Origin of the sequence: Terrabacter aeriphilus, assembly GCF_039542985.1 — a bacterium.
In the GTDB taxonomy this organism is placed as follows: Bacteria; Actinomycetota; Actinomycetes; order Actinomycetales; family Dermatophilaceae; genus Terrabacter; species Terrabacter aeriphilus.
In genome coordinates, this window is sequence record NZ_BAABIW010000024.1 from 1 (window position 1) to 115,343 (window position 115,343).

At 72.6% G+C, this 115,343-nt stretch carries 100 protein-coding genes, 1 other RNA gene, 3 pseudogenes and 1 riboswitch (1 of these 105 running past the window's edge); of the genes and pseudogenes, 62 read left to right on the plus strand and 42 right to left on the minus strand.

What is annotated here, in order from left to right:
* The 4 genes from ABD979_RS16835 to ABD979_RS16850 all read right to left on the minus strand — a co-directional run.
* On the minus strand, positions 1-1,962 hold a 1,962-nt coding region (locus tag ABD979_RS16835), incomplete at its 3' end, for a carboxypeptidase regulatory-like domain-containing protein (protein WP_345508666.1).
* Between the two features lie 108 nt (positions 1,963-2,070).
* Positions 2,071-3,768 (minus strand): DUF885 domain-containing protein, encoded by a 1,698-nt coding sequence (locus tag ABD979_RS16840; protein ID WP_345508667.1) that lies wholly within the window; start codon positions 3,766-3,768, stop codon positions 2,071-2,073.
* 96 nt (positions 3,769-3,864) lie between these two features.
* The gene (locus ABD979_RS16845; RefSeq protein WP_345508668.1) at positions 3,865-4,086 is read right to left on the minus strand and encodes an acyl-CoA carboxylase subunit epsilon; all 222 of its coding nucleotides are present in this window, start codon (positions 4,084-4,086) and stop codon (positions 3,865-3,867) included.
* Positions 4,083-5,723: an acyl-CoA carboxylase subunit beta gene (locus tag ABD979_RS16850; RefSeq protein WP_345508669.1), complete on the minus strand. Its 1,641-nt coding sequence runs from the start codon at positions 5,721-5,723 to the stop codon at positions 4,083-4,085. Before ABD979_RS16850 ends, ABD979_RS16845 begins: the two co-directional genes overlap by 4 nt.
* A 24-nt stretch (positions 5,724-5,747) precedes the next feature.
* On the opposite strand from ABD979_RS16850, the gene ABD979_RS16855 reads away from it, so the two are divergent.
* From ABD979_RS16855 to purE, 8 genes are all read left to right on the plus strand, one after another.
* Positions 5,748-6,686, plus strand: a complete 939-nt coding sequence (locus tag ABD979_RS16855; RefSeq protein WP_345508670.1) for a biotin--[acetyl-CoA-carboxylase] ligase — start codon at positions 5,748-5,750, stop codon at positions 6,684-6,686.
* 7 nt (positions 6,687-6,693) lie between these two features.
* Entirely contained in the window at positions 6,694-7,911 is a 1,218-nt protein-coding gene (locus ABD979_RS16860) for an adenylate/guanylate cyclase domain-containing protein (RefSeq protein ID WP_345508671.1), read from the plus strand.
* Between the two features lie 20 nt (positions 7,912-7,931).
* The gene (locus ABD979_RS16865) at positions 7,932-8,795 is read left to right on the plus strand and encodes an enoyl-CoA hydratase/isomerase family protein (protein ID WP_345508672.1); all 864 of its coding nucleotides are present in this window, start codon (positions 7,932-7,934) and stop codon (positions 8,793-8,795) included.
* 118 nt (positions 8,796-8,913) lie between these two features.
* Positions 8,914-9,591, plus strand: a complete 678-nt coding sequence (locus tag ABD979_RS16870; protein WP_345508673.1) for a response regulator transcription factor — start codon at positions 8,914-8,916, stop codon at positions 9,589-9,591.
* Positions 9,592-9,593: 2 nt separating this feature from the next.
* Positions 9,594-10,622 carry a sensor histidine kinase gene (locus tag ABD979_RS16875; protein ID WP_345508674.1) on the plus strand — a complete coding sequence of 343 codons (1,029 nt, stop codon included), beginning with the start codon at positions 9,594-9,596 and terminating at the stop codon, positions 10,620-10,622.
* A gap of 42 nt (positions 10,623-10,664) precedes the next feature.
* Entirely contained in the window at positions 10,665-11,288 is a 624-nt protein-coding gene (locus tag ABD979_RS16880) for a GtrA family protein (protein ID WP_345508675.1), read from the plus strand.
* Between the two features lie 21 nt (positions 11,289-11,309).
* Positions 11,310-12,500 carry a 5-(carboxyamino)imidazole ribonucleotide synthase gene (locus tag ABD979_RS16885; RefSeq protein WP_345508676.1) on the plus strand — a complete coding sequence of 397 codons (1,191 nt, stop codon included), beginning with the start codon at positions 11,310-11,312 and terminating at the stop codon, positions 12,498-12,500.
* Complete coding sequence (gene purE / locus ABD979_RS16890) at positions 12,497-13,048, plus strand: 5-(carboxyamino)imidazole ribonucleotide mutase (protein ID WP_345508677.1); 552 nt, start codon at positions 12,497-12,499, stop codon at positions 13,046-13,048. The genes ABD979_RS16885 and purE overlap by 4 nt, the downstream gene beginning before the upstream one ends.
* 47 nt (positions 13,049-13,095) lie before the next feature.
* On the opposite strand, the gene ABD979_RS16895 is transcribed toward purE, so the two are convergent.
* Together ABD979_RS16895 and ABD979_RS16900 are read right to left on the minus strand one after the other, a co-directional pair.
* Positions 13,096-13,773 (minus strand): alpha/beta fold hydrolase, encoded by a 678-nt coding sequence (locus tag ABD979_RS16895; RefSeq protein ID WP_345508678.1) that lies wholly within the window; start codon positions 13,771-13,773, stop codon positions 13,096-13,098.
* Positions 13,774-13,778: 5 nt separating this feature from the next.
* A complete protein-coding gene (locus ABD979_RS16900; RefSeq protein ID WP_345508679.1) occupies positions 13,779-14,243 on the minus strand; it encodes a CoA-binding protein in 465 nt (154 codons plus the stop codon).
* 67 nt (positions 14,244-14,310) lie between these two features.
* On the opposite strand from ABD979_RS16900, the gene ABD979_RS16905 reads away from it, so the two are divergent.
* Positions 14,311-15,330 (plus strand): LLM class F420-dependent oxidoreductase, encoded by a 1,020-nt coding sequence (locus tag ABD979_RS16905; RefSeq protein ID WP_345508680.1) that lies wholly within the window; start codon positions 14,311-14,313, stop codon positions 15,328-15,330.
* 19 nt (positions 15,331-15,349) lie between these two features.
* On the opposite strand, the gene ABD979_RS16910 is transcribed toward ABD979_RS16905, so the two are convergent.
* The 3 genes from ABD979_RS16910 to ABD979_RS16920 are packed head-to-tail and all read right to left on the minus strand — an operon-like array spanning position 15,350 to position 17,975.
* Positions 15,350-16,162, minus strand: a complete 813-nt coding sequence (locus ABD979_RS16910; protein WP_345508681.1) for an SDR family oxidoreductase — start codon at positions 16,160-16,162, stop codon at positions 15,350-15,352.
* On the minus strand, positions 16,159-16,935 hold the full coding sequence (locus ABD979_RS16915) for an acylneuraminate cytidylyltransferase family protein (RefSeq protein WP_345508682.1): 777 nt from the start codon (positions 16,933-16,935) through the stop codon (positions 16,159-16,161). The genes ABD979_RS16910 and ABD979_RS16915 overlap by 4 nt, the downstream gene beginning before the upstream one ends.
* A complete protein-coding gene (locus ABD979_RS16920) occupies positions 16,932-17,975 on the minus strand; it encodes a Gfo/Idh/MocA family protein (RefSeq protein WP_345508683.1) in 1,044 nt (347 codons plus the stop codon). The genes ABD979_RS16915 and ABD979_RS16920 overlap by 4 nt, the downstream gene beginning before the upstream one ends.
* A 53-nt stretch (positions 17,976-18,028) precedes the next feature.
* On the opposite strand from ABD979_RS16920, the gene ABD979_RS16925 reads away from it, so the two are divergent.
* From ABD979_RS16925 to ABD979_RS16970, 10 genes are all read left to right on the plus strand, one after another.
* Positions 18,029-19,456, plus strand: a complete 1,428-nt coding sequence (locus ABD979_RS16925; RefSeq protein WP_345508684.1) for a lipopolysaccharide biosynthesis protein — start codon at positions 18,029-18,031, stop codon at positions 19,454-19,456.
* 66 nt (positions 19,457-19,522) lie between these two features.
* Positions 19,523-20,938 (plus strand): hypothetical protein, encoded by a 1,416-nt coding sequence (locus ABD979_RS16930; RefSeq protein ID WP_345508685.1) that lies wholly within the window; start codon positions 19,523-19,525, stop codon positions 20,936-20,938.
* A 4-nt stretch (positions 20,939-20,942) separates the two neighbouring features.
* The gene (locus tag ABD979_RS16935) at positions 20,943-21,596 is read left to right on the plus strand and encodes a NeuD/PglB/VioB family sugar acetyltransferase (protein WP_345508686.1); all 654 of its coding nucleotides are present in this window, start codon (positions 20,943-20,945) and stop codon (positions 21,594-21,596) included.
* The gene (locus tag ABD979_RS16940; RefSeq protein ID WP_345508687.1) at positions 21,593-22,651 is read left to right on the plus strand and encodes an N-acetylneuraminate synthase family protein; all 1,059 of its coding nucleotides are present in this window, start codon (positions 21,593-21,595) and stop codon (positions 22,649-22,651) included. The genes ABD979_RS16935 and ABD979_RS16940 overlap by 4 nt, the downstream gene beginning before the upstream one ends.
* A 10-nt stretch (positions 22,652-22,661) precedes the next feature.
* Complete coding sequence (gene neuC, locus ABD979_RS16945) at positions 22,662-23,840, plus strand: UDP-N-acetylglucosamine 2-epimerase (RefSeq protein WP_345508688.1); 1,179 nt, start codon at positions 22,662-22,664, stop codon at positions 23,838-23,840.
* Positions 23,837-24,892 carry a nucleotidyltransferase family protein gene (locus ABD979_RS16950; RefSeq protein ID WP_345508689.1) on the plus strand — a complete coding sequence of 352 codons (1,056 nt, stop codon included), beginning with the start codon at positions 23,837-23,839 and terminating at the stop codon, positions 24,890-24,892. Before neuC ends, ABD979_RS16950 begins: the two co-directional genes overlap by 4 nt.
* Entirely contained in the window at positions 24,889-26,040 is a 1,152-nt protein-coding gene (locus ABD979_RS16955) for an SDR family NAD(P)-dependent oxidoreductase (RefSeq protein ID WP_345508690.1), read from the plus strand. Before ABD979_RS16950 ends, ABD979_RS16955 begins: the two co-directional genes overlap by 4 nt.
* Positions 26,037-27,218: a DegT/DnrJ/EryC1/StrS family aminotransferase gene (locus ABD979_RS16960; RefSeq protein ID WP_345508691.1), complete on the plus strand. Its 1,182-nt coding sequence runs from the start codon at positions 26,037-26,039 to the stop codon at positions 27,216-27,218. Before ABD979_RS16955 ends, ABD979_RS16960 begins: the two co-directional genes overlap by 4 nt.
* Before the next feature lie 22 nt (positions 27,219-27,240).
* Positions 27,241-29,133, plus strand: coding sequence for a Na+/H+ antiporter (locus ABD979_RS16965; protein WP_345508692.1), 1,893 nt, complete (start codon positions 27,241-27,243; stop codon positions 29,131-29,133).
* Positions 29,130-29,414, plus strand: a complete 285-nt coding sequence (locus ABD979_RS16970) for a hypothetical protein (RefSeq protein ID WP_345508693.1) — start codon at positions 29,130-29,132, stop codon at positions 29,412-29,414. Before ABD979_RS16965 ends, ABD979_RS16970 begins: the two co-directional genes overlap by 4 nt.
* Before the next feature lie 23 nt (positions 29,415-29,437).
* Here ABD979_RS16970 and recQ read toward each other — a convergent pair whose 3' ends face one another.
* From recQ to ABD979_RS16985, 3 genes are read right to left on the minus strand one after another with little or no spacing between them, the layout of a single operon-like run.
* Positions 29,438-31,327 (minus strand): DNA helicase RecQ, encoded by a 1,890-nt coding sequence (gene recQ, locus ABD979_RS16975; protein WP_345508694.1) that lies wholly within the window; start codon positions 31,325-31,327, stop codon positions 29,438-29,440.
* Between the two features lie 37 nt (positions 31,328-31,364).
* Positions 31,365-32,423, minus strand: coding sequence for an LD-carboxypeptidase (locus ABD979_RS16980; protein WP_345508695.1), 1,059 nt, complete (start codon positions 32,421-32,423; stop codon positions 31,365-31,367).
* A 28-nt stretch (positions 32,424-32,451) separates the two neighbouring features.
* On the minus strand, positions 32,452-33,768 hold the full coding sequence (locus ABD979_RS16985) for a bifunctional o-acetylhomoserine/o-acetylserine sulfhydrylase (RefSeq protein WP_345508696.1): 1,317 nt from the start codon (positions 33,766-33,768) through the stop codon (positions 32,452-32,454).
* 100 nt (positions 33,769-33,868) lie between these two features.
* Positions 33,869-33,988, minus strand: a riboswitch (SAM riboswitch).
* A 174-nt stretch (positions 33,989-34,162) separates the two neighbouring features.
* On the opposite strand from ABD979_RS16985, the gene ABD979_RS16990 reads away from it, so the two are divergent.
* The 10 genes from ABD979_RS16990 to ABD979_RS17035 all read left to right on the plus strand — a co-directional run bounded on the left by ABD979_RS16990 (position 34,163) and on the right by ABD979_RS17035 (position 45,284).
* Positions 34,163-35,869: an HNH endonuclease signature motif containing protein gene (locus tag ABD979_RS16990; RefSeq protein ID WP_345508697.1), complete on the plus strand. Its 1,707-nt coding sequence runs from the start codon at positions 34,163-34,165 to the stop codon at positions 35,867-35,869.
* A 78-nt stretch (positions 35,870-35,947) separates the two neighbouring features.
* Entirely contained in the window at positions 35,948-37,114 is a 1,167-nt protein-coding gene (locus ABD979_RS16995; protein ID WP_345508698.1) for an acyl-CoA dehydrogenase family protein, read from the plus strand.
* A 79-nt stretch (positions 37,115-37,193) separates the two neighbouring features.
* On the plus strand, positions 37,194-38,174 hold the full coding sequence (locus ABD979_RS17000) for a glycosyltransferase family 2 protein (protein ID WP_345508699.1): 981 nt from the start codon (positions 37,194-37,196) through the stop codon (positions 38,172-38,174).
* Between the two features lie 50 nt (positions 38,175-38,224).
* A complete protein-coding gene (locus ABD979_RS17005; protein ID WP_345508700.1) occupies positions 38,225-39,514 on the plus strand; it encodes a CDP-glycerol--glycerophosphate glycerophosphotransferase in 1,290 nt (429 codons plus the stop codon).
* 90 nt (positions 39,515-39,604) lie between these two features.
* Positions 39,605-40,405: an ABC transporter permease gene (locus ABD979_RS17010; RefSeq protein ID WP_345508701.1), complete on the plus strand. Its 801-nt coding sequence runs from the start codon at positions 39,605-39,607 to the stop codon at positions 40,403-40,405.
* Complete coding sequence (locus ABD979_RS17015) at positions 40,405-41,154, plus strand: ABC transporter ATP-binding protein (protein WP_345508702.1); 750 nt, start codon at positions 40,405-40,407, stop codon at positions 41,152-41,154. The genes ABD979_RS17010 and ABD979_RS17015 overlap by 1 nt, the downstream gene beginning before the upstream one ends.
* Positions 41,151-43,016: a DUF5941 domain-containing protein gene (locus ABD979_RS17020; protein ID WP_345508703.1), complete on the plus strand. Its 1,866-nt coding sequence runs from the start codon at positions 41,151-41,153 to the stop codon at positions 43,014-43,016. Before ABD979_RS17015 ends, ABD979_RS17020 begins: the two co-directional genes overlap by 4 nt.
* Positions 43,013-43,819, plus strand: coding sequence for a CDP-alcohol phosphatidyltransferase family protein (locus ABD979_RS17025; protein WP_345508704.1), 807 nt, complete (start codon positions 43,013-43,015; stop codon positions 43,817-43,819). The genes ABD979_RS17020 and ABD979_RS17025 overlap by 4 nt, the downstream gene beginning before the upstream one ends.
* Positions 43,819-44,811: a glycosyltransferase family protein gene (locus ABD979_RS17030; RefSeq protein WP_345508705.1), complete on the plus strand. Its 993-nt coding sequence runs from the start codon at positions 43,819-43,821 to the stop codon at positions 44,809-44,811. Before ABD979_RS17025 ends, ABD979_RS17030 begins: the two co-directional genes overlap by 1 nt.
* Positions 44,812-44,882: 71 nt before the next feature.
* The gene (locus ABD979_RS17035) at positions 44,883-45,284 is read left to right on the plus strand and encodes an FAD synthase family protein (RefSeq protein WP_345508706.1); all 402 of its coding nucleotides are present in this window, start codon (positions 44,883-44,885) and stop codon (positions 45,282-45,284) included.
* A gap of 5 nt (positions 45,285-45,289) precedes the next feature.
* Here ABD979_RS17035 and ABD979_RS17040 read toward each other — a convergent pair whose 3' ends face one another.
* The 7 genes from ABD979_RS17040 to ABD979_RS17070 form a co-directional block, all read right to left on the minus strand.
* Entirely contained in the window at positions 45,290-48,409 is a 3,120-nt protein-coding gene (locus tag ABD979_RS17040) for a SpoIID/LytB domain-containing protein (RefSeq protein WP_345508707.1), read from the minus strand.
* A gap of 133 nt (positions 48,410-48,542) precedes the next feature.
* The gene (locus ABD979_RS17045) at positions 48,543-49,199 is read right to left on the minus strand and encodes a 3-oxoacid CoA-transferase subunit B (RefSeq protein ID WP_345508708.1); all 657 of its coding nucleotides are present in this window, start codon (positions 49,197-49,199) and stop codon (positions 48,543-48,545) included.
* A gap of 1 nt (position 49,200) precedes the next feature.
* A complete protein-coding gene (locus ABD979_RS17050) occupies positions 49,201-49,995 on the minus strand; it encodes a CoA transferase subunit A (protein ID WP_345508709.1) in 795 nt (264 codons plus the stop codon).
* A 120-nt stretch (positions 49,996-50,115) separates the two neighbouring features.
* A complete protein-coding gene (locus tag ABD979_RS17055; protein WP_345508710.1) occupies positions 50,116-50,841 on the minus strand; it encodes a TIGR03089 family protein in 726 nt (241 codons plus the stop codon).
* A 1-nt stretch (position 50,842) separates the two neighbouring features.
* Entirely contained in the window at positions 50,843-52,021 is a 1,179-nt protein-coding gene (locus ABD979_RS17060; RefSeq protein WP_345508711.1) for an LCP family protein, read from the minus strand.
* Positions 52,011-52,439, minus strand: a complete 429-nt coding sequence (locus tag ABD979_RS17065; protein WP_345508712.1) for a DUF2304 domain-containing protein — start codon at positions 52,437-52,439, stop codon at positions 52,011-52,013. The genes ABD979_RS17060 and ABD979_RS17065 overlap by 11 nt, the downstream gene beginning before the upstream one ends.
* Positions 52,436-53,122 carry a glycosyltransferase family 2 protein gene (locus ABD979_RS17070; RefSeq protein ID WP_345508713.1) on the minus strand — a complete coding sequence of 229 codons (687 nt, stop codon included), beginning with the start codon at positions 53,120-53,122 and terminating at the stop codon, positions 52,436-52,438. Before ABD979_RS17070 ends, ABD979_RS17065 begins: the two co-directional genes overlap by 4 nt.
* Positions 53,123-53,198: 76 nt before the next feature.
* Between ABD979_RS17070 and ABD979_RS17075 the strand changes: the two genes are divergently transcribed.
* A complete protein-coding gene (locus ABD979_RS17075; RefSeq protein WP_345508714.1) occupies positions 53,199-55,250 on the plus strand; it encodes a glycosyltransferase in 2,052 nt (683 codons plus the stop codon).
* 69 nt (positions 55,251-55,319) lie between these two features.
* On the plus strand, positions 55,320-56,258 hold the full coding sequence (locus tag ABD979_RS17080; protein WP_345508715.1) for a lysylphosphatidylglycerol synthase domain-containing protein: 939 nt from the start codon (positions 55,320-55,322) through the stop codon (positions 56,256-56,258).
* Between the two features lie 45 nt (positions 56,259-56,303).
* Here the strand turns inward: ABD979_RS17080 and ABD979_RS17085 are convergent, their stop codons facing one another.
* Complete coding sequence (locus ABD979_RS17085; RefSeq protein WP_345508716.1) at positions 56,304-56,738, minus strand: nitroreductase family deazaflavin-dependent oxidoreductase; 435 nt, start codon at positions 56,736-56,738, stop codon at positions 56,304-56,306.
* Between the two features lie 28 nt (positions 56,739-56,766).
* Positions 56,767-57,510, minus strand: a complete 744-nt coding sequence (locus tag ABD979_RS17090) for a DUF3105 domain-containing protein (protein WP_345508717.1) — start codon at positions 57,508-57,510, stop codon at positions 56,767-56,769.
* Between the two features lie 94 nt (positions 57,511-57,604).
* Between ABD979_RS17090 and ABD979_RS17095 the strand changes: the two genes are divergently transcribed.
* Together ABD979_RS17095 and ABD979_RS17100 are read left to right on the plus strand one after the other, a co-directional pair.
* Positions 57,605-58,531, plus strand: coding sequence for a DNA-3-methyladenine glycosylase family protein (locus ABD979_RS17095; protein WP_425584001.1), 927 nt, complete (start codon positions 57,605-57,607; stop codon positions 58,529-58,531).
* A 122-nt stretch (positions 58,532-58,653) separates the two neighbouring features.
* Positions 58,654-60,891, plus strand: coding sequence for a VCBS repeat-containing protein (locus tag ABD979_RS17100; protein ID WP_345508719.1), 2,238 nt, complete (start codon positions 58,654-58,656; stop codon positions 60,889-60,891).
* Positions 60,892-60,964: 73 nt separating this feature from the next.
* Here the strand turns inward: ABD979_RS17100 and ABD979_RS17105 are convergent, their stop codons facing one another.
* The 3 genes from ABD979_RS17105 to ABD979_RS17115 all read right to left on the minus strand — a co-directional run bounded on the left by ABD979_RS17105 (position 60,965) and on the right by ABD979_RS17115 (position 68,747).
* Positions 60,965-63,049, minus strand: a complete 2,085-nt coding sequence (locus ABD979_RS17105) for a PhoX family protein (protein ID WP_345508720.1) — start codon at positions 63,047-63,049, stop codon at positions 60,965-60,967.
* Positions 63,050-63,205: 156 nt separating this feature from the next.
* On the minus strand, positions 63,206-64,159 hold the full coding sequence (locus ABD979_RS17110) for an acyl-CoA thioesterase (RefSeq protein ID WP_345508721.1): 954 nt from the start codon (positions 64,157-64,159) through the stop codon (positions 63,206-63,208).
* Positions 64,160-64,490: 331 nt separating this feature from the next.
* The gene (locus tag ABD979_RS17115) at positions 64,491-68,747 is read right to left on the minus strand and encodes an FtsK/SpoIIIE domain-containing protein (protein ID WP_345508722.1); all 4,257 of its coding nucleotides are present in this window, start codon (positions 68,745-68,747) and stop codon (positions 64,491-64,493) included.
* Between the two features lie 245 nt (positions 68,748-68,992).
* Here ABD979_RS17115 and ABD979_RS17120 point away from each other — a divergent pair.
* Positions 68,993-69,619: pseudogene (locus ABD979_RS17120) on the plus strand (ATPase, T2SS/T4P/T4SS family); the annotation flags it as partial.
* A 53-nt stretch (positions 69,620-69,672) separates the two neighbouring features.
* Here the strand turns inward: ABD979_RS17120 and ABD979_RS17125 are convergent.
* Positions 69,673-70,557, minus strand: coding sequence for a DNA adenine methylase (locus ABD979_RS17125; protein WP_345508723.1), 885 nt, complete (start codon positions 70,555-70,557; stop codon positions 69,673-69,675).
* A gap of 117 nt (positions 70,558-70,674) precedes the next feature.
* On the opposite strand from ABD979_RS17125, the gene ABD979_RS17130 reads away from it, so the two are divergent.
* Positions 70,675-71,592 carry a DUF7687 domain-containing protein gene (locus tag ABD979_RS17130; protein WP_345508724.1) on the plus strand — a complete coding sequence of 306 codons (918 nt, stop codon included), beginning with the start codon at positions 70,675-70,677 and terminating at the stop codon, positions 71,590-71,592.
* 1,275 nt (positions 71,593-72,867) lie between these two features.
* On the opposite strand, the gene ABD979_RS17135 is transcribed toward ABD979_RS17130, so the two are convergent.
* The 9 genes from ABD979_RS17135 to ABD979_RS17175 all read right to left on the minus strand — a co-directional run bounded on the left by ABD979_RS17135 (position 72,868) and on the right by ABD979_RS17175 (position 81,040).
* On the minus strand, positions 72,868-73,848 hold the full coding sequence (locus ABD979_RS17135) for a helix-turn-helix domain-containing protein (protein ID WP_345508725.1): 981 nt from the start codon (positions 73,846-73,848) through the stop codon (positions 72,868-72,870).
* A gap of 174 nt (positions 73,849-74,022) precedes the next feature.
* A complete protein-coding gene (locus ABD979_RS17140; RefSeq protein WP_345508726.1) occupies positions 74,023-74,283 on the minus strand; it encodes a DUF397 domain-containing protein in 261 nt (86 codons plus the stop codon).
* 224 nt (positions 74,284-74,507) lie between these two features.
* Positions 74,508-75,185 carry a recombinase family protein gene (locus tag ABD979_RS17145; protein ID WP_345508727.1) on the minus strand — a complete coding sequence of 226 codons (678 nt, stop codon included), beginning with the start codon at positions 75,183-75,185 and terminating at the stop codon, positions 74,508-74,510.
* 33 nt (positions 75,186-75,218) lie between these two features.
* Positions 75,219-75,380, minus strand: coding sequence for a hypothetical protein (locus ABD979_RS17150; protein ID WP_345508728.1), 162 nt, complete (start codon positions 75,378-75,380; stop codon positions 75,219-75,221).
* A 407-nt stretch (positions 75,381-75,787) separates the two neighbouring features.
* Positions 75,788-76,945, minus strand: coding sequence for an AAA family ATPase (locus ABD979_RS17155; protein ID WP_345508729.1), 1,158 nt, complete (start codon positions 76,943-76,945; stop codon positions 75,788-75,790).
* Positions 76,942-77,262, minus strand: coding sequence for a hypothetical protein (locus tag ABD979_RS17160; protein ID WP_345508730.1), 321 nt, complete (start codon positions 77,260-77,262; stop codon positions 76,942-76,944). The genes ABD979_RS17155 and ABD979_RS17160 overlap by 4 nt, the downstream gene beginning before the upstream one ends.
* Positions 77,259-77,462 (minus strand): hypothetical protein, encoded by a 204-nt coding sequence (locus ABD979_RS17165; RefSeq protein ID WP_345508731.1) that lies wholly within the window; start codon positions 77,460-77,462, stop codon positions 77,259-77,261. The genes ABD979_RS17160 and ABD979_RS17165 overlap by 4 nt, the downstream gene beginning before the upstream one ends.
* 315 nt (positions 77,463-77,777) lie before the next feature.
* Positions 77,778-78,950 (minus strand): SIR2 family protein, encoded by a 1,173-nt coding sequence (locus tag ABD979_RS17170; protein ID WP_345508732.1) that lies wholly within the window; start codon positions 78,948-78,950, stop codon positions 77,778-77,780.
* A gap of 551 nt (positions 78,951-79,501) precedes the next feature.
* Positions 79,502-81,040 (minus strand): recombinase family protein, encoded by a 1,539-nt coding sequence (locus tag ABD979_RS17175; protein ID WP_345508733.1) that lies wholly within the window; start codon positions 81,038-81,040, stop codon positions 79,502-79,504.
* Between the two features lie 28 nt (positions 81,041-81,068).
* On the opposite strand from ABD979_RS17175, the pseudogene ABD979_RS17180 reads away from it, so the two are divergent.
* The 14 genes and pseudogenes from ABD979_RS17180 to ABD979_RS17245 form a co-directional block, all read left to right on the plus strand.
* Positions 81,069-81,707: pseudogene (locus ABD979_RS17180) on the plus strand (TadA family conjugal transfer-associated ATPase); the annotation flags it as partial.
* Positions 81,704-82,573, plus strand: a complete 870-nt coding sequence (locus ABD979_RS17185; protein WP_345508734.1) for a type II secretion system F family protein — start codon at positions 81,704-81,706, stop codon at positions 82,571-82,573. The pseudogene ABD979_RS17180 and the gene ABD979_RS17185, both read left to right, overlap by 4 nt.
* Entirely contained in the window at positions 82,570-83,559 is a 990-nt protein-coding gene (locus ABD979_RS17190; RefSeq protein WP_345508735.1) for a type II secretion system F family protein, read from the plus strand. Before ABD979_RS17185 ends, ABD979_RS17190 begins: the two co-directional genes overlap by 4 nt.
* Before the next feature lie 68 nt (positions 83,560-83,627).
* Positions 83,628-83,867, plus strand: coding sequence for a hypothetical protein (locus ABD979_RS17195; protein WP_345508736.1), 240 nt, complete (start codon positions 83,628-83,630; stop codon positions 83,865-83,867).
* Positions 83,868-83,929: 62 nt separating this feature from the next.
* The gene (locus ABD979_RS17200) at positions 83,930-84,289 is read left to right on the plus strand and encodes a TadE family protein (protein WP_425584002.1); all 360 of its coding nucleotides are present in this window, start codon (positions 83,930-83,932) and stop codon (positions 84,287-84,289) included.
* Positions 84,286-84,747: a pilus assembly protein gene (locus ABD979_RS17205; RefSeq protein WP_345508738.1), complete on the plus strand. Its 462-nt coding sequence runs from the start codon at positions 84,286-84,288 to the stop codon at positions 84,745-84,747. Before ABD979_RS17200 ends, ABD979_RS17205 begins: the two co-directional genes overlap by 4 nt.
* Positions 84,748-84,830: 83 nt before the next feature.
* Positions 84,831-85,295: a pilus assembly protein TadG-related protein gene (locus tag ABD979_RS17210; RefSeq protein ID WP_345508739.1), complete on the plus strand. Its 465-nt coding sequence runs from the start codon at positions 84,831-84,833 to the stop codon at positions 85,293-85,295.
* A gap of 213 nt (positions 85,296-85,508) precedes the next feature.
* A complete protein-coding gene (locus ABD979_RS17215) occupies positions 85,509-85,970 on the plus strand; it encodes a lamin tail domain-containing protein (RefSeq protein ID WP_345508740.1) in 462 nt (153 codons plus the stop codon).
* 61 nt (positions 85,971-86,031) lie between these two features.
* Entirely contained in the window at positions 86,032-87,144 is a 1,113-nt protein-coding gene (prfB, locus tag ABD979_RS17220) for a peptide chain release factor 2 (protein ID WP_345508741.1), read from the plus strand.
* Between the two features lie 158 nt (positions 87,145-87,302).
* On the plus strand, positions 87,303-88,229 hold the full coding sequence (gene ftsE / locus ABD979_RS17225) for a cell division ATP-binding protein FtsE (protein WP_345508742.1): 927 nt from the start codon (positions 87,303-87,305) through the stop codon (positions 88,227-88,229).
* 24 nt (positions 88,230-88,253) lie between these two features.
* Entirely contained in the window at positions 88,254-89,159 is a 906-nt protein-coding gene (gene ftsX, locus ABD979_RS17230; RefSeq protein ID WP_345508743.1) for a permease-like cell division protein FtsX, read from the plus strand.
* 112 nt (positions 89,160-89,271) lie between these two features.
* A complete protein-coding gene (locus ABD979_RS17235) occupies positions 89,272-90,816 on the plus strand; it encodes a M23 family metallopeptidase (RefSeq protein WP_345508744.1) in 1,545 nt (514 codons plus the stop codon).
* A gap of 138 nt (positions 90,817-90,954) precedes the next feature.
* Positions 90,955-91,425, plus strand: coding sequence for an SsrA-binding protein SmpB (gene smpB / locus ABD979_RS17240; RefSeq protein ID WP_345508745.1), 471 nt, complete (start codon positions 90,955-90,957; stop codon positions 91,423-91,425).
* A 106-nt stretch (positions 91,426-91,531) separates the two neighbouring features.
* Positions 91,532-93,496 carry a DUF2207 domain-containing protein gene (locus ABD979_RS17245; RefSeq protein ID WP_345508746.1) on the plus strand — a complete coding sequence of 655 codons (1,965 nt, stop codon included), beginning with the start codon at positions 91,532-91,534 and terminating at the stop codon, positions 93,494-93,496.
* Between the two features lie 39 nt (positions 93,497-93,535).
* Here the strand turns inward: ABD979_RS17245 and ABD979_RS17250 are convergent, their stop codons facing one another.
* Together ABD979_RS17250 and ABD979_RS17255 are read right to left on the minus strand one after the other, a co-directional pair.
* Positions 93,536-94,375, minus strand: coding sequence for a hypothetical protein (locus ABD979_RS17250; RefSeq protein WP_345508747.1), 840 nt, complete (start codon positions 94,373-94,375; stop codon positions 93,536-93,538).
* Positions 94,376-94,484: 109 nt separating this feature from the next.
* Positions 94,485-95,696: an MFS transporter gene (locus ABD979_RS17255; RefSeq protein ID WP_345508748.1), complete on the minus strand. Its 1,212-nt coding sequence runs from the start codon at positions 95,694-95,696 to the stop codon at positions 94,485-94,487.
* Positions 95,697-95,759: 63 nt separating this feature from the next.
* On the opposite strand from ABD979_RS17255, the gene ABD979_RS17260 reads away from it, so the two are divergent.
* The gene (locus ABD979_RS17260; RefSeq protein WP_345508749.1) at positions 95,760-96,599 is read left to right on the plus strand and encodes a winged helix-turn-helix transcriptional regulator; all 840 of its coding nucleotides are present in this window, start codon (positions 95,760-95,762) and stop codon (positions 96,597-96,599) included.
* Here the strand turns inward: ABD979_RS17260 and ABD979_RS17265 are convergent.
* Positions 96,547-96,813 (minus strand): annotated as a pseudogene (locus ABD979_RS17265) (biotin/lipoyl-containing protein); the annotation flags it as partial. The gene ABD979_RS17260 and the pseudogene ABD979_RS17265 overlap by 53 nt on opposite strands.
* Positions 96,814-97,015: 202 nt before the next feature.
* Here ABD979_RS17265 and ssrA point away from each other — a divergent pair.
* Positions 97,016-97,382: a transfer-messenger RNA gene (ssrA, locus tag ABD979_RS17270) on the plus strand.
* A 111-nt stretch (positions 97,383-97,493) separates the two neighbouring features.
* Here ssrA and trxA read toward each other — a convergent pair.
* A complete protein-coding gene (gene trxA, locus ABD979_RS17275; protein WP_345508750.1) occupies positions 97,494-97,913 on the minus strand; it encodes a thioredoxin in 420 nt (139 codons plus the stop codon).
* 28 nt (positions 97,914-97,941) lie between these two features.
* Positions 97,942-98,598, minus strand: coding sequence for an SIMPL domain-containing protein (locus tag ABD979_RS17280; RefSeq protein ID WP_345508751.1), 657 nt, complete (start codon positions 98,596-98,598; stop codon positions 97,942-97,944).
* Positions 98,599-98,626: 28 nt separating this feature from the next.
* Between ABD979_RS17280 and ABD979_RS17285 the strand changes: the two genes are divergently transcribed.
* The 8 genes from ABD979_RS17285 (at position 98,627) to ABD979_RS17320 (ending at position 108,338) form a co-directional block, all read left to right on the plus strand.
* Entirely contained in the window at positions 98,627-99,013 is a 387-nt protein-coding gene (locus tag ABD979_RS17285) for a VanZ family protein (RefSeq protein WP_345508752.1), read from the plus strand.
* A 289-nt stretch (positions 99,014-99,302) separates the two neighbouring features.
* The gene (locus ABD979_RS17290) at positions 99,303-101,618 is read left to right on the plus strand and encodes a DEAD/DEAH box helicase (RefSeq protein ID WP_345508753.1); all 2,316 of its coding nucleotides are present in this window, start codon (positions 99,303-99,305) and stop codon (positions 101,616-101,618) included.
* 28 nt (positions 101,619-101,646) lie between these two features.
* Positions 101,647-102,207 carry a YqgE/AlgH family protein gene (locus ABD979_RS17295; protein ID WP_345508755.1) on the plus strand — a complete coding sequence of 187 codons (561 nt, stop codon included), beginning with the start codon at positions 101,647-101,649 and terminating at the stop codon, positions 102,205-102,207.
* Between the two features lies 1 nt (position 102,208).
* Entirely contained in the window at positions 102,209-103,033 is an 825-nt protein-coding gene (locus ABD979_RS17300; protein WP_345508756.1) for a glutamate racemase, read from the plus strand.
* Entirely contained in the window at positions 103,030-103,392 is a 363-nt protein-coding gene (locus ABD979_RS17305) for a DUF3039 domain-containing protein (RefSeq protein WP_345508757.1), read from the plus strand. Before ABD979_RS17300 ends, ABD979_RS17305 begins: the two co-directional genes overlap by 4 nt.
* 164 nt (positions 103,393-103,556) lie before the next feature.
* Positions 103,557-104,507, plus strand: a complete 951-nt coding sequence (locus ABD979_RS17310; protein ID WP_345508758.1) for a zinc metalloprotease — start codon at positions 103,557-103,559, stop codon at positions 104,505-104,507.
* A 133-nt stretch (positions 104,508-104,640) separates the two neighbouring features.
* Positions 104,641-106,401, plus strand: a complete 1,761-nt coding sequence (locus ABD979_RS17315; protein ID WP_345508759.1) for a DEAD/DEAH box helicase — start codon at positions 104,641-104,643, stop codon at positions 106,399-106,401.
* 65 nt (positions 106,402-106,466) lie between these two features.
* Positions 106,467-108,338, plus strand: a complete 1,872-nt coding sequence (locus ABD979_RS17320; RefSeq protein ID WP_345508760.1) for a bifunctional metallophosphatase/5'-nucleotidase — start codon at positions 106,467-106,469, stop codon at positions 108,336-108,338.
* A 219-nt stretch (positions 108,339-108,557) separates the two neighbouring features.
* On the opposite strand, the gene ABD979_RS17325 is transcribed toward ABD979_RS17320, so the two are convergent.
* Both ABD979_RS17325 and ABD979_RS17330 read right to left on the minus strand, forming a co-directional pair.
* On the minus strand, positions 108,558-109,868 hold the full coding sequence (locus tag ABD979_RS17325; protein ID WP_345508761.1) for an alpha-amylase family glycosyl hydrolase: 1,311 nt from the start codon (positions 109,866-109,868) through the stop codon (positions 108,558-108,560).
* Between the two features lie 91 nt (positions 109,869-109,959).
* A complete protein-coding gene (locus ABD979_RS17330) occupies positions 109,960-110,469 on the minus strand; it encodes an Lrp/AsnC family transcriptional regulator (RefSeq protein ID WP_345508762.1) in 510 nt (169 codons plus the stop codon).
* Between the two features lie 107 nt (positions 110,470-110,576).
* Between ABD979_RS17330 and hppD the strand changes: the two genes are divergently transcribed.
* The 3 genes from hppD (at position 110,577) to ABD979_RS17345 (ending at position 114,369) form a co-directional block, all read left to right on the plus strand.
* Positions 110,577-111,809 (plus strand): 4-hydroxyphenylpyruvate dioxygenase, encoded by a 1,233-nt coding sequence (gene hppD / locus ABD979_RS17335; protein ID WP_345508763.1) that lies wholly within the window; start codon positions 110,577-110,579, stop codon positions 111,807-111,809.
* An 88-nt stretch (positions 111,810-111,897) separates the two neighbouring features.
* Entirely contained in the window at positions 111,898-112,722 is an 825-nt protein-coding gene (locus ABD979_RS17340; protein ID WP_345508764.1) for an RDD family protein, read from the plus strand.
* Positions 112,723-112,809: 87 nt separating this feature from the next.
* Positions 112,810-114,369, plus strand: a complete 1,560-nt coding sequence (locus ABD979_RS17345; protein ID WP_345508765.1) for a DHA2 family efflux MFS transporter permease subunit — start codon at positions 112,810-112,812, stop codon at positions 114,367-114,369.
* Positions 114,370-114,398: 29 nt separating this feature from the next.
* On the opposite strand, the gene fahA is transcribed toward ABD979_RS17345, so the two are convergent.
* Positions 114,399-115,343: the 3' portion of a fumarylacetoacetase gene (gene fahA, locus ABD979_RS17350; RefSeq protein WP_345508766.1), read on the minus strand. 291 nt of this gene lie beyond the right edge of the window; only the last 945 of its 1,236 coding nucleotides appear in the window; its start codon lies beyond the right edge, outside the window; its stop codon occupies positions 114,399-114,401.

The following is a 115,343-nucleotide window of genomic DNA, read 5'->3' on the forward strand; positions in this document are numbered from 1 at the left end:
GACGGCCTTGGTGCCGCTGATGGTGGGCGTCGGGGCGGTGAGGACGCCGGCGGCGACGGCTGCGGTGGCGGCCGACGTCTTGGACGTGCTCGCGTAGGTCGACCGCGAGCCGGTCACCCGGACGGTCATCGCCTTGCCGAGGTCGGCGGCCGCGAGGGCGTACGTCGAGCCGGTGGCTCCGGAGACGGCCACTCCCGAGCGGTACCACTGGTAGGTCAACGTGACCGGGGCAGGGCTCCACGTGGCGGCGGTGGCGGTGAGGGTGGACCCCACGCGGGCGGTGCCCGTGACGGTGGGGGTCGGCCCCGAGACCGTGCCGGCCACGACGACCGGACCGCTCGCCGCGACCTGGAGCGTGGCGTTGTTGAGGTACGCCGTCATCCGCAGGCTCGTCGTCTTGCCGAGCATGGCGCTCGTCAGGCCGAGGGGCGTCATGGCGCCCCAGTCGGTGTCGCGCTCCACGCCGCCGACGACCCACGTGTAGCTGGGCGACCAGTCACCGCTCGGGGTGATCGCGCCGTGGGAAGCCGTGAGCGTGCTGCCGACGACGCCGGTGCCCGAGACCTTGAGCGGGCTGGCGAGGGTCGCACCGGTCGTCTGGACGAAGACGCCGTTGGAGTAGGCCTTGGCGGTGCGGTAGCCGGAGAGCGTGCCCGTCACACGTGCCGTGACGTACTTGCCGACGAGGTCGCTCGTCAGGGTGAAGGTGCGCCCCGTGGCTCCCGGGATGGCCACGAGGTCGGTGCCGGCGGCGTTGGGCTTCAGCCACTCGTAGGACAGCGCCACGCCGCTCGGGCCCCAGGTGCCGGGGTCGACGGAGAGCGTGCTGCCGACTCCCGAGCCGCCACTGACGAACGGGTCGCGGACGGTGAGGCCCTTGCCGGCGACCGGCAGGACCATGGTCAGCGAGCGCTTGCTGGGGGTCGAGAAGGTGAGGTTGGTCGCCGTCTCGAGGGTGGCCGCACCGTTCCAGCACTGGTCCTGGTAGCGGGTCGCGGGCGTCCAGTCCTGGTACCACGTGTCGTAGACGCAGACGCGGTACTTCTTGCCGAGCTCGGTGTGCTCCGAGAACGTGCCGTCGGGGCCGGTGAGGAGCGGGCCGTACTGCCGTCCGAGCCAGTCCTTCTCGACCGGGCGGTACTCGTAGAGGTTCCAGTTGATGTTCTGCAGCGGCTTGCCCGCGGAGTCGGTGACCTTGACGACGACGCCGGTCCAGGGGTCGAGCACGAACCTGACGCCGGTGACGGCGGTGCCGGCGGGCACCGACCAGTCGACGTAGTCAGGGCTGCTGGCCGTGCCGTTCCACCACTCGTCCTCGTAGAGCTGCTGGCCCGAGGTGTCCCGCGCGCCGAGGTTGCTCGGCCCGGCCTCGACGCCGGTCAGGGTGAAGGCGCCCGTGGCGTTGGGAACGACCGTGATCGACTGGCCTCCACTGGAGGGCGTGACGCTCACCTCGGCGGCGGTGACCGGCTTCCCCGCGGTGTCGGTCACGGTGCCCGAGATGCTCGAGCGCCGGTCGAGGCGGATGTTGGCGACGGCGGCCGTCGTGCCGGCGGTCACGGGGACGGCGTCCTCGTAGGAGCCCCGGTCCGCGTACCACTCGACGCCCCACTCGTCGCCGCAGGCCATGAAGTCCCAGCAGCCGGCCTGGATGCGGTACGGCCCGGGGGAGGAGAACGTGCCCGAGTACGTGCCGTCGGCGTTCACCGTCACGGTGCCGACGTCGTCGTAGTTCTCGTCGTAGAACGCGACCGAGGCGTCGACCCCGACGACCGTCTTGTCGGCCGCCAGCCCGGTGATGCGGCCGGTGATCGTGTAGGTGGCGGCGCTCGCGGCCGGGGCCGTGAGCGGGAGCAGGCCGAGGGTGACGGCGGCGGTGGCGAGCAGGCTCAGGGCACGGCGCGCTCCTCGGCGCGTCCTCGTCCCCTGAGCCCGGCCGACCGCAGGGCGGTGGCTGAGCACGATTTCTCCCGAAGAGTCCGGCGCCAGCCGGTGGTCGGTGGCGTCCGGGGCCCACGCTAGCGCCCCGGACACCACCGATGGGTGCTATGCCGGATTTGCGACCTCGGTCTAGATCTCCTCGAGGAGCGCGGCACGCAGCGTGTCGAGGCCGACGCCGCCGATGTCGAGCGCGCGGCGGTGGAACGCCTTGAGGTCGAAGCCGTCGCCCTCGCGACGCTTCACCTCGTCGCGCAGCTGCAGCCAGAGCCGCTCGCCGATCTTGTAGCTCGGGGCCTGGCCCGGCCAGCCGAGGTAGCGGTTGAGCTCGAAGCGCAGCACCTTCTCGTCCATGAACCCGTAGCGGGTGAGGTAGGTCCAGGCCTTGTCGTAGTCCCACGCGCCGCCGCCGACCTCCTCCGGGGCGTCGAAGCCGCAGTGCACGCCGATGTCGATGACGACGCGGGCGGCCCGGAGCGACTGTCCCGCAAGCCAACCCATGCGGTTGCCCGGGTCGTCCATGTAGCCGAGCTCGGCCATGAGCCGCTCGGCGTAGAGCGCCCAGCCCTCGCCGTGCCCGGAGGTCCAGGCCTCGAGCCGGCGCCAGCGGTTGAGCAGCTCGGAGCGGTAGACCGTCTGGGCGACCTGGAGGTGGTGGCCCGGGACGCCCTCGTGGTAGACGGTCGACAGCTCGTTCCAGGTGCGGAACTCGGTGTTGCCCTTCGGCACCGACCACCACATCCGGCCCGGGCGGCTGAAGTCGTCGGACGGCCCCGTGTAGTAGATGCCGCCCGTCTGCGTCGGCGCGATCATGCACTCGATGCGCTGCACCGGTCCGGGGATGTCGAAGTGCACGTCCTTGAGGTCGGCGATGACCTCGTCGGCGCGCTCCTGCATCCAGGCCTTGAGGGCGTCGGTGCCGTGCAGCTGGTAGCGCTCGTCGGCGTCGAGGATCTCGACGCCCCGCTGCACGCTCGCGCCGGCCTCCAGGCCCTCGGCGATCTGCGACATCTGGGCGTGCAGGTCGGCGACCTCCTGCTGCCCCCAGCGGTAGGTCTCCTCGAGGTCGACGGCCGCGCCGAGGAAGTAGCGCGACTCGAGGCGGTAGCGCTCGATGCCGCAGGCGTCCGCCTCCGGGGCGTGCGGCAGCAGCTCGCGCTCGAGCCAGTCGGCCATCTCGCCGTATGCCGTGGCCGCCGTCCGCGCGGCCGCGGCCAGCTGCTCCCCGACCTCGCCGGCGAGGGGGGCGTCTCCCACGGTCGCGTTCGCCACGAGGTTGGCGAAGTAGCCGTCGTCGGTGACGAGCTCGCGGGACTGTTCCGCGCAGGCCTCGACCTGGCGGCGCGGCGACACCTGGCCGCGGTCGCGGGCCAGCAGGAGCGACTCCCGGTAGCCCTCGAGCGCGGCCGGGATCTTGCCCATGCGGGTGGCGAACGTGCGCCAGTGCTCCTCGGTGTCCTGCGGCATCAGGTCGAACACGTCGCGCACCGCCTGGAGCGGCGACGCGAGGACGTTGAGCGACATCTCGTCGAGGCCCGCGGCGTAGCGGTCCTCGGACAGCTGGAGGCGCTCGGTCATCGCGTCGACGGTGACGCGGTCGACGTCGTCGCTCGAGGTCGCGCCCGCGAGGGCCGCGAGCGTGCGACGCCGCAGCTCCGACGCGGCGGCGTTGCCGGCGGGCGAGAGGTCGTCGAGGTCCTCCTCGCCGCCGGGCACGCCGAGGAAGGTCGCGTTGATCGGGCTGAGGGCGACGGCGGCTTCGAAGTGGGACTCCGCGATGCGGTCGACATCGGTCTGGGGGCGCGCGTCGGGCGCGGTGGTGTCAGTCACCCGCCGAACGTATCCCACGGCCCGCCCGTGGTGGCCAGTCGATATCCGGGGTCACCACGGACCGGACTGCGCTCGTCCGGCCACGGGACCCCTGGGTCAGCGCGGCAGCCCGCTGGCGCGCCACCCGCCCGAGCGGGCGGGTCCGAGCAGGCGCCACGACGGGTCGGACCACGCCGACGTGCGGTGCTCGGGCGCCCCCTCCGGCTCGCCCCCGAGCGCGGAGAGCACGGTGACGAGCGCTGCCACCTCCTCGGCGGTGGCGGCACCGGTCACGCGGATCGAGGGCACGGCGCCCTCCGGGGTCGGCTGCGCGCTCACAGCGGGATGTTCCCGTGCTTCTTGGGCGGCAGCGTCTCGCGCTTGTTGCGCAGCGCGCGCAGGGCCCGAGTGACGTTCATCCGCGTGTTCGAGGGGCTGATCACCGTGTCGACGTAGCCGCGCTCGGCCGCGATGTAGGGGTTCGCGAGCGTCTCCTCGTAGTGCGCGACGAGCTCGGCGCGGCGCGCGTCGACGTCGCCGCCGGACTCGGCGACCTGCGCGAGCTCCTTGCGGTAGAGGATGTTGACCGCGCCCTGCGCGCCCATGACGGCGATCTGGCCGGTCGGCCACGACAGGTTGATGTCGGCCCCGAGGTGCTTGCTGCCCATGACGTCGTACGCGCCGCCGTAGGCCTTGCGGGTGATGACGGTGATCTTCGGGACGGTCGCCTCGGCGTACGCGTAGATGAGCTTCGCGCCGCGGCGGATGATGCCGTCCCACTCCTGCCCGGTGCCGGGCAGAAAGCCCGGCACGTCGACGAGGGTCAGCACCGGCACGTTGAAGCAGTCGCAGGTGCGCACGAAGCGGGCGGCCTTCTCCGACGCGTCGATGTCGAGGCAGCCGGCGAGCTGGGTCGGCTGGTTGGCGACGACCCCGACGGACATGCCGTCGACGCGCGCGAAGCCGGTGATGATGTTCGGCGCGAAGAGGGGCTGCACCTCGAGGAACTCGCCGTCGTCGACGACGTGCTCGATGACGTGCTTCATGTCGTAGGGCACGTTGGGCGAGTCCGGGATGCACGTGTCGAGCCACAGGTCGTCGTCGGTGACGGTGAGGTCGCCGTCCTGGTCGCCGTAGGCCGGCGGCGTCTCGAGGTTGTTGCTCGGCAGGTAGGAGAGCAGCGCCTTGACGTAGTCGATGGCGTCCTGCTCGTCGGTGCCCATGTAGTGCGCGACGCCCGACTTGCTGTTGTGGGTCTGCGCGCCGCCCAGCTCCTCGAAGCCGACGTCCTCGCCCGTCACGGTCTTGATGACGTCGGGACCGGTGATGAACATGTGCGAGGTCTGGTCGACCATGACGGTGAAGTCGGTGATGGCCGGGGAGTAGACGGCGCCGCCCGCGCACGGCCCCATGACGAGCGAGATCTGCGGCACGACGCCCGAGGCGCGCACGTTGCGGAAGAAGATCTCGCCGTAGAGCCCGAGCGAGACGACACCCTCCTGGATGCGGGCGCCGCCCGAGTCGTTGAGCCCGATGACGGGGCAGCCGATCTTCATGGCGAAGTCCATGACCTTGACGATCTTCTCGCCGAAGACCTCGCCGAGCGAGCCGCCGAAGACGGTGAAGTCCTGCGCGAAGACGGCGACCTGGCGCCCGTCGACCATGCCGTAGCCGGTGACGACGCCGTCGCCGTAGGGGCGGTTCGTCTCCTGCCCGAAGTTGTTGCTCCGGTGCCGGGCGTACTTGTCCATCTCGATGAACGTGCCCTCGTCGAGCAGCATCTCGATGCGCTCGCGGGCGGTCTTCTTGCCACGCGCGTGCTGCTTCTCGACGGCCCGCTCGGACCCGGCGTTGGCCACCTCCGCGACCCGCCGCTTGAGGTCCGCGAGCTTGCCCGCGGTCGTGGTGAGGTCGGGTCCGGCGCTCTCGGCCGGCGGGCTGGACGACTGCTGCGCCACGGCGTTCTCGGTTGCCATGCTCGGCACTCTAGCCTTGTGGACGTGCGCGATTCGCTCGACTCGGAGACTGTCGGTGCGGCCTTGGTCACGTCCGACCGGCCGTGGCGCGGGGTCGAGTTCCACCCTGCCCTCGGCTCGACCAACACGCGGCTGCGTGACCTCCTCACCGGGGCCGCGACGCCGACGGGGCCGTATGCCGTCAGCGCGGCCGAGCGGGCCGCCGACGGTGCCGCCGGTGGTGCCGCCGGCGGTGCCGCCGGTGGTGCGCCCGGCCTCTGGTGGGTTGTTCTCACCGACCACCAGACCGGCGGCCGTGGGCGCCTCGGCCGCGCCTGGACGGTGCCCGACCGCGCCTCGCTCGCCGTCAGCGTCGCCGTTCCCGTCACCGACGCGGCCCACGTCGGCTGGATGCCGCTCCTCGCCGGGCTCGCCCTCACCCGGGCGGTGCGCGAGGTGACGCGAGCCGCCGGCCGGGAGCTGACGGCGCGCCTCAAGTGGCCCAACGACGTGCTGCTCGCCGATGACGGCGACCGCAAGCTGAGCGGCATCCTCTGCGAGCTCGTGACGACCGGCGCCGGCACCCCCCGTGCAGCGCAGGTCGTCGTCGTCGGCACCGGCGTCAACGTCGACCAGACGCGCGCGGAGCTGCCCGTGCCGACCGCCACGTCGCTCGCCCTGGCCGGCGCGGACGTGCGCCGCGAGGAGCTCGTCGTCGCCTACCTCGACCACCTCGCCGCCCTCCTCGCGCCCGCAGGCGCTGCCGACGACGACCTCGCGACCGCGCGCGACGCGTACCGCGCGGCCTGCGCGACGATCGGGGCGCAGGTGCAGGTCCACCTGCCCCAGGGCGGCCTCGTGTCGGGAACCGCGGTCGCCGTCGACGACCACGGCTCGCTCGTCGTGCGCACCCCCGGCGGCAGCCGCACCTTCGCCGCGGGCGACGTCGTCCACGTGCGGCCGCCCGGAGCCGGGCTGGCATGATCGGCGCATGACCGAGCCGGGCAGCACGGGCGGCAGCACGGGCGGCAGCCCGGGCGCCGAGCCCGTCGGCGAGCCCGTCATCGAGCCCGTCATCGAGCCCGTCATCGAGCCCGGCGGCGCACGAGCGAGCGAGGACTTCACCGAGCAGCTGCTCGGGCGCCCGCTCGAGCTGCGCCGCCGCGACGTCAGCCGTGCGGCCGAGGTCTCGCTCCTGTCGGCGCGCAAGTTCTGGCACGCCCTCGGCTTCCCGGTCGTGGACACCGACGACGAGCTCTTCACCGAGGCCGACCAGAAGGCGCTCGCGGCCGTCGCCGGCATCGTGCGCGACGGCCTGCTCGACGAGACGACCGCCCTGGCCATGACCCGGGCCTTCGCCCGCTCGGCCGACCGCCTCGCCGGGTGGCAGTCGCAGCTCATCGCCGAGGCCGTCGAGACGCACATGACCGCCGCGCTCGCCGACGAGGGCGACGACGACGCGCACGAGTCGCGCTCGGTGCCCGGCATCGAGACGGCCGCCGAGACCGCCCGCCGGCTCGCCGTGCTCACCGACCGGCTCGAGCCCCTCCTCGTCTACGCCTGGCGCCGGCACCTGTCGGCGACGGTGGCGCGCATGCTCGCCGACGCCGACCCGGAGTCGTACGGCCTGACGAAGATGCGCTCCGTGGGCTTCGCCGACCTCGTCAACTTCACCGCCCTCGTGCGGCGGATGTCGGAGCGCGACCTCGCCCGGCTCGTGTCGCGCTTCGAGGCGCTGTCGGCCGACGTCATCACCGCGCACGGCGGCCGCCTCATCAAGACGGTGGGCGACGAGGTGCTCTTCACGACGGTCGGGGCCGCGCCCGCCGCCGCCATCGCCCTCGACCTCGTCGAGACGATGACCCACGACGACGTGCTGCCCGACGTGCGCTGCGGCATGGCCCGCGGCCCGATCATCTCCCGCCTCGGCGACGTCTTCGGCACCACGGTCAACCGGGCCTCCCGGCTCACCGCCGTGGCCGGAGCCGGCACCGTGCTCGTCGACGCGACGATGGCGCGCGAGCTCGCGAGCCTCTCCGGCTTCGAGCTGACCGGCCAGCGCCGCCGCATCCTGCGCGGCGTCGGCCCCGTGACCCCGTCGCTGCTGCGCCGCGCGACCTCGGCCGCGCGCCGCTCCGTCACCGCGCAGCCGACCCGACCCGCCACCCCCACCCCGACCCACCCAGCGCCTCGCCACCGCGACGCGTGAGCCCCGAAGGAGCCGCCCGTATGCCGTCAGCGCCGACGCCGTCGTCCGTGCCGTCACCCGCCCCCGCCGACGCCGCCCCGCAGGGGGGTCTCGTGCGGGTCGAGCGGTTCGACGCCACCGAGCACCCGGCCCTCGCCCACGTCGCCGAGATCGTGCTCGACCGGCCGGCCGCCATGAACGCCGTCTCGACGGCCATGGCGCGCGACATCGCGGCCGCGACGACCGCGGTCGCCGCCGACCCGTCGGTGCGTTGCGTGGTGCTCAGCTCGAGCCACGACCGGGCCTTCTGCGTGGGCGCCGACCTCAAGGAGCGCAACGCCTTCTCGGACGCCGACCTCATGGAGCAGCGCCCGGTCGCGCGGGCGGCCTACGGCGGGGTGCTGGGGCTCCCGGTGCCGGTGGTGGCGGCCGTCGACGGCTTCGCCCTCGGCGGCGGCTTCGAGCTCGCGCTCTCGTGCGACCTCATCGTCGCGGGGGAGGGGGCCCTCGTCGGGCTGCCCGAGGTGAGCGTCGGCGTCATCCCCGGCGGCGGCGGCACCCAGCTGCTCGTGCGCCGGGTCGGCTGGTCGCGTGCGGCCCGCGCGGTGTTCACGGCCGCCCGGTTCACCGCGGCCGAGGCCCTCGAGCTCGGTGCCGTCGACGAGGTCGTGCCGGCCGGCACCGCCCGCGACCGGGCGCTCGAGCTGGCCCGGACGATCGCCGCGCACTCGCCCGTGGGGCTGCGCAACGCCAAGCGTGCCCTGCGGCTCGGCGCCGACGTCGACCTCGCGGCGGGCCTCGAGATCGAGGACGCCTGCTGGCGGGCCACGGCGTTCTCGGGAGACCGGCGCGAGGGGGTCGCGGCCTTCGCCGAGAAGCGCACGCCGGTCTGGCCCGGACGCTGAGGCCCCGCGGCGGCGCGTGTTGCGTCGTGTCGCGCGGGGGTCGGGGTGCAGATCGGTCCGATGTGGATAGGCTCTCGACGGTCGGTGCCTCCCGCCGACTCATGACGAGGACGGTGACATGACGCGAGTGCTCCTGGCGGAGGACGACCCCGCCATCTCCGAGCCGCTGGCGCGCGCGCTGCGGCGCGAGGGCTACGACGTCGACGTGCGCGAGGACGGCGAGGCCGCCATCGACGGCGCGAAGGAGAACCCGGACCTCGTGCTGCTCGACCTCGGGCTGCCGAAGATCGACGGCCTCGAGGTCTGCCGGCGCATCCGGGCCGAGGGCCGCACCATCCCCGTGCTCATCCTCACGGCCCGCGCCGACGAGGTCGACACCGTGGTCGGGCTCGACGCGGGCGCCGACGACTACGTCACGAAGCCGTTCCGCCTCGCCGAGCTGCTCGCCCGCGTGCGGGCCCTGCTGCGGCGCACGCCCACCGAGGTCGTGGCCTCCGGCGAGCTGGTCCGCATCGACTCCGACGGCCGGCGCGCCTGGTTCAAGGGCGAGGAGCTGCAGCTCACCGCCAAGGAGTTCGACCTGCTGCGCGTGCTCGTGCGCGAGCAGGGCAAGGTCGTCTCCCGCGAGCAGCTGATGCGCGAGATCTGGGACACCGCGTGGTTCGGCTCGACGAAGACGCTCGACATGCACATCTCGGTGCTGCGCCGGAAGCTCGGTGACGACGCCACCTCGCCGCAGTACATCGCGACCGTCCGCGGCGTCGGCTTCCGCTTCGAACGACCCCAGGGCGACTGACCGTGCGACGGCTGCTCGACCGGATGACGTCCGTCGTCGCGGCGGTCTGCGCCGGGCTGTTCGTCGTGCTCTCGACCGCCGTCGTGGCCTGGGTCGTGCTTCAGCGGCCCGACGCCGTGCGCGGCTGGCTGCTCACCGACCCCTCGCTCGGGGTGGCCCGGTTCGGCGCCGTCATGCTCGGCGTCGGGGTGCTCAGCGGCCTCGTCGCCTACTTCGCGACCCTCCAGACGCGCCAGCACGTCGAGCGGTCCTCGAAGGAGCTCGTCCAGCTCGCGACCCGCTTCGCCGCGGGGGAGGCCCGGCTCACGCCGCTGCGCTCCGGCATCGACGAGCTCGACCACGTCTCGGGCGTCATGACCCGCCGCGCGCACGACATGACGAAGTCGCTCGCGGCCGAGCGCGACTTCGCCGCCGACGCCTCGCACCAGCTGCGCACGCCCCTGACCGCCCTGCTCATGCGGCTCGAGGAGATCTCCGAGACCGACGACGGCGAGGTGGTCAAGGAGGAGGCGAACATCGCCATCGCCCAGGTCGAGCGGCTCACCCGCGTCGTCGACGACCTCCTCGGGCGCACCCGCGGGGCGGGCGGGCCCTCGCCGGCCGTCTCCCTCGACTCCGTCATCGCCGCGCTGCAGCGCGAGTGGCAGCCCGCCTTCGAGCAGGCCCGCCGGTCGGTGCGCGTGCGCGGCGAGCGCGGCCTCTTCGTCCGCTCGACGCCCGTGGCGCTCTCGCAGGTGCTCTCGACCCTCCTCGAGAACTCCCTCGTGCACGGCCGCGGCACCGTCGACGTCCACGCCCGCCGCTCCGGCCCCTCGGTCATCGTCGAGGTGAGCGACGAGGGCGACGGCGTGCCGGCCGCCATGGCGCCGCACATCTTCGAGCGCTCGGTGAGCAGCGGCGCGGGCGGCAGCACGGGCCTCGGCCTCGCCCTGGCCCGTGACCTCGCCGAGTCGAACGGCGGCCGCCTCGACCTCGTGCAGGCCCAGCCCGCGCGCTTCGCGCTCTTCCTCTCCGAGGGCGAGACCGACTGACGGCTGCAGGGGGCACCCTGCTCGCGGCGGTAGGGTTCCCGCGTGAGGCGCCTGCGAGAGTTCCTGTTCGTGCGCCACCGCCACAACTGGGTGCTCCTCTTCCGGTTCGCGGTGGTGGGCGCGTCGGGCGTGCTCGTCAACCTCCTGACGCTCGTCGCCGTCAAGAAGCTCGGGCCGAGCTTCGACGCGGCGCTCGTCGGGCTCCCGGGCACCGAGTTCAACGTCCGGTGGTACCACGTCTACTCGACCGTGGCCTTCGTCGTCGCCAACCTCTGGAACTTCCAGCTCAACCGCACGTGGACCTTCCGCACGGCCCGGCACGCGCGCTGGTGGCACGAGTACTGGCCCTTCCTCGCCGTCGGCCTGCTCGGCCAGGTCGTCGGGCTCGTGCTGCTGACGCTCCTCATGCACCTCGACTCCCCGGTGCACCTGCCGACGTCGGTGCTCGACGACTCGACCGGCTTCCGCACCCGCCTCTACTGGGCCCAGCTCATCGTCATCGCCGTGGTCACGCCGATCTCGTTCGTGCTCAACAAGCTGTGGACCTTCGCGGCCGTGCGCAGCCACCACCCCGACCTCGCCGACCCGAGCCACGCCCAGGCGGCCCTCACCGAGGAGGAGGCCGCGAACGCCCCGGTGCCGGACCGGCCGCGCCGCGCGACCTGAGGCCGACTACGCTTGGCCGTCGTGAGCAAGCCGAAGCGCGCCCCCGGAGGATTCCCCGTCGTCGGCGTCGTCGGAGGCGGCCAGCTCGCCCGGATGATGCAGGGCCCCGCCGTCGAGCTCGGCGTGCAGCTCTCCGTCCTGGCCGAGAGCGACACGGCCGCCGCCGCCCTCGTCGTGCCGAGCGCCCCCGTCGGTGAGCACACCGACCTCGAGGCGCTGCGGGCCTTCGCCGAGCACTGCGACGTCGTGACGTTCGACCACGAGCACGTGCCGCCGCACCTGCTCGAGGCGCTCGAGGCCGACGGGGTCGCCGTGCACCCGAGCCGCGCCGCCCTCAACTTCGCCCAGGACAAGCTCGCCATGCGCGAGCGGCTGACGGCCCTCGGCATCGCCTGCCCCCGCTGGACCCGCGCCGAGACCGCCGAGGCCGTGCAGGCCTTCGGTGACGAGGTCGGCTGGCCGATCGTCGCCAAGACCCCGCGCGGCGGCTACGACGGCAAGGGCGTCGCCGTCGCGTCGTCGGTCGACGAGCTCTCCGACTGGATCGGCCGCATCGGCGAGCCCGGCCCGCTCGAGCACGGCCTGCTGCTCGAGGAGAAGGTCGACTTCGTCCGCGAACTCGCGGTGCTGCTCGCGCGCAGCCCCTCCGGGCAGGCGGCGGTCTGGCCCGTCGTCGAGACGGTGCAGACCGACGGCGTCTGCACCGAGGTGCTCGCGCCGGCGCCGGGCCTCGACCCCGACCTCGCCTCGGTCGTCACCGAGGCCGCGCTGCGGATCGCCGGCGAGCTCGGCGTCACGGGAGTCCTCGCCGTCGAGCTCTTCGAGGTCCGCGCGTCGGGCGAGGCGGCATACGTGGTCAACGAGCTCGCCATGCGCCCGCACAACAGCGGGCACTGGTCGATGGACGGCGCCGTCACGGGGCAGTTCGAGCAGCACCTGCGCGCCGTGCTCGACCTCCCGCTCGGCGACCCGCGCCCCCGCGCGCCGTGGACCGTCATGGCGAACGTGCTCGGCGGCGACTACGAGCACCTCTACCCGGCCTACCGGCACATCATGGCCCGCGACCCCGGCGCCAAGGTGCACGTCTACGGCAAGGGCGTGCGCCCCGGCCGCAAGATCGGCCACGTCAACGTCAGCGGCGCCGACCTCGACGACGCCCGCGAGCGGGCCGGGCACGCGGCCGACTACCTCCGAGGAGTGATCACCGAATGAGCGAGTCCTCAGCTGCCGCAGGCGCTCCCGTCGTCGGCATCGTCATGGGCAGCGACAGCGACTGGCCCGTCATGCGTGAGGCCGCCCGCGCCCTCGAGGAGTTCGGCATCCCCTACGAGGCCGACGTCGTGTCGGCGCACCGGATGCCCGACGAGATGATCGCCTACGGCCAGCAGGCCGCCGGCCGGGGCCTGCGGGTGGTCGTCGCCGGTGCGGGCGGGGCGGCCCACCTGCCCGGCATGCTCGCCGCCGTGACGCCGCTGCCCGTCGTCGGGGTGCCGGTGCCCCTGAAGTACCTCGACGGCATGGACTCGCTCCTGTCGATCGTGCAGATGCCGGCCGGCGTGCCGGTCGCGACCGTGTCGATCGGCGGTGCCCGCAACGCCGGGCTGCTCGCCGCGCGCATCGTCGGCACCGGCGGCGACGCGCTCTCGCTCGACGTGCGCGAGCGGATGGCCGCCTTCCAGTCCGACCTGCGCGACCAGGCCCACGCCAAGGGAGCGGCCCTGCGCGAGCAGGTCGCCCGGGGCGTCACCGACTCCGCCTGAGCGCACACGACCCGCCTGACGGCACACGACCGCGGCGTCGTCCGGGGTCAGTCGGACGACGCGAGGAAGCCCCGCACCGCGACGGAGAAGGCGACCGGCTGCCCGGCGTGCACGAGGTGGCCGGCGTCGATGCGCACGAGGCGCCCGTCGGCGACCGTCTCGGCCATCTCCGCGACGTGCTCGGCCGGCATCGGGCTGCTCGGGCCGCCCCAGACGACGAGGGTCGGGGCGCGCACGGTCGCGACGACGTCGGGCCAGCCGGGGTCGGGGTCGTCGACCTGCGCGCGCACCTGCAGCACGGCCTCCCAGTCGAAGGCCAGGTCGCCCTCGGGACGCTCGGGCGGTCGCGGCTCGCGCGGGTGGGGCACGGGGACGTCCTCGAGCACGAGGCGGCGCACGAGGTCGGGGCGGCGGCTCGCGAGGAGGCAGGCGACGAGCCCGCCGAGCGAGTGGCCGACGAGGTCGAGCGGCCGGCCGTGCCGGGCGGCGAGGCCGGCGGCGACCGCCTCGACGTCGTCGGCCAGCTCGGTGAGGGGGTAGCGGCCCGGCCACGGGCTCGCGCCGTGCCCGCGCAGGTCGACGGCGACGACGAGCCGGTCGCGCCCGAGCAGGGTGGCGACGCGGTCCCAGTCGGCCGACGTCTCGCCGGTCGCGTGCACGAGCAGCACGGGGGAGAGGGCGCCGGGCTCGCCCCAGGCCCTGGCGTGCAGGCTGACGGCGGTCACGGCCCTCAGCCCGTGACGGCCCCGGCGCCGTCGCCGGGCTGCACCCGCGGGTACTCGATCTTCGGGCAGGTGTCCATGACGACCGACAGGCCCGCGGCCTCGGCCCGCGCGGCGGCGTCCTCGTCGACGACGCCGAGCTGCAGCCAGAGGGCCTCGATGCCGAGACGCTCGCGCTCGGCGATCGCCTCGTCGACGACCGCGCCGACGCGGTTGCTGTTGACGAAGCAGTCGACGACCTGCACGACCGTGCCGTCCGGGATGTCGCCGAGGGTCGGGTAGCCCTGGGCGCCGTGCACCGTCGCGCCGCTGGGGTGCACGGGCACGAGCTTCATGCCGAGCTCGTGGTGCAGCCACGACGACACGGAGTACGCCGTGCGGTCGGGGTTGTCGCCGAGGCCGACGACGGCCCACGTGGCCGGGGTGTGGAGCAGGTCCCGGATGACGTCGGGGCTGTTCTGGTGCGGGGTCATGCCGCCCATCCTCACACGACCGCTCCAGCGGCAGCCGTCGTGCAGGTCGTCGTGGTTGGATGGCGGGATGCGATTCGGAATGTTCGTTCCCCAGGGCTGGCGGATGGATCTCGTCGGCATCGAGCCCGCCCAGCAGTGGGAGTCCATGGTCAACCTCGCCCGGCACGCCGACGACGGAGACGTCTTCGAGTCGATCTGGGTCTACGACCACTTCCACACGGTGCCGCAGCCCTCGGGCGAGGCGACGCACGAGGCGTGGTCGCTCATGGCCGGCTTCGGCGCCGCCACGAGCCGGGTGCGCCTCGGCCAGATGTGCACCTGCATGGCGTACCGCAACCCCGCCTACCTCGCGAAGGTGGCCGCGACCGTCGACGTCATCTCGGGCGGCCGCACCGAGATGGGCATCGGCGCCGGCTGGTACGAGCACGAGTGGCGGGCCTACGGCTACGGCTTCCCCAAGGCCGGCGACCGCCTCGGCGCGCTCCGCGAGGGCGTGCAGGTCTTCCGCGACATGTGGACGAAGGGCGAGGCCACCCTCGACGGGACGTACTACCAGGTCGACGGCGCCATCTGCGCCCCGCGCCCGCTCCAGGGCACGAGCCACCCCGGAAGCGCCCTCAACGGCATCCCGATGTGGATCGCCGGCGGCGGCGAGAAGGTGACGCTGAAGATCGCGGCGCAGTACGCCGACTACACGAACTTCGACGGCAGCGCCGAGGGCTTCGACCACAAGAGCGAGATCCTCAAGGGCCACTGCGACGCCCTCGGCCGTGACTTCGGCGAGATCGTCCGCTCGGCCAACTACAACGTCGTCATCGGCGAGACCGACGCCGACGTCGAGGACCGCCTCCAGTTCTACGGCGAGCTGCTGCGCAAGGGCGGCGTCGCCGACGACAAGGCAGCCGGGGCCGTCGAGGACCTGCGCAAGCAGCCCGCGGTCGGCACGCCCGACAAGATCGTCTCGGTGCTCGAGGACATGGAGGCGCGGGGCATGACGTATGCCATCACGTACTTCGCCGAGGCCGCCTACGACCGCTCGGGCATCGAGCTCTTCGAGCAGACGGTCGCACCCGAGCTCAAGGGCTGACGCGCAGCTGGGCGGCCTGCTACCAGGCCGTCCAGCCGCCGTCGACGGCGACGACCTGGCCGGTGACGTAGGCCGAGGCGTCGGAGGCGAGCCAGGTGACCACGCCGCGGAAGTCGTCCTCGGTGCCCATCCGGCGCAGCGGGGTCAGCGCCTCGTAGCGCTCGACGAACGCGTCGTCCTGGCCGCGCGCGATGCCGCCCGGCGCGAAGGCGTTGACCCGGATCTCGGGAGCCAGCACCGTCGAGAGGTAGCGGGTCAGCTGCGCGAGCCCGCCCTTGCTCGCCGCGTAGGCCGCGGGGTTGCCCATGCGGGTGCCGGCGTAGAGGCCCATGTTGGGCCCGACGAGGCCGTAGATGCTCGACACGTTGACGACACTGCCGTGGCCACCGGCCCGCAGCAGCGGCGCGAGCCGGCGCGTCAGCGAGAACGGCGCCGTGAGGTTGAGGGCGAGCGCCATGGCGAACGCCTCGTCGGTCTGCTCGTCGAGCGGGACGGCATACCCCGGCACCCCGGAGGTGCCGGTGAAGGCCGCGTTGTTGACGAGCACGTCGCAGGCACCGAGCTCGGTGACCGCATCGACGACGGTCGAGAGCCCCTGTGGCTCGAGGAGGTTCGCGCCCAGCGCGACGTGGCCGGTGCCTGGGAGGCCGTCGGCCGCCGCGGCGCACGCGGCCTCGTCGAGGTCGACGACGACGACGCGCGCGCCCTCGGTGGCGAGCGCGTCGGCGAGCACGCGACCGAGCGGGCCGGCGCCGCCCGTGACGACGGCGGTGCGGCCGCTGAGCCCGGTGGGCCCGGTGGGCTCGGTGGGCTCGGTGGGGCTGCTCGTCACGGTGTCTCCTCGGGGTGCGGCTCGAGCCAGGGCAGGGTGAGCAGGCCGGCGCCGACGAGGGCGTCGATGAGGCGGAACTCGTAGTCGTCGTCGATGGAGAAGGCCTGCGCCTCGGGGATCTCGAGCCCGGCGTGCGTGCCCTCGTCGAACCAGGACGCCTCGAGGCGCCGCACGAAGTCGGCGCGCCAGAGGTAGAAGTTGCCGTTGATCCGCAGGAAGCGGTCGACGTCCTGGCGCCGGGTGACCCCCGTGCCGGAGGTGGAGTAGCGCGCGAGGGTGCCGGCCCCCGCGTCGGGGCGCACGCCCACCCAGACCGGGTTGAAGGTCGGCTCCGAGACGCTGATGACGCCGTCGAGGCGGTCGTCGGCCACGAGGCGCCGCACGGCCTCGCCGAGCTGGGCCGGCACGCGCGCCGGGCTCGTCGGGTCGAGCAGCAGCACGGCGTCGTAGGCCTCGCCCTCCTCGGCCTCGACCCACGCGAGCGCGTGGCGCACGACCGGCGCCATCGGGGTGTCGTCGGCCGCGAGGTCGGCGGGGCGCAGGAAGGGCGCGTCGCCACCGTGCGCGCGCACGACGTCGGCGATCTCGGCAGAGTCGGTCGTCACGACGCAGCGCGTCACTTCGGGCGTCAGGGCAGCCGCGCGCAGGCTGTGGGCGATGAGGGGGAGACCCCGTAGTGGACGGATGTTCTTGCCGGGCAGGCCTTTCGAGCCGCCGCGCGCCGGGATGACGGCGAGCACCCGTGGGGTGGCGGGGGCGGTCGGACGGGTCATGACCGGCCCTCCCGGTGTGCGAGGTCGTCGATGACGAGCGCGCCGGTGGCGCGGGCCTCGTCGCACAGGCGGACGGCCCCGATGCCCTCGGTCAGCGTCGCCGGCGCGCCACGGGCCACCCGTTCGTCGACCGGGGCCGAGGGTCGCAGGGCCATCGCGGCCCGGGCCTGGGCGCCCATGACGAGGTCGCGGTCGAGGTCGTGGTCGAAGACCTGCTCCGTCACCTCTCCACCGGCCGACGTGTGGCGCACCGTCGCGCGCGCGACGTCCCACTCGAGGGTGCCGTCGGGCGACCGCACGACGACGCCGCGGGACGCGGGCCGGCTCGTGTAGTCGAGGCGCACCGTCACGGCGAAGTCGCCGGCGGTGCGCCACAGCAGGGTGGCCGCCTGATCCGACTCGACGTCGAGCGGTCCGCCGCTGTCGACGACGGCCCCGAGCAGCAGCGGGCGGCCGAAGAGCACAGTGGCGTGGTCGATCTCGTGGACGAGGTCGCGCAGCACCCCGCCCTCGTCGGCGCGGGCCGAGTAGGACTCGCGGTAGTCACGGTCGGGGCGCCAGTCGGGCAGCCACGACTGGCACCACACGTGCGCCGAGCCACCCCGGTGGAGGCGCCCGACGAGGCGCCGGAGGTGCCGGAAGCCCTCGTGCGCGCGCAGGGGCGCGGCCACCCAGACCGCCGAGCGGCGGGGGTGCGCGTCGAGCGCCTCGGCGGCGTCGGCGCTCGGGGCGACGGGCTTCTCGACGAGCACCTTCTCGGCGCCGCCGTCGAGGGCCTCCAGGGCGTCGGCGACGTGCCGGGACGTGTCGGTGGCGACGACGACGAAGGCGTCGCGCAGGGCCGCCGGGCCGCTCGAGTCGTCGAGCAGCCGGGCGCCGGTGGCCTCGTCGACGCCGGCGAGGCCGGTGAGGCCCCGGTCGCGCACCGGCCACAGCCAGACGTCGGCACCCTCCTGCCGGAAGACGCGGGCGTGCCGCTGCCCGATGGAGCCGGAGCCACGCACGACGACGCGCGGCGGGGAGGAGGGCTGGCTGGACACCCCTGCAGGCTAGAGGACGGGGGTCGTGGCCGGGCACCGGTACCTTCGGGTCTGTGACGAGCCCAGCCGGTAGCCCCGCCGCCCCCACCGGCCGCCCGGGGGCCTCGCTCGGCGGGCACGCCGTCGTCTACCTCGTCGGCACCGCGCTGCAGGGGCTCGGGGTCCTGCTCGTGCTGCCCTTCGCCACCCGCGTGCTCGGCGCCGTCGAGTTCGGCCGGGTGGCCACCGGCCTCGTCGTCGTCCAGATGGTCGGCACGGTCGCAGCCGCCGGCCTGCCGCAGGTGCTGCTCCGCGAGCACCACCGCGGCGCCGAGGGGCCCCGCGTGGCGAGGGCCCTGGCCGGCACGATGATGCTGCTCGCGCTCGCCCTGGGCGTCGTCGGCCTCGGTCTCGCCCTCGTGCTGTCGGCGACCGGGCACGCCGACCTCGGCCAGTGGCTGCCCCTGATCGTCGCCGCCGTGGCGCTGACGACGGTCGTCGCCGGTCAGACGCTGATGCGGGCCCGCCTGCAGCCGTGGGGGTTCCTCGCCCTCGCCGTGCTCGCGACCGTCGGCGCCCAGCTGGCGGGTCTGCTCGCGGCGCGGGGGGAGGCGACCTCGGGGAGGTACCTCACGGCATACGCCCTCGTCGTCGTCGTCGCGGCCGCGCTCGCGGTGGTGCTGGGGCGCCCGCTGCCGCCGACGGCCGAGCGCGAGCGCGTGCGCGCGGGGATCCGCCTCGCAGCGCCGCTGCTGCCGCAGGCGGTGGCGATGCTCGGGCTGCTCTCGGGCGACGTGCTGCTCGCGCGGGCGCTCGTCGGCGAGTCGGGTGCCGGCAGCTACCAGGTGGCGCTGCAGCTCGGGAACATGCCGTTCGTGCTCGCCGTCGCGCTGTTCAACGCGTGGGGCCCGCTCGTGCTCTCCCACCCCGTCGGCGAGCGCTGGGTGTGGACGGCCCGCACCGGCACGCCGCTCGTCGGGGTCGTCGCCGCCGGCGCCGCGGGCGTCGCCCTGCTCGGTCCGTGGCTCGTGGCCGTCATGGCCGACCCCGGCTTCGACCACCTCGCCATGGTGCGCGCCCTCGGGCTCGTCTGCACGGTGTCGGTCTCCTACATGCTGTACCAGGGGTCGTCGCTCGCGGTGCTCGACGCCGAGCGCACCGGGCGCCTCGCGTCGGCGGCCTTCGTCGGCCTCTCGCTCCTGCTGACGGTCTCGGTCGTCCTGACGAACCTCGACGCCGGCATCGCGGGCGTCGCGGCGGCCAAGGCCGTCGCCTACGTCGTGCTCATGGGCGTGACGACGTGGTACGCCCGCACCGACGGGCCGCTGCGCTGGCCGCGCCCCGCCGTCGTCGTCGCGCTCGGCGGCGTCGGGCTCGCGCTGGCCGGGGCGGCCCTGCCCGTCGAGGGGCCGCTCGTGTGGGCGCGCATCGTGCTCGCCGCCCTCGTCGCGGCGGTCGCGCTGGCCGCGGCGCCCCGGGTCCTGCGCGCGCTGCGCGGATAGGATGGGGCGCTCGCCCGGCCCGCCTCGTGCCGGCACGCACCGACACGCAGGAGACACGCTTTCGTGGTGACACCGCTCGTCCACATGGGGTTGGGCTACGACGACCTCCTCGTGCCGGCCCTCGTGCACGCCGGGTTCGACACGAAGGACCTCGTCCTCGTCGTGCGCACCGACGCCAACCTCGCGTGGGCCCGCCGCCACGCGCCGCGCGCCACCGTCGTCCGGCTGCCGTACGCCGCCGCCCGCAAGGCCAACGTCGTCAGCGGGCTCGCGCCGCACGCCGCCCTCAAGCGGGCCTGCGCCGGGGTCGGGCTCGACCCCCTCGACCTGCTCGTGTCGGAGCGCGCCCTGCGCCGCAACCGCGTCGACACCGCGATGAACTTCCTCAACCTCGCGGCCGAGGAGCTCGAGTCGGCCATCGAGGGCCGCGGCCCGGTGCTCGCGCTCGTCGAGTTCACCGTGACGTCCGAGCTGCTGACCGCCGGGCTCGTCACCCACCACGGCGGGCTCGCGACGTGGCCGCGCGGCATCCGGCTGCCCTCCGACCGCTTCGGCCTCATCGGGGCGCCGAAGGGGATCACCCTGTGGGAGCGCGAGGTCGAGGACGCGTCGGCGCTGGCGGCGGGGCAGGCGTTCGTCGACACGTGGCGCGCCGAGCAGGGCCGCCCGATGGGCTTCGCGCGCAACCTGCAGGTCGAGTCGGGCCAGGAGATCTGGCGCCTCGCGAGCGACCGGGTCAAGGAGTTCGCCGTCGACCGCGGCGCGAACCTGCAGCTGCCCCGGCCGTCGGACTACGCCCGCCTGCCGTGGCTCAACCCCGTCAAGGCCCGGCTCAACCTCCGGGAGTACCGCGACCGCCGCTGGGACCCGGTGCCCGAGAAGTTCGTCTTCCTGCCGCTGCAGGTGCAGCCCGAGTCGAGCGTCGACGTCATGGGACAGGAGTGGCGCGACCAGGCCTACACGGCCCGCGTGCTCGCCGAGGCCCTCGCGCCGCTCGACATCGGCGTCGCGGTCAAGGAGCACGCGCACTTCATGTGGCGGCGCGACCCCGACTACTGGCCGCAGTTCGACGTGCACCCGAACATCGCGACGATCGACCCCTTCGCCGACTCCCGCGAGCTCATGCGCGACGCCGTCTTCACGGTGACGGCCACCGGCACCGTCGGGCTCGAGGCCGGCCTGCTCGGGCTGCCCGTCGTCACCGGGGCCGAGATGCCGTGGAGCGCGCTCGGCAACGTGGCCCGTCTCGGCAGCCCCGACGACCTCACCGCGTTCGTCGCCGAGCGCCGCTGGGAGTCGCTGCGCGCCGACCGGGAGGCCATCGACGCCTGGTTCGTGAACGACTACGTGCGCAACTCGTGGGAGGGGCTCGTGCTCGACCCGCCCCGCGTGCCCGCCGTGCTCGAGCCGGACAACATCCGCAAGGTCGGTGGCGCCCTCGCCGAGGCCGCCGCGTCGCTCGGGACGGCCGGACGTGGTTGACCGCGTGGCCGACGGGGTCGACGGCGTGGGCTGGGTGGTCCTCGGCGCCGGCGGTCACGCGCGCTCCGTCGTCGACGTGCTCGAGCGTCTGGGGCGTGAGGTCGTGGCCGTCACCGGAGCCGTCGCCGAGGGCGAGATCCCCTGGCACGTCGAGGTGCTCGCCGACGACCGGCAGGCCGTCGAGCTCGTCCGCGCGCGTGGTCTGCACGCCGTCGTCGCCATCGGCGCGAACGCCGCACGGTCGGGGCTCGTGCACGAGCTGCTCACCGGCGGCCTCTCCGTGCCGCCCGTCGTCGCCGCGACCGCGACGGTGTCGCCGCGGGCCGTGCTCGGTGCCGGCACCGTCGTGCTCGAGCACGCGCACGTCGGCCCGGCGAGCCGCCTCGGCGACGCGGTCGTCGTCAACACCGCCGCCGTCGTCGAGCACGACTGCCGCGTCGGCGGCGGGGCCCACGTCGCGCCGGGGGCCACGCTCCTCGGCGGGGCGTCCGTCGGCCCCGGCACGCTCGTCGGCAGCGGCGCCCGCATCCTGCCGCTCGTCAGCGTCGGCGCCGGCGCGACGATCGGTGCCGGCGCCGTCGTCACCGGCCACGTGCCCGACGGCCGTACCGTCGTCGGCGTCCCAGCCGTCACCCGTGGACCCGGAGGCCCCCTGTGATCGACCCGCTCAACGCCGTCACGCCCGTCGCGATCGGTGACGTCCTCGTCCCGTCACCCGGCGACGTCTTCGTCATCGCCGAGGCCGGGGTGAACCACAACGGCGACGTCGACCTCGCCCACCGGCTCGTCGACATCGCCGCTGCCTCGGGCGCGGATGCCGTGAAGTTCCAGACGTTCTCGCCCGAGAAGCTCGTGTCGTCGGCGGCGGCGACGACGCCCTACCAGCGCGACCGTGGGGGGTCGGCCGACCAGCGCAGCCTGCTCGAGGCGCTGACGCTGCCGCAGGAGGCGTGGGTCGAGCTGCGCGACCACGCCACCGAGGCGGGCACGACGTTCCTCTCGACGCCCTTCGACCTCGACAGCGCCGAGATGCTCGTCGGGCTCGGCCTTCCCGCCCTCAAGGTGAGCTCGGGCGAGCTGACGAACCTGCCCTACCTGCGCGAGATGTCGCGCCTCGGCGTCGTGCTGCTCGTCTCGACGGGCATGGGCACCGAGGACGAGGTCGAGGCCGCGGTCGAGGCCTGCGCGGACGCCCCCGGCCTCGTGCTCTTCCACTGCGTGTCGGCCTACCCGGCTCCCGTCGAGGAGTGCAACCTGCGCGTCATCCCGCGCCTCACGGAGCTGCACGGCATCCCGGTCGGCTGGTCGGACCACACGCCCGGGCTGACGACGGCGCTCGGTGCGGTCGCGCTCGGGGCGCCGATCCTCGAGAAGCACTTCACGAGCGACCGCACGCTCCCCGGTCCCGACCACCTGGCGAGCCTCGAGCCCGACGCGCTCGCCGACTACGTGTCCGCGACGAAGCAGCTGGCGGTCGCCCTCGGCGACGGCGTCAAGGTCCGCATGCCCTCGGAGGAGGAGAACGCCGTGCTCGTGCGCCGCTCGTGGCACGCGGCCCGCGCCCTCGCCGCCGGGGCGGTGCTCGACGGCGCCGACCTCTCGCTGCTGCGCCCCGAGGGCGGCATCAGCCCGGCCGTCGACATCCGCGGCCGCACGCTGTCCCGCGACGTGCCGGCCGGTGCGCCCGTCACCGACGCCGACCTCGCGGGCTGAGACGCCGCTCGTGAGCGACCGCCTCACCGTCGCCGTCTTCGTCGGCACCCGGGCCGACCTCGGGCCGCTCACCCCGGTGCTCGAGGCGCTCGAGGACGCGCCTGACGTGCGCCTCCGCGTGCTGACGGGGGTCATGTATGCCGCCGACGACCTCGTCGCGGCCCTGCCGGCCCGCGTGTCGCCGGAGCGGTGGCGGGCGGCGGTCGTGCCGCTCGCCGAGCCGATGGCCGAGGTGACGGTCGACGCCCAGCTCGAGCAGAGCGCCCGGCTCGCCCGCGCGTCCGGGACGGCGCTGCGCGACGACGTCGACGTGCTCGTCGTGCTCGGGGACCGCTGGGAGCTGCTCTACGTCGTGCCGCCGGCCGTGCTGCTCGGCGTGCCCGTCGTGCACCTGCACGGCGGCGAGGTCACCGAGGGCGCCCTCGACGAGCGCGTGCGCCACGCCGTGACAAAGCTCGCCGACCAGCACTGCGTGGCCTCCCCGGACGCCGCGGCCCGGCTGCGCCAGCTCGGGGAGCCCGCCGACCGCATCCACGTCACCGGTGCGCCGGGCCTCGACCGGCTGGCGACCGCCACCGCGGTCGACGACACCGACCTCGCCGACCTGCTCGGTGTCGAGCGCGTGGAGCACCCGCTCGCGCTGTTCACCTACCACCCGCCCACGGCCGAGCCCGGGGCTCCCGTCGGCCGGTGGGCCCGGGAGGCCGCGGAGGCCACCCTCGCCGTGTGCGGCACCGTGATCGCCACGCACCCGGGCATGGACGAGGGACGCGAGGAGATCCTCGCGGCGCTCGCGAGCCTCGCGGCCGACGAGCCGCGGCTCTGCCTCGTCGCCGCGCTCGGCCGCGACTACCCGCGCGTGCTCGCGGCCTCCGACGTCGTCGTCGGCAACTCGAGCTCGGGCGTCATCGAGGCCGCGACCCTGCACGTGCCGGCCGTCGACGTCGGCGAGCGCCAGCGCGGCCGGCTCCGCGGCGCCAACGTGCTGCACGCGGACGAGGGGAGGTTCGCGGTGGAGGCCGCCGTGCGGCGCGCCGTCAGCCCGCAGTGGGTGGAGCAGTCCGCGGGCGCGGACAACCCCTACGGCGCCGGTGGGGCGAGCCTCCGCATCCTCGATATCGTTCGGGTGGCGGGGTCGGCCCCGCGGGCGAAGCACTTCGTCGACCGGACGAGCGAGGAGGAGCGGTGACGGCGCGAGACCTGCGCGCGGCGTGCGCGCCGACGACCGCGACGATCCGTGACGCCCTCGAGGTCGTCGACCGCAGCGGCAACCTCGTCTGCCTCCTCGTCGACGACGACGACCGGCTCGCCGGCCTGCTCACCGACGGTGACCTGCGCCGGGCCTTCCTCAAGGGCACGAGCCTCGACGACCTCGCCCTCGACCACGCGACGCGCTCGCCCCACTTCGTGGCCGCCGGCTCGCCGCGGGCGCTCGTGCTCGACCTCATGCAGGCCCTGCGCATCTCGGCCGTGCCCGAGCTCGCCGACGACCGCACGCTCGTGGGGCTGCACACGCTCTCGGACGTCGTCGGCGCCGCGCCCCTGCCCAACGTCGCCGTCGTCATGGCCGGCGGCCGCGGGACCCGGCTCGGCGAGCTGACGAAGGACACCCCGAAGCCGCTCATGACCGTGGCCGGCCGTTCGATCCTCGAGTGGATCGTGCTCGGCCTCGTCGGTGACGGCATCCGCGAGATCTACGTCAGCGTCAACTACCTCGCGGAGCAGATCGAGGAGCACCTCGGCGACGGCTCGCGGCTGGGGTGCCGGGTGCGCTACCTCCGGGAGGACCCGGACCGTCCGCTCGGCACCGCGGGCTCGCTGACGCTGCTGCGCGACGAGCGCCCCGACCTCACCGACCCGGTGCTCGTCATGAACGGCGACCTCATGGTCGAGTTCGACGCGAGCGACCTGCTCGAGGCGCACCGCCGGTCGGGCGCCGCCGTCACGGTCGGCACGCGCACCTACCAGCACGAGGTGCCCTTCGGCGTCGTCGAGAGCGAGGGCGGCCGGGTCACCGGGGTGTCGGAGAAGCCGACGCTGAGCTTCGACATCAACGCCGCCGTGTATGCCGTCGAGCCCCGCGCGCTCGCCTGGTTGCCCGCGGGGCGTGCGAGCACGATGCCCGGTCTCGTCGAGACCTGCCTCGAGCGCGACGAGCCCGTGACGGCCTGGCCCATCCAGAGCGACTGGATCGACGTCGGCACCCCGAAGGACCTCGCCCGGGCGAAGGGAGAGGCATGAGCGACGAGCGGGACGACGCCCGGCCACCCAGCGTGGTCGACGGCATACGAGCAAACCTCCACGACGAAAAGGCAACTGTGACAACACTTCCCGCCAGCAGCGACGACACCCGACCGGTCGAGATCACCGCACGTCCGGTCGAGGGTTCGGTCGCCGGGCAGACCGTGCTCGTCACCGGCTCCGACGGCTTCATCGGCTCGCACGTCGTGGAGCGGCTGCTCGCCGACGGCGCGCGGGTCAAGGCCTTCTGCCTCTACAACTCGAACGGCTCGACGGGCTGGCTCGACGAGTCCGACGCCTTCCGCGCGGCCGTGCGGGACGGCCAGGCCGAGGTGGTGCTCGGCGACATCCGCGACCCCGAGCACGTCATGGCCTCGACCGAGGGCGTCGACGTCGTGCTCCACCTCGCCGCGCTCATCGCGATCCCCTTCTCCTACGTGGCTCCCCGCTCCTACGTCGAGACGAACGTCATCGGCACCCTCAACGTGCTCGAGGCCGTGCGCCGTCACGGGACGCCGCGGATGGTCAACACGTCGACGTCGGAGGTCTACGGCACGCCGGAGGAGGTGCCGATCACCGAGGCGCACCCGCTGCGCGGCCAGTCGCCCTACTCCGCGACGAAGATCTCGGCCGACAAGATGTGCGAGTCGTACGCGCTGTCGTTCGAGACGCCCGTGACGACGCTGCGCCCGTTCAACACCTTCGGCCCCCGGCAGTCGACGCGGGCCGTCATCCCGACGGTGCTCTCGCAGCTGCTCGCCGGGGCGAGCCAGCTGCGGCTCGGTGACCTCTCGCCGAAGCGCGACTTCACGTTCGTCGCCGACACGGCCGACGGGTTCGTCCGCGCGGCGCTGGCGGACGTCGCCCCGGGCACGACGATCCAGCTCGGCACGGGTCGCACCGTCTCGGTCGGCGACGTGGTCGAACTGTGCCGCAAGGTCACCGGCAGTGACGCGGCGATCGTCACCGAGAGCGACCGCATCCGGCCCGAGGGCTCCGAGGTGCAGATCCTGCTCTCCGACCCGTCCCGCGCGAACGAGGTGCTCGGCTGGGCGCCGACGGTGTCGCTCGAGGACGGCCTCGCGGCCACCGCCGAGTGGCTCCGTCCGCGCGTCGACCCCGAGACCGCCGGGCGGTACCACCGGTGACCGCGGCCGGGGAGGCCCACGCGCCCGGGGCCCGCGGGCCCGCGGGCACGATCCCGCTCGCCGTGCCCAACATCGGTGATCTGGAGCGGCGCTACGTGCTCGAGGCCGTCGAGTCCGGTTTCGTCTCGTCGGTCGGACCCTTCGTCTCGGAGTTCGAGCGGCGCTTCGCCGAACGGGTGGGCTCGAGGCACGCGATCGCCTGCTCGACCGGCACCGCGGCCATCCACGTCGGTCTGCTGCTGCTCGGCGTGGGCCGCGACGACGACGTGTTCTGCTCGGACTTCACCTTCGTCGGGTCGGTCAACCCGATCGCCTACTGCGGTGCCCGGCCCGTGCTCGTCGACGCCGAGACGACGACGTGGAACCTCGACCCGGTCCTGCTCGCGGCCGAGCTCGACCGGCGCGCGGTGGCGGGGGAGGCCCAGCCGAGGGTCGTCGAGGTCGTCCACGTGCTCGGTCAGCCCGCGGACATGGAACCGCTCATGGACGCCTGCGACCGGCACGGCATACCCGTGCTCGAGGACGCCGCCGAGTCTCTCGGCGCCACGTGGACCGGTGGTCGCTACGCCGGTCGACACACGGGCACCGTCGGCCGCATCGGCTGCTTCTCCTTCAACGGCAACAAGATCGCGACCACCGGCGGCGGCGGCATGATCGTCACCGACGACGACGACCTCGCCGCGCGTGCCCGCCACCTGACGACGCAGGCCAAGGTGCCCGACGTCGGCTACCTGCACGACGAGGTCGGCTACAACTACCGCCTCACCAACCTCGCCGCCGGCCTCGGCCTCGCCCAGCTCGAGCGGCTCGACGAGTTCGTCGCGGCCAAGCACCGCATCGCCGCGCGCTACGACGAGGCGTTCGCCGACCTGCCCCTCGTGCGCCCGCCGCGCGTCGCGGGGCTCGACGCGACGTACTGGCTCTACTCCGTCCTCGTGCCCGAGACGGACGGCCGGGGCCGCGACGAGCTGCTCGCGCACGTCGGCGACGTCGGCGTGGGGGCCCGTGCCCTGTGGCGCCCGCTGCACGCGCAGCCGCCGTTCCTCACGGCGCCGGTGCTCGGTGGGACCGTCGGCGACGGGCTCTTCTCACGCGGTGTCTCGCTCCCGTGCGCGACCGACCTCACCGACGCGGACCAGCAGCGCGTCGTCGACGCGGTGCGGGGGTTCTTCGCCTGAGCGCGTAGGGCAGGATGGCGTCGTGGAGATCGCCATCGGGCTGCTCGCGATCGCGGCCACCGTCCTCGGCGGGTCGTGGCTCGCCGACCGCTTCGACCTGCCGCCCCCGCTCGTGCTCATCGTCGTGGGCATCCTCGGGTCGTACCTCCCGTTCGTGCCCGAGGTGGCCCTCAGCCCCGAGGTCGTGCTGCTCGGCATCCTGCCCCCGCTCCTGTATGCCGCCGCGATCCAGACCTCGCTCGTCGACTTCCGCAACAACCGGGGGGTCATCCTCGGGCTGTCGGTCGGGCTCGTGCTCTTCACGGCCCTCGGGGTCGCGCTCTTCCTCCGGTGGGTGCTGGGGATCGACTTCGCGCTCGCCTTCGCCATCGGCGCCGTCGTCGCGCCGCCGGACGCGGTCGCCGCAACCGCGGTCGGCCGACGGATCGGCCTGCCCCGCAGGCTCGTCACGATCCTCGAGGGGGAGTCGCTCCTCAACGACGCGACCGCCCTCGTCTCCCTGCGTACGGCGCTCGCCGCGGCCGGACTGGCCGCGGGGGTCTCCGCCGGCGGCGTCAGCTTCGGCGGCGTCGTGCTCGACTTCGCGTGGGCGTCCGTGGGTGGCGCGGCGATCGGCTTCGCCGTGGCGCTGCTCGTCACCGTCCTGCGCCGGCACTTCTCGACCGAGCCCGCCTTCGACACCGTGCTGTCCTTCATGGTGCCGTTCGCGGCCTACGTGCCCGCCGAGGAGCTGCACGCCTCGGGCGTCATCGCCGTCGTGACGGCCGGGCTCGTGCTCGGCCACAAGTCGCCGCGCACGCAGTCGGGTGCCTCCCGCCTCAGCGAGCGGATCAACTGGACCTCCATCCAGTTCCTCCTCGAGAACGCGGTCTTCCTCCTCATCGGCCTGCAGGTGTTCTACGTCGTCGACAGCGCGCGGGCCTCGACCCTGTCGGTCGGGCAGATCACGCTCGCGGCCGTGGGCACCCTCGTCGCCGTGCTCGTGCTGCGCCCGCTCTGGGTCGTGCCCTTCCGGTGGGTCAGCACGCACGTGCTGCGCAACGAGGCGCAGGCGCCGTGGACCCACACCGTCGTGCTCTCGTGGGCCGGCATGCGCGGCGTGGTGACCCTCGCGGCCGTCCTGCTGCTGCCCCCGACGAGCCCGCAGAACCCGCACCGCGACGTGCTCGTCCTCATCGCCGTCGTCGTCGTCGTGGGCACCCTGCTCATCCAGGGCACGACCCTGCCCGGCCTCGCGCGCCGGCTCGGGGTGCGCGGGCCCGACCCGCGCGAGGACGCGCTGCAGGCCGCGACGGTGTTGCAGGCGGCGACGCGGGCCGGCCTCGACGTGCTCGAGGCGGCCGACGTCGACGACGCGACGCGCGAGATGCTGCGGTCGCGGTCCGAGGACCGCCTCAACCACATGTGGGAGCGCCTCGGCCCGCAGAGCGGCGACGCGGACGACACCCCGAGCGCACGCTACCGGCGGGCCCGCATGCAGATGCTGCAGGCCGAGCGCACCGAGGTGCTGCGCCTGCGGGACGAGGGGCGCGCCGACCACGCGGTGCTCCGGGTCGTGCTCAGCGCGCTCGACCTCGAGGAGACCATGCTCGACCGCTACGACGACCAGGAGAGCCGCCTGGCAGAGAGTGAGATGTTGCCCGTGGACACGATCGAGGCTCCCTGCGAGCACCTCCAGCACACCGAGGCCTGCCTGCCCGCGCGCACCCCGGAGGGCTGCGAGGAGTGCCTGCGCGACGGCACGACCTGGGTGCACCTGCGCCTCTGCCTCCAGTGCGGGCACGTCGGCTGCTGCGACTCCTCCGAGTGGAAGCACGCGACCGCGCACTTCCACGAGTCGCAGCACCCGGTCATGCGCTCGATCGAGCCGGGCGAGTCGTGGCGCTGGTGCTTCGTCGACGAGGTCGTGGGGTGAACGCCGCGATCGAGACCCGCCTGCAGGTCCAGCTGTTCCTCCTGCGCACGGTCGCGCTGCTCGTCGCCGCGCTCTTCACGTGGGGAGCGATCGCCGTGCCGAGGTGGTCCTGGCTCCTGGCCGTCCCCCTCGAGGCCGTCGCGCTCGTCCTGCTCCAGCGGGGTGCGCGGGAGCGTCGTGCGAGCGGCGGCGAGCGGGGCATCGGTCCCAGCGTCGCGGGGGCGCTGCTCGTCGTCGCCACCGTGCCGGTCACCTTCGCGGTCGGCAACCTCCAGGGCTGAGGGCGGGCGCCGACGCGGGTCGGTCAGTCCGCGCGGTCCGCGAGCAGGGCGAGGAAGGCGGCGCCGTACTTCTCCGCCTTGACCGGCCCGATGCCGTTGACCGTGAGCAGCTCGGCCTGGCTGCCGGGTCGGGCGTGGACGAGCTCCCACAGGGTGCGGTCCGGAAGCACGACGTAGGCCGGCACGCCCTCGGCGTCGGCGATCGAGCGCCGCTCGGCGCGCAGGAGCTCGAAGAGCGCCCGGTCGGCGCTGCTCGCGCCGTCGCCCGCGCTGCCCGCCGCGCTGCCTCCTGAGCGAGAGCGCGAGGACGAACGGTTGCGGGCGGGCGCCGCCGAGAGACGGCGGAGCTCCACCGTCTCCACGCCGTCGAGGATCGGCCGCGCCGCCTCCGTGATGGTGAGGGCGCCCATGCGCCCCGGGTCGGGGGAGAGCACCGAGCGCGCGACGAGCTGGCGGATGACGGAGCGCCACTCGCGTTCGGGCAGGTCGCTGCCCACCCCGAAGGTCGGCAGCCGGTCGTGCTCCCAGCTCGCGACCTTGTCGGTGCGCTTGCCGAGCAGGACGTCGATGACGTGCCCGGCGCCGAAGCGCTGGCCGGTACGGACCACGGCCGAGAGCACCTTCTGCGCCGGCACGGTGGCGTCCCACAGCTGCGGCGGCTCGAGGCACGTGTCGCAGTTGCCGCACGGGCCGGACTCCTCGTCGAAGTACGCGAGCAGCAGGCGCCGGCGGCACGTGGCGGCCTCGGCGTAGCCGAGCATGGCGTCGAGCTTCATCGAGTCGACCCGCTGGTGCTCGGGACCGCCGTCGGACTGCCGGATGAACGACCGCTGCTGCACGACGTCGGCGAGGCCGTACGCCATCCACGCGACCGCCGGCTCGCCGTCGCGGCCGGCCCGACCGGTCTCCTGGTAGTAGCCCTCGAGGCTCTTCGGGAGGTCGACGTGCGCGACGAAGCGCACGTCAGGCTTGTCGATGCCCATCCCGAAGGCGATGGTGGCCACGACGACGACGCCCTCGTCGCGCCGGAAGCGCTGCTGCGCGGCCGACCGCGCCTCGCTCGGCAGCCCGGCGTGGTAGGCGATGGCGTCGAAACCTTTCTGGCGCAGGAAGGTCGAGATCTCGTCGGTGCGCTTGCGCGACTGGCAGTAGACGATCCCGGCGCTGCCGCGGAAGGTGCCGCCGTCGTTGCCCTGCTCGAGGAAGCGCAGCAGCTGGGCGCGTGCGTCGCTCTTCTCCTCGACGACGTAGCGGATGTTCGGACGGTCGAAGCTGGAGACGAACTCGGCGGCGCCGTCGAGGCGCAGCCGCTCGTGGATCTCGCGGCGCGTCAGCGCGTCGGCCGTGGCGGTCAGCGCGATCCGGGGCACGCCCGGGAACCGCGCGGTGACCTCCGCGATGCGGAGGTACTCCGGCCGGAAGTCGTGGCCCCACTGCGACACGCAGTGCGCCTCGTCGATGGCGAACAGGGCGATGCCGGCGCCGGCGGCCGCGTCGTCGAGCAGCCGCAGGAACGAGGGCATGAGCAGGCGCTCGGGGGCGACGTAGAGCAGGTCGATGGTGCCGTCGCGCACGTCCCGTCGCACGGCGTCCGACTCCTCGGCCGACGAGGTGGAGTTCCAGAAGGCCGCGCGCACCCCGAGCAGCCGCAGCGCCTCGACCTGGTCGTGCATGAGGGCGATGAGCGGCGAGACGACGACGGCCACGCCGGGCCGCACGAGCGCGGGCAGCTGGTAGCAGAGCGACTTGCCGCCACCGGTGGGCATGAGCACCACGGTGTCGTGGCCGGCCACGACGCGGTCGACGATCTCGCGCTGCGCGCCCCGGAACGAGCCGAAGCCGAAGACGTCGTGCAGGACGCAGGCCGCCGCGTCCTCGTGCTGGGGCTCGGACCCCTCCAGGTGCTCGTCCATGACCCGGCGAGCGTACCCGGCGCCGCCGACCGGTCCGTCAGTCGAGTCGCTGGGTGATCGTGTGGGTCTCGCCGTCGTGGACGACCGTCGTCGTGGCGCCCTGCACGAGCGCGAGGTAGGGCGCGACGTGCCCGCACTCGACGTCGGCGAGGATCGGCACGCCGAGCACACCCAGCGCGTCGACGACGGCGGCGTGCTGGGTGAAGCCGTGGGGCTCGGGCGCGCTCGTCCGTGACACGAGGACGCCGTTCGCCGCCTCGAAGAAGCCGTGCAGCCGCATGGCGTGCAGCGCACGGCAGATGTCGTAGGAGCTCCACTCGCAGATGTCGAGCAGGACGAGCAGGCCCTCCGGGGCGTGCTGCGCCGCAAAGGCGTTCGCGTCGCCGAAGGCCCCGCCGGCGAGGAAGGAGACCGTCTCGACGCAGCCGCCGACGAGGCGTCCCGTCAACGTCACCGGCTCACCCACGTGGCCGGGGTCGATGCGGGTCCACGTGCCTCGGCCGTCGAGCGTCATCTCCGTGACCGTGGGGTCGCTCGCGTAGTCGTCCCAGCCGCCCGAGCGGTGCCGGCCGGGGGAGTGCTGGCGCAGCTCGCTGCCGGCGGGGGCGCTCGCGACGTCGACCCAGTGGAGGATGCCGTCCGGCACGGCATACGGGGTGTCCATGAGGTTCTGCCCGTGGATCGTCGCGATGCCCGTCGCCAGGGTGAGCGGGGTCAGCCACGTCGAGGTGTCGGAGAACCCGACGCACCAGGTGGGCTCGGCCGCCGCGACGGCGTCGAGGTCGAGCAGGTCGAGCAGGTCGATGCCGGTCTCGCCGCCCCACGGCGGCACGACCGCGCGGATCGTCGGGTCGAGGAGCATGCCCGTGAGCTCGGCGGCGCGCGCCTCGCGCGGCCCGCTGACGTGGGAGGGCGCGTGGTTGAGCTCGCCGACCACGACCTCGAAGCCGCGGTCGCGCAGGCACGTGACGGCATACGTGAACCGACCCCAGAGGGCGTCGCCGACGCCCGAGCTCGGCGACGTGACGCCGATGCGGTCGCCGGGACGGAGCGGGGCGGGGTAGCGGATCGGCATGGCCGCCATCGTGCCAGCCATGCCGATCCGTCTCACCCCGGTTTCGGGGTCACACCTTGGCGGCGGTGAAACCCTGCTCGAGGTCGGCGAGGATGTCGTCGATGTGCTCGATGCCGACCGAGAGGCGCACGAGGCCGGGGGTGACGCCCGCGGCGAGGCGGTCCGCGTCGGGGCCCTGCGAGTGCGTCGTGGAGGCCGGGTGGATGACGAGCGAGCGCACGTCGCCGATGTTCGCGACGTGGCTGTGCAGCGTCAGGGCCTCGACGAACTTCTTGCCCGCCTCGAGCCCGCCCGCGATCTCGAAGGACAGCACGGCACCCGCGCCACGAGGGGTGTACTTCTCGGCAAGAGCGTGGGAAGGGCTGTCGGGCAAGGACGCCCACACGACGCGCTCCACCTGGTCGTGACCCTGGAGGAACGCGGCGACCTGGTGCGCGTTCTCGATGTGCCGCTCGATGCGCAGCGACAGCGTCTCGATGCCCTGGGCGATGAGGAAGGCGTTGAACGGCGACGCCGCGGGGCCGAGGTCGCGCAGCAGCTGCACGCGGGCCTTGAGGATGAAGGCGAGGTTGGCGCCGAGCGGGCTGCCCACGCCGAGGTCCCGGGCGAAGACGAGGCCGTGGTAGCTCTCCTCGGGGGTGTTGTAGTTCGGGAACTTCTCCGGGTCGGCGGCGAAGTCGAAGTTGCCTGAGTCGACGATGACCCCGGCGATCGACGTGCCGTGGCCACCGAGGTACTTCGTGGCCGAGTGCACGACGACGTCGGCGCCCCACTCGATGGGGCGGATGAGGTAGGGCGTCGCGACGGTGTTGTCGACGACGAGGGGCACGCCGTGCTCGTGGGCGACGGCGGCCACCGCCTCGATGTCGAGGATCTCGCTCTTCGGGTTGGCGATGGTCTCGCCGAAGAGGAGCTTCGTGTTCGGCCGGATCGCGGCCCGCCACGACTCGATCGAGGTGGGGTCCTCGACGAAGCCGACCTCGATGCCGAACTTCGGCAGGGTGTGCTTGAAGAGGTTGTAGGTGCCGCCGTAGAGGCTCGGCGAGGCGACGACGTGGTCACCGGCCTCGGCGATGTTGAGCACGGCGAGGGTCTCGGCGGCCTGGCCCGACGCGACGAGGAGCGCGCCCACGCCGCCCTCGAGGGCCGCGATGCGCTGCTCGACGACGTCGGTCGTCGGGTTCATCAGGCGGGTGTAGATGTTGCCGAACTCCTTGAGCCCGAAGAGGTTCGCCGCATGCTCGGTGTCGTTGAAGACGTAGCTCGTCGTCTGGTAGATCGGGAGCGCTCGGGCGCCTGTCGCGGTGTCGGCGCTCTGTCCGGCGTGGATCTGCTTGGTCTCGAAGGACCAGTGGGGCTCGGTCATCGGTCGTCCTGCTCTTCCTGGGTCGTGTCGATGACCGGGGCTCGGGATCGTCGTGACGACCCGGGCCCGTCGCACCGACGGGTCGGTGCGGGAGAGGAGCTCTCCGCGCTTGCCCGAGCGCCGGGTGGCGTCGACGGGCCAGGTCTTCACCCGGGGCACCCCACCGCGGTTGGAGGGTTGCCGGCCAGCGAGCCGGGGCTTGTCGCTGGCGCTCATGACCTGCCGTGAGTGTACGAACTCGTGTCCACCTGTCGGGAGGAGGTGTCCTCATCGTGGACGCCGGCAGGACTGGAGGTTGACGAGGTGTTCGAACACCTGTTCTAATTGAGGGCAGGGGAGGAGCTCGACGGGCGCTGGGGGAGGCGCCGTCGACGCAGGTGGGGAGGAGGGGCTCGTGCCGTACCTGACGACGTCGCCGAGCGATGCGGGACGCCCAGCGGTCCTCGGCGCCTTCGGACTTCGGCTGTGGCGCGTCAGCCCCGACTCCGACGGCCGCGACGGCGGGGGAGTCGGCCCGGGCCCGGAGGCGCAGGCCGGATCGGGCGCACCGGTGCGCGTCGGGTCGATCGCGGAGGCTCCCGATGGTTCGAGCGCTGACGCTCGCCCCGGCTCGCTCGCTGGGGCAGGTGTTCGGCCGGGCGACGCCGACCAGGCCACCCGTGACGAGCGGCTGCGCTCGGCCGAGCGTCTCGACGCCCTGGCGAGGGCGGGTGAGGACGTGCTCGCCGAGATCGAGGCGCTCGAGCGGGCCAAGGCGCGCGTCGAGGCCGACCTGCTCGCCGCCTACGGCACGCTGCACAGCATCGAGGCGCAGCAGATCGAGGCGTTGCCGGCCGGCGCACCGTCACGACTGGCGGGGGCGGTGTCGACCGACCGTGTCGTCGGTGAGGAGATCGCGCTCGCGACCGGGGTGGGCCCCGGGGAGGTGGCCCACCGGCTGGCCCTGGCGACGTCCCCGCGGCGTCACCGACTGGTCCTGCGGGCCCTTCGCGACGGGGCGATCACCCTGCAGCGCGCCCTGCAGGTCGTCTCCGAGACCGCCTGCCTGTCGGATGCCGACGTGGCGACCGTCGAGGAGTCGGTGCTGGCGCCGACGCGCGACGGCCTGCCGCTCTCGCAGCGCACCTTCACCTCGCGGCTGAGGCGAGCGGTCGCCGCGGTCGACGAGCTGGGTGCGGCCGAGCGGCGCAGCCGGGCGCGGGTGCGCCGCGGCGTGTACTGCCGGATGGTCGCGGACGGCATGGGGTGCCTGACGATGACGACCGATGCCGCGACGATCGCGGCGATCCTCGACCGGCTCGACGCGGCCGCCCGCACCCTACGGGCCGCCGGGGATCCGCGAACGCTCGACCAGCTGCGCTGCGACCTCATGGCCGAGGCCCTGCTGCGCGGCCACCTCGGCGCCGCGCGGAACGGCGCCCCCTGCCCCGGCTGCGGTGCTCCCGACGCACCGAACGGCGATCCGCGGGAGGGCTCTGCCAGCGGCGATCCGCGGGAGGGCTCTGCCAGCGGCGATCCGCGGGGGTCCGCGACGGTCGGCGAACCAGACGGACGGAGCGGTGAGGCGCCGGCGCGCGCGTGGATCGTCGTGCCGTTCGAGGTGGCGGTCGGGCTGTCCGACGCGCCCTGCGAGCTGCCAGGGCACGGCTGGGTGACCGCCGAGCACGCCCGCGCCATCATCACGAGGCCCGGATCGGTCTGGCACACGCTTCCCGTCGACGTCCGCACCGGTGAGGCCCTGGGCCGGCCCACGGCGGGCTACCGGCCGACCGCGGCCATGGTCGCGCACGTCCGAGCCGTCGACGGCACCTGCCGCGCCCCCGGCTGCGAGGTGCTCGCCGACCGGTGCGACACCGACCACGAGGTGCCCTATCCCGCAGGACCCACGGCGATCGGCAACCTCGTCAGCAAGCACCGCCACCACCACAACCTCAAGACCGCAGGCGTCTGGACCTCGCGCCCGGTGCCCGGTGGCCGGCCCGGCACCGTCGAGTGGACCACGCTCACCGGCCGCACCTACCTGACGCGGCCCAAGAACTGGCGCTCGGGCGTAGGGATCCCGCCGACAGGCCTGCCGCCGTCGATCCCGCCGCCCTTCTGAGCAGGACCCCAGTCCGGCACGTGGCGTCGATCACGAGGACGTCCTAGTAAACCGAACTCGCGAGTAGGATCGTCGTTCGTGAGCACGAATGCCGACTTCGACCTGTTCCGGACCAGCGAGGACCACGAGGCCCTGAGGGAGGCCGTCCGCGCGGTCGCCGAGGACAAGATCGCGCCCTACGCGGCCGCCGTCGACGAGGAGGCGCGCTACCCGCAGGAGGCGCACGACGCCCTCGTCGCCTCGGACTTCTTCGCCCCCCACGTGCCCGAGGAGTACGACGGCGTGGGCGCCGACGCCCTCGCGACGTGCATCGTCATCGAGGAGGTCGCCCGGGTCGACGCGTCCGCCTCGCTCATCCCCGCCGTGAACAAGCTCGGCTCGCTCCCGATCATCCTCGACGGTGACGACGCCGTGAAGGCGCGCTACCTCCCGCCCCTGGCCAAGGGCGAGACGACGTTCTCCTACGGCCTGTCCGAGCGCGAGGCCGGCTCCGACACTGCCTCGATGCGGTGCCGCGCACGCCGGGACGGCGACGACTGGGTCATCTCGGGCCAGAAGTCCTGGATCACCAACGCCGGCGTCTCCGAGTACTACACGGTGCTGGCCGTGACCGACCCCGACGGTCCCCGCGGCGGCAACGTCACGGCCTTCGTCCTCGAGAAGTCCGACGAGGGCTTCACCTTCGGCGAGAAGGAGCGCAAGCTCGGCATCAAGGGCAGCCCGACCCGCGAGCTGCACTTCGACAACGTGCGCATCCCGGGTGACCGCGTCGTCGGCCAGGTCGGCGACGGGCTCAAGATCGCCCTGCGCACCCTCGACCACACCCGCGTCACCATCGGCGCGCAGGCCGTCGGCATCGCCCAGGGCGCGCTCGACCAGGCCGTGGCCTACGTCAAGGAGCGCAAGCAGTTCGGCAAGCGCATCGCTGACTTCCAGGGCCTGCAGTTCATGCTCGCCGACATGGCGATGGAGCTCGAGGCCGCCCGCCAGATGGTCTACGTCGCGGCTGCGAAGTCCGAGCGCGGCGACAAGGACCTCGCGTTCTTCGGTGCCGCGGCCAAGTGCTTCGCCTCCGACGCCGCCATGAAGATCACGACGGACGCCGTGCAGCTGTTGGGCGGTGCGGGCTACACCCGCGACTTCCCGCTCGAGCGGATGATGCGCGACGCGAAGATCACCCAGATCTACGAGGGCACCAACCAGGTCCAGCGCATCGTCATGGCGCGCCAGCTGCTCAAGGGCTGACGTCGGGGCCCGCCGCCGACCCCTCAAGTAGGCTGGCGCCGCCTTGCCCCGACCCCACACCCCACGACAGGACCCCAGAGTGGACCCGACCCCTGACCCCCGGCCGGCGGTCAGCGTCATCATGCCCCTGCTGAACGAGGAGCGGCACCTGCGTGACGCCGTGGCGATGATCCTCGCGCAGGACTACAGCGGTCCGCTCGAGGTCGTCCTCGCGCTCGGCCCGTCGACCGACCGCACCGACGAGGTGGCGGCCGCCGTCGCCGCCGCCGACCCGCGCGTGCGCCTCGTGCCGAATCCGTCGGGCCGCACGCCGGACGGGCTCAACGCGGCGATCGGGGCCGCGACGGGCGAGGTCATCGTCCGCGTCGACGGCCACGCGGAGATCCCCGACGACTACATCAGCGTCGCGGTCGCCGAGCTGCTCCGCGTGGGCGCCGACAACGTCGGCGGCATCATGGACGCGCGCGGCACCACCGACTTCGAGCGCGCCGTGGCGTGCGCCATGCGCAGCCCCCTCGGCGTCGGGTCGGCCCGGTTCCACACCGGCGGGGAGGCCGGCGAGGCCGACACCGTCTACCTCGGCGTCTTCCGGCGCGCGGCCCTCGAGCGGGTCGGTGGCTACGACCCGCACTTCGCCCGGGCCCAGGACTGGGAGATGAACCACCGCATCCGTGAGACCGGCGGCACCGTGTGGTTCACCCCCGCGCTCAAGGTGACCTACCGCCCCCGCGCCTCCGTCAAGGCCCTGGCCCGGCAGTACTTCCACTACGGCCGCTGGCGCCGGGTCGTCGCCCGCCACCACGAGGGCACCATCAACCCGCGCTACCTCGCGCCGCCCACGATGGTGGGCGTCACGACGGCCGCAGCCGTGATCGGCTTCTTCTGGCACCCCGCCTGGGCGGTTCCGGCCGCGTATGCCGCCGGCGTGGCCGCGGGCGGCCTGGCCATCAGCCGTGGCGAGTCGCCCGCCACCCGAGCCGCCACCCCGCTCGTGCTCGCCACGATGCACTGGTCGTGGGGCGTCGGGTTCCTCACCAGCCCGAGCCGGCTCCAGCGCTGACCGCACCACGACCCCACGACAGCACGCCCGAACGTACGGAAGGCACGACCTTGCTCGACAACGCGAAGCTGGCGGTCCAGCTCGTCCGGAACACCGTCCGGCGCCAGCTGGCCAAGCGCGAGCTGGCCGGACGCCTCGAGCACGCCGTCCCCGGCCGGCCCTCCGGCGGCGACGACACCCGCTTCCGCTGCGCCGTCTACTTCTCCGACGACCCGGTCAACCTCTACCAGATCCGGCAGTGGTACGCGCCGCTCCAGGAGCTGGCCCGCACCCAGCCCGTCGTCGTGCTCTCCCGGATGCCCGAGACGACGAACGTGCTGCTCGACGAGTGCCCCCTCCCGGTGCTGCACGCCCCGCGGATCACCGACGTCGAGTCGTTCATGGAGCACCACGACATCGGTCTCGTGCTCTACGTCAACCAGAACCTGCGCAACTTCCAGATGATGCGCTTCGCCCGCCCGGCCCACGTCTTCGTCAGCCACGGCGAGAGCGACAAGTCGTACATGGCGAGCAACCAGCTCAAGGCCTACGACCGCGTCTTCATCGCCGGCCCGGCCGCCGCGGCCCGCCTCGAGGGCGCCCTCGTGGAGTTCGACGTCGCCCGGCGCGCCGTCGAGATCGGCCGCCCCCAGGCCGACGCCACCTACCCGGCACCCGCGCTGCCCGACGACGGCCGCACCACCGTGCTCTACGCGCCGACGTGGGAGGGCGACCGGCCGAGCATGGCCTACGGCTCCATCGCCAGCCACGGCGCCGCGCTGCTGACCGGCCTGCTCGCCGACCCGCGCTTCCGCGTGGTCTACCGACCGCACCCGCGCTCGGGAGCCTTCGACCCGGCATACGGTCTCGCCTCGACGCACCTCGCCCGGCTCGTCGCGGAGGCGAACCACGCGGACCCGACCGCCCAGCACCTCGTCGACGTCGACACGTCGTTCGGCTGGCACCTGGCCCGCCTCGACACGTGCGTCACCGACGTCTCCGCCGTGGCGCTCGACTGGCTGGCCACGGGCAAGCCGCTCGTGCTCACCCAGCCGGCCGACCCGCGGGCCGAGGTCGAGCCCACCCGGCTCACGACGAGCGTGCCGATGGTGACGGCGGCGCAGGCGCGCGACATCGTCGGCGTGCTCGACGACACCATGTCGGCCCCCGACGAGGCCCGGGCCGACGTCGTGCGCCACTACTTCGGCGACACGACGCCCGGGGCGGCGACGGCGCGCTTCGTGCGCGCCTCGACCGACCTCATCGAGTCGCGCGTCGGGGCGCCCGCCCAAGCCGACGCGCCGGCCGACGCGCCGCCCTCCGCGCCTGCCGCGGACGCGGCTCCCGGCACACACCCCTAGACTTCGGCGAGGACCGGGCCGGGGACCCCCGCCCGGTCGTGGTTGCAGAGGCCTTGTTGTAGAGCACGAAGGAGAAGGTGGTCTGCGCGCATGATCGGCGTGTCACAGTTCCGCGGCCTGATGGCCCAACGTCAGGTGCTGCGCACCCTGGTGGAGCGTGACCTCAGGGTCCGCTACGCCGGCAGCGTGCTCGGCTACGTGTGGACGGTGCTCGACCCGCTGCTCATGGCGCTCGTCTACTTCGTCGTCTTCACGCTGATCTTCACGGCGCGCCAGACCGGCAACCAGCCGTACTTCCTGCACCTCATCACCGGCCTCTTCCTCTGGCAGTGGTTCGCCTCGAACATGTCGGAGAGCTCGCGCGCGCTTTTGTCGGAGTCGCGCCTCGTGCGGTCGGCGAACCTGCCGCGCGAGCTGTGGGTCGTGCGCGTCGTGCTCGCCAAGGGCATCGAGTTCGTGCTGACCCTGCCGGTCGTCGTCGCCTTCACGATCTTCTACCTCATCACCGGCGACACGAAGCTGCACTGGACGATCATCTTCATCCCGGTCGCCCTGGTGCTCACCTTCCTGCTCTCGGTCGGCATCGGGATGATCCTCGCGCCGATCACCGTGCTCGTCACCGACATGGCCCGCGTCGTGCGCATCGCCCTGCGCCTCGGCTTCTACGCGACGCCGGTGCTCTACAGCGCCGACATGGCACCCGACACCCTGCGCACGGTGCTCGCACTCAACCCGATGAGCGGCATCCTCGAGCTCTTCCGCTCCGGCTTCTTCAAGGGCGAGATGAACCTGTTCTCGGTGGCGTCGGCGTGCGTCCTCACCGTCGTCCTGCTCCTCGTCGGGGCGTTCGTCTTCAAGCGGCTCGAGCCGGCCGTGCTCAAGGAGATCTGATGGCCAAGCCGGTGATCGAGGTCCGCGACCTGGGGATCGAGTTCTTCCGCTCGCGGCGGCGGCGCATGTCGCTGCGCGAGATCGTCTTCAAGGGCCAGAGCGGCGCCACGACCGAGACCTTCTGGGCGCTCAAGAACATCTCCTTCGACGTCGGCCGGGGCGAGGCCGTCGGCCTCGTCGGTGGCAACGGCAGCGGCAAGAGCACCCTGCTCAAGATGATCGCCGGCGTCATGCTGCCCGACGAGGGCTATGCCACGGTGCGCGGCAAGGTGGCTCCCCTCATCGAGCTGACCGGAGGCTTCCTCGGCGAGCTCACGGCGCGCGAGAACGTCTACCTCGCGGCGGGCCTGCACGGCCTGACGAAGCGGCAGATCGACGAGCGCTACGACGAGATCGTCGACTTCGCCGGGCCGCAGGTCCAGAACGGCATGGACATGCCGTTCCGCCACTTCTCCTCGGGCATGCAGGTGCGCCTCGCCTTCTCGCTCATCACGACGCTCGACCAGCCCGTCGTGCTCGTCGACGAGGTCCTGGCCGTCGGCGACCGCGCGTTCCGGGAGAAGTGCTACACCCGCATGGAGTCGATGCTCGAGGGCGGCAAGACCCTCTTCCTCGTCTCGCACAGCGAGCACGACCTCAAGCGCTTCGCCGACCGCGGCCTCTACCTCAAGACCGGCACGCTCGTGCAGGACGGCCCCATCCTCGACGTGCTCGACCGCTACCACCGCGACGCGGACGCCGGTTCGTGAGCCTCGACGAGCGCCCGCTCGTCGGCGACGCTCGTGCCCGGTCGCTCCACGGCACGTCGGCCGGCGGTGACCTCGTCGTGCTCGGCGGCACCCCCGACGCCGACCTGCTCGCGTCGCTCGAGCCCTTCGCGCTGACCCGCCGCGGTGACGGGCCGGACCAGCCCGCGGACCAGCTCGCCTCCGCCGCCGACGTGGCCGCGCGGGGGAGCGGCCCGCTCGTCCTCGTCGCGGCCGACCTGCGGGTGAGCCCCGTCGCGCTCCTCGACGTGCTCGATGCGCCGCGCGACACGACAGCGGCGGCCGTCGTGGGCGCCCCCGCCGTCGTGGGCGCCCCGGTCGCCGAGAGCCCGTTCGCCCCCGTGCGCGTCGACGACACCGCGCGCCGGGTCGTCTCCGTCGGCACCGTGCGCCACGTCGTCAGCGTCCCGACGGCGTATGCCGTGGGTGTCCTGCGCGTCGCGGCCGCCGACCGGGCCCGGGTGGCCGAGGTGCTGCGCGCCGCCGCCACGAGCGGGTCGGCCCGAGAGCCGGGGGTGCCGGCCTTCGACCTCGCGCTGCTCGCGGTCGTCCGCGACGCCGTCGTGCCGGTCGCGGCCGTACCGCTCGCGCACGTCACGGTCGCCCGGGGCGACGTCGAGCTCCCCGGCGCGCCGGGGTCGCCGTGGCAGCAGCGGCTGCGCGCGGCGTCCCGCGGCAACGACGGCGTCTTCTCGACGCACGCGATCCGTCCGCTCTCGCGCCGCCTGACGGCATACGGCCTCCGCCACGGCTGGACGCCGAACGTCGTGACGCTCGTCAGCCTCCTCCTCGGCCTCGCGGCGTGCGCGCTCGCCGCCGTCGACGCGCGCTGGAGCTGGGTGTTCGCGGCCGTGCTGCTGCAGGCCTCGCTCGTCGTCGACTGCGTCGACGGCGAAATCGCCCGGTTCACCCGCCGCTACAGCGCGCTCGGTGGCTGGCTCGACGCCGTGAGCGACCGCGTCAAGGAGTTCACGCTCGTCGCGGCCGTCGCCTGGGTCGCCGCCCGGCGCGGCGAGGACCTGTGGTGGCTCGCCCTCGTCGTGCTCGCCGTGCTCGCCGTGCGCCACGTCGAGGACTTCGCCTACGCGATGCGCGGTCGCGCCCAGCGCGCTCGGCCCCCGGCCTCCCTCGCGCTCGACGTGCCGGGCGACGGCGGCCCGCGGCACGCGCGCACCGACGTGCCGCCGCCGCCGCGCGGCCGCGCGCTCCTCGTGCGCGACGTCAAGCAGGTGCTGCACCTGCCGATCGCCGAGCGCTACCTCGTCATGTCGGTCGGGCTGCTCACCTTCAGTCCCGCGGTGCTGCTCTGGGCGCTCGGCGCCGCGTCGGTCGTGGCGCTCGCCTGGACCCAGGTCGGCCGGCTCGGCCGGGCCCTCGCCGGCCGTGACGGCTTCGGCCCGGAGCGCCCGGACCCGACCCTCGCGAAGCTCGCCGACCTCGCCGTGCTGCCCCGGCCCACCGGCCGCGGCCGGCTCTCCTGGCAGCTGCCCGGCCTGCTCGTCGCGGTCGAGGCGGGGGCCCTGCTCCTCGCGGCCGGCGACGACCCCGCCGCCCGGGCCGCGGCCTACGCCTGGCTGGCCGCGGTCTGCTGGCACCTCTACGACGCCGTCTACCGCCTGCGCGAGACCGGGCGCGGCCCGTCACGCGCGCTCGTGCGGGCCACCCTCGGCGTCGAGGGCCGCGTGGTCGTGCTCGCCCTCGTCGGCGGGTTCACCGACCACCCGGCCTGGGCGCTGCTCGTCGGCGCCGTCCTGCTCCTCACCGCGTATGCCGTCGAGTCCGCCCGCGCCTGGCGCTCCGATGCGGCCGGTCGGCCCCCGACACGGCAGGATGGGCGATCGTGACGCACGACCCGACGAACGACCGCCCGAGCATCGCCGAGCTCAAGGCCGTCGCGCAGCCCCCGGAGCACATCGCCCGCTACAACGCCGAGCACTGGGCGGGGGCGCTCTACATCCGCCACCTGTCGATCTACGCCACGCGGGCCCTGCTGCCGACGCACATCACGCCGAACGGCGTCACCTGGCTGATGATCCTCACCGGCCTCGTGGGCGCGCTCGCCATCCCGTTCGGCGGCCTCGTCGGACCCGTCGTCGCCGTCGTCGCCATGCAGCTGCAGATCCTGCTCGACTGCTCCGACGGCGAGGTCGCCCGCTGGCGGCAGCGCTTCTCGCCCGCCGGCATCTACCTCGACCGCATCGGCCACTACGTGACGGAGGCGGCGATCCCGGTGGCGATCGGGCTCCGCGCGGACGGCTGGTCGCTCACGGACCCCGGCGACGTGGGCGGATGGACCGTGCTCGGGCTGCTCGTCGCCCTCGGCGTGCTGCTCAACAAGGCGTTCACCGACCTCGTGCACGTGGCCCGCGCCAAGACCGGACGCCCCCCGCTCGAGGACGTCGCCGGCACCGCCCGGCCCAAGGCCTCGGGCATGGCGGCGGTGCGCCGGGCCTTCGACTACCTGCCGATCTTCCGCGCCTTCGTCGCGGTCGAGGCCTCGATCCTCGCGCTCGCCGCCGGCGTCGTCGACGCCGTGCGCGGCGACCTGCTCGGCACGCAGGTGCTCGTCGTGGCCATGGTGCCCCTCATCGTCGCCACGGCCGGGGGCCACCTCCTCGGCGTCCTCGCGAGCTCGCGGCTCGACTGATGCTCCCGGTGCTGCAGTGGGCCCAGGAGCACGGCGAGGTCGGCGGCGTGCGCACGAGCCACGCGCAGCTCACCTCGATCCTGCGGGCCGAGGGGGTCGAGGTCGCCTACGTCGACACCGGGTCCGCGAGGCGCGCGGCCGCCATGCTGCCCCGGCTGCGCCACCGGGCCATGCACCTGCTGCACCTGACCCGGCTCTGGCGCGCCATGCTCCTCGCCCCGCTCTTCGCCGTGCTGCGCGGGCGCACCGTCCTCGTGCTCCACTCCGGCTCGACGAGCGGCCAGGTCGCCCGGATGCCGTGGTGGCGCCGGCGCCTGCTCGTGCTCGCCCTCTACGCCTACGACGAGATCTGGGCCGTCAACGACGAGATCGGCGCCATCCTGCCGGAGGCGCTCCGCGCGCGGATCACGGTCGTCACGCCGTTCGACTCGTCCGCGGCCCCCGTGCCGAGCGCCATCGAGCGCGAGCCGCACGCCCTCGCCCTCGCCACGAACGCGGGCCTGGCCCACTACAACGCCGACGTCGGCGTCGAGGTGACGCGGCGGGTGCGCGAGCGCTGGCCCGACGCGACGCTGACCGTGCTCGCCTACGGCAACGACACGCTCGAGGTCGAGGCGCTGCGCCGCACGGCCGCGAGCGAGCCGTGGCTCACCGTCGAGTTCGACGCGAGCCCCGCCGAGGTCTCGGGCGTGCTCGCGCGGGTCGGCACCTTCCTGCGCCCGACGAGCTGGGACGGCGACTCCGTCATCGTCCGCGAGGCGCAGGCCGCCGGGGCCACCGTCGTCGCGAGCGACACCGCGCCGCGGCCGCAAGGGGTCGTGCTCGCCCCGCTCGACGCGTCGGCCCTGGCGGTCGCGGTCGTCGACGGGGGAGTCGTGAGTGACGGCAGCGGGCTCGCCCGGACGACGCTGGCGGATGCCGTGCGCGCGGCCGGGCGTGCGCCCGGGCGTGCGTCCCGTCCTGCGCGGGGTCGTGCGCCGGGTCGTGGCTGAGGCTCCGGCTTCGATACCCTCGCAGTCGACGAGCGGGGCCGCCGCCTCGTCCACCCCGCCCTAGGAGCAGCGTGAGCAACCGGACCGTCATCACCTTCGGGACGTTCGACGTCTTCCACGTCGGGCACGTCCGGGTGCTCCAGCGCGCCGCCGAGCTCGGCGACCGCCTCGTCGTCGGGGTGTCGGCCGACGCCCTCAACGTCGCGAAGAAGGGCCGTCCGCCGGTCTTCAACCAGGACGAGCGCCTCGAGATCATCGCGGCCCTCAAGGTCGTCGACGAGGTCTTCGTCGAGGAGTCCCTCGAGCTCAAGCGCGACTACATCGTCGAGCACGGCGCCGACGTGCTCGTCATGGGTGACGACTGGGCCGGCAAGTTCGACTGGGTCGGCGACGTCTGCGAGGTCGTCTACCTCCCGCGCACGCCGTCGGTGTCGACGACGGGCCTCATCGAGCACATCGCCAGCCTGGGCTGAGCGCCTCACTGCCCCCAGGGGGCGGTCGAGGCATACGTCCCGGCGCGGAGCGGGGGAGCGAGGCGCGAGTCGCCCTGCACGCGGTAGACGAGCAGCGCCCCGTCGTTCGAGCGCCGCGCGAGGAGGTCGCCCCGGCCGTCGCCCGTGAGGTCACCCGCACCGCGCACGGCACTCATCCCGTTCCAGCCCGAGGCCCCGACGACGCGCACGCCCCGGAAGCCACCGGCACCGGTGCCGGAGTAGAGCACGAGCGCGCCGTCCTTGGCCCGGACGGTCATGAGGTCGCGGTGGCCGTCGCCGTCGAACTCGCCGGACGTGATCTGGCTCAGGCCGCTCCAGCCGGAGCCGATCTGCCGGCTCGCGACGATGCGGCCGGAGCCGTCGCCGCGGTGCAGCACGAGGCGGCCGTCGGTCATCCGGGTGACGATGTCGGTCTTGCCGTCGCCGTCCCAGTCGCCGACCGGCACGACGAGGTCGACCGACCTCCAGTTGCCCGCCAGCCGGTAGCGGCCGGCGTTGAGGCCGCTCCTGCCGAGGCCGGGGTAGTACCAGGCGACGCCCGCGGCGTCGATCGCGACGACGTCCCCGAGCGTGTCGGCGTCCCACGGGCCGACGGCCGCGGCCGCTCGCATCCCCGAGAAGCCGACCGACAGGATCTGCTTGGTCGTGAAGGCCATCGAGCCCGTGTACGACACGGTCCGCAGCGTCGGTCCCGACGGCAGCACGACGTCCGGCAGTCGCTCGCCGGTCACGTCGCGCGGCGTGTAGGCCGACGAGCGGGCGGGCGCCGAGGTGATCGTCCACCAGGTGCTCCGCAGCTTCATCGTCGTGCGGAAGGACTCGCCGCTCACGGTGGTCGAGCCGGCCGACCCGGCGAGCGTGACCGAGGCGACGCGACCGCCGAAGGTGCCGTTGCCGCCGCCGCCGCTCCGCGAGTCCACGGTCAGGGTGCGCAGCGCGCCGATGCGCGGGTAGGCCTTCTCGATGGCCGAGGCGGGCAGCCCGGTCGTCCACGAGGCCGGGTTGGCGCTCGAGCGGACGACGCCGTCGTAGGGGTCCGTCTTCGCCGGCAGGTAGGTGGTCGAGCCCTTGACGGTGCGCCCACCGTTGGAGGCGGAGTACTGCGTGAAGGCCGGCTTGCCGCCGTACGTGAGGATCGTGCCGGCCGTGGCCACGGTCGCCGCCGTCGAGCGGGCGTCCTCGTAGCGGCGGGTCAGGACGCCGGTCGAGCTGTAGTCGGCCACGCCCTTGTAGGCCTGGCACGCCACGTCGCACGTGTCGTAGACGCGGGAGCCCGCGGTGGCCCGCGCGTTCGCGGCGAAGGTGCGCGCCGCGACGGCCTGCGCCGACAGGGCGGCGGCCGGCCAGCTCGCCGACATCTCGACCGGCACCACAGCGCGCGTGTAGCGCTCGAAGCCGAGGACGTTGACGGCATACGCCCGCCCGCTGACGTTGACGACGCGGATCGTGCCGGCGTACTCGCGCTGGGCGCCGCTCGGCAGGAGCACCCGCACCGACGACGTCGAGGGGCGGCTCACGGCGAGCGGCGCGGAGGAGGCACGCCAGTTCGTAGCGGCGAACCAGCCCGTGCCGGAGTTGGCCTGCAGGGTCGTTGCCGACCCCTCGGGCACGATGCGCCAGCGGTAGCTCGTCGACAGCGGCGTGCTGCGCCGGCCGTCCGAGACGACGAGGCCGCTCAGCTTGGACAGCTGCACTCCCGAGGTGCCGAGCGTCGAGAGCCACACGCGCAGGGCGGGGTCACCCTGGCCCGTGCGGGTGGTGCCGGGGTAGTAGAAGCCGAGCACCTGCGACCACGTCAGGCCCTTGGTCGCCGCGCCGTAGGCGCCCCACTGCGAGAGGCCGACGCCGTGGCCCGAGCCGCGGCCGGAGAACGCGAAGAGCGAGGACTCCGGGCGCGCATACGTCTCCGACGCCGTCCCCGGAGCGATCGGCTGCCACTGCCCGGCACGCCACCGGGTGCCGGCGTCGCGCCGGATCGTCGGCAGCTGCGTCGTGTACGCCGTCGTGCCGGGGCAGCCGGTCAGGCTGAGGTCGCGGTGCCCGATGGTGCGCGGGAGGGTGACCTCGACGCCCGGCTTGAACTTGGAGTTGCCGGCCGAGGTCAGGGTGACGCTCGACGTCGGGTCGAAGAGCGAGCGGTCGGCCTCCCACGCGACGAGCTGGGTCACGGTGTTCTGCGTGGCCGCCGAGAAGGGGGTCGAGGTGTGGTCGCCGATGACCGAGATGCCGGTCGTCTCGGCGTTGAAGCCGCCCGCCTGGGCGCCCTGGACGAATCCGGTCGGGCTGCCCTTGCGGCCCTCGTAGGCGCGGCCGAAGCGGTCGACGAGGATCTGGTAGCCGAGGTCGCACCAGCCCTGGCTCTGCGTGTGGTACGCGTAGATCGAGCGGATGAGGGCCGGGGCCTGCGCCGCCGTGTACGTGTTCGAGTTGACCGTGTGGTGCACGACGACGGCCTTGAAGCCCGGCAGCCGCTCGGAGTCGCAGGTGCGCAGGCTCTCGTCGGCGCCCCACTCGGCGCGCGAGATGATGGTCGGACGGGTCACCGCGGCGGACGCGGAGCCGGGCGGGTCCGCGAGCGCCGCGTCCGCGCTCGAGCTGCCGCCGTCGACGAGGCTGGCACGCAGGCCCTTCGGGGTGCTGCCGTCGGGGGTCGTGACCCGTACGTCGATGCCGTCGGAGCCCGCCGCGGCGACGGCCTCGGTGCCGGGGCGGGCGTGCCGCGCGTCGGCCGAGCCGGGGTCCGGGCCGTCGTCGTCGATGCCGAGCTCGGTCCAGCCGCTCCAGCCGGTGGCGTCGTGCGTGCGCACCTGCACCGTCGTGCCGGCGGGCGGCGTCGTCGCGAAGGTGACGCCCGCGAGGTCGAAGTCGACGTCGCGCACCTGCGTGCTCGCGACGACCGGGTCCGCCTTGGCGGCCGAGCGCGACAGCGTGCGCGCCTGGGTGCGCGCCTGGGTGCGCGCCTGGGTCGTGCTCACGGCGGGGATGTCGACGTCGTGGACGACGGGGGCGACCGGCCGGGGTGCGGCGCCGGAGGTGACCGTGGGCGCGACGACGAAGGTCGCGCCGAGGGTGACGACGGCAAGGGCGGTGGGGACGAGACGCACGGCGTCGCTCCTGGGTCAGGTGACAACAACAGTCCTAAATGTCCCATTAGTGAGACCCGGATGACGATTCGGGGCCCGACGAAATCCGTCGGGCCCCGAATTCACAGGAACGGCGCTGCGCCGCCGGCAGGTCTCAGCCGCGCACCGGCGCCGGCTGCAGGTCGACGGTCAGCTGCGGCTCGGTGCGGGCGCGCACCTCGTCCTCGGTCACGCCGGGGGCGAGCTCGCGCAGCACGAGGCCCTGCTCGGTGACGTCGAGCACGCAGAGGTCGGTGATGATCCGCTGCACGACGCCGCGGCCGGTGTAGGGCAGCGAGCACTCCTCGACGATCTTGTAGGAGCCGTCCTTGGCGTTGTGCTCCATGAGCACGATGACCTTCTTGGCGCCGTGCACGAGGTCCATCGCGCCGCCCATGCCCTTGACCATCTTGCCGGGGATCATCCAGTTGGCGATGTCGCCGCCCTGGCTGACCTGCATGGCCCCGAGGATGGCGGCGTCGACCTTGCCGCCCCGGATCATGCCGAAGCTCGTCGCCGAGTCGAAGAAGGCGGCGCCCTTGCGCAGGGTCACCGTCTCCTTGCCGGCGTTGATGAGATCGGGGTCCTCGTCGCCGTCGAACGGGTAGGCGCCGACGCCGAGGATGCCGTTCTCCGACTGGAGCACGATCTCGACGTCGTCGGGCACGTAGTTCGGCACGAGGGTCGGCAGGCCGATGCCGAGGTTGACGTAGGCGCCGTCGGCCAGCTCGGCGGCGGCGCGGGCCGCCATCTGCTCGCGGGTCAGTGCCATCTCAGGCCTCCTGGTCGGTCGGGGTGGCGCGCGGGCGGACGGTGCGGCGCTCGATGCGCTTCTCGGCGGCCTGCTCGGGCGTCAGCGGCAGCACGCGCTGCACGAAGATGCCGGGCAGGTGCACCTCGTCGGGGTCGAGCTCGCCGGGCTCGACGAGCTGCTCGACCTCCGCGACCGTGATGCGCCCGGCCATCGCGCAGAGCGGGTTGAAGTTGCGGGCCGACTGGTTGAAGACGAGGTTGCCGTGCCGGTCGCCCTTGGCGGCGCGCACGAGGCCGAAGTCGGTCGTGATGGCCGTCTCGAGCACGAAGGTCCTCGTCTCGCCCATCCACTCGAGCTCCTGCGTCTGCTTCGGCGGTGACGCGACGGCGACGTTGCCGGCGTCGTCGTAGCGCCACGGCAGCCCGCCCTCGGCGATCTGGGTGCCGACACCGGTCATCGTGAAGAACGCGCCGATGCCCGAGCCGCCCGCGCGCAGCCGCTCGGCGAGCGTGCCCTGCGGCGTCAGCTCGACCTCGAGCTCGCCGGAGAGGTACTGCCGCTCGAACTCCTTGTTCTCGCCGACGTAGGAGCTCACCATCCGGCGGATCCGCTTGTCGCGCAGCAGGATGCCGAGACCCCAGTCGTCGACGCCGCAGTTGTTCGAGACGGCCTCGAGGTCGGTCAGACCGGTCTCGTGGATGGCGGAGATGAGCACGCTGGGGATGCCGCAGAGGCCGAAACCGCCGACCGAGAGCGACATTCCGTCGCGGATCCCGGCGATGGCCTCCTGGGGGGTGGAGACGACTTTGTCCATGGCCGGACTCTATCCGCGCCGCTGGCCCGGTGGGCCGTGGGGTGGCGACACACGCCGGGTCCGACGTGTGGGGCCGGGCCACGTGGGGGCGCCGCGCAGCAGGGGGTGCAGCCGGCGCCCTCAGCGCGCGTCGGTCGTCACGCCCTCGGCCGTCAGGCGTGCGGTGAGGTCGGCGTCGCGCGGCCCGCGCACGAGCACGACGGAGCCGTCGACGGCCCACGCGGCCAGGCACGCGCGCAGCACGTCCTCGAGCTCGCCGCCGAGGGCCACGCGGGGTGCCTCGCCCCACTCCGGTCGCGCCACGACGACCTCGCCGTATGCCGTGTCGCCCGCCGCGCCCGCGAGCGCCACGTCGCCCGCCTCGGGGTCGGACATCGGGCTGAAGACGTCGCCGTGGGTCGCGAGCTCCCGGGCCTCGTCGACGGCCGCCGGGGCCTCGGCGGCATCGGGGTGGCTGCGGGCCAGGGCAGCGGGCGTCACGAGCACCGCGTCACCGCCGTGCGCGGCGGCCGCGGCGGTCGAGGCGGTGACGAGGACGTCGGCGCCGGTCGCCGCGGCGCCGACGACGACGGTGCCGCCCACCGACCACGTGGCGAGCGCCCAGTAGAGCGAGCGCCAATGGGCGGGCAGGTCGAGCCCGACGGTCGTGCCCGGCCCGGCGGCCGCGTCGTCCTGGAGCAGGTTGGCGGCCTTGGCGACCCAGTTGGCGAGCACCCGCGCGCTCAGCTCGATGCGCTCGCCGGCGGTCGGGCCCGGCTCGTCGTCGTACCACGTGAGGCGCGGTCGGCCCGGGTCGGAGGCCGTCATCCGGGCCAGCACCTCGGCAGGCATTCGGGGTGTCGTCATGTCAGCTGTTCGTCGCTCCCCGCACGGTGGTGCCGGCCGGGGGTTCGGTCAGCGGGTCGTCGTCCTTGAGGGCGCCGAAGAGGGCTTTGGCCCGCTCGGTGTCCCACTTGACGGCGAGCGCACCAGCGCTCGTGCGGTAGGAGAGGTCGGAGGTCGGCACCGACAGCGAGAGGCCCTCGTCGTTGCTCACCGAGCGCATCGCCTGGAGCACGCGGACGGCATCCATGATCCCCGTCCCGGTGCCGACCGCGAGCCCGGCCGCCGAGGCGTCGGCGAAGTCCTTGTAGCGCCAGGGGATGAGGACCGTCGACGGAGTGGCTGCCTTCTTCATGAGGGCGCCGAGGAACTGGCGCTGGCGCGCCGCGCGGCCGATGTCGCCCATCGGGTCCTCGTAGCGCGAGCGCACGTAGCCGAGGGCGTTGCCGCCGTCGAGGTTCTGGCAGCCCTTCTTGAGGTCGATGCCGGCCTTCTTGTCCTTCATGTCGCGCGGCACGCAGAGGTTGACCCCGCCGACGCTGTCGACGACGTTCGCGAAGCCTCCGAGCCCGATCTCGACGTAGCCGTCGACGTGGATGCCGGTCACCTGCTCGACGGTGTCCGTCAGCAGCTTGGGCCCGCCGATGGAGTACGCCGCGTTGATCTTGTTCGAGCCGTGGCCCGGGATCGGCACGTACGAGTCACGCGGCAGCGACACCATGACCGGCTTGCCGCCGCTCTCGGAGACGTGCACGAGCATGATCGTGTCGGTGCGGTTGCCCTCGGCGTTGCCGGTCGCGTACTTCTTGCGCTGGGCCTTCGTCAGCCCCTCGCGGCTGTCCGAGCCGACGAGCAGGTAGTTGTAGCCCGAGGTGTCGACCGGGCGCTCGCCGTCGGGGATGTTGTCGACCTTGTTGACGGCGCTCCAAGCGTGCATCGGCACCCACACCATGAAGCCCACCCAGGCGAGGAGCAGGACGAGCAGGGCGACGAGCGCGAGCCGGCCCTTGCGCCAGCGGTACCGCTGCCGCTCGGGGACCTCCACGACGTCGTCCGGCTCGGGCGCGGGGCCGTCGGACCGGCCGTGCCCGGTGCGCCGGGGCGGGGCGACCGCGCCCCCGCCGGGACGCTTCGGTCGGCGGCGCGTGTCGACGACGTAGGCGTCGTCGCGGCCGGGTCGGGAGGGGGTGGGGTCAGTCGGCATCGGAGGTCTTCACGCTCGGGGACGGGGGGAGCTCGGCGGACAGTGTGTCAGGCGAACCTGTCGACCTCGCGTGCTCGGCGGCCGGGCGGGCCTCGTCGAGGGCGATCCGCCGCGCGAGGCGGGTGTAGCGGGTCTCCATGGCGCGGAACCGCTTGTACGTCGTGACGACGAAGCCGAGGAAGGCGACGACGAGGCCGTAGAGGATGAGGTCGGCCCCGCGGCCGATGCCGAACCACCTGGCGATGCGCGTCCACGTGCCGCTCGGGTCGATGATCGAGTAGATGGCGAGCGCCGCGAGCAGGAGCAGCCCGATGCGGCGCACCGCCTGGGTGCGCTGGCCCGACCCGACGAGCAGCCGCCACGCCACCCCGAGGGTGCCGAGGATGAGCAGGACCTGGATGACGCTCTGCCTGCTCATCGCCAGATCAGCTCCGCGAGGATGTTGACCGCGTTCCAGAGCGACTGGCCCTTGGCCCGGCTGTAGTCGGTGTAGAGGATGTGGACCGGCTCCTCGGCGTAGGCGACGCGCTGCCCGTCGAAGCGCATGGCCCCGATCTGCGCGACGATCTCGGAGGCGTGCGCCATCCGGTTCTGGGTGATGTCGAGCTTCGCGACGACGTCGCGGTGCAGCACCCGGAGGCCGTTGTGGGCGTCCGTGAGCCGGGTGCCCGTCGTGACGTTCGTGTAGGCGACGGCCGCTCGCAGGACGAGCCGCTTGCCGGCCGAGGCCTCGGTGCGCTCGTCGAGGAAGCGCGAGCCGAAGACGACCCTGACGTCGCCGCGCCGGGCCCGCTCGAGCATGACCTCGACGTCGTGCAGCTGGTGCTGCCCGTCGGCGTCGTAGGTGACGACGTAGCGCATGGCCGGGTCGCCGAGCGCGTAGTCGAAGCCGGTCTGCAGCGCGGCGCCCTGCCCGAGGTTGACCGGGTGGCGCACCACCGCGGCCCCGGCGGCCTCGGCCTGCGCCGCCGAGTCGTCGTGCGAGCCGTCGTCGACGCAGACGACCTTCGGGAACGTCGCGCGGGCCTCACGCACGACCTCGGCGATGACGGTGGCCTCGTCGTAGAGCGGCACCACCAGCCACACGTCCTCGTTCTGCATGCGACCCAGCGTAGAGCGGTCCTGGGGCGCCGCCTGACACGCTCGCGGGCGGCCGGCCAACTAGAGTCGGGGCACCATGACGGACGCGCTCTCACCGGGACCCCCGCCGACCGGACCGGCAGCGCTGCGCATCGCCGTCGTCGGTCCCACCCACCCGCACCCGGGCGCGGCGTCCGCCCACACGATGACGCTCGCCCACCTGCTCACGGATGCCGGCCACGACGTCACGCTCGTGTCGTGGGCGAATCCGCGCCCCGCGTGGCGCCCACGCAGGGCGTCCGACGCCCCGCCGGAGGACGTGCCCGCGGTGCAGCCCTTCGCCCGCACCGTCCGGGCCCTCTCGTGGGCGCGGCCGGACACCTGGGTGCGTGTCGGCCGTCACCTGCGCGACGTCGACGCGGTCGTCGTCGTGCACGTCGCGACGGCGGACGCCCCGGCCCACCTCGCCCTGCTGCGTGCGGCCAGGGCCCTGCCCGCCGCGCCCGGTGGGCCCGACGGGACGCACCCCGGCGTTCGGGCGCGGTCGGTCGTCGTCTGCCACGAGGTGTTGCCGGCCGGGCACCACGTCGGTGACACCCGTCTCGTGGGGGCCCTGCTCTCGCGCGTCGACGCCGTCATCGTGCACGCCGCCGAGGAGGAGCAGACCGCCCACCGCCTCGGGGCCCGGCGCGTCCGCGTCGTCGACCTGCCGCCGCACCTGCGCGCGGGCGAGCCGTCCGGGCCGTCGTCGCGGCCGGGGCCGACCCGCCTGCTCGCCCTCGGTCGGGTGCACGAGCCCGAGGGGGTCGACCTGCTGCTCCGCGCCATGCGCGCGGCGCCCGACGTGACGCTGACCGTCGCCGGCGAGCTGACCACCGCCACCCGCGGCACGATCGAGCACCGAGCGGCCGACCCGGCGCTCGCCGGCCGCGTCGAGGTCCGCGACGGCCACGTGCCGGCTGACGAGCTGGCCGCCCTCCTCGCGGAGCACGACGTGCTCGCCCTGCCGCACCGCTCCGCGAGCACCACACAGGACGTCGCGCTCGGACACGCGCACGGCCTGCCCGTGCTGGCCGTGGGCGTCGCGCCCTTCTCGCACCTCGTCCACGACGGCGTCGACGGCCTGCTCGTCCCGCCCGACGACGAGCCGGCGCTCGCCGCCGCCCTGCGCCGGCTCGGCGACCCGGAGCTGCGCCGCCGCCTCGCCGAGGGCGTGCAGACCCCCGACCTCTCCGGGCCGTGGGCGCACTACCTCGGCACGCTCGAGGCGCTCTCGGTCGACACCGATCAGCACGTCGGCGCCGACAGCGCGGACGAGGGCGAGGACGAGGACGACGGCGCGGGCGACGACGCCGGCCAGGGCCCCGAGGGCGGCTCCCGCCCCGCCCGGATGCGGTCGGCGGCGACGCGTGCCCTCGCGCGGTCCGTCGTGCGCCCCGTCGCCGACGCGGCCGACCGGGGCCGCCGAGCCGCCGCGCACGCCGTCGCGTCGCGGCGCCGCCTCGTCACGCTGCGCCGGAGCGACCTGCCCGAGTGGGTGCTCGCCACCGATGTCCTCGGTGAGCCCGACGAGGCGGACGACGCCCGCCGTCTCGCCCGCATCCTCGGGCTGCCGCGCTCGCTCGACAGCGTGTCCGCGTGGGCGGCGCTCGGCGCGCTCGCGGCGATCCTGCGGGTGCGCGACGACGGCCGCCGCAGCGCCGTCATCGTCGACGAGGGCGGCAGCCGGTCGCTGCTCTCCCGGTGGGCCCGCGCCGTGGGGTTCGCCCCGGTGGAGATCGACTTCACCGGAGCCCAGCCGAGCGTGGCCGCGCTCGACGTCGACGCCGGCTCGCTCGACGTCATCGTGCGCATCCACCCCGACGGGTGCGACGCCGACGACGTCGACCACGTGCTCGAGCAGGCGTCGTGGGCGCTGCGCTCGGGGGGCCTGCTCGTCGTGACTGTTCCGATCGGGCCGCGGGCGGCGGAGGGCGCGCTGGGACCGGCCGACGTCCGCGGCGTGCTCGCCCGCGCGCACGACCTCGGATTCGTGCTCGTCGGCGACCTCGACGGCGACGTCAACGCCCGCATGCGCGAGGCCGGCTCGCGGGCGCGGGCCGACGACGCGGCATACGGCCTCGTGCGGCTCACCCTGCGGCGGCGCTGAGCGCGGGCGCGGCGTGACCGGCGCGCGGATGCGGGGTCGGCGGCTGGTCGCTGCCATGATGGGGCGGCCATGACTCGACACCGGATCCTCACCGCGCTCCGCGTGGGCATCGCCCTCGTCACGCTCGCCGCCGTCGTCTACGCGGTCGCGCGCAACTGGGCCGACGTGTCCGTGCACCTGAGCAAGGTGTCGTGGAAGACCTTCGCCGCCTCGGGGCTCGCGGCCGTCGCCGGCACGTGGCTGACGATGATCGGCTGGAAGACGCTGCTGCGCGACCTCGGCTCCGACCTGCACCTCGCCCCGGCCTCGGGCGTCTACTTCGTCGGGCAGCTCGGCAAGTACCTGCCGGGCTCGCTGTGGTCGGTGCTCGTGCAGGCCGACATCGCGAGCCACCTCAAGGTGCCGCGCCGGCGCACGGCCGTCACGGGACTGCTCGCGCTGGGGCTCGCGCTGCTGACCGGTCTGCTCGTCGGGCTCCCGGCGGCGTCGTTCCTGCTGACGCGGGAGTCGTCGGGCTTCGACTGGTGGCTGCTGCTCGGCATCCCGATCCTCGTCGTGCTCTGCGTGCCGCGCCTGCTCAACGCGATCATCGACCGGATGCTGCGCACGATGCGGCGAGAGCCGCTCGAGCAGGGTCTGTCGACGGGGGCCGTCATCCGGGCCGTCGTCGTCTTCCTGCTCGTCTGGGTGTGCTTCGGCGTCCACACGCTGCTGCTCGCCCGGGCGGTGGCGGGGGAGGGCATGCACCCCGACCTCACCGTCGCGTCGATGACGGGCTACGCGCTGTCGGTCTCGCTCGGCATGCTGACGATCGTCCTGCCCGCCGGTCTCGGCGCCCGCGAGGGCCTGCTGACGCTCATCCTCTCGACGGCGATGCCGACGCCCGCGGCCGCGGCCGTCGCGATCATGTCGCGCTTCCTCGTGACGATCGTCGACGTGCTGGCCGCGCTCGGCGGGTGGCTCTACGCGCGGTCGCACCACCTCGTCAGCGAGCGCCGCGCGGACTGAGCCACGCGACCTGGGCCGGTGGGCTCAGGCCGGGAGGCGCGTGCGTCAGCGGCGCTCGAGGACGAAGACGGGGATGAGCCGGTCGGTCTTCGTCTGGTACTCGGCGTAGGGCGGGTAGGCGGCCACGCAGCGCTCCCACCACTGGCTCCGCTCGTCGCCCTCGAGCTCGCGCGCCCGCACGGGGAACGTGTCGGTGCCGGCCTGCAGCTCGATGTCGGGGTGCGCGAGGAGGTTGTGGTACCACTGCGGGTGCGTCGGGGCGCCACCCTGGCTCGCGACGGCCGCGAACGAGCCGTCGTGCTCGACGCGCATGAGCGGCACCTTGCGGATCGCGCCGGACTTGGCGCCCCGCATGGTGAGCAGCACGACGGGGCGCTCCATGATGTGCACGCTGTCGGTGGTGCCGGTGCGGGCGATGGTGTCGACCTGGTCGCGCACCCAGTCGCTGGGGCTCGGGACGTACTCGTCGGTGGTGGCCATGCGCTCAGGCTAACCCGGGCGGTGCGGGTCAGGCCGCGCCGGGCTCCGGGGCCGAGCTCCACGGGAACTTCTTGACGAAGTCCTCGACGACGGTGGTGTTGAGGCCACCGCACAGCTGGCGGTGCCCCATCTGGTTCGAGACCTTGCCGGTCGACTGGTCGACGTCGGCGCCCCAGTGCGACAGCGCGTACTTCTTGCCGGCGGGGAAGGCGCCGCGGCTCGTGTCCCAGGGGGCGACGAGGAACTTGTTGCCCGCCTCCTGCATCGCGTTGACGCGGGTGGCGAGCGCGGCGAACGAGCTCGCCTGCTCCTTCTCGACCGAGGGGTCGTACCAGAGGATCGTGTAGCCGTGCTCGAGGTTGTGCACGAGGGTCTCGACCGCCGGCCGGTCGGCGGTCGTGTAGACGCGGCGGCTGTCGACGGCGGGGGCGACGAAGTGCTTGCCGCTCGAGGGCGGCACCGTCGCGTAGTCGACCTTGGTGAGGGTCGGGGTGTTCGTGCCCGGGCCGACGTGGTCGCTCGAGCCCGTGGCGGGGTCGTTCGTCACGGGGTCGCACGAGGCCGCGGCGGCGTCACCGCTGATGGCGGCGAGCGCCTCGTCCTTCTTGTTCTGCTCACCGACGATGGCCCACGTCACGGCCCCGGCGATGATGGCGAGCACGGCCACGCAGGCGCCGATGACGACGAAGAGGCGACGGCGCTCGGCCTTCTTCTGCTCGGCCTGCATGGCCGCCACGCGCTCGCGGCGGTCTCGGCTCGTCTCGCGGGCCATCGTTCCTACTTCCTGTCGGCGTGCGGTCGTGAGTCGCTGGCGTCGGCAGTCACCCTCCCGGTGCCCGACGGTGCCGAGTGTAGGCGAGGATGTTGTGGTGCCCGAACCGTCCAGCCGCCTCTGGCGCACCGAGCGCGTCATCGCGCTGCGGGCCCAGCTCGGGGTGTTCCGCCGCGGGTCGGGCGACCCGACGTCGCGGTTCGCCGCGGACGGGTCGGTGACGCGGGCCGTGCAGACCCCCGCGGGCGTCGGCACCCTGCACCTCGTGTGCCACCCCCGGGGCTCGGAGGTGCACGCGCAGGCGTGGGGCCCGGGGGCGCAGTGGCTGCTCGACTCCGTGCCCGCCCTGCTCGGTGACGGCGACGACGCCTCCGGCTTCGTGCCCCACCACGACGTCGTCGCGCAGGCCTGGCGGCGGTTCGCGCACTGGCGCGTGCCGCGCTCGGGCCTGCTCTTCGACGCGCTCGCCCCGGCCGTCATCGAGCAGAAGGTGACCGGCCAGGAGGCGTTCTCCGGCTACCGCGTGCTCGTGCGCCGCTACGGCACCCCCGCGCCCGGCCCGTTCCCCGGCCTGATGGCCCCGCCCACCCCGGCCGGCTGGGCCGCGATCCCGTCCTGGGCGTGGCTGCAGGCGTCGGTCGACGGTGCGCGGTCGCGCACGCTCGTGCGGGCCGCCGGATATGCCGGCCGGCTCGAGGAGGGCCTGTCCGTGTCGGTCGCGGAGGCGCACCGCCGCATGCGCGCCCTGCCCGGCATCGGGGTGTGGACCGCTGCCGAGGTGGCCCAGCGCGCGCTCGGCGACCCCGACTCGCCGTCCTTCGGCGACTACCACGTGGCCAAGGACATCGGGTGGGCCCTGACCGGCACCCCGGTCGACGACGACGGCATGGCCGAGCTGCTCGAGCCCTACCGCGGGCACCGCTACCGCGTGCAGTCGCTCCTCGGCCTCGCCGGCCACCACCGGCCCCGGCGCGGGGCGCGGATGGCGCCGCGGACCCACCTGCCCACGCAGGGGCGCTGACGGCAGCCGGAGCCTGTGACGGGCTTGGCCCATTCCGCCCTGTTTCGTGGGGTTGGTGACCTAGAGTCCGAGCCGGTCGGTGCTCCACCGGCCGACACCGCTCACAGGGGAGAAAAAGCCGCATGGCTCGTCATGTCACCGGGGCCTCGGGCCTCGTCCTCGGGCTCGCAGCCTCGCTGCTCGCCCCGATCGCGCTCGCGACGCCGGCGGGCGCCGCTGCAGGTCCCACCTCCGGCTCGACGGGCGCTGACCCCCAGGGCCAGCGTGGCCGCACCGGACACGTCCTCGCCGACGGCGCCGACGCCGTGCACCTGTCGCCGCGCGCCGCCGCGGGGACGGTCGCCGCGGCCTCGACCGGCCGGGCCTTGCCGAAGGCGCTGCGCGCGACGTCGCACGCGGGCGCCACGCCGCAGGCCGGCACCCGGGTCGGGTCGGCGGTCCGCGGCGCAGGCGTCCAGGCCGCACCGAGCCCCGCCGCCGGGCTGACGAGCTGCTCGAACGACGAGCTGTGGGTCAACACCCTCGCCGAGCGCTCCGTCGTGCACGTCGCCGTCCCCGGCGCGTCGAGCATCGTGCTCCAGCGCCAGCGCGACGGCGGTGCCTGGCGGTCCGTCGCCACGGTCGCCGCGGCATCGGGCACCGTCAAGGACGCGTCGATCAACCAGCGCTCCGTCTACCTCTACCGCCTCGTGGCCAAGCGCGGCGACGGCACTGTCGTGCGCGACTGCGCGACGGAGTACTACCAGGGCACGTGGACCCGCGACGGCTGGGGCACGGTCGACGCCGTCGTTGCCGCGAGCACCGGCGTCTACCAGCAGGGTGAGTACGACCAGGGCTCGCGCTCGTCGTCCGCCGAGCGCTTCGTCGCGCCTGCCTTCTCGGCCGACGGGCGGCTGTATGCCGTCACGCGCGTTGCGGGTCCGGCGGGCCACCCGGTCCTCGAGGTGCGCCGGGCGAGCACGTCGGCCGTCGTCTTCACCGTCGACCTCGGCGCGGGCGTCATGCCGGCCGACCCGGCCTTCTCCTTCGACGGCCAGACCCTCGCCTTCTCGCGCTACGACGCGGGCGGCGAGCCGATCGGCGTCGGCTTCGTCGACCTCTTCGGCGCCCACGCCGTCCGGTCGGTGACGACCGTCCCCGCCGTGGCCGAGCCGGCCTGGCGCGCCGACGGCAGCCTCGTCGTCAGCACCTTCGGCACCGACGACGACGGCCTCGGCGTCCTCTGCCGCACGTGCACGACGGTGACGCCGCTCGCTGGGACCTCCGGCGGCTACACGCCCGAGGTCGCGCCGAACGGCACGATCTGGTTCACGACCGACGACGGCGCGCGGAGCACGCTCAAGCGCAAGACGACGAACGGCGTCGTCGCGACGGTCCGCTCGTCCGCCACCGACTCGTTCGCCTCGCCGCGCCTGACGACGGACGGCTCGCTCTTCGTCGAGCGCGACGTGCCGGACCCCGCCGACGCGAACGCCTACACGGTCGGCGTCCACCGGGTCGACCTCGCGGGGGCCGCCGACGGCAGCGACGACGAGCTCTCGGCCATCGGCTGGGAGGAGGCGCCGTCGAGCACGACGCTGCACGGTTGGGACGTGCGCCAGGTGCAGGGCAAGGGCACCTCGAACCGCACCGGCGACGGTCACCACGACCTGCTTGCGCGCGACGGCAAGGGCGCGCTGTGGGCCTACCGCAACACCGGCATGGAGCTCGACGGCCGGGCCCAGATCGGCTCCGGCTGGGGGCTCTACCGCACCTTCGTCTCGGTCGGTGACCTCACCGGCGACGACCAGGCCGACCTCGTCGCCCGCGACGTCGACGGCACCCTGTGGCTCTACCGCGGCCGCCTCGGCAGCGGCGGCTTCCTCGAGCGCACGCGGCTCGGCACGGGCTGGGGCGGCTACACGGTCGTCGGCCCCGGCGACTGGAACGGCGACGGCATCGCCGACATCCTCGCCCGTGACGGTCGCGGCACCCTGTGGCTCTACCCCGGCACAGGCCGCGGCACGCTCGCCGCGCGCGCGCAGGTCGGCACCGGCTGGTCGGGCATGACGGCGCTCGTCGCGAGCGGCGACGTCGACTTCGACGGTCGCACCGACCTCATCGCCCGCGACGGCGCCGGCCGCCTCCTGCTCTACCCGGGCAACGGCACCGGCGGCTTCCTCGCCCGGCGCCAGATCGGCAGCGGCTGGGGCGGCTTCACCTCGATCACCGTGAGCGAGGCGACGTACGGCCGGGCGCTCGTCTGGGCCCGCACGGCGTCCGGTGAGCTGCGCGGCTACGAGATCTACGGCGACGGCGCCTTCGTCCCGGGGTCCTACAGCGAGGGCACCGGTTGGGGCTCGTTCCTACTCACCGCCTGAGTCCCGACGAGCAGAGCGGCCCGGCACCGTCCGTGGGTGCCGGGCCGCTCTGCGTCCGTTCAGCTGCGGGTCGTCACCTCCGGTAGGAGACGACGACGCTGGGGCGCGGGAAGCCGTCGGTGTGCGGCCAGGTGCTCGACGGCGACTCGAAGGTGGCGCCGTCCGTCTCGCCGGGATGCTGCACCGCGACGAAGACCGAGCGCTGGTCGCGCGACACGAGGGGCCCGCACGTCTCCGCACCGAACGGGACGGTGAGGAACTGCTCGACGTGGCCGCGACGCGGACCGGCCACCGGCACGCGGAAGAGCCCGTCGTTCGAGCCGAGCACGTTGCCGTCGGTCGAGATCCAGAGGTTGCCGGCGCCGTCGAAGGCGACGTTGTCGGGGCAGCTGATCGGGCTGACCTTGCTCTTGTCGAAGCCGGCGAAGTAGGTCTCCGGCGCCGTCGGGTCACCGCAGACCAGGAAGAGGTCCCACGCGAACCTCGTTGCGGTGTGGTCGTTCCCGCGCTCGGTGACCTCGAGCACGTAGCCGTTGCGGTTGCCCGACTTGCTCGTCAGCGGGGCGCCGAGCTCGGCCCGCACCATGCTCGAGGCGAGCGGGTTGGTCTCGTCCGTCGGGTACTTGACGCCGCGGTCGGAGTTGTTCGTCAGGGCGCAGTAGATCTTGCCGTTGACCGGGTTCGGCTCGATGTCCTCGGGGCGGTCCATCTTCGTCGGCCCGACGGTGTCGGCGGCGAGGCGGGTGTTGACCAGCACCTCCGCGACGCTCATCCCGGGGACGTGGGAGCGGTGGTGCGAGGTGAGCGGCAGCCACTCGCCGGACCCGTCGAAGACGCCGTCGTCCGTGCCGTCGCCGGTGAACTTCGCAACGTAGAGCGTGCCCTTGGTGAGGAGCGTCTTGTTGTGGCGCCGGGCGGCGGGGGAGCGGCCGTGGCGGAAGCGGTCGGCGGAGACGAACTTGTAGATGTAGTCGCCGCGCTCGTCGTCGCCCATGTAGGCCACGGCGTGGCCGGACTTCGAGATGGTGACGTTCGCGCCCTCGTGCTTGAAGCGGCCGAGCATCGTCTGCTTGACCGGGGTGGAGGTCGGCTCGAGGGGGTCGACCTCGACGACCCAGCCGAAGCGGTAGGCCTCGTGCGGGTGCCTGGCGAGGTCGAAGCGCTCGTCGACGTCCGACCAGCCGCGGTTGGTCGTGGTCGTCGTGGCGAGGCCGTAGCGCTTGAACGACGCGGCGTTCGCGGCGTCGACCGGACCGCTGGCGTCGAAGTAGCCGTTGAAGTTCTCCTCGCCGGAGAGCACGGTGCCCCAGGGCGTCGTGCCGCCGGCGCAGTTGCCGAAGGTGCCGTTGACCCGCATGCCGGTCGGGTCGGCCTCGGTGCGAAGGAGCTCGTGCCCGGCGGCGGGGCCGTGGAAGGCGAACTCGGTGTGCACCGTGATGCGCCGGTTGTGGCGCGAGCGGCGGTGGTCGGCCCGGATCCACGAGCCGGCGGCGCGCCCGCGCTCGATGGTGACGACCGACATGCCGTGGGCGGCCATCGCGATCTTCTTGATGGTCGCGTCGTCGTACTCGCCGGCCGGGAACATGAGGTTCTCGTCCGTGTACTCGTGGTTGGTCACGAGCAGGGCCCGGCGGCCGTCGAGCGGGAGCACGCCGACGTAGTCGTTGTTGTAGCCGAACTGCTTCGCCTGCGCCTCGGGGGTCTGGGCGTGCACGTCGAAGCGGCGGGCGCCGGCCTCGACCGGGTCGCCCCAGCGGATGACGACGTTGTGGGTGAACTCGGGGGCGTTCGTCACGGCATCCGTGCGGTTCGGCGCGACGGGCGTGAAGGCGGCCCTGCTGACGTCGTGGCTGCAGTGCCGGCCTCCGCGGGCCGCGGCCGCGGTGGACGCAGCGGACGTGGTCGAGCCGCCGGCTGCTGCCGCGGCGGGGGCCGCCGTCGCGAGGCCGCCGACGACGAGGGCGCCGGCGCCGAGCGCGCCGGTCTTGAGCACCGAGCGGCGGGCGAGCGCGCCCTCGACGAGGTCGCGCATGGCGGGGTTGTCCGACTCGTTGGGCACGGGCGCGTCGCACGCGTCGTTGCAGCGGAAGCGGCACGTCATCCGGCTGCGCGAGCCGTGGCGGGGGGTCGAGATCAGGGGGAGGAGGGTGGGGCTCACAGTGGTGCTCCTTCGGCGACGGGGTCCGCCGCGCCCCTCTGGTCGGCGCGGCCGGCGACCACTCGGAACGCTAGGAGCGCAGGGCGGCCCGGCGGGTGCCGCTGCGGTGACCGCCCGGTGAACAGCACGCATCCGTCCGTCGGCGGGTCCTGCTGCTCAGGGGATGTGCCGAGCGTCGTCGATGCGGTTGCGCATCTCGACGAGGGCGCGGGCGTGGTCGCGCAGGGCCCGGTCCTCGTCGCTGACGGGCTCCCAGGGTCGGGCGGCGACAGCGTTCCCCTCGGCGTCGAGCGGTACGAAGACGATGAGGGAGTGCGTCGTCAGCGCGAGCTCGCCGGTCGCGGCAGGGTTGCCGGAGCGCACGTGCACGCTGACGTGCATGCTCGAGGTGCCGGTCAGCAGCAGTCGTGCCTCCACCTCGACGAGGTCGCCGATGTGGAGCGGCCGGTAGAAGCGCACCCCGCCGGCGTAGACGGCCACGTTCGAGGCCGACCCGGTCCACTGCGTGGCGAGCACGTGGGCGGCCTCGTCGATCCAGCGCATGACGATGCCGCCGTGCACCTTGCCGCCCCAGTTGACGTCGGTCGGGGCGGCGAGGAAGCGGAGCACGACGCGGGGAGCCGTGCCGGCGTCGCTGTAGGTCTGCGCGGCCATCGCCTCGGCGATCTCGGCGCGCAGATCGATGCGCTGCACGGCGCTGCGCTGCCAGTGCCGGTCGTCGTCGGTCTCGGCGACGAGGGCGGGGACCGGCGTCGGTCGGCCCGAGCCGTCGACGGCGACGAAGACCATGATGCAGTCGGTCGTGGGGTGCAGCCGCCCGTCGCGCGGGTTGCCGGCCGAGACGGTGACGAGGATGTGCATGCTCGAGGTGCCTGTGTGGATGACGCGGGCCGTCGCCTCCACGAGGTCGCCCACCTCGACGGGTCGCGAGAAGCGCACGTTGCCGACGTATGCCGTCACGCTGTACGTCCCGCTCCACCCCGCGGCGGCGGCGTAGCCCGCCTTGTCGATCCACTCGAGCACCCGGCCACCACCGACCGTGCCGGAGTAGCCGGCATCCGTCGGCGCCGCCAGGAACCGCAGGGTGATCTCGCGGGCGCCGCGCGTCATGGTGCTCCTCCTCGGCCGTGGTGGTGACCACGAGGGTGACAGACGCCGGGCCCGCCTGTCCCCGCTGTCCGCGTCCGAGCTGCGGGCCCACAGTCCGGAGGTCCAGGCGTCGGGTGTGGTCCTGCCGCTACGTCACTGACCCGTGTTGCGGGTCACTGTCGTAGCGGGCGCAGGGGTTGTGGCTCGGCGTCTGGGGGGTGTGGCGCCTGCGACAGTGACCCGCCCGGCGGGTCAGTGACGTAGCGGGCGCAGGGGGTGCGGCTCGGCGTCTGGGGGGTGTGGGGGCTACGTCACTGACCCGCGTGGCGGGTCAGTGACGTAGCCCGACGGTTCACCGATCGGCTCGCGCGACCTGGATCGGTTCCGCGTGGCCGTGCCGGACGAGGAAGCCTCGCCCGGGACGGCGCTCCTGCGGGAGCTCGAGCCGCGTGCCGAGCACGTCGCCGTCGGAGGCCGCCGTCGCGCCGAGCACGATGCCGAGGCCGTCGCGGGCCACGGCGGGCACGAGGCCGCGGTAGGCGGCGCCCGCGCGCGCGAGGTCACCGGCCACCACGACCAGGCCGTCGCTGTCGTCGACGATCCCGACGGCCTCGAGCAGCACCGCCTCCACCTCGCTGCCCTCGAGCAGCTCGACGTCGTCGACGAGGAGGCACGTGGGCGGCGTGCGGCGCAACGTCCCGACGAGCTGCTCCCGGTCCGACGGGCCGAGCACGAGGGCAGCGGTCGAGTCCGCCCACGCAGCGGATTCCGTCCGCCGGGGTGCCACGACGACGACGGCACGGCCACGTTCCAGCAGGCGGATCGCCAGGCACCGCAACGTGTTCGACCGTCCGGAGCGTGGGGGACCGGCGACCAGGGCCCGACGGTGGCCGTTCCCGACGGGGATGCCCACCGGCAGGCAGTCGTCGCCGCCCAGCCCGACGACCAGCAGCTCGTCCTCGCGGGGCAGCACGCCGAGGCCGACGTCGCCCGGAAGGGACCGGAGGCGCCAGGGTGGTCGAGCGGGACGGGTCGACGCGGCGTCCATGGCGCCCGCGGCCTCTTCCAGCGCGGCGAGCGTGGCGGAGAGCGAGGCGTCGGTGCCGGGGACCGCGAGCTGCACCTCGAGGCCGCTGCCGACGTCGATCGCGCGCCCCGGAGGACGCGGCGTGCCGGCGGCATCGGCAGCGATCCCCGCGAGGGCGAGGTCGAGGGGGTCCGGAAGGTGCAGCGCGAGCCGCTGCCGCAGCAGTCCTGGCAGGCGGCCGGACAGGATCGCCCGTCCTCCGGTCACGGCGAACCGCAGCCCGGCGCCCGGTCCGTCGCGGACCAGTCGATGCAGGTCGTCGAGCGGCGCCCCGTGCTCGACGCTGGCGAGCGCCTCCTCGAGCGGCTCCCACCCGTCGACGAGGACGACCGTGTGCGCGGCGGGAGGCTCGCCCGCCTCGAGCATCTCGACGAGCCGGCGGAGCAGTCGTCGGGTGACGGCCAGGTCGTCCGGACCGGTCACGGTGCCGACGTGGGGCAGGCCTTCGAGCGCGGAGCGGAGGCCCTCCGGCGGGGGCGAACCCGTCAGCACGTGGACGTGCACGTCGGCCGGGCTGGTCGCCACGGCCAGGCCGTGGGCCACCGTCACGAGTGCCGTCGTGCGCCCGCTGCGCGAGCCGCCCGCGATGCCGAGATGGCCACCGTCCCGCAGGTCCCACGTCAGCACGTCCTGGCGCTGCTGCGCCGGCACGTCGACGAGGCCGAGCGCGATCACCGGTCCGGCGTCGCGACGTGTCCTCGTCACGCCACCAAGGGGTGGATCGCGCTGCAGGACTGGGAGATCCGTAACGCGTAGAACACGGGCGAGGGCCGGCAGCCAGGGCGGTGCGGCGCCGAGGATGCCGAGCCGGGTCGCCGCCTCCTGCATGGCCGAGACGACGGCGTCGAGCTCGGTGGCGGGCCGCGGCTGCGAGGGCGCCGCCGTCGTCGTCGGTCGTCGGCGCCGTGGGTCGAGCGCGCGCACCGTGACCGCTTCACCGGCCGCGTGCCGTGCGGCCGGGCCGCCGAGGAACGCGGTCTGCACCGTCGTCAGCTCGTGGTCGCCGGTGCGCACGCAGGCCCGTCCGGGGGTGCGCGGCTCGAGGGCCGCGGCGTCGGCCGCATCGATGACGTCCGTGCTGTCGGCCCGGTCGCGCACGCGCAGCGCGATGCGCAGGGCGACGTTGGCCCGCATGTCGGCCGACACGACACCCGACGGTCGCTGGGTGGCGAGCACCAGGTGCAGGCCCAGCGACCGGCCCAGCGCGGCGACGCGGACGAGCCCGGCGATGAAGTCCGGGAACTCGTCGGCGAGGGCCTTGAACTCGTCGAGCACGATGACGAGACGGGGCAGGCTGGGCAGGTCGGCGCATACGGCCGCCCGGAGGCGGTAGGCCTCGAGGTCCTTCGCGCCGGCCCGGGCGAGCAGCTGCTCGCGGCGCTTCATCTCCGCGTCGAGGGAGGTCAGGGCGCGCGAGGTGAGGTGGCCGTCGAGGTCGGTGACGAGGCCGACGGTGTGCGGCAGCCGGGCGCACGCCCCGAACGCCGAGCCGCCCTTGTAGTCGACGAGCAGCAGCGCCAGCTCGTCGGGACGGTTCGTGACGGCGAGCCCCGCGACGAGGGCCTGGAGCAGCTCGGACTTGCCCGATCCGGTCGTGCCGCCGACCAGGGTGTGGGGGCCGTCGGTCTCGAGGTCGACGTGGAAGGGGCCGGCGGCGCCGACCCCCAGCAGCGCTCGCGGGCGGCCGTTGCCCTGCTCCCACGCCTCGGCCACCTGTCGGGCGTCGGTGGGGTCGGTGCCGGCCCGACGGTGCAGGTCGACGAACGAGACCTCGTCGGGCAGCGCGGCCTGGCCGGCCTCGGGGGTCGCGTCAATGAGGGGGGCGAGGGCGCGGGCGGTCGTCTCGAGCCAGCCCGGGGTGGGCAGGTCCGCCCGGATGCCGGTGAGCGTGCCGCTGCCGTCGCGCCGTGTCGCGGTCCCCTCGCGCGCGTCGACCTCGACGGTGACGCGGGTCTCCGCGGGAAGCGCCCGCGCGTCGGCGCCGAGGCAGACGAAGACGATGCCGGCGGCGGGGCCCTCCGCGAGCAGCTCGGCGAACCCGCGCACGGCCCGCAGCGCGTCGGGCCCGTCGACGAGCACGACGGTGTCGGCGGCGAGGCGGGTCCGGTGCTCGTCCAGGTCGGAGGCCGCCTGTCGGCGCAGGACCACGAGGGCACGCAGGGCCGCGACGCGCTCGCCCACCTCACGTGGCCCCAGCGCGATCCGCGCCGACGTGCCGTCCCGCAGCGACGCGTGCGGCAGGAGGGTCAGCCAGTCCCACTCGCACCCGGGTGACGCCGCGGCGGCGAGCAGCTCGATCGTCAGGTGGCGTGGAGAGTGCCAGCACGCGAGCTGGGCGACGAGGCCCCCGGCCAGGGACGCCCCCGCTGCCCGGGGGCCGTGGACCCCCGTGACGCCGGCGGCCGTCAGGTCGACGAGGACGGGCGCGTCGTCGGCGAGCGGGACGGCGTCCGGCACGGAGCCGGTGACCGCGGTGCGGGCGGGCTGGTCGGCGCACCCCACGCGCACCACGAGGTGGTCGGCGTCCCCGGGCCGCCGCTCCCAGAGGCGGGTGGCCCGCGTGGTGGCGACGGCGGCCACGACGCCGAGGTCGGGGTGGGCGTCCCGGCGTCGGGCGGCGTCGTCGCGGGCGGCGGCCAGCAGGGCCTGCTCGGCGTGGGCGAGGGCGGCTGCGTGCGCCCGGAGCCGGCGCCGGTGGGAGGTGCGACCGGCGCGGCGGTCGCTCCACCACTGGCCCAGGAGCAGGACGGGGGAGAGGAGGGCGAAGAGGAGCAGTGCGGGGGCGTCGAGCGCGACGGCCAGCGCCGCGGACACGACGAGCGGCGCCACCGAGGCGAGCACCGGCATCCGTCCAGGGTCGGGGCGCTGCGGCTCCTCGGGAACGTGGACGCTCGCGGCTGGGCTCGTGTCGACGAACCGCGGCGGCCGGTGCACCTGCACGACGCCGTCGCGCACCTCGTGCCGGCCGATGGCCAGGCGCGGGCGCCCGAGCGTCAGGGACGTCGAGCCGACGACGACGTGCCGGCCGTCCTCGAGCCGGATGCCACCGGTCGGCACGGGGAGCCCGTCGACGGCTGACGGGTTGGTCGGCTGCAGGTCGCGCATCCGGACTCCGTCGGCACGCACGACCAGGAGGGCGTGGGCCCGGGACACCCCGGGGTCGTCGAGGCGGACCGAGGCACCGGCCGCCCGACCGAGGACGTGCTCGCCGCGCCCCAGGCGCACGACGCGCCCGGCCCCCGGTCCACCGGTGATCCGCAGCTCGACGGTGCCGGCCGCGGGCGCGTCACCGGCCCCGCCTCCGGTCGTCAGCACGGCGCCGCGCAGCAGCGGCGGCCGGCCGAGCTCGGCGTCGTCGCCGACCGGGCGCCCGTCGCACACGAGGTGTCCGCCGTCGCACCCGGCAGCGGTGGCGACCTCCGCGCGAATGCGTCCGAACGGGGTGCCGGGCGGCGCCTCGACGAGCAGGTCACAGGGCGGCCCGCCCGCGTGCGGGTCGACGACGGTCAGGGGGATCCGCACGTGTCCTCCTCTCACGCGGGCGGGCCGTTGGTCCGATGCAACCCGACCGGTGACGGTGACGGAGCGAGTTGTCCACAGGTGGTGGATCACACCGGTGGACAAGCGAATTCGGGGCTGACCGATTTGGTTGGGTTCGCCCCGGGCTGTCCCGGGAGGCTGTGGATTCCGCCCCCGTGGGCGCCCACGGATGCCCTAGCGTCGGGGTGCCAGCAGGTCATGGCACCCAATGGGGTTCAGGGGTTTGCATGTCGACACACGAAGCAGTTCGACGCGTCGAGGGCGAGGTCCGCGAGCTGATCCGACGCTCGGGGCTCGACCCGGCGAGCGACACCAAGGCGGTGCGCCGCCTCGTGCAGGACGCCGTCCAGGACTACGACGAGCGCTCGCTGCACGGCGGCCTTCCCGCCCTGGGGGACCCGCGCCTCGCGGTCCACTCGATCCTCGCCGTCGTCGCCGGCTACGGGCCGCTGCAGCAGTACTTCGACGACCCCACGGTCGAGGAGATCTGGATCAACGAGCCGAGCAAGGTCTTCGTCGCGCGCGGCGGCATCGCGGAGCTGACCCCGACGATCCTCACCTCCGACGACGTGCGCGACCTCGTCGAGCGGATGCTCAAGAGCAGCGGCCGGCGCGTCGACCTCAGCAGTCCCTTCGTCGACGCGACCCTGCCGGACGGCTCTCGGCTGCACGTCGTGATCCCCGACATCAGCCGCACCCACTGGCAGGTCAACGTCCGCAAGTTCGTCGTGCGGGCCGACCACCTCGACGACCTCGTGCGCCTCGGCACGTTGCCGCGGCAGGCCGCGACGTTCCTCGAGGCGGCGGTGGCGAGCGGCCTCAACGTGCTCGTGGCCGGCGGCACCCAGGCCGGTAACGAACAGGGCCGTTGGCTGCCGGTGGAGTGCCTGGCTGTTCTCGTGGTAACTCAGTAGGTAAGGAGCAGCCGGTCGGTCACGACATGCTCTTCTAACGACTGCCCTTCCATCTGGAAGCGCTTGAGCATGGACCGGCCCACGTTGACCATCACTTCGCGCTCGAAGAGTGCTTCCGGAATGCCAACGTGAAGCAACTTGTCACCGGTCTGCTTGCTTCCGTCGATGCTGAGCGCGACTCGGACGCCACGCTCCTTCGCCTCGGCAATCCGCGCGAACAGGTCCTGAAGGTCGAAGCTTTGGGCCCCGTAGAGGATGGTCTGGGTGTGTGTGTAGGGCGGGTCGCAATAGACGACATCGCCGGGCTGGGTTCGCGAGAAGGCCTCTCGGTAGTCGAGGTGCTCAAACGTCGCACCCTCGGTTCGCTGTCGCCACAGCTTCGCTCGCATGGAGAAGGACTCCGGACGGACCGGCTGGTGCACGCCCATGGGGGTGGACATGTACCCGTCCGCCGCGCGGAAGCGCACCACTCCGCCATAGCAGGACCGAGATAGGAACAGTAGGTCCGCTGCGTTTGGGTGGGCGTTGTATGACGCCTTGATCTCCTCGTAAGCGTCGCGCCGATCGCTGGCCCTGGAGTAGCGCTCCCACCGCTCTTGGTACCAGGACACAAGGAGGTCCACGTCGTCGTGCAGCGTCTGCCAAATGCCGACAAGGGGCAGGAAGCCGTCGGACCCGACCGCCCTCGCCGGTTGAAGCGTCCCAAGGACAGCGCCACTGCCGAGGAACGGCTCCCAGTAGGTAGCCCCTTGGAGCTCCGGCAGGTAGCCAGCGATTTCGTGAGCGAACCGCTGCTTGTTCCCGATCCACTTCAGCAGCTGCGTCTTGAACGGGGCCACAAGCGCAGGTGCTGACAGATCGAAGAGCGTCGCGGTCATGACCGAAGCCTACGGGCGGCTCCTGACACCGAGGAGGCGGCGCGCCTCTGGGTGGTTGACCCGGCGCGGTCGATCTGCTCCCATTGCGCGAACCATCGCTACTACAGGGGATCAAACATGCAAGCAGACGAGCGGTTCCTAGGACTGCCTCCGGTGTTCTGGGCAAACGTCCGCACCATCAGCCAAGAGGTCGGCTATGCCGTCAGGGGCGGCCGGGGGCGAGAGCCGCAGATCAAGGTTCCGTCCCCTGGGGAGATCATCCGGGCGTACGACAAACTGGGCCTGGCCAGCGATCACCTCTTCAACGACGGGGGCGTGGCGACCGAAATGGGCGACACGCTGCTGGACTACTTCGAGTATCGAGCGATTGTGTTGACAGAGGTTGCCGAACCTAACCTCATGGACGTCGATGAGGCACGCGAGGTGTTCGAGGATCTCAGGCACCAGCTCCAGCCACGGCGACCGTTCGCCATGAACAAGCAAAAGGCCGAGAAGGCGGGTCCGGCGCTCCTGACAGGCATGGTCAACATGATCATCGAGGCGTACGTCGGAGACGACTGCAACTACGACCCTCAGCAGCTGACCACGGTCACGCGCGATGGCCTACCCGTGCGCACGCTGGCGCGTCGAGTGGATGGCGCGTATCCGAGGGTTGTCAACCCTGTAGCTGTCTGGGAGATCAAGGAGTACTACTACACGACGACGTTTGGCAGCAGGGTTGCTGACGGCGTTTACGAAACGATGCTGGACGGGCTCGAGCTGGAGGAGCTGCGCGCGCAAGAGGGCATCGACGTCAAGCACTACCTCATCGTCGACAGCCACTACACGTGGTGGAGCAGCTCCGGACGGTCTTACCTCTGCCGCATGGTGGACATGCAGCACATGGGGCTCGTTGACGAGGTGCTGTTCGGTCGCGAAGTTGTTACTCGCTTGCCCTTCCTCGTCGAGGAGTGGGTCGCGATCCGCAACGCGGGCGGAGCCGAGGATCAAGGTGGCCTTCATGCGGAACTCGCGCGCGATTCCAGGCTGTCCTGAGGCATCGTGAGCGTTGGCTGAAGACGCTGGGAAACCAATGCGAGTGGGATGCGGGCGAGGCGCAGATGCGGTCAGCGCGGCGAGAAAGGAGTCGGACCGCTCGTTCGCCCTTGTTCCCAGGCAGCCGAGCAGACGGGCTGGTGGGTGGCTCTGACCCCATGCCCGCAGTGAACAGCGGGCGAGGTCGCCCTCCCGCTCCTTGGGCGTGCCGCGTTCCGGCAGCCTGCTGCATGTATCACCCGGCGCGGTTGGCGTAGGCCTGCGCCATCTCTGGCGGGTGGCGCTGCCGTGACTCCGCCAGTCCCGGCAGCTCTGCCTGCGGTCGCCGTGCCTCGCTGTCAGGAGCCTTCGGGGTGTACGCCTCCACCTTTAGCACTGCGCCAGGCTCCGCGACGTCCTGGGCATCTACGCAACTGAAGGCGGCCCGAGCCCAGCACGTCGGCGGCCTAGCTGGCGGTTGTTGGCGCCCTGGCAAGCCCGCCCGCAGGCAGCACCGTGGAACTATCGGATTCGATGGTGGTGGGCGGCGTGCGCCCGAAGGGGGCGTCGCGTATGTGTGTGTTGAGCGGACTCTGAGCCACCCAGCCGTGAGAGGCAGTCCCGCTTCGCGACGACGAGACATCCGCATCGCCCCGGTTGGGCTAGCGCTGCGCGGCCGTCAGGCCTTTGCGGACGGTCGGTAAGGAGCACCTGAGTCCTAACCGGCGACCTGGACCAGGCCCGCCCGGAGGCGCGCGCAACGGATGGGCCGGCGCCCGTGCAGCGGGCTGCTACCCGCGAAGATGCGGCAACGGGGCTGTCACTCGCGGTACGCTCAGAACGCCAGGCTTCATGAGGACGCCATTCACCCGCGAGTGACATCTATGGACACCAGGCAAAGTGACACCTATCATCGTGAGACCAGGCAGGAAGCCTGGCGCCGTCAATGACGGGCAGCCCTCCTAGCAACGCAAGGGGGTGAACGATATGCGAACAACTGTTCCAAGGCCGAGTTGCTGTGACGGGTGTGCGAAACAGGCGCGCACCTGGCGTCTCATGGATGCCTGTGCGCGCCTGATCGCGGCGGCCGTCATGCTGTACTGCCATCTCACGGGCAACTAGCGGTCGCGGTGGTGGTGCGGGCGCAGAGCTGGAACTCGGCGCCCGCACCACGATAGTCCAGGCGACGCACAAAGAACAAGACGTGCGAGGGGTCCGTCGGACCCTGGCAGCATTCATGTCCACCTCGCAGCCAAGCGTTCGGATGGGCAGGACGTGCTCGCAAGCCACGGCCCATTAGCCGATTGAAGGCGTCCTCACCGGAAAGGCGTCGTGTCGCGCCTTGAACTCGCTCCGGATGTACTCCAAGATCTCCGCTGTGTGGTCTGGCCCAGGTATTCTCGCCTGCAGGTCATCGAAGATAGTCCGATACTGCGCCGTGATGAGCGGATCCCTGATGATGTCTTGTTTATCTGGATTTTCCAGGTAGACCAGCGATTCATCGTTCGGGTCATCAAACTCCAGGGCGACGAAAGGGCCTCGCAGTGCGGCGTAGGCTCCTACCTCGAACGGCACAATCTGTATAGATAAGTCAGGATTGAGGCCCTCTGACGCTGATTGCCCGGTTCGGATGGTATTTCCTCGGGTGTTGAGCCTGTTGAGGTGTTCGAAGAGGCGATTCATCACCTCATACTTGTAATCCCATGCCATGGATTCGCCGCCTATGGCTCTGTGGAGCGCGCCCTCGTCAATGATGAACTCTGCTGTTGGCCCGTTGGGGCCAGTCAGATACTGAGCGCGTTCATTGCGTGCGTCAACTACTGCTGCGGCCTCGTCCTCGTCGGGCATGAAGCGCAGGTTCGTAGCGATCGCGTCGGCATAGCCAGCGATCTGGATGACCCCCGGAACCAGTTTGGTCTGATAGTTGAAGTACCGATCGGCGAACGCTTCGTAGTCAAGGAACTCGACAAACTTGGGATCGAGGCGCTGCCCGTAACGTGTGCTCGGAGCGGGTTGGCGACTAGCGCGCCCAAGGGAAATCATGGCCTGGCGCTCATCCTCGTCGGTGATGCCATACAGGGTCAGCATTGCGTGCAAGTCTGAGGTTTGAATTCGCCCAGGACCATTCTCGATGCGGTGCAACTTGGAATCAGACCAGTCCAGAGTTTTTGCAACGTCCTTTTGCGTGAGGCCCGCATGGACTCGGTAGCTGGCGAGCCGGCTCCTCAGGCGGCTCGCCGCAACCGCGGGGCCTGGGCTCCTCCGAGTGCCTGACATGTGGGTCCCTCCTGGCCTTGACTGCCTCGATGACACCGATCCTACGGCTCAAACCGTAGATTTGACAGGTGTCACATTAGCAGCCGCAGGCAGTTGACGGACGTCAACGCGTCCGGTGCCTAGGTTGGTCGCGACGACACGTCGGAAGGAGCAGTGATCGTGACAGCAGGCGGCTCAGCGTGCGTTCGACGGAGGGTCGAACTCCCCGGCGCGCACCCCTGCGAGGAAGCACTCCCACTGGCGATGCGTGAAGCTGAGCACCGGCCCGCTGGGATCCTCAGAGTCACGGACCCCAACGCCTTCGGGCGTCATTGCGATCTCAACGCAGTCGCCGTTGGCGCCGCTATATGAGCTCTTGCGCCAGGTAGGTCGACTATCTCCAGCCGAGGCAAGTCGTGACTGTCCTGAGTCCAGCGGCTGCGGGTCCACGGTCATGCGGCTTCCTTCACGAAGAGTCCGGAGGCCAACTGTTGCACAGCAGGGGGCTCGGCAGGGGCAAGTCGACGTGGTGTCTACCAGGACGCAGGACTTAATGAAGCTGGTCTTCACGCGCTTGGTCTAATTTCTCTCCGAGCGCGCCTCGCGATGCGAGAACCCAGTGTTCTATTCGCGGAGCGCAACCCACGCCCCGGTGGCGTAAATGCCCCCGAGTCTCTGCCTCACTCAGCGATGTGGGAAGCGGCCTGAGATCGAAGCACTTTGCTGACGCTGGATTGATACCAGCGTGCACCACCGCGCGCGGTTGGAACGCGATCCATGTCGAGTCCCCGTGCGATTGCTGACATAGATCGCCCTCCCCGGTGCTCGCCAACGATGCGAGCCACGACGGCGTCCGGCAGGACCTGCGGTCTGCCGAGCCGCACGCCCTGAGATCGCTTGACCGCAAGGGCCTCACGGGTGCGCTGGCCGATCAGGCGGCGCTCATATTGGGACGTGCTGAGGATGACATTCGCGACCATCTCGCCCGCGGGCGTCGTGGTGTCCAGGCCAAAATCAAGCGCCACGAGTTGCCATCCCTTTCGCTTCGCACGGTCCATAATGAGCGCGCCCTGGGCCACAGACCGTGAGAGGCGGTCTAGCTTCGCCACGACAAGGACGTCGGCGTCGCCCCGGTCGAGGACTTCCAGCGCAGACGTGAGGCCCGTGCGCTCCAGCGTTGCGGACGATGCGCCTGCGTCCTCCCCGACGACTTCCACCAGGTCCCAGCCGCGCCGTGCGGCTTCGGCCTGGATGGCCGCGCGCTGCGCGGAGAGACCCGCTCCCGAAGCGTGCTGCTCATCGGTGCTGACGCGCACGTAGCCAAGGGCTCGGACTGGGGCGGTGGACGTAGTGGCCATGACCGAATGCTAACGCTAAAGGGACGTATAGCGTTAGGCGGTCGGCGACACACTGCCGTCAAGCGACTCGAGAGCAGCCAGCGCACCGCGCATCGCGGCGAGGTCGAGCGGCTCTGCATGTAGCTCGCCAGCTTCGCAGCGGACGATGAGCGCCTCTAGCACGCGGAGTGCCTCGGTGACGTCGTGATCCTCCATGACTTGATCCTCTCGTGGCTCGTCATTCCGGTGGGGCGAGTCGGCTTGTATGGGGTGGCTTGAGTTCCACGCGATGCATGGGTCCGCGTCGCGACGCGCCCTGCCCCGCTTCCGGCATGGGTAGCGTCGTCGCGGCGGAGCGGGAGCGCCGAGGCGACCTCCCCGATCTTGATGACGCTGCCTTTCTTCGAACCTCTCTGCGGAGCGGCCCACGCGAACCCCGCGCTACCCAAGGGGTAGCGCGTCGGAGGTTCACGTCGTGGGGTTGGGTGAACCCCGGTGAACCCGGTGAACCCGCTGAGCACGAAATAGTGAACCCCGACTGAACCCCGTGAACCCGGTGGGCCGTCGTGAGTGAACCCCAAAGCGAACCCCGGTGAACTCCCGCCCCGCCCCGTAACGCCTGCTCATTCGTCATCACGAAGCCGCTTCCAGTCGCGTAGCGCTTCGGACGCGCGGCTGTGGCCCCAGCCCATGCGGGCCTTGACGTCGCGCACCGACGTCGGAGGGATATCGAGCTGACCGAGCCGCTCAACGTCAGTGAGGCTGGCCGTGGCGGTCGGGGCGTCGATGCGCGCCATCAGCGAATCTCCCTCTAGCGTCAGGACGAACGTCCCTGCGAGGTCTTCGCCCTTCTGCTGTGGAAGTGACACCTGACGCACCTGCCCGTGCCGATCCTTGATTACCGTCATGAGTGCGCGGCCGCCCCGTCCCGGAGCGAACTTCTGCGTACACACGACACGCAGCGCCACGCCACCCACGGCACGCCGCTTGGCGACGGCACCCGTGGCACCTTGGGCGCGGCTGGCGCTGTTCTTGGCGAGGTGGTCGATCGCGATGACGCACGCCCCAGCCTGAGCGAGCGGCTTGAGCACCAGCCCGTGGGCTTCGGTGTAGTCGTCGTCGAGGTTGCTGGACTTGCCGAGTAGCGGCAGCAGCTCACCGATGGAATCGACCAGCACAGAGTCCGGCTGCCAGGCGACCAGCGACCCGACAACGGCGGTCAGGTGGTCCGCGTCCTCGGGCTCCACGTACCGGAAGACGTTGCGGTCCTTGAGAACCGTCTCCGGTACGCCCAGCCCGCGCAGTCGCTGGACCGTTGCCGCCCAGCCGTTGTGGTCCATGTCGATGAAGCTGCACCTCTCCCCGTCGGCCAGCGCCCAGGCCAGGCACACCAGCGCAATCCAGGTTTTTCCCGACTCGGGGTCACCCGTGAGCGTGTTGACCTGTCCCCGGTAGAACAGCCTCTCGCCGTCCGTGCGCTCACCGCAGGAGCGCTCGGGACCGTCGTCCCCGCCCTCGGTAATCAGCGCGTCGAGGTCGGCGAACAGGTCGGGCCGGTCCACGGCCTCGGGCTCCTGAGCTTCACGCTCCAGCTCGTCGGCCGCGCCACGCACCCAGCGCCTTCGCAGCTCCGTCTGAACGTCGAGCGACTGCTGCTTCGCCGGGCCGGGGAGCTCAGCCCATGCCTGCATGACGACCTGTGGATGCCAGCGAAGCCACGCACGTGCTTCCTCTGGAGTCATCCGCTCGTTGAGCTCACCGAGGGTGATGCCGTCGCTCATCGGGGCTCGCCCTTCTCAGCCGGGATTCCCTCCAGCGCGGCGCAGGCGGGGCAGAGGCCACCCGTGACAACGAGGCGGGGCAGTGGGACCAGCATCACCGGGATCAACCGCTCCGGGACATAGGCGCGGCAATGGTCGCACATGTACTCCTCCGTGGAACCGAACGCACCCATCCGGTAGAGCGGCATGAACAGCGTGTCTATGCGACCGTCCGGCTCCGAGTGCGCCTGGCGAATCGCCCGCGCCCGCGCCTCGATGTCGCTGAGACGCTCACGCATCCACGCGGTCGGCTGATGCGGCGCATCCTTGCGCTTCATCGGCCACCGTCCAGCAGGAGCGAGGCAAGCGAGTTCTTCTGTTCGTCAGTCAGCGGCGGCGCCGACCTGAGCACCTGCTCGACGTAGCGGTGGATCTTCGCGGCGGCGAGGTCGCGGCGGGCTTCGTGTGCGGCGTCGTGGTTGCCACTCTTCACGAGATTGGCCACGCGGTTGCGTGCGTTGATGACGTGGTTCTGCATCGGGCTGTCTCCTAAGCGTGATGCTTGAAGGGGACAGCAACCTCTGGGTCATGAAGGTTGTCCCAGTGCCCGATGCCGGGGTGGCACGCACTGCGTTGACGTGTTTCCTACGACGAACACCCAGCTCGCCGTGCCGAACGCCCACCCGCGGAGGGGGCGCCCTGACTGACTAGAACGATACCTCTCCTTGACGGCGTTGGTGCTTAAGGAGATTCGTACTACCTGGCTGGACAGTTTCTGTGCTGCTGGGTCGGCTGCCGGTTGCATTTCGGGAGAGTGGCCCCGGCCCACTGAGGGGCCGGGGCGCTCCACCAGTCAGGCAGCTTCAGCGCTCGGCATGTCCGCCCAGCGGTTCCATGCGTCGCTCGCCATGGCCGCTTCAAGTCCGCCACGTTCAATCGTCAGGAAGGCCGACGGGTCGGCGTCCTCCCACCAGTGGTGCCCGATTGCCTTGAGCACCTCGGCCGTGGACGGGCTGTCTCCATGGCCGATGACGAGGATGTCGGGCTTCCTCACCCGAGCCTTCCAGGCCCGCGCAAGCATCTCGTTCACGCACTCGTCGCGGAACGAGTATCCGGCAATCAGCCATCGATCTGACTCGATGAGGGACTCTTCAGTGACTGAGTAGGCCAGTGCGTACGGCTGTTCCTTGACGACCTCAGTCTTCGCCGTCTGGTTGGTCAGGACGACCACGGGCTGCCAGTCCGTTTCCCCATCGCGCCACTTCTCCCAGAAGTCGTACATGCGCAGGTCTTCTGTGCGGAACCGATAGATCAGACCCGAGCCCGGCTGCTTGAGCCACGTCAGGGAGCCGTGAAGGTGGATGAGTCGAGTCTTTCGGGTGGGGGGGAAGTCGGCGATCTGGCGCAGCGGGTGGCCAACCCACTGGACGCCATGAAGGACCTCGAAGAAGCTGGCGCCATAGCCTCGGGCCAGATCGCAGAACTCGCCAGAGTAGCCATCCGACAGGCAAGCCATGACCAAGCTGTCGTAGTTGAGGTTAGCGATCGTGAGGCGCTGCCCTCCTGCAGCAGCGCGCAGACCGGTGACGAAGCCCGTGAGCCCTTCCATCCGGTCCCAGGAGGCCCTCGACTGCGCGTCGATGATCTCCAACGCGAAGGAAGTGCCGGTGCGCCGGACGTCGCGGACGAACTGGGCCGAGGCCTTCAGGTGCTCAGCTGCTGTCTCGTCGGTCTTGCCGATGATCCGTGCGTACTCGGCCATCATTGCGATGAAGTCGTGCTGCTGGTCGAGGGGCCCAAGCAGAGACTCGAAGTCGATGTAGGGGTCGCCCGTGTCGATCTTGTTGGCGGCTTCGGTCAGGACCGCGGCGGGGTCGCCGTCGGGGACGTCCTCGTTGAGACGTGCTCGGATGCCGGCGTTGATCTTCGACAGGGCCAGCCCTGGGTTGAAGGCGATGCTGACGCCGTTGCCCAGCAGGGCAGCGATCTTCCGGTTGGGAGGTTCCTCGGACAGTGCGGTGGTCACGGTGGTGCTCCGTTCTCTAGGGATTGCGAACTAGAGAGCTCTCCCCTTGCTGGAGTGCCACCCGGCCAATCGCATCGGCTGAAATATTGAACTTCACGCCGTACGTGCCTAGAGTCAGAGTCATCACGCCAATGATGACTGAGGACCCTTGGGCCGGAGAACACTTCCGACCGAGGGTCTTCTGCGTCTCTGTGGTGAAGAGTAGACCCTCGCGTGGACAGTCCCACGTGCGTGAACGGCCCCTGTGGACGGCCAACTGGATGCGTCGCGAGAAACGCGTTTCCGCAGGTCAGAGGAATTGTCTACCCGCTAACCGAGTTTATCCACAGACTTGTCCACGGTTTATGCACAGGCGCTTTGGCTCCTATTGAGTCGTGTACGGACGTGTAGACACGTGTGCGGTCACCGTGGGTGGGGACCGCGCGATCTTGGGGCAGTCAACGCGGAGCGCCTCGTCCACAGGAGCGAACCGTCAAGCCTTGACGAGCGCCGTCAACGCGCCTAACTCGCAAGATGTGACAGAGATCACATTTAGACACGCCCACGCGTGTTCATCGGTTGGAAGCCCAGAGAGCTAGATCCGCGTCATCTGGGGTCTCGATCGGTCCTAGCGACTCGGGGTTCCGCCACTCGAAACTGAGCCGCGCCAGCACCTGTGCTTCGGTGCGTCGTCCCGGACGACCGCGCGTCACCCATATCCGCTCAACTGCGTCCCCCAGGATCACCCGCTGGTCCTCAGGGGTAGTGGCGTCGGCCCAGTCCTCAGCGAAGTGCTGTGTACCCCTTACGGGGACCAGGCGGACCGTAGGGGCCGATGCCTCGGCCTCGTCGCGGAGGTCAAGGAGCGAAGCCTGCTGGTCCTGCAGCGCGCGCCGAGCGGCACGGTCCCGAGTGTCTCGGATCTCCTTCTCCAGCTCAGTGAGCCGGTGCTCGATCTCGGGGAGCATCGCTGCGCCGCCTTCGTGGACCTCCTCGACCACGGACCAGCGCACCCAGTCACCCTTCTGTCGTAGGAATTCGTCGATGACCACCTGCTCGAAGTTGCTGATCGCTTGGTAGCAGACCGGACAGCTATACGAAGGCCGCCCTTGCACCGTGCCGCGCCACATGCGGGTGCCCGAGCCGTCGTCATCAAGGTGCTCACCGCAGAAGAGCAGGCCGGACAGCAGTCCCGAGGTCTTGGCCCGCATGGCGCGGGGTCGGGACTGGCCGGAGTCGCGCTCGTCCAGCGACCGGATCAGGTTGCGCCACTCGGCCAGAGTCAGGATCGCCACGTCCTCCATGACGACCGGGAGCCCGTCGTCGCCACGAAGCACGCCCTCACCTCGGACCTTCCCGTCGTTCCCGGGGTTGTGCGGGATCATGCCGGCGAGGATCGGGTGGCGCAGGATGCGTTCCACTGAGGAGTACTGCCAGCCGCTGCCCTTGCCGGTGGGCGTCGGTGCGGCAGCCTCATCAAGCCACTGCGTCACCGAGTAGACGGAGTCGCCACGGCGCACCCGGTCGACCATGCCTCGCACGTACTCGATCCGGTCTGGGTCTTGGGCCCAAATTCGTCCGGGGCCATCAGGGTTCGGCACGGAGCGCCAGCCGTAGGGGAGTCGGCCGCCCACTACGCGCCCGGCCCTGATCAGGTAGTTACGAGCGGCCTTCACGCGAGCGCTGATTGCCCCAGCTTCCATCTCTCCGAACACCGCGAGCATCTGCGCGAAGGCGCGCCCTTCAGGTGTCGTCATATCTATGCTCTGCTCGACCGCGACGATGCCTGCATCGCGATCTTGCAGGTCCTCGTGTGACTGCAGGAAGTCCAGCACTCGTCGGGCTAGCCGATCGACCTTCCAAATGATGACCGCGTCGAACCTCACTGGGCTGCTCAGAAGCTCACGCCATCCCGCCCGATCAGCGGGCCGGTTGTGCGTGGCGCTGACCCCGTCGTCCTTGAAGGTGGCTACGACCGGCCATCCGCGCGCGGCGGCATACTGCTCCGCAGCCTCCACCTGCCGATGGATGGACACTGACTCGTCGGATGTCACGCTGATACGTGCATAGATGACGGCGCGGCGCGCGACGCTTGACCCTGCTTCTCCCATGCACGAACCGTAGCTGCTAACACCCTGTTTAAGTGCTGCTTGTACCCAGGCGGGCAAGACCACGCTCCTGGGGTGCCTGGCCGCGGCGGTGCCGCCACGGGAGCGGATCGTCACGTGCGAGGAGGTCTTCGAGCTGAGGATCCCGCTGCGCGACGTGGCGGCCATGCAGTGCCGCCAGCCGAGCCTCGAGGGCACGGGGGAGGTGCCCCTGCGCCGTCTGGTCAAGGAGGCCCTGCGGATGCGGCCCTCGCGCATCATCGTCGGCGAGGTGCGCCAGGAGGAGAGCCTCGACCTGCTCATCGCGCTCAACAGCGGGGTGCCCGGCATGTGCACCGTGCACGCCAACAGCGCCCGCGAGGCGGTGACCAAGATGTGCACGCTCCCGCTGCTGGCGGGCGAAAACGTGTCGAGCCGGTTCGTCGTGCCGACGGTCGCCGCCGCCCTCGACCTCGTGCTGCACGTGGCGCTCGAGCGCGACGGTGTCCGGCGCGTGCGGGAGATCGTCGCGGTGCCGGGGCGCGTCGAGGCCGACGTCATCGAGGTCGCCGACCTCTTCGTCACGCGGGACGGCGTGCTGCGCCGCGCCGACGGCTTCCCACCGCGTCGCGAGGCATTCGAACGCGCCGGCTTCGACGTCACTGCGCTTCTCGCACAGGGGGACTCGTGAACTCGCCACTGGTCGTCGGCCTGACCCTCGGGGTCGGGGTCTTCCTCGTCTACTCCTCGTTCTGGCCACGCCCGCCGGCCGGTGAGCGGTCGCGGCCGCCGGGCTTCCTCGTCGAGCTGCGCGACCACCTCAACCAGGCGGGCCATCCGAGCGTGTCGCCGGCCAACGTCCTGTCCGGGTCGGCGGTCCTCCTCGTGCTCACCTTCTTCATCGTGCTCGCGGTGACCCGCGTGACGCCCATCGCCCTGTGCTTCGCGCTGATGGCAGGTTCCCTGCCCGTCGCCCTCGTCCGTGCCCAGGCGCGCAAGCGCCGCAACAAGCTCCGCGACCTGTGGCCCGACGTCGTCGACAACATCACGTCGGGAGTGCGGGCCGGGCTCGCGCTGCCCGAGGCACTGGCGCAGCTCGCGGTGCGCGGGCCGGAGGAGCTGCGGCCGGCCTTCGTGTCCTTCGCGGAGGACTACCGCACGACCGGCCGGTTCCACGACTGCCTCGACCGGCTCAAGGACCGGTTGAGCGACCCGGTCGGCGACCGGATCGTCGAGTCGCTGCGGATCGCGCGCGAGGTCGGCGGCAGCGACCTCGGTCGGCTGCTGCGCGCCCTGTCCTCGTTCCTGCGCGAGGACGCCCGCACCCGAGCGGAGCTCGAGACCCGGCAGGGCTGGACGGTCAACGCGGCTCGCCTGGCCGCGGGCGCGCCCTGGGTCGTGCTCGGCCTGCTGGCCCTGAACGGCAGCTCGCTCGCCGCCTACGCCACCCCGGCAGGCTGGGTCGTGCTGGCCGTGGGCGCGGCCCTGTGCCTCGTCGCCTACCGCGTCATGGTCTGGGTCGGCCGTCTCCCCGACGAGGAACGGGTCCTGCGGTGAAGCCCCTCTCGCCCGCCGTCGACGTCGCCCGTCTGGTCTCCGTGGACGGGGGCTGGTCGTGGGCCGGTGCGACGGCCGGGCTGCTGCTCGCGGCGGGACTCGCGCTCGTCGTCGCCGGGATGCCGGCCAGCCGTCGGCCGACGCTCGACGACCGCCTCGAGCCCTACCTGCGCGACACCCCACGTCCATCCAGCCTCCTCGCGCGACCGGCACCGGTGCGTGGACCCTTCGGCTTCGGCGACCTGCTCGCCCCCTACCTGACGCGGCTCGGCGCGGTCGTCGGACGGGCCCTCGGCGGGGCGGCATCCGTGGCCCGGCGCCAGCAGCGCGCAGGACAGCCCGTGGACGTCGAGCAGTTCCGTGCCGAACAGGTCGGGTTCGGGGCTGCCGGGGCCGTCGCCGGACTGCTCCTCACCACGGCGGTGGCCGTCGCCCAGCGCGGCCTGCCGCTACCCCTGCTCGTCGGCACGGTGGTCGTCGGCACCCTCGGCGGCATCACCGGCCGCGACTACGCGCTGAGCCGCGCGGCCTCGCGCCGCGAGGCGCGGATGCTGACCGAGTTCCCCACGGTGGCAGAGCTGCTCGCCCTCGCCGTGAGTGCCGGCGAGGGCGCCGTCGGAGCCCTCGAACGCGTCTGTCGGCTCTCCCACGGCGAGCTCGCGGGCGAGCTGCGGCGGTGCCTCGCCGACGCGAGGGCCGGCGCGAACCTGCCCACGGCGCTGCAGGGACTGGCCGACCGCACGGGTCTGATCAGCCTCGCGCGCTTCGTCGACGGCATCGTCGTGGCGGTCGAGCGCGGGACGCCGCTCGCCGAGGTGCTCCGCGCGCAGGCACAGGACGTCCGGGAGGACGGTCGCCGCACCCTGCTCGAGCAGGGTGGCCGCAAGGAGATCTACATGATGGTCCCGATCGTCTTCCTCACGCTCCCGGTGACGGTGCTCTTCGCCCTCTACCCCGGGCTGCGCCTCCTCCACCTCGAGCTCTGAACGCCGCACCGGCTCCAGGGCTCTCCAGTCGTGCAAGGTCCACATCCATCGAGTGCAGGGAGATCGACATGAACCGGATCGTCACCGTCGTGCAGCGGGCCCGGGCGGTCGTGAGGCAAGCCGGCGGGGGAGCGTTGCGCCGAAACGCTGCGCACCGTCTCGGCGGATCCACCGACCGCGGCGACGTGCCCGGCTGGGTGCTCATCACGATCATGACCGCTGGCCTCGTGACGGCCTTGTGGGCCATCGCCGGCCCCCAGCTCGGGCAGCTGTTCAGCGACGCGATCGCGGGCGTCAAGGGACCGTGAGGCCGGGGCAGCGCCGCCGGCCGGGGGCGTCCGAGCAGGGCTCGGCCGTGGCGGAGTTCGTCATGGTCGCGGCGCTGGTGCTCGTCGTCGGGCTCGGCGTCTTCCAGCTGGGTCTGGCGCTCTACCTCCGCAACACCCTCATCGCGGCGGCCTCGGAGGGGGCCCGGTACGGCGCGCGCGCCGACGCCGGCCCGGACGACGCCGTGGCCCGCACCCGGTCGCTCCTCGGCGCGTCGTTCGGCGCCTCGTCCGAGTCGCAGGTCGCAGCGGTGCGGTCGACGACGTCCACCGGCGTCCGGGTCGTGGAGGTCACGGTGTCGGCGCCGCTGCCGGTGATCGGACCGCTCGGCCCGAGTGGAGGTTTGACCGTGACCGGTCGCGCCTTCAGCGAGGAGCAGGTGCTCGCGGGGGCGTCGCCGTGAGAGCGCGCCGGGTCCGGTGTGGGCTCCGGCGCCGTCCACGTGCCGACGAGGGCCGGGCCATCATCGAGTTCATCGTGCTGGGGCTGCTGCTCCTGCTGCCGCTGACCTACCTCGTGCTCGCCGTGGCGCGGGTGCAGGCCGCGTCGTTCGCGGCCTCCCTCGCCGGGCGCGAGGCCGGGCGGGCGTTCGTGACGGCCGGCTCCGAGGGCGAGGCCCACGCCCGGGCCGGAGCGGCCGCGGCCCTCGCCTTCGCCGACTTCGCCTTCGACCGGGGCGCGAGCGTCGCGGTCGGCTGCGACGGGAGCCCCTGCCTGCGACCGCGCGCAGCCGTGACGGCCACGGCGACCATCGAGGTCCAGCTGCCCCTCGTGCCCGACTTCCTCGCCGCGCACCTGCCCGCCACCGTGACGATCCGCTCCACGAGCGTCGTCACCGTCGACCGGTTCGCGGCCCCATGACGCCGCGGCGGCCCGCCGGGCGCCGGCCGGCGCTGGCCCCTCGACCGGCCCGCACCCACAGACGGTGGCCTCTCGACGGTGCAGTGCGCCGGGCGGAGCGGCCAGGCGGCGCGCGGGACCGCGGCCAGATCGGCATCCTCGTGCTCGGGCTCTTCGCCCTCGCGGGCCTGCTCGTGCTCGGCGGCATCGACGTCACGGCGGCGCAGCTGGCGCGCATCCGGCTCCTCGACGCGGCCGACGCCGCGGCGCTGGAGGCCGCGAGCGCCCTCGACGAGCGCGCCGCCTACGAGGGAGGCGTGCTCGACCGGCTCGCGCTCACCGACGCCTCGGTCGCGGCCGCGGCCGGGGCGCACCTCTCCTCGACCCCGCTGCCGCCCGGCATCGTGGCCTGGTCGGTCGTTCCCGACACCGGCACGCCCGACGGCACGACCGCCGTCGTCACGGTGCAGGGCACCGCGCGCCTGCCCATGTCGGGGTGGGTGCTCGACTCCCTCGGCGGCAGCGTGACGATCACCGTGACCTCGCGGGCCAGGGCGCCGCTGCGCTGAGCCCTGCCGTCGCTGCGCTGAGCCCTGCTGGCGCGGTGCCGAGCCACGCCCGCAGCAATTCCGGCAAAACGACCACGACCGCCGTCGTCGCGCCCTACGGTCGGTCCTCGGTGCGCTCCAACCCCGCGGCGCCCGACACCAGCCCGACCCAGCACGACCCCGACGTGCCGCGGCCGACGCCGCGGTGCCACGTCACCGACCAGACAGGGAAACATGCGCACCACTCTCACCCGGGCCCTCGTGGCCACCGCCGGCCTCGGCCTCGCCGTCGTCGCACCCGTCGCCACCGCGACCTCGGCCCAGGCGCTGCCGGCCGTCATGATCAGCACGGTCTTCTACGACTCGCCCGGCGCCGACCGCGGCGGCAACGCGAGCCTCAACGCCGAGTACGTCGTGGTGAAGAACACGACGCGCAGTGCCCGCTCGCTCACCGGCTGGACGCTGCGCGACAAGGTCGGCCACACCTACCGCTTCCCGGCGTTCACCCTCAAGGCGGGGGCGAGCGTCACGATCCGCACCGGCAAGGGCACCCCCACCCAGAAGAACCGCTACTTCGGCAGCGGCTGGTACGTCTGGAACAACACGGGTGACACGGCGATCCTCAAGAACGCCTCCGGCAAGACCGTCGACACGTGCACCTTCAAGGGCAGCCGCAAGGGCTATACCTCCTGCTGAACCCGCCCGTCCGGCAGCGGCGTGCGCCGACCCGCGCGCCGCTGCCGTAGGCTGCTGCCTCGTGGCTGTCGACTTCATGCAAGAGCTCAAGGACCTGCGCGCGACGATGGATTCCGTGCGCGGGGTCACCGACCTCGACGCGCTCGCGGCGACCATCGCCGACCTGGAGCAGCAGGCCTCCGCCCCCGACCTCTGGGACGACCCGGACGCGGCGCAGCAGGTGACGAGCGCGCTCTCGCGCGCCAACTCCGAGCGCGACCGCGTCGTGACGATGGACCAGCGCATCGAGGACCTCGAGACGCTCGTCGAGATGGGCCAGGAGGAGAACGACGCGGCCACCCTCGAGGAGGCCGAGCGCGACCTCGCCAAGCTGAAGAAGGACGTCGGCGAGCTCGAGGTGCGCACCCTGCTGGCGGGGGAGTACGACGAGCGCGAGGCCGTCGTCACCATCCGCTCGGGCGCCGGTGGCGTCGACGCCGCCGACTTCGCCGAGATGCTCATGCGCATGTACCTGCGCTGGGCCGAGCGCCACGGCTACCCGACCAAGGTCATGGACACCTCCTACGCCGAGGAGGCGGGCCTCAAGTCCGCCACCTTCGAGGTCAACGTCCCGTACGCGTTCGGCCACCTCTCCGTCGAGGGTGGCACCCACCGCCTGGTGCGGATCAGCCCGTTCGACAACCAGGGTCGTCGCCAGACGAGCTTCGCGGCCGTCGAGGTCATCCCGCTCATCGAGAGCGACGACTCCATCGAGATCCCCGAGAACGAGCTGAAGATCGACGTCTTCCGCTCGAGCGGCCCCGGTGGCCAGAGCGTCAACACGACCGACTCGGCCGTGCGCATGACGCACCTGCCGACCGGCATCGTCGTGTCGATGCAGAACGAGAAGAGCCAGATCCAGAACCGCGCCGCCGCCCTGCGCGTGCTCCAGTCGCGCCTGCTCCTGCAGCGCAAGGCCGAGGAGGCCGCGGTCAAGAAGGAGATGGCCGGCGACGTCAAGGCGAGCTGGGGCGACCAGATGCGCTCCTACGTGCTCAACCCCTACCAGATGGTCAAGGACCTGCGCACGGAGTACGAGACCGGCAACCCGAGCGCCGTCTTCGACGGCGACATCGACGGCTTCATCGAGGCCGGCATCCGCTGGCAGATCGGCCAGAAGCGCGCCGAGGCCTGATCGGGCCGGCGCCACGCGCCACGCCACGGGCGGCGTGGTCCCGGGGAACGCTGCCCGGCGCCCGTAGCCTCGGAGGCGGCTGTGCGCGACGTCCCGATCCCGGGGCGACCGGCGCCGGCGCAGACCAGCCGTTCCCAGCACGAGTCGAGGCCCGACGCATGATCCTCTTCGAGAACGTCACGAAGACCTACCCGCGGACGACCCGTCCGGCCCTCGACGACGTCAGCCTCGAGATCTCCCGGGGCGAGTTCGCCTTCGTCGTCGGCACGTCGGGCTCCGGCAAGTCGACGATGATGCAGCTCGTCATGAAGGAGCAGGACGTCACGAGCGGCCGCATCCTCGTGGCCGGCCGCGACTTCGACCGGCTGCCCGAGCGCAAGGTGCCGGCCCTGCGCCGCGAGATCGGCTGCGTCTTCCAGGACTTCCGGCTGCTGCCGAACAAGACCGTCTTCCAGAACGTCGCCTACGCCCTGCAGGTGCTCGGCACGAGCCGCTCGCGGATCCGCCAGACGGTGCCCGAGACCCTCGAGCTCGTCGGCCTCGCCGGCATGGAGAAGCGCCTGCCGCACCAGCTCTCCGGCGGCGAGCAGCAGCGCGTCGCCATCGCCCGTGCCTTCGTCAACCGCCCGCCGGTGCTGCTCGCCGACGAGCCGACCGGCAACCTCGACCCGGAGACGAGCCTCGGCATCGTCCAGCTGCTCGACCGGATCAACCGCACCGGCACGACCGTCGTCATGGCCACGCACGACACCGTCACGGTCGACGCGATGCGCAAGCGCGTCATCCGGCTCGACCACGGCGTGCTCGTCAGCGACCTCGAGGCGGGCGACTACGACACCGGCAGCATCCCGCGGGTGCGCCTCGAGGAGGCGCTCGCCCCGGCCGTCGCGACCCAGCCGGAGGTGGCCGACGGCTACGACGACGGGGCGCCGGCGGCATACGCCCCCTCGGCGGGAGACGGCGACGGCGACGACACGGACGACGAGGCGGCGAGCCTGCCCCCCATCGGCCGCGACGCCGACCAGCCGCGCCAGCGGGGCGGGATGTTCCGCCGCCGCAAGCCCGTGCTGACGAACGACCGCTGACCGCGAGACGGAACGAGAACCCCCATGCGAATCCAGTTCCTCCTCGGCGAGATCGCCAACGGCCTGCGGCGCAACCTCTCGATGGCCGTCTCGGTCGTCATCGTCACGATGATCTCGATGTACCTGCTCGGCCTCGGCCTGATGGGCCAGCGGCAGGTCGACACCATGAAGGACTACTGGTACGACCGCGTCCAGGTCACCGTGCTGCTCTGCGCCGAGAAGACGCGCTACACCAATTGCGCGGGCGAGCCGACGACGGACGCCCAGCGCACGGCGATCAAGTCCGAGCTCGAGGCGCTCAAGCCGACGGTCAAGGAGGTCTTCTACGAGTCGCGCGACGAGGCCTTCGAGCGGTTCAAGCAGACCTACAAGAACTCGCCGCTCGCGCGGGCGGGGGAGTCGTACTTCGCCGACTCCTACCGCGTGAACCTCAACGACGCCGGCAAGTTCGACGTCGTCGCGAGCTCGATCAAGGGGATGCCCGGCGTCGCCGACGTGCAGGACCAGAAGAAGCTCCTCGAGAAGTTCTTCACCTTCATGAACACCGTCTCGTGGGCGGCGATCGCGCTCTCCTCGCTCATGGTCTTCGCGGCGGTCATGCTCATCTCGACGACGATCCGCCAGACCGCCTTCAGCCGGCGGCGCGAGACCGGCATCATGCGCCTCGTCGGCGCCTCGAACTTCACGATCCGCTTCCCCTTCGTCATGGAGACCGCCCTCGCGAGCGTGCTCGGCGCGGCCCTCGCGATGGGGATGCTCTGGGCGACGGTGCGCTACGGCGTCGTCGGCTTCCTCAGCCAGACCCTGACCGACACCGCGTTCATCGGGGTGGCCGACGTGTACCGCGTCGCGCCCTTCGTCATCGTCGGCGTCATCGGGCTGTCGTCGCTCACCTCGTGGGTCACGCTGCGCCGCTACCTGCGCGTCTGACGCCGCCGGCCCGCGCGCTCCGCAGGGAGAATCAGGCGATTTACGGCGTTTTCGGACGCGAACCCCTCCCCAAGCAGAGTGACCTGTGGTACCAATGCTGCATATGTGGCTCATGAGGCGCTCCGGCCCGACTCCCCGCACCGCCGGCAGCTCCGCCGGCACCGGCAAGGCGACGTCCGCGACCCGTCTGACGGTCGCCGGCCTCGTCGTCACCTGCTCGGTCGCGGCCGCCTCGGCCTCGTTCGTCGCGCACGCCGACTCGGTGTCGGACCAGAAGAAGAAGAACGACAAGCGCATCGCCGCGCTCGGCCAGCAGCTCGAGGGCACCAACGCCTCGCTCGCACGGGCCTTCGTCAACCTCGAGCGCACCAACGCCGCGCTGCCCGTCGCGCAGCAGCGGGTCGCCGCCGCGCAGGGCGCCCAGGCGCGCGCACAGGCCGCGCAGGTGGCGGCCGAGGCCACCGAGGCCCGTGCCATCAGCGCCGAGGCCAAGGCGCGAGCGCACAACGAGGCCGTCGCCCAGAAGCTCGCCGTGGCCGTCGCCAACGAGCAGCGCGCCAAGGAGCAGCTCGCCAAGAGCGCCTCCGGCCTCGTGTCGAGCCAGGACGCGCTCGACTCCTACGCCGCCGAGGTCTTCCAGGGCGCCGGGCAGGAGTCGCAGCTCGGCATGGTCTTCGGCTCCACCTCGCCCGAGGACTTCGCCAACCGCCTCATCATGGCCGACACCGCGAGCGCGGTCGCGAGCGACACCATCGACAAGCTGGCCGCCATGACCGCCGACAGCACGTCGACGCGCTCCTACCTCACCTCCGTGCGCGGCGAGATCGTCGAGCTGAAGCGTCAGGCCGAGGCCGCGCTCAGGGGCGCCGAGGCCGCTGCCGCCGCCGCCACGCAGGCCAAGAACCAGGCGATCGTCGCGCGCAACAACGCCGTGACCGCCACCGCGAACGCCGCCGCGGCGAAGGCCCAGCTCGACGCGCTCAAGGGCAAGCAGACGGCGTACGCCGCCGACCTCGCCGTCCAGCGCCAGAACGAGGCGGCCGACCTCGCCTCCGCCCGCGCCGAGTCCTCGCGCCTGCAGGCGATCCTCGTCGAGCGGGCCCGCCAGGCGCGCATCGCCGAGCAGAAGCGGCAGGCCAAGCTGCGCGCCGAGCGCGCCGCGAAGATCAAGGCCGAGCGCGCGAAGGCCGCCGCCGCCAAGAAGCGCGGCCAGGTCTACGTGCCGAGGAACCCGCCGCCCGTGCAGTCCGAACCGACGCCGTCGAACTTCCTCAGCTACCCGGCCGTGGGCCCGACGACCTCAGGCTTCGGCATGCGTTTCCACCCGGTGCTGCAGAAGTGGATGCTCCACGACGGCCTCGACTGGGGCATCGCCTGCGGCACCCCGGTGTATGCCGCCGCGCCGGGTGAGGTCATCCGCGCCGGATGGCGCGCGAGCGGGTGGGGCAACCAGGTCGTCATCGACCACGGCATCCACCGCGGCGTCGACCTCGTGACGACCTACAACCACATGTCGAGCATCGTGAAGTTCGGCGGCCACGTGAACCGGGGCCAGCTGCTCGGCTACTCCGGCACGACCGGCTACTCCACGGGCTGCCACCTGCACTTCGGCGTCTACGAGGACGGCACGCCGGTCAACCCGCGCGGCTGGCTCTGACCCCTCGTCGCGGCGCGGGCCCGGGCCCGCGCACCGGGTCACGGAAACCCGTTCCGGATCCGTGCCCCGCTCGGGGTAGCGTTGGTGCGCCGACCGCAGCGCGCGGTCGCCACTGACACGAGTGGGAAGGATGGTCCGGTGCCCAAGGAGAAGGGGCGGTCGCTCATCGCGAGCAACCGCAAGGCCCGCCACGACTACCTCATCGACGACACCTTCGAGGCGGGGATCGTGCTGTCCGGCACCGAGGTCAAGGCCCTGCGGATGGGGCGCGCCTCGCTCGTCGACGGCTTCGCGATGTTCACCGGCGACGAGCTCTACCTCGAGAACGTGCACATCCCGGAGTACCTCAACGGCACCTGGAACAACCACGCGCCGCGGCGCAAGCGCAAGCTGCTGCTCCACCGGGCCGAGCTGACGAAGATCGCGCTCAAGACGCGCGAGAGCGGGCGCACGATCGTGCCCCTCGCCCTCTACTTCAAGGACGGCCGCGCCAAGGTCGAGATCGCGATCGCGACGGGCAAGAAGGAGTACGACAAGCGGCACGCGCTGCGCGAGCGGCAGGACCGCCGCGAGGCCGACCGCGCCATGAGCGCGGCCAACCGCCGCTGAGCCCTCCCACGCTGAGCCCTCCCGCGCGGAACCTGCCGGGCGGAACCTGCCGGGCGCAGGGCGCGTCCGGTGTCAGGATGGCGGGAACCGACGGGAGGGGACGGCGATGAGCGGAGCGAGCGTGGCGCGACGGGGACGGCTGGTCAGACTCGGCCTGCTCGGCCTCCTCCTGGCCCTGGCCACCCTCCTGGTCGGGCCGGCCGGCAGTGCCCGGGCCGCCGGCGACGAGGGCATGGACTCCTACGCGGCCGTCTTCGACGTGCAGGAGGACGGCAGCGTCCGCGTCACCGAGACGATCACCTGGCGCTTCCCGACCGGGGCGCAGCGCCACGGCATCTTCCGCGACATCGTCGTGCGGATGGGCTACGGCGACCAGGAGAACCGCTACCGCCACTACGACCTCACCGACGTCGACGTCACGAGCCCGAGCGGGGCGCCCGACGCGTTCCGGGTGAGCGACAACGGGGCGGCCCGCGAGATCCGCATCGGGTCGGCCTCGGAGTTCACGAGCGGCACGCAGGTCTACGAGGTGCGCTACACCCTGCACAACGTGCTCAACCCCGTGACGGCCGACGGCAACCCGGCCCCGGAGGGCACCGAGCCGGCCGCGGTCGAGCTCTTCTACAACGTCTTCGGTGCCAACGAGATGACCGAGCGCGACCGGGTCTCGGTCACCGTCAACGCCCCGGCGGCCGCCACGAAGGTGCGCTGCCTGCAGGGCGAGACCGGGTCGACGACGGCGTGCACCGCCACCCCCGGCGACCCGTCGCGCTTCTCGGCGGCCTCGCTGGGCTCGGGCGAGGCCATGACGATCGTGGCCAGCTACCCGCCGAGCGCGTTCGGGGACGTGCGACCCGACGTGCGCCAGGGCGACGCCGGCACCTCGGTGGGCTCCGACGCCGCCCCCGCCGCCAACGCGGCGGCGTGGATCGGTGGGGTCGGTGCCCCCGTGCTCGCCCTCGCGGTCATGGGGACGCTCGTGTGGACCCGTGGTCGCGACGAGCGCTACGCCGACCTCACCCCCGGCCTGTCGCCGTCCTTCGGCACCGGGGCCACGGGCGACGGCGCACCCCCGGCCGCGACGGTGCGGGGTGGGACCCCGACGGTCGCCGTGCAGTTCCAGCCGCCGCCGGGCGTGCAGCCCGGCATGGTCGGCACGATCATCGACGAGACCGCCAATCCCATCGACGTCTCGGCCACCGTCATCGACCTCGCCGTGCGCGGCTTCCTGCGCATCGAGGAGAACGAGGGCAACGGGATGTTCTCGCGCACCGACTGGACGCTGACCCGCCTCACGCCACCGCCGGCCGAGCGGCTGCTGCCCTACGAGCGGCAGCTGCTCGACGGCATCTTCGCCACCCGCGGCGACCAGGTGCGCCTCTCGGAGCTGAAGAACACCTTCGCGAGCACCCTGAAGAAGATCCAGGGCGCCATGTACCAGGAGGTCGTGACCCGCGGCTGGTTCCGTTCCTCGCCGCAGGCGCAGCGCGCCGCGTGGCAGGGCCTCGGCCTCGTCGTCGCCGCGCTCGGCGCCCTCGTGCTCTTCTACGGCCGCCCCGCCATCGGCGCGATCCTCGGCGGTGGCTTCAGCGGTGGCTTCGCGCTCGGGATCGGCCTGATCGTCTCCGGCCTCATCGTCTGGGTGCTCGGCGGCCGGATGGCGGCCAAGACCGCCGAGGGCTCGGCCGTGCACGCTCAGGCGCTCGGCTTCAAGGAGTACCTGACGACGGCCGAGGCCGGTCAGATCGCCTTCGAGGAGGCCTCGAACGTCTTCAGCCGCTACCTGCCGTATGCCGTCGTCTTCGGTGTCGCGGACCGGTGGGCCACGACGTTCGCCGACGTCGCCCGCGCGGCCGAGGCCGCGAACCAGCCGCTCCTCATGCCGACGTGGTACGTCTGGAGCGGAGCGACCTTCCCCGACTTCACCGGCATCGCGAGCGGCGTCGACGCCTTCTCGAGCACCTCGACGGGCACCTTCACCTCGACGCCCGGCTCGTCGGGCTCGTCCGGCTTCGGCGGGGGCGGGTTCTCCGGCGGCGGTGGCGGCGGCTCCTCGTCCGGCTCGTGGTGAGGTGGAGCCGGACGAGGTGACCGGGTGGCCGGCCGCCGTTCAGCAGGTGACGCTGACGGTGAACCGGATGTTGGTCGGCGTGTCGTTGAGGGCGTAGGTGTAGACGTTGACCGCCCGGCCCGCGGGCACAGCGTTGGCCACGAAGGCGCCGGACCCGTCGGGGGCGGCGTGTGCGGCGCACCGCGACACGTCGCGCGCGGTGGTGAGCTGGAAGACGCCCGTCGCGAGGCGCGTGCTCGAGAGTACGAGGGGGGTGCCGGAGGTCAGCGTGCCGTCGAGCTCGACGTGGCCCTGGATCTGCGGCGTGAAGTAGCCGTTGACGTCGATGGCCAGGTGGGCCGGGCCGAGGACGTTCTTGACGGTGATCCGGCCGCCGGTGCCGACCTGGAGGTTGGCGCCGGTCGTCACGTTGACGCCCTTGCCGTAGTAGAGGGTCCCCTGCCCGACCGGGGTGCCCGTCGGGTAGGCGATGAAGACGCCGTTGGCGTCGGCGGCCGTCGAGGAGACGCGGGCACTGACCGCCGTCGCGTAGCTCGGCACCCCGCAACCGCCGGACGTGCCGCCCTGCGTCGGGAAGCCGGTCGTGCCGGTCACCTGGAAGGTGCGCGTCGACCCGTTGGGGATCTTGCCGCCGGCCGTGGCGGTGGCGACGAGCCGGCAGTTCATGAGCGGCACGTAGACCGACATGGGGTCGGCGATGACGGCGGCTGGAGCCAGGGCCGGAGACGGGGCGGGTGCGGCCCGGTTGGCGGCGGGTGCGGGCGGGGGAGTCGGTGTCGCGGCGGACGCTGAGGGGCTCGCGAGGGCGAGGCCGACACCCGCGGTCGCGGTGCCGAGGGCGAGGAGGGTGGCGGTCGTGAGCCTGGTCGTGCGGCGCATGGTGTCTACCTTTGTGGAGGGGTGTCGCTGGCGTCAGTAGGTGGCGCGCGCGACGCCTCCTGATACCTCGGGACGGGCCGGGACGTCGTCCGGGGCTCGTCGTCCGGGCTCAGCGTCCGGGAGCCCTCGCCCGCACCCGGGTCGACCCGAGGGCGAGCACGGCCCCGAGGCCGGCCACGACCCCGCAGAGCGGCCAGAGCCACCCCGGCCGGGCCGCGTAGACGAGCCCACCGAGCGGGGCCGAGACCATGCTCCCGCTCGTCGCGGCCGCGGTGTAGAGCCCTTGGTAGCGCCCGACGAGGTGACCCGGGGCGGCGTCGAGCACGTGTGCGGTGGCGGTGGTCTTGTAGAGGATCTCGCCCGCCGTCAGGGTGACCATCGCGACGACGGCCACCAGTGCCACGTCGAGGGAGGTGACCCCGAAGAGGGCGAAACCGGCGGCGACGAGGGCGAAGCCGGTCGCGATGACCGGGACGGCCGGTCGGTGCCGCAGCCACAGGGCGACCGGGATCTCGAGCAGCAGGATGAGGGCGGAGCCGACGGCGATGAGGGCCGTGTAGAGCGCGAGCGGCTGGCCCTGGTCGCGCAGGTGCAGGGGCACGGTCGAGTAGAGCTGGCGGTAGACGAGGTCGACGAGGACGACGCCGACGAGCAGCACCGCGAGCGAGCGGTCGGTCCGGAGCGCCTGCCACACCCCGGCCGGCGCGTCGGGCGCACGCTCCGCCGGCGCCTCTTCGGTGAGGAACCGGGCGGTGACGATCCGCAGCACGAGGGTGAGCACGCCGTCGACGACGAGGAGGACGTCGTAGCCGCGCGTCGCGAGCAGGGCGCTGAGCGGCGGACCGACGACGAAGCCGGCGTTCGAGGCGGCCCGGCTGACCGCGACGGAGGCACGACGCGACCCGACGGGCACGGCCAGGGCGGCGAGGGCGCCCTGGCCGAGCGAGGCGGTCGCGCCGAGATAGCCGATGACCGGCAGGGTGAGCGCGAGCAGCCACACCGGCTGCCACGGGATGAGCGCCGTCAGCACCCCGACGACGCTCGCGCTGAGCAGCAGCACCCTGCGGTGGCCGTGGCGGTCGCCGAACCGGCCGCCCGTGAGGTTGCCGAGGAGGGCGCCGACGCCGTTCGAGCCCGCGAGCAGCCCGGCCGGGACGATGTCGAGCCCCCGCGGGCCGGTGAGGTAGAGCACGAGGAAGAGCAGCAGGAAGGCGCTCGCAGAGCTGACGAGGCGCCCGGCGGCCAGCACCCACACGACGCGTGGCAGCGCCCGCAGGTCGCTGCGGCCGCTGTGCTCACGGACGGCACCGGGGGTCGACATCCACCCATCAGACCATAGTGAGTCTCTTTTAGAAACTCATTACGATGGCGGCATGGCGGAGCGATGGTGAGGCGCGCGGTGCGGCCCGACGACCCGTGCGGCATCGCGCACGCGGTGTCGGTCGTGGGGGACCCCTGGACCCTCCTCGTGCTGCGCGACGTCGCCGGCGGGCACACCCGCTTCGAGCAGCTGCGCAGCGAGTCGGGCATCTCCCGCAAGGTGCTGGCCCAGCGCCTCGAGGCGCTCGTCGCCGACGGGCTGCTCGAGCGACGCGAGTACGCCGCGCACCCACCACGGCACGACTACGTGCTCACGGCGCGGGGTCGCGGCGCGCTCCCGGTGCTCGCCGCGCTCCAGGACTTCGGCGACGCGTGGCTCCTCGGTGACGGCACGCCCACCGCGACCGCTGACCCGGACTCGGGGGAGGCCGCCCGCGTGGCCGCGCTCGTGGGTGACCGCATCCCGGTGCTCGAGGGCATCGACCCGGTGACGACCAACGCGTTGACGGTGCTCTACTGCTACCCGGGCAACGCCTTCCCGGGCGCCGACACCGTGCCGGGGGGCGTCGGCTGCACGCTCGAGTCGTGCACGTACCGCGACCGCCTCGGCGAGTTCGCCGACCTCGGCGCCTCCGTCGTCGGGGTCTCGACCCAGCGCCCGAGCGAGCAGGAGGCGTTCGCCCGGGCCAACGGCATCCGGTTCCCGCTCCTCTCCGACAGCGGGCTCGAGCTGACGACCGCGCTGCGGCTGCCCACCTTCCGGGTCGGCGGGACGACGCGGTTGCGCCGGCTGACGCTCGTCGTCGACCGCGACCGGGTCGTCCGGGCCACCCTCTTCCCGATCCCCGACGTCACGGGGTCGGTCGAGCAGGCCCTCGCCGAGGTGCGTCGACTGCGCCGATGACGACGAGCAGGTCGCCGCCCTCGACCTGCTGCTGGGCACCGATCGCGACCCTGCTCACGCTGCCGGCCACCGGGCTCGTGATGCCCGCCTCCAGCTTCATCGCCTCGATCGTCGCCACGACCGCACCGGCCTCGACCTCGTCGCCCACCGCGACCGCGAGGCTGACGACGCCGGCGAACGGTGCGGCGACCTGTCCGTGCGCGCCCGCGTCGGCGACGGGAACCTTGAGAGACATCGGACCTCCAGAGGCCGCGGGGACGGGGAGCCGGGCCGTGGAGCGCGCCTCGACCACGGGGGCAGCCTAGCGCCGGGGAATGGCGTGGACCCGGCGCGCGTTCCTCCTGCATACTGTGGTCTCCACCGCGAGGTGGGACGCAGTGCTTGACAAGTGAACAGCGTGACGTGGACGCCCCCACGGGGGTGATCGGTTTCGACGGTGGTCGACACATCAGGAGAAGCGGGTCGAGGATGCAGGGTTATCTCGTTAACGCTCCCTGTAAACCAATAGGTGCCAATTCCAAGCGCACCGACTTCGCCCTCGCCGCCTGAGCGAGCCTCGAAGTCTGTCAGCCTGAGCTAGTTTCCGACTCAGTGCCTGGCATCAGCTAGGAAACTTGCTGCGCAGTCATGTTGGGGGGCTGCGCGGGACTCCTTCTCAACTGGGCCTGTCAGGGGACGCGTGCGTGCGAGCCCTGGGGCCGAGAAAAGCCGTAGCGCACTGCACCCGGAGAAGTCCTGGTCTCTCGTCATCGGACGCGGGTTCAATTCCCGCCACCTCCACCACTTCGTGGTGGCTACGTCACGCGTTCGCCCGTCAGGCGCGACGAAGGAGGTCTTCCGGCACCCGGTGCCGGAAGACCTCCTTCGTCGTTCACGCCCCGCGCGGGGAGTGGCTCAGGCCTGCGGCTGGCCGCCCTGCTCCCCAGCGCCCTGCGGCTGGTTCTGGCCGGCGGCCTCGGCCGCGATCTGCTCCTTGATCGGCGCCATGTCGAGGTCCTTGACCTGCTGGATGACGTCCTGCAGCGCCGACTGCGGCAGCGCCCCGGGCTGGGCGAAGACGAGCACGCCCTCCTTGAACGCCATCAGCGTCGGGATCGAGGTGATGTTGGCGGCCGAGGCGAGCGACTGCTCGGCCTCGGTGTCGACCTTGCCGAAGACGATGCCCTCGTTGTCGCCGCTGCTCGACGCGGCGTCGTAGACGGGGGCGAACTGGCGACACGGGCCGCACCAGGAGGCCCAGAAGTCGACCAGGACGATGTCGTTGTCGAGGACGGTCTTCTCGAAGGACTGCGCGGTCAGGTCAGTGGTAGCCATGTAGGGGCCAACGGACCGGCCGCGGCGACTATTCCGGGACCGAGCCCGCCGAGCCCTCCGCGGCGAGCTCCCACGTCACCGTGATCTCCGCGTCGACGTCGAGGTCGCCGCCCTCGACCGGCATCGCCATCGCCATGTCGCGCCCCGACGCCGCGGCGGCCACGGCCTTGAACGACCCGACGGGCGTCGTGCCCGGCTCCGCCACGCCGAGGACCGCGCCGAGCCGCGTGCCGGAGAGGCCGGCATACTGCCTCGCCCGGTCGGTGGCGTCGGCGAAGGCGGCGTCGCGGGCCGACCGCAGCGCGGCGCTGCGGTCGGCGACGTCGAGGCGCACGGCGTCGACGAGCAGGGCGTTGCCCACGGCGCCGGCCGCGGCGGCGAGCACCTCGCCGACCGCGTCGAGCCGCCGGACCGTGACGGCGAGCCGCTGCTGGGCCGTGAAGCCGACGGCCACGCCCGTGTTGTCCCAGCGCTGCCCGACGGACGCGTCGAGGGTGCGCAGGTCGGGGTCGGCCACGCCCTGCTCGCGCACGACCGCGACGACGCGCGTCACGCCCTCGGCCGCGCCGGCCAGCGCGGCGGCGACGTCGGGGGCGTCGTGCCCGACCCGCAGGTCGAGGCGCACGACGTCGGGGGAGACGGCGGCCCTGCCGCGGCCGGTCACGGTCACCGTGCGCTTGCCCATGCAGGCAACCTATCTAGACTCCCTGCCCATGACGACCCCCTCGCGCCGAGTCCCGGCCCGCCCGGCCTCCGCGACCGGCTCGCGCCTCGTCGTGGGCGGCGCCGTGCTCGCGGTCGTCGTGCAGCTGCTCGTGCTCTACTGGCCCGTCGTCACGGTCGAGGGCCCGGTGAGCTGGACCGACAAGGTCGTGCACCTGCTCGTCTTCGCCGTGCCGACGTATGCCGTGGGCCGGGCTCTCGGGTCGGTGCGCACCGCCGTCGTGGTGTTCGCGGTGCACGCCCCGGTGAGCGAGCTCGTGCAGCACTTCCTGCTGCCCGGGAGGTCGGGCGACCCGTGGGACGCGGTGCTCGACCTCGTGGGGGTGGCCTTCGGGGCGGCGGCCCTCGTGGTCGGGTCGCGGCTGCGCCGCTGGTAGACTCGGGGCATCCGACTCCGAGGTCCGCCTCGGTTCACGATGGACGAGATGGCGCCGGGGATGCCCGGCGGGCAGGCTCGGCCGACGGGGTGACCACCCGCCCAGGGCGATCGCGCACACGGCGCGGCCCGGGCTCGACGCGGAGCGGATCCGATCGCCGGACGGCACAGATGCCGGGCACCGGTACACATGGGGCGCAGAACGCTGCGCCTGAGGCTCGTCTGCATGGTCGTGGTGTGACTCACGGCTCGAGGCGAAGTCTGCATCGAGTCAAGAGAGTTGAATACGTATGCCCAAGCACACCTCCTCCGGCGCGCCCAAGAAGGCCCGCTGGACCACCGAGAAGAAGTCCGCCGCGGCCAAGAAGCCGCACCGCGGGCAGGGTGGCCCCAAGACCTCCCGACCGGCACCCGCCGGTACCTCCCACGTCGGCGGCCGCGAGTGGCGTGCCCCGCGTGAGGACCGCCGTGACGACCGCCCGTCGTTCGACCGCAGGGACGACCGTGGCGAGCGTCGCTCGTTCGAGCGTCGTGACGACCGCGGCGACCGTGGCTTCCAGCGCCGCGACGACCGCGGTGACCGCGGCTTCCAGCGCCGCGACGACCGTGGTGACCGTGGCTTCCAGCGCCGTGACGACCGCCCGTCGTTCGAGCGTCGGGACGACCGCGGCGAGCGTCGCTCGTTCGAGCGTCGTGACGACCGTGGTGACCGTGGCTTCCAGCGCCGCGACGACCGCCCGTCGTTCGAGCGTCGGGACGACCGCGGCGAGCGTCGCTCGTTCGAGCGTCGTGACGACCGCGGCGACCGTGGCTTCCAGCGCCGTGACGACCGCCCCTCGTTCGAGCGCCGCGACGACCGTGGCGAGCGCCGCTCGTTCGAGCGTCGTGACGACCGTGGCGACCGCGGCTTCCAGCGCCGTGACGACCGCCCCTCGTTCGACCGCCGCGACGACCGTGGCGAGCGCCGCTCGTTCGAGCGTCGTGACGACCGCGGTGACCGTGGCTTCCAGCGCCGCGACGACCGGCCGTCCTTCGACCGCCGGTCCGACCGCGGCACCGACCGCTTCGTCGACCGTGCGCCCGTGAGCTTCGAGGACGCCGAAGTCGAGCGCATGGACGCCGACAACTGGACCAAGGCCACCCGCGCCGACATCTCCGACGGCCCCGTCGAGGTGGCGGCCGACAACGGCTTCGCCGCCCTCGGCCTGCCCGAGCGCCTCGTCGAGCGCCTCGCCCGCGAGGGCATCACGACGCCGTTCCCGATCCAGAGCGCGACGATCCCCGACGCGCTCGCCGGTCGCGACGTGCTCGGCCGCGGCCAGACCGGCTCCGGCAAGACGCTGGCCTTCGGCCTGCCGCTCATCACCCGCCTGCTCCAGGCCGAGCTGCCGCGCCGCCCGCGCAAGCCGCACGCCCTGATCCTCACGCCGACGCGCGAGCTCGCGATGCAGATCTCCGACGCGCTCGAGCCGCTCGTGCACGTGACCGGCCTGCGCCACAAGCTCGTCGCCGGTGGCCTCAGCTACACGACGCAGATCAACGCGCTCAACAAGGGCGTCGACATCCTCATCGCGACGCCGGGCCGACTCAACGACCTGCTCGAGCGCGGCGCCGTCGAGATGGACGACATCGCGATCACCGTGCTCGACGAGGCCGACCACATGGCCGAGATGGGCTTCATGGCCGAGATCACGACGAGCCTCGACAAGATCCCGTCCGACGGCCAGCGCCTGCTCTTCTCGGCGACGCTCGACCGCGGCATCGACACCCTCGTCGAGAAGTACCTCACCGACCCGGTGACCCACTCGACGAACGACGCCACCGCATCGGTCGAGGGCATGGACCACCACGTGCTGCTCATCGACCCGCAGCACAAGAAGGTCATCACGGCCGAGGTCGCGAACCGCGAGGGCCGCACCGTCGTGTTCTGCCGCACCAAGCTCGGCGCCGACCGCATCGCGCTCCAACTGCGCGAGCAGGGCGTCATGGCGGCCGCGCTCCACGGTGGCCTCAACCAGGGCCAGCGCAACCGCGTGCTCGGAGCCTTCCGTGACGGCACCCTCCCGGTGCTCGTCGCGACCGACGTCGCCGCCCGCGGCATCCACGTCGACGACGTGTCGGTCGTGCTCCAGGTCGACCCGCCGGCCGACCACAAGGACTACCTGCACCGCTCGGGCCGCACGGCCCGCGCCGGCGACAAGGGCACCGTGGTCACCCTCGCCCTGCCGCACCAGCGCAAGACGATGGAGCGCCAGCTCAAGGACGCCGGCCTCGACATCGCGCCGGTCCGGGCCACGCCCGGCGACGCGACGCTCGCCGCCACCGGGGCCACCACCCCGAGCGGCGTCGCCATCGCCGAGGACGACTTCCAGCGGCTCATCGCCGGCCCCAAGGCGCAGCGCCGCGGCCCGGCCGGCTCGCGCGGCCCGCGCCAGGGCTCGCGGGGCGGCTTCCGCCCGCACCACGGTGGCCGGGACAGCCGCAGCGACAGCCGGGGCGACGACCGTCGTGGCCGTCGTGGCGACCGCGCCGAGGGCCTCGTCTCCCGCTGGGGCGACGACGACCGCTCGGGCGACCGCCCGGCTCGCCGGGGCGCACGCTTCTGAGGGGCCGCCGGTGTGGAAGGCTTGAGCCGTGAGCACGACCTTCCACACCGGCCGCCTCCTCGTGGCGACACCCTCCGTCGAGGGTGACGTGTTCCACCGGTCGGTGATCCTGATGCTCCACCACGACGACGGTGGCGCCCAGGGCGTCGTGCTCAACAAGCCGCTCTCGGCGCAGGTCGACTCGGTGCTGCCGGGCTGGCAGCGCGTCGTCACCGCTCCTCCGGTCCTCTTCCAGGGCGGCCCGGTGTCGACGACGTCGGCGCTGGGCCTCGTCACGGTGCCGGGCGACGAGCCCGAGCCCCTCGGGGTCAAGCGGCTCTTCGGCTCGATCGGGCTCGTCGACCTCGACGTGCCGACGCCGGTCGTCGCCGCCGAGCTCGCCGGCCTGCGGATCTTCGCCGGCTACTCCGGGTGGGAGTCCGGGCAGCTCGAGAACGAGGTGCGTCGGGGCGACTGGTACGTCGTCGACGCCGAGGTGCGCGACGCGTTCACCGCCGAGCCGGATGCCCTGTGGCGCGAGGTGCTGCGGCGCCAGCGCGACAGCCTGGCCTACGTCGCGAACTTCCCCGACGACCCGTCGATGAACTGACGTGGACCCGATCGCCCGGGCCCGGCCCCTGACGTCCCGAAGGCGAGTTGCCTTCGTCGACTCGGGGCTCGGCCTGCTCGGCTACGCCGACGCCCTCCACACGCTGCGCCCCGACGTCGGGCTCGTGCTCTCGCTCGACCCCGACAACATGCCCTACGGCCCGCGCACGCCCGACGACGTGCGCCGGCTCATCCTCGCGTCGGCGCAGGCCGCGCTCGCCCACGAGCCCGACGCGATCGTCGTCGCCTGCAACACGGCTTCCGTGCACGGCCTCGACGCGCTGCGCGCCGAGCTCGAGCCGGGCGTCGCGGTGGTCGGCACGGTGCCCGCCATCCGCCCCGCCGCGGCGGCGGGCGGGCCCGTCGCCGTCTGGGCCACCGCCGCCACGACCTCGAGCGCCTACCTGCGGGGCCTCGTCGACGCCTTCGCCTCCGACGTGCAGACGCATGCCGTCGCCGCGCTCGGTCTCGCCGAGGCCATCGAGTCCGGTGACTCGCGGGTCGTCGACGAGTGCATCGCCTACGCGGCGTCGCAGACCCCCGCCGGGGTGCGCTCGCTCGTGCTCGGCTGCACGCACTACGGCCTCGTCGCCGACCGCATCGTCGCGGCCCTCGGGCCCGGCGTCGTCGTGCACGACTCCCCGGTGGCGGTCGCCCGCCAGACGTTGCGGCGGATCGGGCTCGAGCCCGACCCGCTCGGGCCCGAGGCGGGGGTCGAGGCGGTGCTGCTGAGCGGCCGCCCCGGGAACCTGCCCGAGTCGTGGGCGGCGTACCCGGCCGGACGGCGCCTGCGGGACGCGACCCCCGCCGTAGACTGGCGCGCATGAGCACCATGCCTCCCGACCCCTTCGAGCCCGACCCGTTCGAGCCGCAGCCGCTGCGGGGCACGAGCACGGCGACGATCGAGCGCGAGGAGGTGCGCGAGGAGCTGCAGGAGCCGGGCGACCACGAGCGCTTCTCGCACTACGTGCGCAAGGAGAAGATCCTCGAGAGCGCCCTGTCGGGGGAGCCGGTCGTGGCCCTCTGCGGGAAGATCTGGGTGCCCGGGCGCGACCCGCAGAAGTTCCCGGTCTGCCCGGTGTGCAAGGAGATCTACGACGGCCTGCGCGACCCGCAGGACGGCGGCGACGGCTCGGGTGGCGGGTCCGGTGGCGGGTCCGGCAGCGGCTCCGGCGGCGGTTCCTGACCCGTTGCGGACGCTCTTGGCACGACGCCGACGCAGCCCGGAGAATCCGCGACGAGTCCTTACGGTCTCTTGACGGGGACCGGCGGACCCCCTGACCTTGGCGTACCTACGCTCGCTGGGATCGATGCCCGATCGGGCTCGTGACGGACGAGAAAGGTCACCCCATGAAGCTTCGCACCCTCGTGCTCGCCGCTCCGCTCGCGCTCGCCGCAGCGACGCTCGGCGCCCCCGCGCAGGCGGCACCGGTCGTCGACGGTCACGGCGGCGCCAGCTGCCTCGACCCCGCAGCGGTCGGCGCGGTCGGCGCCCGCGGCACGCATGGCACGGCGAAGGACCCGCACGAGCTGTCGGCGTCGCAGGTGCGCGCCCAGGAGGCCGCCCTCGACAAGGCGCTCGCGGCCAAGGGCTACGCCCGCGACTCCGGTGGCAAGCTCGCGGCGGCCAAGGGCAAGCCCACCGCGACGTTCGCCCCGGCCGTCATCGACGTCTACTTCCACACCATCACCAACGGCTCGCAGGGCTCGGTGAGCAGCACGACGATCAACAACCAGATCAGCGTGCTCAACGCGGCCTACTCGAGCGCCGGCTTCAGCTTCCGCCTCGCCGGCACCGACGTGACGAGCAACGCGTCCTGGTACACCGTGACGCCCGACTCGTCCGCCGAGGCGAGCATGAAGGCGACCCTGCACAAGGGCGACGCCGGTGACCTCAACCTCTACGCCGCCAACATCGGCGACGGCCTGCTGGGCTGGGCGACGTTCCCGACGAACAACCCCGGCACGATCGACGGCGTCGTCATCCTCAACGCCTCGATGCCCGGGGGAGCGGCGACGAACTACAACCAGGGCGACACCGGCACCCACGAGGTCGGCCACTGGCTCGGGCTCTACCACACCTTCCAGGGCGGCTGCAGCGGCTCCGGCGACCAGGTGAGCGACACCCCGGCCGAGGCCAGCCCGGCCTACGAGTGCCCGACCGGGCGCGACACGTGCACGAGCCCCGGCCTCGACCCGATCAAGAACTTCATGGACTACACGTACGACGCGTGCATGAACACCTTCACCTCGGGCCAGGTCGCGCGCATGCAGACGCAGTGGACCGCCTACCGCGCCTGACCGCCCTGGCCGCACCCGGCATCCGGCGTGCGGCGCCGGGACAGACCGGCACGTACCACGCGAACCGGGGCCCCGCCCGTGCGGCGGGGCCCCGGGCATGTCGGATCGCAGAAGCGGCTACGGTAGGCCACCTATGAGTGCTGGGGCCGCCTTCCATCTCCCACCCGCCTTCCCGGAGCGGGCAGCCTGGGGTACCGCCAGCAAGCTGCGCGCGTGGCAGCAGGAGGCGCTCGACCTCTACCTCGAGCGCTCGCCGCGCGACTTCCTCGCGGTCGCCACCCCGGGCGCCGGCAAGACGACGTACGCGCTGCGCGTCGCGACCGAGCTGCTGAGCGCCGGCATCGTGCAGCGGGTCACCGTCGTGGCCCCGACGGAGCACCTCAAGACGCAGTGGGCCGACGCGGCCGCCCGGGTCGGCATCAGCCTCGACCCGAAGTTCAGCAACAGCATCGGGCGGCACAGCGACGACTACCACGGTGTGGCCGTGACGTACGCGCAGGTCGCCTCGCGCCCCTCGCTCCACCGCGAGCTGACGACGACGCGCCCGACGCTCGTCATCCTCGACGAGATCCACCACGGTGGCGACGCCAAGAGCTGGGGCGACGGCATCCGTGAGGCGTTCGAGCCCGCCACGCGCCGCCTCAGCCTGACGGGCACGCCGTTCCGCTCCGACACCTCCCCGATCCCGTTCGTCACCTACGAGCTCGACGCCGAGGGCACGCTCGTCAGCTCGAGCGACTACACCTACGGCTACGCGGAGGCGCTGCGTGACGGCGTCGTGCGCCCGGTGCTCTTCATGGCGTACGGCGGCAGCATGCGCTGGCGCACCAAGGCCGGCGACGAGCTCGAGGCGCGCCTCGGCGAGCCGATGACGAAGGACTTCGTCGCGCACGCGTGGCGCACCGCCCTCGACCCCAAGGGCGAGTGGATCCCGGCCGTGCTCGCGGCCGCCGACCGCCGCCTCACCGAGGTGCGACGGCACGTCGAGGACGCCGGTGGCCTCGTCATCGCCTCCAACCAGACGCAGGCGAGGGCGTATGCCGCCATCCTCCGCCAGCTGACCGGTGAGGCCCCCACGGTCGTGCTCTCCGACGACCTCGGCGCGAGCAAGCGCATCGAGGACTTCGGCGCGAGCGACGAGCGGTGGATGGTGGCCGTGCGCATGGTGTCCGAGGGCGTCGACGTGCCCCGGCTCGCCGTCGGCGTCTACGCGACGTCGACGTCGACGCCGCTCTTCTTCGCCCAGGCCGTCGGCCGCTTCGTGCGCGCCCGCAAGCGCGGGGAGACCGCCTCGGTCTTCCTCCCGTCGGTGCCGGTCGTGCTCGACCACGCCTCGCGGCTCGAGGAGCAGCGCGACCACGCCCTCGACCGCAAGCCGAACCCCGACGACATCGGGCAGATGTGGGCCGAGGAGCAGGCCCTCATCGACGACGCCAACCGTGCCGACAAGGCGAGCGGCGCCCTCGACGAGGGGTCCTTCGAGGCCCTCGAGTCCGACGCGCACTTCGACCACGTGCTCTTCGACAAGCAGCAGTGGGGCATGCACGCGCAGATCGGCTCCGAGGACGAGGAGGAGTACCTCGGCCTGCCCGGCCTGCTCGAGCCCGACCAGGTCTCCGCCCTGCTGCGCGAGCGCCAGAGCCGGCAGGTCAAGAAGGCCCCCAAGGGCGCCGAGCCCCCGATGCCGGTCGCCGCGCACCGGGCGCTCGCGGCGCAGCGCAAGGAGCTCAACACGCTCGTGTCGACCTACGCCCGGCAGAAGGGCCTGCCGCACGCCAACGTCCACATGGACCTCCGGCGGGTCTGCGGCGGCCCCGACCTCGCCGCGGCGAGCTCGGAGCAGGTGACCGAGCGGATCGAGAAGATCCGGCTCTGGCTCGTCGGCCGTCGCTGACCGTTCGCCGATCGGACGACCGGGAGACCCTTTGGTGTCGGTTCGTCCGGCTAGCCTCTGGGCTTATGACCTCCACCCCTGACTTCCTCTCCAACGCCGCCACGCGGCGCCAGCTGCTCTCGATGGCCGCCGTCGGCGGTGTCGGCCTCGCCGCCGTGGCGGGCGCCGGACCCGCCTCGGCGACGGGTCGTGGCGACGACGACCACGACCACGGCCATGGGCACGACCACGGGCACGGCCACGACGGCACCGTCGCGATCACGGTGCTCGGCACGACCGACCTGCACGGCAACGTGCTCAACTGGGACTACTTCAAGAACGCGGAGTACACCGACGCGAAGAACAACGACGTCGGCCTCGCGAAGGCGTCCTCGATCATCAAGATGCGCCGCGCCGAGCTGGCCCGTGGCTCGAGCCTGACCCTCGACGCCGGCGACACGATCCAGGGCACGCCGCTCGCGTACTACTACGCGAAGATCGACCCCATCACGGGCGGCTCCACCCACCCGATGGCGGCCGCGATGAACGCCGTGGGCTACGACGCCGCCGCGCTCGGCAACCACGAGTTCAACTACGGCATCGAGACGCTGCGGGCCTTCGAGAAGCAGCTGCGCTTCCCGCTCCTGTCGGCCAACACCGTCGACGCGCGCACGGGCGCGCCCGCGTTCCGGCCCTGGGTCATCAAGACCGTCAAGGTGCACGGCCACAAGCCCGTCAAGGTCGGCATCCTCGGGCTCGTGACGCCCGGCGTGGCGATCTGGGACAAGGCGAACGTCGAGGGGCGGCTCACCTTCCCCGGCATCGTCGAGCAGGCGAAGGTCTTCGTCCCGCGCCTGCGGGCCGCGGGCGCCGACGTCGTCGTCGTCTCGGCCCACTCGGGCACCAACGGCCAGTCGTCGTGGGGCGACGCGCTGCCCTACGTCGAGAACGCGAGCACGATCCTCGCCGAGGAGGTGCCGGGCATCGACGCCATCCTCGTGGGCCACGCGCACGTCGAGGTCCTCACGAAGGTCGCGAACAAGAAGACGGGCAAGCAGGTGCTGCTCTGCGAGCCGCTCTACTGGGGCATGCGGGTGGCGGAGATGACGCTGACGCTGAAGAAGGTGCGCGGGCACTGGCAGGTCGTCGACAGCGCCGGGCAGCTGTGGAACGCGAACGCCGTGCCGGAGGACCCCGCCGTCACGCGCGCGGTGGCCAAGGCGCACGCCACGGTGCTCGGCTACGTGAACGGCGTCATCGGCACGTCGACGCAGGCGATGTCGGCGGCCACCTCGCGCTACGAGGACACCGCGGCCATCGACTTCATCAACTACGTGCAGGCCGACGCGGTCAAGAAGGGCCTGGCCGGCACGGCGGAGGCCGACCTGCCCGTCCTGTCGATCGCCGCGCCGTTCAACGCCCTGGCCTCGATCCCGAAGGGCGAGGTGACGATCCGCGACGTCGCCGGCCTCTACATCTACGACAACACGCTCCTCGGCATCGTGCTCACCGGCGCGCAGGTCAAGGCATACCTCGAGAAGAGCGCGGGCTACTACCAGCAGGTGACCGGCACGGGACCCTTCGCGGCGAGCGCCATCACCAACGCGAACGGCACGCCCGACTACAACTACGACATCATGGGCGGGCTCGACGCCGACCTCACCTACGACGTCGACATCGCCAAGCCGGTCGGCTCGCGCATCGTCGGTCTCGCCCACGGCGGCGCGCCGGTCGCCGCGGACGCCCGGTTCGTCGTGGCGATCAACAACTACCGGCAGTCCGGTGGGGGCAACTTCCCGGGCGTCGTGACGGCTCCCGTCGTCTACAACCGCCAGATCGAGATCCGCCAGCTGCTCATCGACTGGGTCACCGCGAACCAGGTCATCGACCCGGCGCTCTTCTCCAGCCTCGACTGGAAGCTCGTCAGCAACGGCAGCCCGATCACCGTCACCGGCTGAGCGGTCACGTGGATCGGAGCGCCCCGCCTGGGTGGGAGGACGGCGGGGCGCTCCGCCATTCGGCCGACGGTCGGGAGGTGGGAGGAACGTCGGCACACAGAACGCACCCGTCGGGACAGGGGAGCTCCGACGGGTACGCGTTCTCATCCTGCTCGATCCACCCCCGCCCCGTCCCGGGATTGCGGACGGTTTCCCGAATTTTGTTGGCTGGAGCGGGATTCAAGCCGAGACGAGCACCTGGTGACCCCACGCGGGCAGGGTGTGCTGCTGGCCCACGGCGAGCTCGACCCGCTCGCCGGTGAAGGCGTCGCGCCACGACCCGGCCTGTGGTCCGTCGCCGAGGGTGACCGTCTGCTCCTGCGCGGAGAAGTTGAACGCGGCGAAGACCCGGTCGTCGCCCTGGGCGCGCACGAAGGCGAGCACGGCGCCCTCGGCCGTGTTCGGCACCCGCACCATGCGCCCGCCGGCCGCGCCGTTCCACAGCGCGGGGTGTGCCTTCTTCAGGGCGAAGAGCCGGCGGTAGAGCTCGCCCTGCTCGTCCTCGCGCCACTCGATCTCGTCCTTCTCGAAGAAGACGAGGCGGCGGTCGCTGCCGGCCTCCTGCCCGTTGTAGACGAGCGGCACGCCCTCGCCGACGACGGAGAGCACGATGGCCGGCACGAGGGCGTCGCCGAACTGCTCGTACTCCGTGCCCTCCCACGCGTTCTTGTCGTGGTTGCTGACGAAGAGCATCCGGTAGGCGTCGCGCTGGTAGAAGCGGTCGTTCCACGCGTAGTAGACCTTGAGCGCCTCGACGTCGGCCTTGCCGTGCGCGATCTTGTGCAGGGTGTCGTTCCAGCTCCAGCCGTACGTCATGTCGAAGGCACGGGTGTGCAGGTCGCGCGACTCCCACTCGGCGAGCATGAAGACCGGCTTGATCGCGTCGAGCTCGCGGCGCACGTTGTCCCAGAAGTCGAGCGGGACGAAGCCGGCCACGTCGCAGCGGTAGCCGTCGACGCCCACCTCGCGCACCCAGTACGCCATCGCCTCGGTCATGTAGCGGCGCAGCCCCTCGTTGCCGTAGTCGAGGTCGATGATGTCGTCCCAGTCCCACCACGGGGTCGGGCGGAAGTCGCCCTTCCAGTCGCGGGCGTACCACTCGGGGTGCTCCTGCACGAGGTGGTTGTCCCACGCCGTGTGGTTGGCCACCCAGTCGAGGATGACGTGCAGGCCGAGGTCGTGCGCGGTGTCCACGAAGTGGCGCAGGTCCTCGAGGGTGCCGAACTCGGGGTTGACGGCGAGGTAGTCCTTGACGGCGTACGGGCTGCCGAGCCCGCCCTTGCGGTTCTGCTCGCCGATCGGGTGCACCGGCATGAGCCAGACGACGTCGATGCCGAGGTCGCGCAGCCGCGGCAGGTGCGCCTCGGCGGCGCGGAAGGTGCCCTCGGGCGTGAAGTGGCGCTGGTTGATCTGGTAGATCGTGGCGCTGCGGGTCCACTCGGGGTGGGTCAGCTCGACGTCGGGGCGGGGCGTGTAGGGGTTCGCGGTCACGGAGGGCTCCTGATGGGGACTGCGGGGACGGGGGTGGGGGATGGGGATGGGGTGGGCGACCGGGTCGGCGCGGTGGTGCGTTCCTACCCCGTCAGGGCGAGTCCTCGAGGAGGTGCTCGACGAGCGGGACGGTGCGGTGGTCGATCCGGGTCGCGAGCGAGATGACCGTCGACGCCCGGGTCACGTGGGCGTCGTCGACGACGCGGTCGATGACGCGCTGGAGGTCGGCGTTGTCGCGCCCGACGATGCGGATGAGCACGTCGCCCGAGCCGGTGATGGTGTGCGCCTCGAGCACCTCGGGGATCGCGGCCAGGTGGTCGACGACGGGGGAGTGCCCGCCCCGGCCCTGGCGGATCTCGAGGGTGCAGAAGGCCGTGACGGGGTAGCCGAGGGCGGCCGGGTCCACGTCGGGCGCCATCGAGCGCAGCACGCCCGTGCGCTGCAGCCGCTCGAGCCGGGCCTGCACGGTGCCGCGGGCCACGCCGAGGCGCCGCGACGCACCGAGCACGCCGATACCGGGCTCGGTGAGCAGCAGCAGCAGGATCCGGCAGTCCAGCGGGTCGACCGGCGCGCGGGCCGTGGGGGACGAGGGCGTGGTCATGGGCAGAGTGTCCAGCACCACCCGGCATACGGGCAACACATTGTGCATGCTGCCCAGCGCCAGCGCGTGCTGTTGCACACCCGCACCGGCTCGGCCACCCTCGCACCATGACCGACACGATGCCGACCCCGGCCGCCGAACTCACCGACCAGGAGCGCGAGGCCGACCTCGACCTCAACCAGCTCAAGCAGCTCGTCGGCCTCGTCGAGTACGACGAGAACGCCGACGTCTTCCCCGTGACCGGGTGGGACGCGATCGTCTTCGTCGCGGGCAACGCCACGCAGAGCGCGCACTACTACCAGAGCGCGTGGGGCATGGAGCTCGTCGCCTACTCGGGCCCCGAGAACGGCAACCGCGACCACAAGGCGTTCGTGCTCAAGAGCGGCTCGATCCGCTTCGTCGTCAAGGGCGCCGTCGACCCCGACAGCCCGCTCGCCGACCACCACCGCCGCCACGGCGACGGCGTCGTCGACATCGCGCTCGAGGTGCCCGACGTCGACAAGTGCATCGCCCAGGCCGTCAGGGCGGGCGCGACGGTCCTCGAGGAGCCGACGAACCACACCGACGAGTTCGGCACGGTGCGCACGGCCGCCATCGCCACCTACGGCGAGACCCGCCACACCCTCGTGCAGCGCCAGGTCGACGGGCAGACGTATGCCGGTCCGTACCTCCCGGGCTACCAGCCGGCGGCCTCGTCCCACGAGAAGCGCGACGGCCAGCCCAAGCGCCTCTTCCAGGCGCTCGACCACATCGTCGGCAACGTCGAGCTCGGCCACATGGACGAGTGGGTCTCCTTCTACAACCGCGTCATGGGCTTCGTGAACATGGCCGAGTTCATCGGCGACGACATCGCCACCGACTACTCCGCCCTCATGAGCAAGGTCGTCGCGAACGGCAACCACCGGGTGAAGTTCCCGCTCAACGAGCCGGCCATCGCCAAGAAGAAGAGCCAGATCGACGAGTACCTCGAGTTCTACCGCGGCGCCGGCGCCCAGCACCTCGCCGTCGCGACGAACGACATCCTCGCCTCGGTCGACGCCCTGCGGGCCAACGGCGTCGAGTTCCTCGACACCCCCGACAGCTACTACGAGGACGAGGCGCTGCGCGAGCGCATCGGCAACGTCCGCGTGCCGATCGAGGAGCTGCAGGAGCGCAAGATCCTCGTCGACCGCGACGAGGACGGCTACCTGCTGCAGATCTTCACCAAGCCGCTCGGGGACCGCCCGACCGTCTTCTTCGAGCTCATCGAGCGGCACGGCTCGCTCGGCTTCGGCAAGGGCAACTTCAAGGCGCTCTTCGAGGCGATCGAGCGCGAGCAGGACAAGCGCGGCAACCTCTGAGGCCGCGCGGGTCGACCGCGCTCCTCACGCGACCCCGGTCCCGGCATGCCGGGACCGGGGTTGCTCCGGCTCGTGGCACAGTTGAGCCATGAGCCAGCAGCCCTCCGGGTGGTACGACGACCCGAGCAACCCCGACATGCTCCGTTACTGGGACGGGGTGTCGTGGACGAACCACACCGCTCCGCGCAAGTCGCCGACGGCGGGGCAGGGCTCGTCGGGTGGCTCGGCGACGGGCTCGGCGACGGGCTCGGTGGGCGTGGACCGCACGGGTGCGGCAGCGCCGACGCCGACCCGGCCGGAGCTCGGCCGGCAGACCGGCGTGCCCCAGGCGCCGCAGCAGCCCCAGCAGTACTACCAGCAGGCCCCGGCCAACGCCCAGTGGATGCACGACATCCGCACCACGGCCGACGGTGTGCAGCTCGCCTCGTGGGGCAAGCGCTTCGGCGCGTGGGTGATCGACGGGATCATCCTCGCGATCGTCGGTGGGTTCATCTCGTGGTTCGCCACCCCGACCCTCTCGACGCGCTTCGGTGAGCTCGTCGACGCGGCCGAGGCGGGCGACCAGGCGCGGCTCACGGCCATCCAGGGCGACCTGGCCGGCCCGGTGCTGCAGTTCTCCATCGTGCTGTGGCTCGTCACGACGGCCTATTGCCTCATCTTCTGGACGACCACGGGCCAGACGCCCGGCAAGCTGGCGCTCGGCATCAGCGTCCGGCGCGCGGACCGGCCGGGTCCGCTGCCGATCGGCACCGCGGTGCTGCGCCGGGTCGTTCCGCTCGTCGGCCAGTTCGTGCCGTTCCTCTCGCTGCTCGACGGGCTCTGGCCGCTCTGGGACGACAAGCGGCAGGCCCTGCACGACAAGGTCGCCGGCACCCAGGTCGTCGAGGGCAAGCAGCCGCGCCACCAGGCCTGAGCCCTCGACGTCGCTTGCGCCGCTGTCGGTGGTCGGCGCGAGAATAGGGGGTGCCCAGGACGCACTCCTCGCCCCCTCGGAGGTCTTGTGACCGCTCCCGCCGCTCCGGCCGCACCTGACTACCCCGACACCATCGACGCGGCGGTCCTCAAGATCGCCGGCGTCGTCGTGCTCGGCGCCATCATGTCGATCCTCGACATCACCGTCGTCAACATCGCGCTGACGAAGTTCCAGACGGAGTTCGCCGAGCCCGGCGGAGCGCCGCTGCTCTACTCCACCGTGGCGTGGACGGTGACGGCCTACACGCTCGCGCTCGCCACGGTCATCCCGCTCACCGGCTGGGCGGCCGACCGCTTCGGCACCAAGCGGCTCTACATCATGGCCGTCGTCCTCTTCACGGCCGGCTCGGCGCTCTGCGCCACCGCGGGGTCGATCGAGGTGCTCATCGGCTACCGCGTGCTGCAGGGTCTCGGCGGCGGCATGCTGATGCCGCTCGGCATGACGATCATGACCCGGGCCGCAGGCCCGGCTCGGATGGGCCGGCTGATGGCCGTCCTCGGCATCCCCATGCTGCTCGGCCCGATCTTCGGCCCGATCCTCGGCGGCTGGCTCATCGACAACTACTCGTGGCACTGGATCTTCCTCATCAACGTGCCGATCGGCATCGTCGCCGTGGCCTACGCGCTCTGGGCGCTGCCGTCCGACGCGCCCGAGCCCTCCGAGTCGTTCGACGTCGTCGGCATGCTCCTCATGTCGCCCGGCCTCGCGCTCTTCCTCTACGGCGTCAGCTCGATCCCGGGTGAGCGCACCGTCGGCTCGGCGAAGGTCCTCGTGCCCGGGCTCGTGGGCCTGGCGATGATCGCGGCTTTCGTCGTCTACAGCTTCCGGCCGAAGCACCCGCTGCTCGACCTGCGGCTGTTCTCCAACCGGCGCCTCACCGTCGCGACCATCACGATGTTCCTCTTCGGCGCGGCGTTCTTCGGCGGTCTGCTCCTCGTGCCGCAGTACCTCCAGCAGGTGCGCGGCGAGACCCCGCTCCACGCGGCCTACCTCATGGTGCCGCAGGGCGTCGGCGCGATGCTGACGATGCCGGTCGCGGGGGCGCTCGCCGACAAGCTGCCGGTCGGGCGCATCGTCCCGTTCGGCCTGCTGCTCATCACCGGCGGGATGTTCGCGCTGACGCAGGTGACGGCCGAGACGTCGTACTGGGGCTACCTCATCCCGGTGCTCTTCGTCATGGGCCTCGGCATGGGCGGCACGATGATGCCGATCATGACCTCGGCCCTCAAGACGCTGACCCACCACCAGGTGGCCCGGGGCTCGACCCTGCTCAACATCACGCAGCAGATCGCGAGCTCGATCGGCGTCGCCGTCATCTCGGTCGTCTTCACGAACTACCTGACCGCGTCACCGACGGCGGGCGCCGTGCTCGCGGCGCAGTTCGATCCCGCGGTCAAGGAGCAGCTCGGCGCGCAGGGTCTGGCCCAGGCCGTCTCCGAGCTCGCCGACGTCTACGGCAAGACCTTCCTCATCGCGGCGATCCTCTGCGCGACGACCCTCGTCGCGGCTGCGTTCCTCCCGCGCCGGCACGAGAGCTCGCACCTGCTCGACGACGAGGCGCCGGCCGCACCCGTCGTCCTGCACTGACGGCGGGTCGCGAGCGGCGACCTGCGACCTCAGCGGGCCGGGCGGATGGTGCCGGTCACCTCGGCGATCCCGATGCGGGAGCCGCCGGGGCCCGGCGCCCAGGCCGTCATCGACACCGTGTCGCCGTCCTCGAGGAAGCCGCGGGTCGCACCGTCGCCGAGCCGGAGCGGCTCGGTGCCGTTCCACGTCAGCTCGAGCAGGCTGCCGCGGCTCTCGCGGGTGGGGCCGCTGATCGTGCCGGAACCGAAGAGGTCGCCGTCGCGGATCGAGGCGCCGTTGACGGTGAGGTGCGCGAGCATCTGGGCCGGTGACCAGTACATGCCGGCGTGCTCGGGGCGCGAGACCACCGTGCCGTTGAGCGCCACCTCGACGTGCACGTCGAGCCCGAAGGCGTCGCCGCGCAGGTAGGGCAGGACCTCGGGGTCGGTCTGGCCCGGCAGGGCGACGCGGGCGGCGTCGAGCGCCTCGAGCGGGGTGACCCAGGCCGACACCGAGGTCGCGAAGGACTTGCCGAGGAAGGGGCCGAGCGGCACGTACTCCCAGGCCTGCAGGTCACGCGCGCTCCAGTCGTTGAGCAGCACGACGCCGAAGAGGTGGTCGGCGGCCTCGTCGACCGACACGCGGGAGCCGAGGGCCGTCGCGCCGCCGACGACGTAGCCGAGCTCGGCCTCGATGTCGAGGCGGATGCTCGGCCCGAAGACGGGGGCGGGGTCGTTCGGTCCCTTGCGCTGGCCGGTCGGCCGCACGACGTCGGTGCCCGAGACGACCACGGTGCCGGCGCGGCCGTGGTAGCCGATCGGCAGGTGCTTCCAGTTCGGCGGCAGCGCGGCGTTGTCGGGCCGGAAGATCTGGCCGACGTTGCTCGCGTGGTCCTCGCTCGCGTAGAAGTCGACGTAGTCGGCCACCTCGATCGGCAGGTGGAGCACGACGTCGTCCAGGCGGTGCAGGTGCGGGGTGACGCGCTCGCGGTGCAC

Excerpts from the sequence above, each read along its gene's own strand:
- ABD979_RS16850 (WP_345508669.1), bottom strand. The coding sequence starts at position 5,723 with ATGGCAACCGAGAACGCCGTGGCGCAGCAGTCGTCCAGCCCGCCGGCC.
- ABD979_RS16860 (WP_345508671.1), top strand. The coding sequence starts at position 6,694 with ATGACCGAGCCGGGCAGCACGGGCGGCAGCACGGGCGGCAGCCCGGGC.
- ABD979_RS16865 (WP_345508672.1), top strand. The coding sequence starts at position 7,932 with ATGCCGTCAGCGCCGACGCCGTCGTCCGTGCCGTCACCCGCCCCCGCC.
- ABD979_RS16870 (WP_345508673.1), top strand. The coding sequence starts at position 8,914 with ATGACGCGAGTGCTCCTGGCGGAGGACGACCCCGCCATCTCCGAGCCG.
- purE (WP_345508677.1), top strand. The coding sequence starts at position 12,497 with ATGAGCGAGTCCTCAGCTGCCGCAGGCGCTCCCGTCGTCGGCATCGTC.
- ABD979_RS16900 (WP_345508679.1), bottom strand. The coding sequence starts at position 14,243 with ATGACCCCGCACCAGAACAGCCCCGACGTCATCCGGGACCTGCTCCAC.
- ABD979_RS16905 (WP_345508680.1), top strand. The coding sequence starts at position 14,311 with ATGCGATTCGGAATGTTCGTTCCCCAGGGCTGGCGGATGGATCTCGTC.
- ABD979_RS16915 (WP_345508682.1), bottom strand. The coding sequence starts at position 16,935 with ATGACCCGTCCGACCGCCCCCGCCACCCCACGGGTGCTCGCCGTCATC.
- ABD979_RS16955 (WP_345508690.1), top strand. The coding sequence starts at position 24,889 with ATGAGCGACGAGCGGGACGACGCCCGGCCACCCAGCGTGGTCGACGGC.
- recQ (WP_345508694.1), bottom strand. The coding sequence starts at position 31,327 with ATGGACGAGCACCTGGAGGGGTCCGAGCCCCAGCACGAGGACGCGGCG.
- ABD979_RS16980 (WP_345508695.1), bottom strand. The coding sequence starts at position 32,423 with ATGGCTGGCACGATGGCGGCCATGCCGATCCGCTACCCCGCCCCGCTC.
- ABD979_RS16985 (WP_345508696.1), bottom strand. The coding sequence starts at position 33,768 with ATGACCGAGCCCCACTGGTCCTTCGAGACCAAGCAGATCCACGCCGGA.
- ABD979_RS17010 (WP_345508701.1), top strand. The coding sequence starts at position 39,605 with ATGATCGGCGTGTCACAGTTCCGCGGCCTGATGGCCCAACGTCAGGTG.
- ABD979_RS17015 (WP_345508702.1), top strand. The coding sequence starts at position 40,405 with ATGGCCAAGCCGGTGATCGAGGTCCGCGACCTGGGGATCGAGTTCTTC.
- ABD979_RS17030 (WP_345508705.1), top strand. The coding sequence starts at position 43,819 with ATGCTCCCGGTGCTGCAGTGGGCCCAGGAGCACGGCGAGGTCGGCGGC.
- ABD979_RS17045 (WP_345508708.1), bottom strand. The coding sequence starts at position 49,199 with ATGGCACTGACCCGCGAGCAGATGGCGGCCCGCGCCGCCGCCGAGCTG.
- ABD979_RS17050 (WP_345508709.1), bottom strand. The coding sequence starts at position 49,995 with ATGGACAAAGTCGTCTCCACCCCCCAGGAGGCCATCGCCGGGATCCGC.
- ABD979_RS17055 (WP_345508710.1), bottom strand. The coding sequence starts at position 50,841 with ATGACGACACCCCGAATGCCTGCCGAGGTGCTGGCCCGGATGACGGCC.
- ABD979_RS17060 (WP_345508711.1), bottom strand. The coding sequence starts at position 52,021 with ATGCCGACTGACCCCACCCCCTCCCGACCCGGCCGCGACGACGCCTAC.
- ABD979_RS17065 (WP_345508712.1), bottom strand. The coding sequence starts at position 52,439 with ATGAGCAGGCAGAGCGTCATCCAGGTCCTGCTCATCCTCGGCACCCTC.
- ABD979_RS17070 (WP_345508713.1), bottom strand. The coding sequence starts at position 53,122 with ATGCAGAACGAGGACGTGTGGCTGGTGGTGCCGCTCTACGACGAGGCC.
- ABD979_RS17075 (WP_345508714.1), top strand. The coding sequence starts at position 53,199 with ATGACGGACGCGCTCTCACCGGGACCCCCGCCGACCGGACCGGCAGCG.
- ABD979_RS17080 (WP_345508715.1), top strand. The coding sequence starts at position 55,320 with ATGACTCGACACCGGATCCTCACCGCGCTCCGCGTGGGCATCGCCCTC.
- ABD979_RS17085 (WP_345508716.1), bottom strand. The coding sequence starts at position 56,738 with ATGGCCACCACCGACGAGTACGTCCCGAGCCCCAGCGACTGGGTGCGC.
- ABD979_RS17090 (WP_345508717.1), bottom strand. The coding sequence starts at position 57,510 with ATGGCCCGCGAGACGAGCCGAGACCGCCGCGAGCGCGTGGCGGCCATG.
- ABD979_RS17100 (WP_345508719.1), top strand. The coding sequence starts at position 58,654 with ATGGCTCGTCATGTCACCGGGGCCTCGGGCCTCGTCCTCGGGCTCGCA.
- ABD979_RS17110 (WP_345508721.1), bottom strand. The coding sequence starts at position 64,159 with ATGACGCGCGGCGCCCGCGAGATCACCCTGCGGTTCCTGGCGGCGCCG.
- ABD979_RS17125 (WP_345508723.1), bottom strand. The coding sequence starts at position 70,557 with ATGACCGCGACGCTCTTCGATCTGTCAGCACCTGCGCTTGTGGCCCCG.
- ABD979_RS17130 (WP_345508724.1), top strand. The coding sequence starts at position 70,675 with ATGCAAGCAGACGAGCGGTTCCTAGGACTGCCTCCGGTGTTCTGGGCA.
- ABD979_RS17135 (WP_345508725.1), bottom strand. The coding sequence starts at position 73,848 with ATGTCAGGCACTCGGAGGAGCCCAGGCCCCGCGGTTGCGGCGAGCCGC.
- ABD979_RS17140 (WP_345508726.1), bottom strand. The coding sequence starts at position 74,283 with ATGACCGTGGACCCGCAGCCGCTGGACTCAGGACAGTCACGACTTGCC.
- ABD979_RS17145 (WP_345508727.1), bottom strand. The coding sequence starts at position 75,185 with ATGGCCACTACGTCCACCGCCCCAGTCCGAGCCCTTGGCTACGTGCGC.
- ABD979_RS17150 (WP_345508728.1), bottom strand. The coding sequence starts at position 75,380 with ATGGAGGATCACGACGTCACCGAGGCACTCCGCGTGCTAGAGGCGCTC.
- ABD979_RS17155 (WP_345508729.1), bottom strand. The coding sequence starts at position 76,945 with ATGAGCGACGGCATCACCCTCGGTGAGCTCAACGAGCGGATGACTCCA.
- ABD979_RS17160 (WP_345508730.1), bottom strand. The coding sequence starts at position 77,262 with ATGAAGCGCAAGGATGCGCCGCATCAGCCGACCGCGTGGATGCGTGAG.
- ABD979_RS17165 (WP_345508731.1), bottom strand. The coding sequence starts at position 77,462 with ATGCAGAACCACGTCATCAACGCACGCAACCGCGTGGCCAATCTCGTG.
- ABD979_RS17175 (WP_345508733.1), bottom strand. The coding sequence starts at position 81,040 with ATGGGAGAAGCAGGGTCAAGCGTCGCGCGCCGCGCCGTCATCTATGCA.
- ABD979_RS17195 (WP_345508736.1), top strand. The coding sequence starts at position 83,628 with ATGAACCGGATCGTCACCGTCGTGCAGCGGGCCCGGGCGGTCGTGAGG.
- ABD979_RS17200 (WP_425584002.1), top strand. The coding sequence starts at position 83,930 with ATGGTCGCGGCGCTGGTGCTCGTCGTCGGGCTCGGCGTCTTCCAGCTG.
- ABD979_RS17215 (WP_345508740.1), top strand. The coding sequence starts at position 85,509 with ATGCGCACCACTCTCACCCGGGCCCTCGTGGCCACCGCCGGCCTCGGC.
- ftsE (WP_345508742.1), top strand. The coding sequence starts at position 87,303 with ATGATCCTCTTCGAGAACGTCACGAAGACCTACCCGCGGACGACCCGT.
- ftsX (WP_345508743.1), top strand. The coding sequence starts at position 88,254 with ATGCGAATCCAGTTCCTCCTCGGCGAGATCGCCAACGGCCTGCGGCGC.
- ABD979_RS17235 (WP_345508744.1), top strand. The coding sequence starts at position 89,272 with ATGAGGCGCTCCGGCCCGACTCCCCGCACCGCCGGCAGCTCCGCCGGC.
- ABD979_RS17245 (WP_345508746.1), top strand. The coding sequence starts at position 91,532 with ATGAGCGGAGCGAGCGTGGCGCGACGGGGACGGCTGGTCAGACTCGGC.
- ABD979_RS17250 (WP_345508747.1), bottom strand. The coding sequence starts at position 94,375 with ATGCGCCGCACGACCAGGCTCACGACCGCCACCCTCCTCGCCCTCGGC.
- ABD979_RS17255 (WP_345508748.1), bottom strand. The coding sequence starts at position 95,696 with ATGTCGACCCCCGGTGCCGTCCGTGAGCACAGCGGCCGCAGCGACCTG.
- ABD979_RS17260 (WP_345508749.1), top strand. The coding sequence starts at position 95,760 with ATGGTGAGGCGCGCGGTGCGGCCCGACGACCCGTGCGGCATCGCGCAC.
- trxA (WP_345508750.1), bottom strand. The coding sequence starts at position 97,913 with ATGGCTACCACTGACCTGACCGCGCAGTCCTTCGAGAAGACCGTCCTC.
- ABD979_RS17280 (WP_345508751.1), bottom strand. The coding sequence starts at position 98,598 with ATGGGCAAGCGCACGGTGACCGTGACCGGCCGCGGCAGGGCCGCCGTC.
- ABD979_RS17285 (WP_345508752.1), top strand. The coding sequence starts at position 98,627 with ATGACGACCCCCTCGCGCCGAGTCCCGGCCCGCCCGGCCTCCGCGACC.
- ABD979_RS17290 (WP_345508753.1), top strand. The coding sequence starts at position 99,303 with ATGCCCAAGCACACCTCCTCCGGCGCGCCCAAGAAGGCCCGCTGGACC.
- ABD979_RS17305 (WP_345508757.1), top strand. The coding sequence starts at position 103,030 with ATGAGCACCATGCCTCCCGACCCCTTCGAGCCCGACCCGTTCGAGCCG.
- ABD979_RS17310 (WP_345508758.1), top strand. The coding sequence starts at position 103,557 with ATGAAGCTTCGCACCCTCGTGCTCGCCGCTCCGCTCGCGCTCGCCGCA.
- ABD979_RS17315 (WP_345508759.1), top strand. The coding sequence starts at position 104,641 with ATGAGTGCTGGGGCCGCCTTCCATCTCCCACCCGCCTTCCCGGAGCGG.
- ABD979_RS17320 (WP_345508760.1), top strand. The coding sequence starts at position 106,467 with ATGACCTCCACCCCTGACTTCCTCTCCAACGCCGCCACGCGGCGCCAG.
- ABD979_RS17330 (WP_345508762.1), bottom strand. The coding sequence starts at position 110,469 with ATGACCACGCCCTCGTCCCCCACGGCCCGCGCGCCGGTCGACCCGCTG.
- hppD (WP_345508763.1), top strand. The coding sequence starts at position 110,577 with ATGACCGACACGATGCCGACCCCGGCCGCCGAACTCACCGACCAGGAG.
- ABD979_RS17340 (WP_345508764.1), top strand. The coding sequence starts at position 111,898 with ATGAGCCAGCAGCCCTCCGGGTGGTACGACGACCCGAGCAACCCCGAC.